Genomic DNA, 115,343 nt, shown 5'->3' with positions numbered 1-115,343 from the left:
TGACGGAGGTTCGACGGATGGGACGGTGGATATTATAAAGCAATATGCTTCCGGAATTTCTTATTGGATAAGTGAGCCGGATAAAGGTATTTATGATGCAATGAATAAAGGTCTTCAGAAGGCTACGGGCGACTATGTATGGTTTATTAATGCCGGGGATTCTTTATTTACCTCCGATATCGTACAACGAATTGCCTCTTTAGTTCAGAAGAAGAAAGTTCTGCCTGATATTATTTATGGAGAAACGGTTATTGTTGATGAAGAAGGTAAATCGTTAGGACAACGGAGATTGAAGGCACCAAACAAACTTACATGGAAAAGCTTCCGGATGGGCATGTTAGTTTGTCATCAGTCATTTATAACAAAACGTAGTATTGCTCCGTTATATGATTTAACATACCGCTATTCTGCTGATTTCGACTGGTGTATCAAATGTATGAAACAAGCAGGTAGAATATATAATACGCGAATGACATTATCTAACTTCCTGGATGGCGGGGTTAGCACGACTCAGCGCAAAGCCTCTTTGAAAGAAAGATATGATATTATGTGCCGGTATTATGGAGTAATATCAACATCTTTACTCCATGTTTGGTTTGCTATTCGCTTTTATTTTGCTAAGTGGTTCAAAGGTAGAGTGTAAACGAAAATATATAGAAGATACATATTATGCATAGTATGATGAAAAATGTGGGTAAGCATGTGGCTGCCCTTGTCTTGTTTTTAGGGTTGGTGATGGCTTATTTCTCTCCCGCAGTGTTTGATGGAAAGGTTATCAGACAAGGTGATAATGTGAAAGCTGCCGGCATGGGAGGAAGTCAGGTCGATAAATATGCAAAGACTGCTGAACCGGGTGAGTTTAGTGTATGGTCGGATGCTATGTTTTCGGGGATGCCTTATGGACCGGGATATGGAAGTCCGGCTCCGGAATTGCCCTCTTATGGCATCGTTGACGGATGGTTGAAGACTCCGGGATATACTCATGCTGCCATGGTTTTTACCGGATTGGTCTGTTTCTATCTGTTGATGTGCATCATGGGAGTGAACTGGTGGCTGGCGATAGCGGGAGCGATTGCTTTTGCTTTTGCTTCTTATAATATAATCATTATTGAAGCGGGACATATTGTAAAGGCTTATGTGATAGGGTATATGCCTGTAACGTTGGCGGGTATGTTCTTGCTGTTTAAACGAAAATGGTTTTGGGGAGCAGTCCTGTTCCTTTTAGGAGTGGCTTTCTCTTTGTTGAACGGGCATGTTCAGATAACTTATTATCTGGTTTTGTTATGTTTCTTCATTTATTTGGGATATTCTATTAAGATGCTTAAGGAAAAGCAGACTGCCGACTGGCTTAAAACATCTTTGATTATGTTGGCATGTGTAGTTTTAGCAGTCCTTCCCAATGCAAAACATATGTATTCCAACTGGGATTTGGGACAACATTCTATCCGTGGAGCCTCTGAACTGACGCCTAAACCAGACGAAACGGGAAAAGTGGAGAAAGCCTCTTCCGGTTTGGATAAAGATTATGCTTTCCAATGGAGTTATGGCTGGAAGGAGTTATTGACTGTCATGATTCCGGATGTATATGGAGGTAGTTCGGGAGGTACATTAGGCAGTTCTTCCGAGTTGTATAAGGAATTGAAGAAAAACGGTGCCCAAGTAGGAAAAGAGGTTCAGACTTATACTTATTGGGGGGATAAACCATTTACATCAGGACCTGTTTATTTTGGAGCATTGGTATGTTTCTTGTTCGTATTGGGAATGTTCGTGGTGCGTAACCCGATGAAATGGTGGTTGTTTGGCGGGGCTGTTTTCCTTACATTCCTGGCTTTAGGACGTAATTTTGATGCATTCAATGATATAATGTTCCATTATCTGCCTTTGTATAATAAGTTCAGAACAGTAGAAATGGCTCTGGTGATTCCAGGATTGGTATTTCCTCTTGTTGCTATTTGGGGATTACGGGAAATATTCAGGGGAAATGTGGATGATAAAACGATGAAAAAAGGCTTTTTATGGTCTTTAGGCATAACTGGTGGTATTTGTCTGGTTGTTTTCCTGATACCTTCATTATTGTTGAATTTCCATTCTGCTTATGATGCACAGTTCCAGAACCAGGTTCCGGAATGGTATTACACTGCTTTGTTGATGGACCGTGCTTCGCTGGCTTCGTCGGATGCATTGCGTTCTTTGATTTTTATTTTGTTGGGAGCCGGTTTATTGCTTTGGTACTGGAAGGCGAAAAATAAGACGACTGCCTCTATGATTGTGAGTGCAGGTATGGCCGTATTGATATTGGTTGATTTATGGTCGGTCGATCGTCGTTATCTGGACGATAGTAATTATGTAAAGGAAAAAGCGGAAGAATCCTATAAGGAAAGTGTTGCCGATAAAGAGATATTTAAGGATACGGATGAATCTTTCCGCGTGTTTGGACTGAATAATCCGTGGCAGGATACAAACGTTTCTTATTTCCATCATTCGATTGGAGGATATCATGCCGTTAAATTACGCCGTTATCAGGAATTGATTGATTATCGTCTGGATGGTGAATACCGTAATATTATCGGTGCTTTGCAAAAGGCACAGAGCATACAGGATATAATGCCTGTCCTGGCGGCCTCTCCTTCTTTGAACATGTTGAATACACGGTATATTATTTATAATCCGGACCAGGCACCGATTCGAAATCCGTATGCTTATGGAAATGCATGGTTTGTTGATAAGGTGGATATTGTAGAAAATGCGGATGCTGAGATTGAAGCCTTGAATACGATTGACCCGTTGAAGACAGCGGTGGTGGATAAGCGCTTTGCGAAAGATCTGGAAGGCTTTACTCCGCAGGTAGATTCCACGGCAACGATTGTGTTGGAAAAGTATCGCCCTAATCGGTTGACATATAAAACGAAAGCATCTTCGGAACAACTGGCAGTTTTCTCCGAAATCTATTATCCGGGCTGGAAAGTTACAATAGACGGAAAAGAAGCGACTCATTTCCGTGCCGACTGGATTTTACGTGGAATGCTGGTACCCGCGGGAGAACATACAATCGTTTTTGATTTCCATCCGGATACTTATGTGCTTGCCGCTAACGTGTCAGCTTATAGCTCTTTTCTAATCTTGTTATTGCTGATTGCTGCGATTGGATGGTCTGGCTGGAAATATTGGCAGAAGAGTCGTGAATGAAAGACAATTATAGTTCCATAGTGGAATTTCTGGAGAATAAAGGATTGCTGACGGAATCTTTTGATCTGGAGTTTAAAAGTGCGAAAGGTGGATTTCCTAAGAGCTTTTGGGAAACTTATTCTTCTTTTGCAAATACCGAAGGCGGTATCATCATCCTAGGTATTTCAGAGAAGGATGAGCAATGTTTCTATGATGGTCTGCCACAGATGGTGATGCGTAAGTTTCAAGATGATTTTTGGAATCAGGTTAATAATAGGGAAAAGGTTAGCTTTAATCTATTGTTGGAAAATGATGTACAGATGCTTGAGATACAAGAAGGACAATTTATTTTAACCTTCCGTATTTCTTGTGCTGATTATAGGAATCGTCCTGTTTATATCGGTTCAGATCCGATGAAAGGTACTTATAAGCGTTGTCATACGGGAGATTATAAATGTACTCCGGACGAAGTAAAAAGAATGCTTGCCGATAGCTTGCCAGACAAACCGGACTCCAGAATTTTGGAGAACTATACATTGGAAGATCTTGATGAAGTATCTGTCGCTCAATATCGGCAGTTGCTGGGTAGTGTAAGACCGGGTCATCCTTTTTTAAAATGGGATGATAAAGGGTTATTACTGAAATTAGGCGGTTGGAAAAAGGATAGGTATACAGGAAAAGAAGGCTTGACAGTTGCTGGTTTATTGATGTTTGGTAAAACAGAAAGTATAGTAGAGGCTTTTCCTTATTATCATGTAGATTATCAAGAGATACCGGAAAGCGGAGAACGTTGGATAGACAGAGTTGATCCGGATGGGACCTGGGAGGCTAATCTATTTCAATTCAAACAATGTTTCTGCTTTTAGGGTATGGAGAAAAGGCAGGTTCCGGAAGCACTCGGATTATGAATGCCTGGGAAGGAGCACATTGGAGAAAGCCTCTGATAAATGTGTTGCCCCGTCCGGATAGAGTTGAGTTGTGCCTGAGTATGGAGCAGTTATTGCCTCAAAAAAGTATAAACAAACTTATCTCTGTTTTTGGGGAAGAAATTACCCATTTATATGGTGACGGATTAATTGCACTCACGACTGCCGAAATGGAAGGATGTGTGTCTAATGTCAGATTACAGCAACTGATAAATAAACATTCAACGGAAATATCTCAGTTATTGAAAGATTTATGCAATGAGGGATACTTGGTCGCAGAGAATAAAGGACGATGGACTGTCTACCATTTGAATTTACGCGAAGAGAAAAAACTGTTCAAAAGAATCTTTTTGAAGAAATGATGACACCTCCGGTGAGAAATGATGACACCTCGGGGAAAGAAATGGATGAGGAATGAAGAACTAATGACGTTGGTTGTTGAGATTTGTTGCGATACATTTAAAAGCGTTGATGAGATTGCAGCAGTGATTCTTCGTACACCAACTTATTTGAAGAATAAGATATTGCCTCTCCTTTTGGCTCAGGAGCGTTTAGAGCGTCTTTATCCGACCATTCCAAATCATCCAAACCAAGCTTATAGAAAAAAACAAAAGTAAAATTTATGATATCTTACTCAATCATAATCCCCGTATATAACCGTCCGGTTGAAGTTCGGGAATTGCTTGAAAGTTTATTGCATCAGACTTGCAAGGATTTTGAAGTGCTGATTATTGAAGATGGTTCAGCGGTTCGTTGCGACGAGGTAGTCAAAGAATATGAAGACCAGCTGAATGTACGTTACTTTTTCAAACCGAATTCGGGCAGAAGCCTGACTCGGAATTATGGTATGGAACGTGCCGAAGGTAAATATCAGGTCTTTTTCGACTCGGATTGTATTATTCCGGAAGACTATTTCGAGAAGGTTACGAACTATCTGAAAGAGACGAATGCGGATTGTTTCGGCGGGCCGGACAGGGCACATGCCTCTTTTTCCCTGATGCAGAAAGCTATTAGCTATTCGATGACCTCTTTTCTGACAACCGGCGGTATCCGTGGAAGTAAGAAAGGACTGGAGAAGTTCGTGCCCCGTACATTCAATATGGGATTCTCGCGGGAAGTTTATCAGAAGGTAGGCGGCTTTAAGGATATGTTCGGAGAGGATATTGATTTAAGTACCCGTATCCGTAAAGCCGGTTTTACTGTAGAACTGTTTCCGGAAGCCTATGTGTATCATAAGCGCCGCGTGAGTCTGAAATCATTCTACAGACAGGTGTATGTTTTTGGAATGGCGCGTGTGGATTTATATCAGATGCATCCGGACTCGTTGAAGCTGGTTCATCTGTTGCCTGCCTGTTTTGTACTGGGAGTGTTGTTTTTATTGTTATCGTCGTTAATCTGTCCCTGGGCTTTACTGCCGTTGGGTGTTTATATACTGGCGCTGTTCCTGGAATCTCTGTTTGTCAATAAAAGCCTGTCGATCGCTTTGCTTTCCATCGTGACCAGCTTTATTCAATTAGGCGGTTATGGTATGGGATTTATCGGTGCATTTGTCCGCAAAGTGATTTTAAAGCAGAAAGTAGACGTTGAGGCAGAGCTGAAGAAGCATTATAAGAAGAAAGCCTGAGCAAAACTCAGCAAATCCGCATAATGGGCCTGGTAGAGTGTTTTTGATACTTCTCCCGGGCCATATTTGTTTCCTATAAATACTCCCCTTATCCCGGCATTTTTGGCAAACAGCATGTCACTGATGCTATCTCCTGCCATTATACTTTTCGTGAAATCAATGTCCGGGAAATCATCTTTGGCCTGAAGTGCCATGCCTGTGTTGGGTTTACGGTTCTTGCAGTAATCGCTGGTATCGGTACAAACATATATCTTATCTATCCTTCCTCCCTGTCCGGAGACTTCATTCATCATATAAGCATGTATCTCTTCCAGGTCTTTCCGGGTCATTATGCCTTTTCCGACTCCGCGCTGGTTAGTGACAATTATGATATGTTTGAACAGGGGGGAGAGTAGCCTCAGGGCTTCCAGTGCTCCGTCGATAAAGATAAATTCCCCGGTTGTTTTGACATAGTCGTGCGGACGTTGCTGGTTGATAACCCCGTCGCGGTCCAGGAATAATGTGTTATAAGGCTTTATATCTTCCATCTTTGAAGTCTGTTTGAGCTTGTGCGTAATCGTCAGGGATACCGATGTCTATGAAATATCCTTCCGATATATATCCGGAAAGGATGGAGGAGGTGACTTTTGCCTCAAAGAAATCTTTTTCGAGTGAAAATTTTGCCGGATAGGCGTCCAGTTCGTTGCGGTTAATCAGATAGATGCCTCCGTTGATAAGGCCCGATTCGCAATATTGCTTTTCGTTGAAACGCAGGATACGACGGGAGTCCTGTTCGATGTCGACAACCCCGTATCTGCTGAACTTCTCCATTCTTTTCAATGCGAGGGTTGCTGATGCGCTGGTTTGCCTGTGGAGGTTTAATAACTCCGGATAATTCACTCCGAAGAATGTATCGCCGTTCAGGACGAACACATTTTCTGTGCGGGCTTTTGAAAGTGCCAGCTTTACTGCTCCTCCTGTTCCGAGCGGGACTTCTTCGACTACGGTCGATATGTCGGCAGAGAAGCGGTTTGCCCCGAGCCATTCCTCGATAATCTCATGTTTGTACCCTAAGGAAAGGATGATATGTTTGAAACCGGCTTCAATCAGCGTTGTAATCAGGTAATGCAGGAAAGGATGCCCGGCTACCGGAGCCATGCATTTGGGAACGTCAGACACTACACTTTGCAGCCGGGTACCCATTCCTCCCGCCAGTATGATACATTCCATTCCTTATTCCTTTCCGAATATTTCTTCTTCTACCAATTCACAGATGATATGCCCGATGGTGATGTGCGCCTCCTGGATACGTGGAGTATCGGTAGACGGCACATTGATGAGGAGCTTCGTTAGTTCACGCATGCGGCCACCGTCGGCACCAGTAAAAGCTACCGTTGTAATTGCTTTTTCATGGCATGTCTCGAACGCCTTTACGATGTTGGCGGAGTTGCCCGATGTGGATAAGCCGACCAAGACATCGCCTGCCTTTCCGATACCCGAAATCAGCCGGGAGTAGATGATCTCGAAACTCAGGTCATTGGATACGGCCGTGATGTAAGAAGAGTTACAGTGTAATGCTTCAGACGGCAGAATGTCACGTTCCAGATAAAACTTGCCGGAGAACTCGGCAGCCAGGTGCTGTGCATCGGCGGCACTTCCACCGTTTCCGCAGAAGTAAACCCTTCCACCGTATTTAAAACAGGTGACAATCGTGTCGGTAATCTGTGCAATTGTGTCCTGCAGCTTCTCGTCCGCCAGTATCTGTTCGATAATGTCGCGGTGTTGCGCTAGCCGTTTTCTGATTATTCCTTTACTGTCCATGTAATCAATCCTTTCTTACAAAATTCAAATTGTTGTATATGTCCGATATGCATCTTGTCCAATGCTTCGGACACTTTGTAGCAGCTATTGCCGGGACAGTAGAAGAACATGAATCCTCCTCCTCCGGCACCGGAGATTTTACCGCCCAGGGCACCGTTGGCCATGGCAGTTTCGTATATATGGTCGATAAATTCGTTGGAGATGTTGCGGGCCATTTTCTTCTTACTGGTCCAGCTTGTGTTGAGCGCTTTTCCCAGTTCCTGCAATTCTTCCCGCAGCAGGCAATTCTTCATGCGGAATGCTTCATGCTTGACATTGTGCATGGCTTCCAGCGAGTCGTTTTTATTGTTTTTGACGTTTTCGGCCTGTTCTTCGATAATCTTTCCGGAGCAACGCTGTTGTTCGGTGTAGAAGAGAACGGTGTTCATGGCCCATTCCTGCAAGATATCATCGCCGATGCGGAGAGGATTGACAATGACTTTGTCGTCTTCCAGAAATTCCATGAAGTTAACGCCTCCGAAGGTAGCGGCATATTGGTCCTGCTTGCCTCCTGCCATATTCAGGTCAATGCGTTCGATTTCGTAAGCGTAATGGGCAATATCATATTTCCCCAGTGGTAACCGCAACCATTCGGTGAAAGCTCCGAGGATGGCGACAACCAAGGTGGAAGAGGTGCCAAGGCCGGAACCGGATGGGACGTCCATTTGGGTGATCAGTTCAAAAGAAAGAGGTTCTCCGTTGTTATAACGCGAAACGATTGAATTGTATATGCCATGTTGCAGTACTAACGGGCCGTCGAGAGGCAGTTCACTTACAGCGTCAAATTCTTCTGTAATGTTTTCATTGATATGGACAAACCTGATTTTCCCGTTGTCGAGCGGGCGGATAGTGGCGTGGGCATATAAATTGACGGTAACGTTGAGGATTGCACCGCCATAGAGGTTGGAGTAGGGGGAAACATCTGTTCCTCCTCCGGCAATTCCCAGTCTGAAAGGTGCTTTGCTTCGGTATAACATAATAATTTGCCAATTAGTTAATGTGCCAATATGCCAATTAATAATTAGCTAATGTGAGAATGTGCCAAAAAGCCAATGGAAATAGTAATTCATTACAATTATTTCCTAAATTGGCATATTGGCACATTCTTTTATTGGCTAATTATTTTTAATATCTGTAATGGTCAGCCTTATACGGACCTTCTACCGGAACTCCGATATAGTCGGCCTGTTTGGGGCTTAATGTAGACAGTTTCACACCGATACGTTCAAGGTGCAGGCGGGCAACTTCTTCGTCCAGACGTTTCGGAAGACGGTAAACACCCACTTCGTAAGCCATCTGCCACAAATCCATCTGTGCCAGTACCTGGTTTGTAAATGAGTTACTCATTACAAAGGAAGGGTGACCGGTTGCACAACCCAGATTCACCAGACGTCCTTCTGCCAGCAGGAAGATTGAGTTTCCTGTCGGGAACGTATATTTGTCAACCTGCGGTTTGATATTGGTATGCTTGATGTTCGGATAGTTCACCAGGTTGTCTACCTGTATTTCATTGTCGAAGTGACCGATGTTGCAAACGATTGCCTGGTCTTTCATCTGGCTCATGTGGCCGATGGTGATGATATCGCAGTTTCCGGTGGTAGTAACGAAGATATTACCTTCTTTGACCGCTTCTTCCATCGTTGTAACTTCGAATCCTTCCATAGCAGCCTGCAAAGCACAAATCGGGTCGATTTCAGTAACCAGCACACGTGCTCCGTAAGAACGCATGGAGTGTGCACAACCTTTACCCACGTCACCGTATCCGGCAACTACCACGACTTTACCTGCAATCATCACGTCGGTAGCACGTTTGATACCGTCGGCCAGCGATTCGCGGCAGCCATACAGGTTGTCGAATTTGGATTTCGTTACCGAATCGTTCACATTGATGGCCGGAACCAGCAGTTCGCCTTTTTCCATCATCTGGTACAGACGGTGTACGCCGGTCGTTGTCTCTTCGGAAACGCCTTTCATCTCTGCAATCGTACGATGCCAACGCTGGTTATCTTCTTTCAGGATGCTGTTTAATGTATCCAGAATAACCTGTTCTTCGTGGTTACTACCTTTACGATTGATGGTTTCTGCATCGTTTTCAGCACGATACCCCATGTGAACAAGAAGAGAAGCGTCACCTCCGTCGTCTACAATCATCTGCGGACCTTTTCCATCAGGGAAGCGGAGTGCCATGTCGGTACACCACCAGTACTCTTCCAGAGTTTCACCTTTCCAGGCAAAAACGGGAACACCTGTTGCAGCAATAGCCGCAGCGGCATGGTCCTGGGTAGAGAAGATGTTACAGCTTGCCCAGCGTACATCTGCTCCCAACGCAACTAATGTTTCGATTAACACTGCTGTCTGAATTGTCATGTGCAGTGAGCCGGTGATACGGGCACCTTTCAGAGGTTTCTGAGCGGCATATTTCTGGCGAAGAGCCATCAGTCCCGGCATTTCGTGTTCAGCGATTTCGATCTCTTTGCGACCGAATTCAGCCAAACTCATATCTGCCACTTTATAAGGCAGATTAGTTGGAAATAATTGTGACATAAATAATAATTATTTTGAATGTGTGGCAAAGATAACAAATTATTGAGTTGTACGGATGATTTGCAAGGACAAACATATCCGTCTGCTTATCTCTTTATAATTTCCTGCTTAGGAAACCGTAGTTTCCCAGGCAGGAAACGCGCGTTCCCTTAGGAGGAAACTCCAGTTCCCTGCGCAGGAAATTACAGTTTCCTGAACGGGAAACTACGAGGAAACTGTAATCGATTGAGCCGTAGCATTATAATGAAAATAGCCGCTGATACTAATCAACGGCTATTTTGCCGGGCAAAAGCCCTGTGCTTTTAATATGTTTTCGTTTTATACCGGCGTAATCCCTTGTTCGGCCAGCAGCTTCAAGCTGAGGTCTTTCAGCTTGAACTTCTGAATCTTGCCGCTACCGGTCATCGGGAAGGTATCGACAAAGAAGATATATTTCGGAATCTTGTGGCGGGCTATCTTGCCGCGGCAGAAGTCTTTCACTACGTCGTCCGTCATCGTAACACCTTCGTGCAGGATGATGAAAGCACCGACTTCTTCGCCGTATTTCTTGGACGGGACGGCTGCCACCTGAACGTCTTTCACTCCTTCCAGGTGATAAAGGTATTCTTCTATTTCACGCGGGTAAACATTTTCTCCGCCGCGGATAATCATATCCTTGATACGTCCGGTAATGCGGTAGAAGCCGTTTTCGTCTTTTACGCCGAGATCGCCGCTATGCAGGAAGCCGTCTTTGTCGATGACTTCGGCTGTGGCGGCAGGATTATTATAATAACCTTTCATGTTGTTGTAACCGCGGTTGCACATTTCTCCCTGTACGCCAACCGGACATTCTTCGCCGGTTTCGGGGTCGATAACACGCACCTCTGTAAATTCAAAGTCGCGTCCGACAGTATTATAACGTTCTTCTGCCGGGTCGTCGATACGTGAATGGGTCATACCGGGTGATGTTTCCGTCAGACCATAAACGCTGGTTACACGCATAAACATCTTCTCTTCCACCTGGCGCATCAGTTCCACCGGGCAGAGCGAACCTGCCATGATACCGGTACGGAGCGAAGTCAGGTCGAACATCGGGAACATCGGATGGTTCAATTCGGCAATGAACATAGTCGGTACGCCGTAAAGTGCTGTGCACCGTTCCTTATGGATAGAGGCCAGTACTACCAGCGGGTCGAACTTCTCGACCATAACCTGCGTACAACCGTGTGTCAGCACGTTCATGGAAGCCAGCACCACACCGAAGCAATGGAAAAGAGGAACGCAACAACAGAGCTTGTCGTCAGCGGTGAATTTCATATGCTCGCCGGTCAGCAAACCGTTGTTCGCAATATTATGGTGAGTCAACATAACCCCTTTCGGGAAGCCTGTCGTGCCGGAGGTATATTGCATATTGACAACATCGTGGCAGTCAACGAGCTTTTTAGCGGCTTCCAGTTTGTCGTCTTCTATATTTTCGCCCAGCAATAACAACTCCGGCGTGTTATACATACCTCGATATTTCTCCTGGCCGATATAAACGACATTTTTCAGTCTCGGGAAGCGTTTGCTTTTCAGATAGCCGCGTTGCGATTCCTTTAGTTCGGGAAGCATGGTGTACATCATATCGATGTAACTGCCGTCAAATACGCCTTCGGTGATACACATGGTGTGGATATCGGCATTCTCTACCAGAAACTCCAACTCGTTCTGTTTATAGTTCGTGTTGACGGTAACGGCTACGGCTCCGATTTTGGCGGCAGCATAAAGAAATGTCAGCCAGTCGGGTACATTCGTTGCCCAGATACCGACATGGGTGCCGTGTTCGATACCGATAGAGAGCATACCTTTTGCCATCCGATCGACACGTTCGTTGAATTCTTTCCATGTAAAACGCAGGTCGCGGTCGGAATAAACCAGGTATTCCTTGTCCGGCGTCGTTTCGGCCCAATGTTCCAGCCATTGGCCTAATGTCTTATCTTGCAGTTGTAATTCCATATCTTTTCTTTAACATTAATACGGAGTATAAACAACTCCAAGGATTTTAGCCGTGCTTTCGGCGGCTGCATGAACGTGGTGAGCAACAATCGAATCATAATAGATGCTGTCGCCTTCTTCCAATATATAGGTATTCTTTCCGTAGTTTATTTCAAGTACGCCTTCCAGCACATAAATGAATTCTTCACCTTCATGTGTGGAAAGAATAAAATCAACGCCATCTTCCGAAGGGGAAACATCGATCAGGAACGGTTCCATATGGCGGCCTGATTTATCCTGCGACAGTGAATGGTATTCCATATGTTTCCGGTTCTCCATCGAATTGTTGGTAAAACCGATGCTATTGGAGTCATTACTGTCTTTTTTGCGGCAGATAACCGGACCGAGTTCGGATTGGTCGTCAAGGAATGTACCCAGGCGGACACCGAGTACCCGTGCTATTTTGATAAGAGGTGCCAGTGAAGGAAAATCTACATTACCTTCTATACGTTCGATTTGTTCTGTGCTCAGGCCGGAACGTTCGGCAACTTCCTCAACAGTGAGTTGTTTTGATTCACGGATACTTTTAATTTTGGCTCCGATGATTTTGTTGTTTCCCATAAGTATGTTTATTTTTAGATTATCTTTTAATTTGTAACTGAACGCCGCAAATTTACATTAATATTTTATTTTACCATGTAATTTACTGAAAGAAAAAAAGGACAACCCTTGTGAGAGTTGCCCTTTTGTAACTTCCTGCGAAGTAGTTTCTTATTTTCTGATACCAAGTTCTTTGATGATAGCACGGTATCTTTCGATATCAACTTTAATCAGATAATCCAGTAAACGACGACGTTTACCAACCAACATTTTCAGAGCTCTTTCAGTGCTGTAATCTTTGTGATTAGCTTTCAAGTGTTCTGTTAAATGTGCAATACGAACTGTAAACAGTGCGATTTGGCTTTCTGCAGAACCTGTGTCGGCAGCTGATTTGCCATACTTTTCGAATAATTCTTTTTTCTTTGCTGAATCTAAATACATGATTCTTTTTACTTTAATAAATTGATACTATATTATCTAAGCGGCGACAAAGATATGCATAACTTTTTTGTCTGACAACTCTTTTCTGTATCTTTTTTATATTTTGCAACATGAATATCACATACATATCGTAAAAATGTCGTACTTTTGCAGCCAATAAATTAGTCTTCGATGCAAAAAATCAGAAACATCGCGATTATCGCGCACGTAGACCACGGCAAAACGACGCTCGTGGATAAGATGTTATTAGCCGGTAAGCTTTTCCGTGAAGGACAGGCAGAGCCGGACCAGTTCCTGGATAACAATGACCTGGAACGTGAACGAGGTATCACTATTCTAGCTAAGAATGTATCTATTAATTATAAGGATTGCAAAATCAATATTATTGATACCCCGGGTCACGCCGACTTCGGTGGTGAAGTAGAACGTGTATTGAACATGGCCGACGGTTGCCTGCTGTTGGTAGATGCTTTTGAAGGCCCGATGCCTCAGACACGTTTCGTGCTGCAAAAAGCAATTCAATTAGGATTAAAACCTATCGTAGTTATTAATAAGGTAGACAAGCCGAACTGTCGTCCGTCGGAAGTGCAGGAAATGGTGTTCGACCTGATGTTCAGCTTGGATGCAACCGAAGAACAGTTGGATTTCCCGACAATCTACGGTTCCGCTAAACAGGGTTGGATGTCTGAAGACTGGCAGAAGCCGACCGAAGATATCTATGCATTGCTGGATGCTATCATCAAATATATTCCGGAACCGGAGGTATTGGAAGGAACTCCCCAGATGTTGATTACATCGCTGGACTTCTCCAAATATGTAGGTCGTATCGCTGTAGGCCGCGTTCATCGTGGTGAGTTGCGCGAAGGCCAGGAAGTTATGTTGTGCAAACGTGACGGTTCGATGGTAAAATCGAAAATTAAGGAGTTGGATATCTTTGAAGGTTTGGGCCGTACGAAAGTAGAATCCGTCCAATCCGGCGATATCTGTGCCGTGATTGGTATCGATGGTTTCGAGATTGGCGAGACTATTGCCGACATCAATGAGCCGGAACCGCTGCCTACGATTGCAATCGATGAGCCGACGATGTCTATGCTCTTTACCATCAACAACTCTCCGTTCTTCGGTAAAGATGGTAAGTTCGTTACATCGCGCCATATCTTTGAACGTCTTCAGAAAGAGTTGGACAAGAACCTGGCTTTGCGTGTGGTTCCTACCGATTCAGCCGATTCATGGTTGGTATATGGCCGTGGCGTGCTCCACTTGTCTGTGTTGATTGAAACGATGCGTCGTGAAGGATACGAATTGCAGGTCGGTCAGCCGCAGGTAATCATTAAAGAAATTGACGGTGTAAAATGCGAACCGGTTGAACAGCTTACTATCAATCTCCCGGAAGAGTCTTCCAGCCGTATCATCGATATGGTGACAAAGCGCAAAGGTGAGATGACAATGATGGAAAGCAAGAACGACCGTATGCATCTTGAATTCAATATACCTTCACGTGGTATCATCGGTCTGAACAATGCCGTTCTGACAGCTTCTGCCGGTGAAGCGATTATGGCTCACCGCTTCCTGGAATATCAGCCGTGGAAGGGAGATATCGAACGCCGTAACAACGGTTCCATCATTGCAATGGAAACGGGAACAGCTTTCGCTTATGCCCTGAACAACTTGCAGTCACGCGGACGTTTCTTCATTGCTCCGCAGGAAGAAGTATATGCCGGACAGGTAGTTGGTGAACATACGAAAGAAGGTGACCTGGTTGTAAACGTAACGAAGTCGAAGAAATTGACGAACATGCGTGCTTCAGGTTCTGACGATAAAGTATCATTGGCTCCTCCTGTCGTATTCAGTCTGGAAGATGCTTTGGAATATATCAAGGCTGACGAATATGTGGAGATCACACCGAACTATATGCGTATGCGTAAAGTCATCCTGGATGAGACCGAACGCAAACGTCAGGGTAGATAAACCTGTTGAAATATATAATGGGAAACCGGATATGTATTTGTGTATCCGGTTTTTTTATAAAGTTACTGCATGATTGTAAATCTGCAGTACGTCTTCAATCTCGTTGAAATCCGTTTTATTGTCATCTGCATATTTCTTTAGTTCCTCTTTATGGTCGGGGAATGCTTTGAGGAATTGCTTTTCATTGAGGAAACGGAATTGTTTTCCGTTACGCTCTATCCGGAATATTTTGTCGATACGACTGAGAATCAGCTTTTCTGTTTCCAGCTTATGGGTAGTGTTTCCTGACTGGAAAGAGGAGTAGGAGTCGACCGCCGATGTTTCCGAACGCCCTCCGTAACCGACCTGTTTGCCTTCCCATTTTAATGCACCTCTGTACTGGACGAAAATAGGAGGGTCTTTTTGCAGCACTTCAGTTGCCCCGTCTTTCGTTGGAAGAAAAATTCTTTCGCCTATCTTGATGGTTGCCACCATTTCCGGTTCAGAGAATTCTTTGATATTGTTATTGTCGTGCTGGTCCTGAAAAAGGAACTTTTTGATGAGCAGGCTATAGTTTAGCGGTACATTGAATGTCCGGCCATCCTTGTAATAAACATATCCGTTTTCAAAGTTACGCAATAAGAATTGTGCACTGTCGATTTGCGCAGCCAACTTATTACTTCCGGAGATAATAGCCAATAATAGTATAATAATGAATCTACTCATAATATTATGATTAAGCTTAGCATATGCAAGAATAGGAAAATAATACTGAAATTGCAATATTAAACGGCTAAAAATGAATAAATTGTTATCTCCTTATGATTTTGGTAGAAATAAAAAAGCCGCCTCTTTTTACGGAGGCAGCTTCTATTATAGGATTGTGTAATATACTAATTACTTAACCAAGCTAGCGAAATCGCTGTTAGTTGCATATTTTGCAAATTCCAGATCGATAGCAGCTTCTTTAGCCATAGCTTTGTCAGCAGCGATAGCAGCTTTCAGGTTGCTGATAACTGCGTTTACATCGTTTGTGCGTGCTGCAACAACAGCCTTCAGGTAAGAAGTAGTTGCATCAGGTTTAGCAACAGCGTTCAAAGTCTGAGAAGCTTTGCTGTAGTCTTTTACTAAAAGCTGAGCCAAAGCAGCGTTGTTAGTCTTAACAGAACCGAAAGAGTTAACAGCTTTAGCATATTCGCCTTGTTCCAGATAAAGAACACCCAGAGCTTCGCCTAATTCAGCAACACCTGCAGCATTACCGAACAATTGCTGAGCTTTTGCCTGGTCACCTTTAGTCAGAGCGATCAAACCTAAGTTCATGTTAGCTTCGTTGTTAGCCTTAACAGAGTTAGACTTGTTGAACATTTGTTCAGCCTTAGCCAGGTCACCAGCCTTGAATGCCATCATACCGATGTTGTTCCAAGTGCGGTAGCAGTTAGGATACAGTTCAGAAGCTTTTGTATAGATAGCCATCTTTTCGCTGTCGTTGTTAGTTAATGTAGCAGCGTAAAGAATTTCTTCGATATTCAGTTCAGAAGGATTGCTCTTAGCCAATGCGCTGATTTCGTCGTCAGACTTACCGATGATTTCGATGTTAGCAGTCAAACGAGAACGACGCAATTGCGGAAGGATAGTTTCAGCCAGATCAGAATAAACAGCAGAAATGTTTTTGATTTCTTTTTCTCTTGTTTCAGGATCCTGGTACATAGAGATAACTCTTAATACAAGGTCTTTATCCTGCAAGTTGGAAGCAGATACCAATTCTTTGAAGCCTTCCCAGTCCTGAGCAGTGTAACGAGCGTCAACCGGAGCATCAACTTTCATTTTCTTCAATTCTTTATTCAGATATTTAGAAGTATTGCCTTCACGTCTTTCGGCCAAGCCTGTGTTCAGTTTAACACCGCCGTCAGGAGAAGCGTAAGCAGAGATTTCGATTGCTACGTTCTGGTTAGGAGCTTCATCAGCATTTTTAACCAGGTCTTTCCATTCTTTGATAGCATCAGAGTTCAACTCTTTAGCACGAAGTTCAGCCTGCTGGATAAGGAACATGATGTTAGCATCGTGAGCTTCTTTGATGATGCGCTGGAATTTGTCAGCAGCGATAGCTGCAGTTGCAGTAGCAGCATCAGCCAATTCAGAAGTAGCGATTACGCCTTCACCGATTTTTACGTCCGGTAATTTAACTGTTTTGTTCTTGATCTTTGCGTCGAAAGTCAGGTACAGTTCAGATTTCTTCATTTCAGGTTTGTAAGTGAAAGAAGATTTCATTGTTACGTTACCACCTTCTTTTTGAGCGATAACCTGATTGTTACCTTTTACTTTTTCACCTTGATAAGTGTAAGATGTTCCCCATGCTTCACCACCGGCATAGCGGAGAACCGGAGTTACAGTTACAACGGCTTTCTTGTTGAACCATTTTGCAGGGAAAGTCGCGTTGATAGTCACGGGTACTTTGCCTCCGATAGCCTCAAGCGGCTGCGGCTCAGCTTTGATGTACTCTTCAGCTAGCGGTTTCAACTTGTTTGAACAAGAAGAAAGGGTTAAGATTGCTGCCATTACAAAGAATGACAATAAAAACTTTTTGTTCATAATTTGATGTAAGTTTAAAATGTTACTATGTTTATATATTCACTTTCAATTGTCCCTTAGCCATCAAAGTGCAAAACTAAAGCATTTTTTTGTTATGAATAGCAAAGATACGATAAAATCTCTCTAATTAATACTTATTAATGAATCCGGTCTTCTTTTTTTGCTAAAAAGAGTATAAATGACAGGATTTATGGACGCTTTAATCATTTCCATCCAGTACTAATTTAGTTAATTTGTAATGTATTGTTTTCATCTCTTTATCTTATTGGGCTCTGCCAAGTGCTTTCTTATTGTGTATTTTTGATTAAAATAAAATCTTTTGAGTAAAACATTCGTTTCCGTAGCTGATCTGTACCAGATAGATACCTGACGTGGCTGTGGTGGCGGTGATGATGTTTTGTCCCGAATGAACAGTGCCGTTCTGTAAAGTTTTTCCCTCCATCGACAGCACTGAATACCGTGCCTGACGGATTGTTTCCGGTAGCAGGACATGAATTGCTTTGGAAGCTGTTTCCACAAATATGCGGATTGGATTACTTTCGTTAATGGAAGTGTTAGCCGATGCCGTATTGTACTGGATGACCGGGTCGATGAATAAGGAAGTACTCATCGGGGAAGCCGGATGGCTGGTAGCTTCTATCCATTGGCCTTTATAATTGATCCATACGGTATTTTTACTTGTTTCTCCTTTCGGGAGATTGAATGCCGAAAAAAAGGTATTGCCGGCAGCCGATTTGATCTTGTATCCGATGAAGAAATTGCCGGACACATCGATTGGCTCTTTGAAGGTTATAAATGATTCCTGGTCGCGGTTCATCGGCTTGGTAGAATCGATAAAAGCACTTTTGTCATTGAGCGTTACGAATGAGGGGCTGAATGACTCGCTGTATAACAGTGTTTCCGGTTTATCCGAGCCATTGTAAACGGTGATTTCTACTTCAAGGTCACTCATCTTGCTTATAGCCGGATTTACGATGTATGTGCCGTATATTTTAGCGTTGCCCGTTATTTTATAGGCTTCGGCAAATTCGTTCATTCCCAGTGAATTGTTGCCGAAAGCCGGGCCTGTACCGGGAGAGGGGAGAGGTGTTGATTCTATTGTGTTGGCTTTTCCGCTTTCCTTTATATTGCTCAAGCGCAGGCATGGGGTCGCACTGTAAGGATCAAGTCCCTTGCAGATCCGTTCGGAGTTTGTTCCTGCCGGGTCGAGCCATATTTTTAATTGTTTGTCGGCATCTGGAGATATTTCCCAGTTTTGGCTTAAGGCGAAATAGAAATCGTTATAAGGACGGGGACAGTCGGACTCTCCTCCGGACAGACCTCCGATAACTAAGCCGTTGCTGTCAAATAACCCGGAACCGGAAGAGCCTCCTGCCGTGCTTCCGTCCGACCATTCCTTTATGTGCCAGTGCCCGTTTTTTATAAAGTTTCCTACCGGAGAGTTGAATGTCGTTAATTCGACTTCTTCTGTCGTGCTAAGTCGCTTTACGGTGCCCTCCGGATGATGGATTCCCACGTATGGGGCAGTACCCTGGTCTTTGGCATTCCAACCGGCATAATATGGCTGATAGTAAGCCGGTGGTGTTTCCATCAGTTGCAGTAAGGCCATGTCGGTCTGTTCGTTGGTCGCTTTGAAGCGGGTGGAAGCCATCGACATTTCTTCGGTACCTCTCATAACCGGGTCGCATAGAGGACTTTCATAATTGAAATAGGTGACGATATTGCCTGCAATCATTTCATAGTCCGGATTCTCAATGCTGAACTGCTTGTTCAAACAATGGGATGCTGTTAACAGGTAAGGTGTACCGTCGTTTGATGTATTATTAATTAATGTACCGGTACAAAAATCAGTCCCATTGATAATGAGCAGGACGACACTTCGGCCTATCTCATTATATTTATCCGTACTTTCTTGCAGGCAGGCCAGGGTTTTTATGCATCCGAGATATGTCCTGCTATATTCTTGCGGTTCGTATCCTCTGATATTACGATAGTCATGGTTTACTTCACCCACTTTTAGCTTGCCATGAAACGGAACATTAGCCGGTTCCTGATATTCGATAACTAATTCATCACCTTGTACCGGAGAGACGGGAAGTATACCCAGTTCGGAGTTGTTCAAATGGTTGAATGCTCCTAAAATATGTGTCTGGTCCGGATTGTACAGGAAGAGCTGGGCTCCTTCCGGAATTTCGTATTCAGAAAACAATACATTGATCGAATAGGCACCGGCCGATCGAATGCCCAGCCGCCATACGCGGGTGCCGTCGGCTTGTGTAAACCAGCTGCCCGAGTTATCCGGAGTAAAATCGGTCATGAATTTGTAGGCAAAATGAAAACTGCTGCGCAAATCGCTTTCGTTGAGTGAGTCGATTCGTAATTGTTCAGCGATGTCAAAAGCAGGCATTTCTTGAAACATACTTCCTGAGCGGGTGCTGAGTATCGTCATCGGAAGTGGTCTGCCTCCGTGACTGATCTGTCCTGTTAAATGGGCGGATACCAACAGGCAGAGGAAAAAAAGAGTGACTAGCTTTTTCATATTCATGCAAATATATGTTTTTCTTTTAATTAATTCTTCCTGTACTACGAACAAATTTGTGAAACCGCTCCCGTATTTCGTGATTTTTGTCTAAGTTTGCCAAGCGAAAAAGAATGATTCTGAAATTGTAAAACCAATATTACATAATTAAATAATAAAGATATGGCAACACCTCCTTTCAAGTATCAGGAACCGTTTCCACTGGGACCGGATACAACAGAGTATTATTTGCTTACAAAAGATTATGTGTCGGTATCCGAGTTTGAAGGACAACCGATTCTGAAGATTGCAAAAGAAGGATTAACAGCGATGGCTAATGCTGCTTTCCGTGATGTGGCTTTTATGCTTCGTCCGGCCCACAACGAACAGGTTGCTAAAATCCTGAGCGATCCGGAAGCAAGCGACAATGACAAATTCGTTGCATTGACTTTCCTTCGTAACGCCGAAGTTTCAGCTAAAGGACAGCTTCCTTTCTGCCAGGATACAGGTACGGCTATCATCCACGGTGAAAAAGGTCAGCATATATGGACCGGCTATTGTGATGAAGAAGCGCTTTCTCTGGGTGTTTACAAAACATATACGGAAGAAAACCTGCGTTATTCACAGAATGCACCGTTGAATATGTACGACGAGGTGAATACAAAATGTAACCTGCCTGCACAGATCGACATCGAAGCAACCGAAGGTATGGAATATAAATTCCTTTGTGTAGCGAAAGGTGGTGGTTCTGCCAACAAGACTTATCTGTTCCAGGAAACAAAAGCGATCCTGAATCCGGCAACATTGGTTCCGTTCCTGGTTGAAAAAATGAAAACATTAGGTACAGCTGCCTGTCCTCCTTACCATATTGCATTCGTTATCGGCGGTACTTCAGCAGAAAAGAACCTGCTGACCGTGAAGCTGGCTTCTACTCATTATTATGACAACCTGCCTACAAGCGGTAACGAGTATGGCCGTGCTTTCCGTGATGTCGAACTGGAAAAAGAAGTTTTGGAAGCGGCTCACAACATTGGTTTGGGTGCCCAGTTCGGTGGTAAATATTATGCACACGACGTACGTATCGTTCGTCTGCCGCGTCACGGTGCTTCCTGTCCGGTAGGTATGGGAGTTTCCTGCTCTGCTGACCGTAATATCAAATGTAAGATCAATAAGGAGGGTATCTGGATTGAAAAGATGGATTCTAATCCAGGTCGCCTGATTCCTGAAGAGTTGCGTAATGCCGGTGAAGGTGATGCCGTAAAGATCAACCTGAACCAGCCAATGGCCGATATTCTGAAAGAACTGACTAAATATCCGGTATCTACCCGTCTTTCTCTGAGCGGAACGATCGTAGTTGGTCGTGATATCGCCCATGCAAAACTGAAAGAACGTATCGATAAAGGCGAAGGTCTGCCTCAGTATATCAAGGATCATCCTATTTATTATGCAGGTCCTGCCAAGACTCCGGCCGGAATGGCTTCCGGTTCATTCGGTCCGACAACAGCCGGCCGTATGGATTCCTATGTCGATCTGTTCCAGGACAATGGCGGTAGCATGATTATGATTGCCAAAGGTAACCGTAGCCAGCAGGTAACAGATGCTTGTAAGAAGCATGGCGGTTTCTATCTGGGAAGTATCGGTGGTCCGGCTGCTATCCTGGCACAGGAAAGCATCAAGAAAGTAGAATGTCTGGAATATCCGGAACTGGGTATGGAAGCAATCTGGAAGATCGAAGTAGAAAATTTCCCTGCTTTCATTCTGGTGGACGATAAAGGCAACGATTTCTTCAAACAATTGAAGCCGCGTTGCTCCTGTAGCAAATAAGAACAACTTATTATAAGAGGTGAAAGGCCTGTTCCGTTTATTCGGGGCAGGCTTTTTCTTTCTGTTTTCTTCTTTTCCCTGCCTTGTTGTTGCCTGTTCATAGTGATCTTTTCCGATTGAGTTCCTTATGTATTTTATTGCCGATAGCTATGCGCAGACTTACTGATAAATATCGACAAGATTACCTATAATTGTCGATAAGCTTACGTATAGCTATCGGCAACAAAATACTAAGGGAATTGAAACATTTTGTTCGGGATGTATTTTTTTACTAATAGGATACTAATGAGGATATAGAGTCAACGATTATTGTCTATTTGTTAACGAAAAGGAGGATTGGTAGGCTAATTGACAGATTGATGTCTGATAGTTGTTTGATAAATAGGATGTTTGTGTGTTGACTTAAAAGAGTATTCTTCTTTTATTGATTTTGAATTTTTGGAGGATATATTGATTTGTTTATGAAAGAACCGGATCGCTGTGTATTGGTTGGATAAACTTTTCATGGTAGCATAGTTCTCTCAGAACTAAGTTTAATACATGTGCAAAATTAGAATATATTTTAATATTATGCGTCTTTTTTTGAAAAAAGATTAACAAATATATTTTATAACATATTGTTGAGTTGTGTACGGTATGATTGCTTCTACATAGCCCCATTGTTTTATTGCATGAAGTCATTGTAAATTAAGTAATGATATTTTAATAGGATAAATGCGTTTTTTATATCTCACACAAATCCCTACATGTTATTATGATTGATATTATGCACGTAGGCTTTCAATTTGTTCTATTAAAGTTGGATGCGGAGTCAACATGTTTCCCCCTTTTTTCTGTGATATTTCCTGATCCTTTACAAAATAAGCGATTTGAAGAAAGTTTCTATCGACATAGTTCTGAGAGAACTATGGGATATTATGAAAATATTCTAAAAACAGGTTGCTGATTAAGTACTGTTTTGGATTAGATAGAAATATTATGTAAAACTCTAAATCAAAATGTAGATGGAAATTAAGCCAGTACAAATTCAATCGCTGTCATTTTCTATTCCGCAAAGAATTGTGAAAGGAGTACAGGTCGCTTGTTTGTTGTCATTTGTTTTGCCGGCTTTTGCTGCGGCTGATTCGAATGATTTGTTGACTGTACGGGAGTCCAAGTATGTGGAAATGCAGCAAACCCAGAAAGTTTCGGGTTCTGTTTCAGATGATTTTGGTCCATTGGTTGGTGTCAGTATTCATGTTAAAGGTACTACAAACGGAACTGTAACTGACATGGACGGGAATTTCTCTTTGGAGGCTAAGCCTGGAGATATTCTGGTAATATCTTATGTCGGGTATCTCACTATTGAGCACAAGGTGACTGCCGGTCCTGTCAATTTATCTATGAAGGAAGACACTCAGAAGCTGGACGAAGTAATAGTCCTGGGGTATGGTACGACAACAAAACGTTCGATGATTGCAGCCGTATCAACAGTAAATGCAGAAGAGATGGCTGCTCTTCCGGTAACAAATATCACGCAGGGGTTGGCCGGGCGTTCACCTGGTTTGATTGTACAAGGTAGCGGTGGTGGTATTAATAAGACGAGTACGGTGAGTATTCGCGGTGGTGGCACTCCGCTCGTTGTTATTGATGGCGTTATTCGGGACTATGGAGACTTTGTTGCTTTAGCTCCCGAAAATATTGCGAATTTATCTATTTTAAAGGATGCCTCGGCTACGGCTGTGTACGGTTCGCGTGCTTCTAATGGTATTTTGCAGGTAACGACCAAGCAGGGAAAAGAAGGAAAACCTCAGATTGATTATAACTTCAACCAAAGCTGGTCTCAACCGAATGTATGGCCTGATAAATTGAATTCGTATGAGCGTGCTATACATCGTAATGTGGCGGCAGCGAATGACGGAGTAACCATTCCTTACAATGACGACGATTTACGCATGTTTGCCGATGGTTCGGACCCGTACGGACACCCTAATACAGATTGGCAAAAAGAGGTAATGAAGAATTTTGCTCCGCAACAGAAACATAATATTACGATTAGTGGTGGTGGTGCGAGCAATACTTATTATGCTTCTATAGGTCATATTAACCAGCAATCGCTGTATAAGAGCGATTCGCATTATATGAAACGAACGAATTTTCAATTGACTCAAACTTCAACTTTTAAATCCATTGGCCTGAAAACAACGGCACAGTTGGATGGTTACATGCAGTTTAAAACACATCCGTATACTTCCACATCCAGCGGATACGGGAACGTATTCTCCCATGTCCAGAATAAATCACCGATGGAAATTGGTCGGAATAAATATGGATTGGTGTATAATAATACAGATAATCCGATCGCTGAAATTTCTGATGACGGTGGCTATATTGATGAAAAAGAGAATGTAGTCAACGGCTTGTTGGGGGTTGAATGGGATCTTCCCTGGGTAAAAGGCCTGAAACTACGGGCGAAGGGCAGTTATCGCTATTATATAAAGGATAATAAGTCCTGGAGAAAAGATGCAGCTCAGTATGCATGGGATTCTCAAGAGCCTACATATGCTTCAAAACCACAGTTGAGCCAGTATGGGGAATTGGGAAATTCCTGGACCTTACAGTATTTTGCCGAATATAACCGTACGTTTGGCAAGCATTCGGTAAGCGCCTTAGGAGGTTACGAATATACAAGCGGTTTTGGACATAGTATGGGCTTGGTCCGTAAGAATTATGATTTCCCGATTGATCAAATTAACCCGGGACCTTCTTCGACGATGGAAAACTCCGGCGGTGAATGGGAAAATGGCCGGGCCGGTTGGGTCGGACAGGTCAAGTATAATTATGATAACCGTTATTTTGTAGAAGCCAGTATGCGTTATGACGGGTCGGATAATTTTCCGAAAGATCATCGTTGGGGTACTTTTTACTCTGGTTCGATCGGTTGGTCGCTGGCAGATGAAGCTTTCATGGAAACCATACGCGAAAAACATATTTTCGATATGTTGAAAATACGTGCCTCTTACGGACAAGTGGGTTTGGATAACTGGGGAAATGACGGGGATACGTATCACATCGGACGTTTTGCCTATCTGACATCTTACGGATTAGGCGGCCAGGAGTATGTAATGAATGGTGAGTATGTACCCGGTTTTTGGGAAGGGAGCTTGCCTTCTCCTGATTTGACTTGGTTTACCACTGATCAGTTTGATGCCGGATTCGATTTTAGTTCGTTGAATAATAGATTGTACGGCTCTTTCGACTATTTCTATTATGCAACCAAAGGTTTCTTATATGCACCGGATGCATTGGATGTTGGTTATACCGATCCGTTGGGTGTATCGCTTCCTAAAATATCGACAGATGGGGAACATCGTCGTGCCGGTGTGGAGTTTCAATTGGGTTGGCGCGATGATATTGGTGATTTCCATTATGATGTAGCCTTTAATTTTACAAAATTTGATGAGTTATGGGCTAACAACCCGTCTGAGTCACTTGAAAATAAGAAAAATCCTTACAAGCGTACAACCCAGCAACGGGGATATGCCGGTGTCTATTATGAGAATATGGGCTTTTATAAGGATGCAAATGATGTATATAACAGTGTGCAACGTACAGGTTCCCACTCACTAACGGCAGGTGATCTTAAATATTATGACTTTAATGGGGATGGCGTTATTGATGGGGCCGACCAGCATCGTTTGGGTAAAAGTAGTTTCCCGCGTGCCAACTATGGATTGAACATCAATTTATCTTATAAAGGATTTTCTTTCAGTACCCTCTTTCAGGGGGCAACCCGTTTTGATATGTATTTAGGTAGTGTGCTGATGATGAGTGATGCCAATACCGGTTCAAGTCCTACCTATGAGTTTCAAACGGACTATTGGACACCGGAGAATACTGATGCCAAATTTCCGCGTTTGTTGTCTTCTACCGGAAATAATGGTTCTAATAATACAGTCGGAAGTGATTTCTGGTTGATTAACGGAGGATATTTGCGAATGAGAGATATTCAGGTCGGATACGATTTCAAGCGTATACTATTGAAGAAGACCCCGTGGATCACCCGGTTGAATGTGGCTTTGAGCGGACAAAATATTTTTACTATTTCGGAGGCAACAAAGTACGGAATTGACCCTGAAAACGGATCAGCCAACCGTTATGATTATCCAAATGAGCGCGTGTTCGCGATCAACTTTGGTATAGGATTTTAATTGAAAATAAAAACAGAACTGATATGAATAAATATTTAAAATATGGTTTGCTGTGTTTCACTGGTGGAGTTCTCGCGACTTCTTGTGATGTGATGGATACAAAACCGATGGAATCGTATGATGAGGATTTGGTGTGGTCTTCCAAAGAAACCGCCGATGCTTTTGTGACAGAGGTGTACAAATCCTCGGTAGCCCTATATGCCGGAGAGTATGCTTATCTGGAATCATATACACCGAATGGAATCCATAGCGATTTGACAAATCTGGATGCTTTTCCTACTGAAGTGGGGATGGACCGGACAACGAATATGGGATTTGGCTATTTCGCTAATTTAAGGAATTGTAATTTGATTATCGAAAAAGCTGCCGCTGCCGCTGCACTTACAGAGGCGCAAAAGTCGGAATTGATTGCCGAAGGTCATTTCCTCCGTTCGTTAGTGAATTTTTATCAGACGCTTTGGGAAGGTCGTTTTGTCCCAATCATGAAGGTGTTGACCCCCGAGTCTACAGAAGATTTTAAGACTCCGCTGACTGCTAATGTAGCAGAAAGTTATAAACTGGTAATTGACGATATGAATGCTGGTATTGAAGGACTTCCTGAAGAATCGGCTTCAGGACGCGTCAATAAGTATGTAGCTTATGCTTTTCGTTGTCGTGCAGCGCTCCAAGCTTATGCTTATACGAAAGATGCGTCTTATCTGGATATGTGCATTGAATCAGCGAATGCTGTTATTAATTCTGGTAAATATACATTGAGCAGTAATTATGGCGAGATGTTCCAAAAGGCAGGAGCTTATGATAATGAGATTATTTGGGGTTATTACCGTTTGGAGAAGAACACGAATTGCGGTTCATTCAGTGAAATGATTAGTTGTGTGCCGAATGTAAATAATGATGAAATAGTCAATTCAAATGCTTCTCCATTATTTAAAGATGCTGGCGGACGTTCGTTTGAAGGCTGGGCCAGTTATTTCCCGACACAGGATATGGTAGACCAATATCTTGTCATTGATGAAGTGGATGGAAAGGCAAAACCTTGGAATGAAACGGCACAGTACAAAAATAGTGTAAAGGAAGAAGACCCCTCGGCGTTGCAGGTCGGTGATTTTGTCAAAGTTGAATTGACTGGGCGGGTAGTACCGGATGAAGATGATATGGGTTCTACCGAAAAGGGGAAAAAGATTGTACGTTACGGACGTGTAACGGATGATTCCCGTATCAATGAGATTATGTATAATAATCGTGACAAACGTTTTTACGGAACGATAGTGTATGATTCTTGTACTTGGTTAAGCGGCGAGCTAGTGACACTTTGTTGCCAGGGTAATTTGTGGGCCGGTGTACGTAAAGACCAAGCGGATTCCTGGTATACTACGGCATCTGGTTATTATTGGAGGAAGAATGTTTATGAAGTTTCTCCTCGTTTTTATGTCTCGAATAATACGGATTATCATTTTGTATTGGCTCGTTTAGGAGAGATGTATATGAACCGTGCTGAAGCTTACTTGCTGAAAGGCGAAATAGATAAAGCAGTAGCAGATTTGAATGTGACACGTACACAACATGGCGGATTACCTCCTTCTATGGCTGTAACGGAGGAAGAGGCATGGCGGGATTATATTCGCGAACGTCGTGTTGAAATGGCTTATGAAGGTAATTTATACTGGAGTTATTTGCGCTGGGGCAAATATGGCGGATATGCAAATGAAGGGGAAAAGGCTAATGGTGTTATTCAGGCGTTAAACCGTCCTGTCCATAAGATTCAGATAACAAAAGACCGTAAGCGTTATTTCATTGGACAGATCGTAAGAAACAGAGCCTGGAACAGAAATTTTACAACAAAACGTTATTTAATGCCTATTCCGCAATCTGCGATTGATAGACGCGCAGCGAGTGGAATTACTGATGAACAGAATCCGGGTTGGTAAATTTAAAAATGAATATGAGTATGAAAAAATATAGTTATTTGTTATTCTTGTCCATTCTTTTCACTCTATCTTCTTGCCTTACGGGAGGATTGGAAGATCTGCCTGAGTTTGAAGAGAATGAGATTAGCGGGGTACAACGTGTAGAGTATCGTTATATAAGCGATGAGGTTTCGAACGCAAGCGGACAGCAGATCGTGAAAAAAGTCGAACTTGGACGATCTAATATTGTTATTGATAAGGAGGCTAGTACAGTTAGTCTGGATGTATCAGTTCCTGCTGCCAATGAAGGATCTTTTCCGGCGTCAGAGTGGGAGAAATGTTCAGTAAATAATATAGGTGTGATGGTCACTTTGTCTACGGCTGCCAGAATTACTCCTAAAGAAGGATCGCCTGCTTTAGGTGTTCCTGGTGATTGGTCTAAACCCAATAAATATCTTGTAACAGCAGCTAATGGAGAGCAACGGGAGTGGACGATTACAATTGTTAATTTTACGAAGTAAACAGTCCGTTTTTTCAATATAATTTTTAGGTGGGGGATTCTATAAAGAATCCCCTTTTTTTGTCAAATGGTTTCGATATCCGTAACAGTTTTCCACGAAGATATGTACCAATCAGCTTTCCGGATAGTACAAAAAAAGAGCTACCCTTCGCAGGATAGCTCTTTATATATAAATGTATAAGAAAGTTGTCTATTAACGATCGTTACGGTTGTTGCGGTCTCCGCGATCCTGGCGAGGGCCACGGTCCCCACGTTCCGGTCTCGGACCTCTTTCAGGTCTTGGCGGACGTTCTTCGTAACCTTCTGGTTTCGGAAGCAATACTTTGCGTGACAGTTTGAACTTACCTGTTTTAGCGTCGATGTCTACCAGTTTAACCTGAATTGTATCACCTTCTTTCAAACCTGCCTGTTCTACTGTTTCCAGACGTTTCCAGTCGATTTCAGAGATGTGAAGCAGACCGTCTTTACCCGGCATGAATTCAACGAATGCACCGTAAGGCATGATAGAAGAAATCTTTCCTTCGTATACTTCACCGATTTCAGGAACGGCAACGATACCTTTGATCGCTCTGATAGCAGCATCGATCGTATCTTTGTTTGTTCCGGAGATTTCGATCTTACCTACACCGTCAACTTCTTCAATTGTGATAACAGCGCCGGTCTTTTCCTGGATACCCTGGATAATCTTTCCACCCGGGCCGATCACTGCGCCGATAAATTCTTTGCCGATCGTCATTGATTCGATGCGCGGAGCGTGCGGTTTCAGTTCGGCACGTGTTTCCGGCTGAGCTTCCATGATTTTACCCAGAATGTGCATACGGCCTTCTCTTGCCTGAGCCAATGCGTTTTCAAGGATTTCGTATGACAGACCGTCTACCTTGATATCCATCTGGGTAGCTGTGATACCGTCTGCTGTACCTGTTACCTTGAAGTCCATGTCTCCCAGGTGGTCTTCGTCACCTAAGATATCCGATAGGATAGCATAGTTCTGACCTTTGTTTTCAGAGATAAGACCCATTGCGATACCTGATACCGGTTTCTTCATCGGAACGCCGGCGTCTCTCAGAGCCAGTGTACCAGCACAAACAGTTGCCATAGAAGAAGAACCGTTTGATTCGAGGATATCGGAGATTACGCGTACGACATAAGGATAACCATCCGGAATCATGCGTTTTAAAGCGCGGTGAGCCAGATTTCCGTGGCCGACTTCACGACGTCCTACGCCACGTGATGCTTTTGCTTCACCGGTTGAGAACGGAGGGAAGTTATAATGTAATAAGAAACGTTCTTTGCTGTGGTTCAGTACGTCGTCAACCATCTTTTCGTCGGCTTTGGTACCGAGTGTAACAGTTGTCAGCGACTGAGTTTCGCCACGTGTGAAAACTGCTGATCCGTGAGGTCCCGGAAGGTAATCCGTTTCGATCCAGATCGGACGGATCTCCGTTGTTTTACGGCCGTCCAGACGTTTTCCTTCGTCAAGGATAGCGCGGCGCATGGCTTCTTTCTCTACATCGTGGTAGTAACGGCCGATCATTTCGGCTTTAGCTTCCAGTTCTTCTTCAGAGAAATTAGCTTTATATTCTTCTATGATTGCCTGGAAAGCATCGAAACGCTGGTGTTTGTCCGTACCCGATGTTGCAACGGCATATGCTTTTGCGAAACATTTGTCATGTACGTCTTTGCGCAGTTCTTCGTCGTTTTCTTCGTGGCAGTATTCGCGTTTAACGAGCTTGCCGCAAGCTTCCGACAGTTCAAGCTGAGCCTGGCACTGTACTTTGATAGCTTCGTGTGCAACCTTGATTGCATCCAGCATGTCTGATTCCTGTACTTCAGACATTTCACCTTCAACCATCATGATGTTGTCGATTGTTGCAGCAACCATCATATCGATGTCTGCTTTATCCAATTCAGAGAATGTCGGGTTGATAATAAATTTACCATCGACACGGGCTACGCGAACTTCAGAGATCGGTCCGTTGAAAGGTATATCTGAAACAGCCAGGGCAGCAGAAGCTGCTAAACCAGCCAATGCATCCGGCATATCTTCGCCGTCAGCAGAGAACAATATAACGTTTACATATACTTCAGCGTGGTAATTGTCCGGGAATAACGGACGCAAAGCGCGGTCAACGAGGCGCGATGTCAGGATTTCATAATCGGAAGCCTTTCCTTCTCTTTTTGTGAAACCTCCGGGAAAACGGCCAAATGCGGAGTACTTTTCTTTGTATTCAACTTGCAGCGGCATAAAGTCAACACCGGGATTTGCATCTTTAGCGGCACAAACAGTAGCCAGCAACACAGTGTTGCCCATACGTACGGTAACCGCACCGTCCGCCTGTTTTGCCAATTTCCCGGTCTCGATGGTGATGGTTCTTCCATCAGCCAACTCGATCGTCTTGTTAATTGGATTAAGCATAATCTTCTTTCTTATTTTTCTATCTGTAAAAATTGGTGCAAATGTAATGAAAGTTTACCTGTAAACACATGAAAATGAAAATAAAAAACATCAGAAAAGCCCTTTTTTATAAAAATAAAAGGAAGATTTTGAGAATAATAGTGCCACAATTGTAAAATAATGTATATTTGCATCGGAATTACGAACATTGTAAAGAAAAAAGGATGAAACAAATATCTGCGCAATTACTGGTTATTTTCGGAATTTGTATGCTGTTGTTTACTGCATGTAACAAGGCATCGGATTTTACAGTGAAGGGAGTTGTATCCGGAGCCGACGGTCAGACAATGTATCTGGAGAATGTGGGCATATCAAATATCGAATTGTTGGATTCGGTGAAACTGACTGCTGCCGGTAAATTCAAGTTTACCCATAAACGTCCGGAATTTCCGGATTTTTATCGTTTGCGTCTGAATAATCAATTGATAAATTTTGCGATCGACTCGGTTGAGACAGTTACTTTTGCTGCTGATGCCGGAACGTTTGCCACTTCTTATTCCGTTGAAGGATCTGAAAACAGTAAAGCGATCAAAGCGATCACCCTGGCACAGTTGGATGCGAACCAGGCGATCGGTCGTTTACGTAAAGAATATGAGGATAAGCATATTGCTGATACGACATACCGTGCAAGAATCCTGGAAACAGCAGAGGCTTATAAGGATGTAGCCCGTAAATATATTTATGCAGCCCCGATGTCGACAGCAGCTTATTTTGCTTTGTTTCAGCAGATCGACGGACTATTGTTCTTTGACCTCTATGACAGAAATGATGTAAAGGCTTACGGAGCAGTGGCTACCAGTTACGATCATTTCTATCCGGGAAGTCCGCGTTCGAAACATCTTTACAACCTGACTTTGCAGTCTATGAAGGTGCTTCGTGCACAGCGTCCAGTAAATCTGGATGATGTGAAAACGACTGAAGTGAGTTTTCTGGATATTGAATTGCCGAACCTGAAAGGGGAGGTGGTTAAACTATCTTCTGTGGCGGAGGGAAAGCCGGTTATTATTAATTTTACAGCTTATCAGGCTGAATGGTCTCCGGCATTGAATATGGCTTTGGGCGAATTATATACGCAGTATCATAGTCAGGGTTTGGATATTTATCAGGTGTCTCTGGACTCTGATGCTCACTTCTGGAAGAATGCGGCATCAAACCTGCCTTGGGTAGCTGTTCGTGATCCGCAGTCTGTCTACTCTCAGATAGCCGGATTGTATAATGTGAAACAACTCCCGGCGATCTTCATCCTTGACCGCAAAGGTAATCTGGTTAAACGGGTGGATGACGTGAAAAATCTGGCGGCAGATGTAAAAGCTGTACTTTAATATAGTAGCTAACAATCAGATTTATATGTTGTAAAGCACTTGTGAGGGTTTGTGCATTTTGAAAAGATGTCTTATCTTTGCAATGTCTAAAATAAAGAGAAAAAGGAGTTCCGGCCAGGTTGTTGGTCGGGATTCTTTTTTTATTATGCAGTAATAAATATTAATTTTTAAATCAATAATTAGGAGGATTTAGTATGGCTGTTAGTTATATGACAGAAGACGGCTACAATAAGATTTTAGCTGAAATCAACTATTTGGAAACCGTGAAGCGTCCTGAAATTTCTGCCCAGATTGCTGAAGCCAGGGATAAAGGTGACTTGTCTGAAAATGCAGAATATGACGCTGCAAAGGAGGCTCAAGGCATTATGGAAGCAAAACTGGCCCAGTTGAAGGGGTTGATATCTAATGCACGTCTGATAGATGAATCACGTGTTCAGACTGACGAAGTTCAGATTCTGAATAAGGTGAAGATCAAAAATACGAAGAATAATATGGTAATGACATATACATTGGTCTCCGATTCGGAAGCAAACCTGAAAGAAGGAAAGATTGCCGTGAGTACACCGATTGCAAAAGGACTGATGGGAAAGAAAGTCGGAGACGTGGTGGAAATCAAAGTTCCGTCCGGATTGATGACTTTTGAAATAATGGATATATCAATTTAATACAATAAGATATGGCAACAATATTCAGTAGAATAGTGGCTGGCGAGATACCCTGCCATAAGGTTGCGGAAGACGAAGAATTCTTCGCCTTCCTGGATATTAATCCGGTTGCAAAAGGGCATACTTTAGTGATTCCGAAGAAAGAAATTGACTATATTTTTGATCTGGAAGACGCATTGTTAGGGCGAATGATGGCTTTTGCCAAGCGTGTGGCCCGTGCTCAGGAAGCGGCTATTCCCTGCAAGCGTGTAGGGATAGCTGTAATGGGATTGGAAGTGCCTCATGCGCATATCCATTTAATCCCTATAACAAAGGAATCGGATATGTATTTTGGAGGCGAAAAAATGACAATAACTCAGGATGAGTTGGCAGCGGTAGCTGCCTTGATAAAAAAAGCGTACAAATAATTGGTCAAAGGCTTTTTTTATTGGAAATAATACGTATATTTCCTCTATAAATAAACAAACGTGAGTTCGAAATAAGTACCATAACCTTCCTCAGAATAACAGTCAAGCCATGTTTAATAACATGTATGTGTAAAAATATAACAAAAAGTTTGTATTAAAGAAAAATAAACCTGTCCTTTGACGAAAAGATTTTAACTATGAAAAACACAAAGAGATAACATTGCCACAGTCTTGACTATGAAATGTATGATCTTTGGGAGGGAGTCTGTATAAGGGTCCCTTTTTTCTTATTATTTTCTGTGTAATAAAAGTTACACTAACCTTATTTCGAACTCCCGTTAAAATAAGATCACTTTGTAGCTGTCCCTACATTTTGTCTATGTAGAGAGTGATAAATAATTTCCTCTTCGAGCTTGTTTGTCTCAGACGCAATTCCTTGCCAGAGCGTGCCTGTATACCAGTTTGCAAAAACGGGGTTTACTCCACCACAAATATAAGGGTCTTGGAACGCTCATTAAGAAGCAACCATTAATTCACCAATGGCATATAAGGTTGCTTTTTAGCTAATAAATTCCAAATAACAACGAGTAGCTTTCGAGCATTTGCCATTAAAGCCTTGTTGTGATTCATTCTCTTTTTCAAGGTATGATATCTGCTATAAAATTTAGATGTTTGAGTCCTGCAGGCTCCCCATGCACATTGTGTAAGCATAACACGTAAATACTTGTTTCCATGTAAAGTCTTTCTTCCTTTGATCTTTCCTGCACTTTGATCATTTCGCGGTCTTAATCCAGCCCAGCCAACTAAAGCTGATGCTGTTAGAAAGGCTTTCATGTCAACACCGATTTCTGCTATGATTCTCATAGCGCTTTCCTCTTTTATCCCAGGAGCTGTTTGAAGGATTTCCAGTTCCTCGGCATAATGTCCCTCGCAAATTATTCGCATTTTCTCTTTACACTCAAGAAGCTGACGATCATAAAGTTCCACTTCTTCCAAACTCATTTTAAGCATGTCTCTGTCTGATGAAGATACAATACCAGTCAAAGACGACTTAATAACCTCATGACAATGTTTATTACGAATACGCTTGTGAACCAACAGAGCTAATACTTCAGAATCAGTTTCACCACAGATTAATGCATTGACCACCTTACGCATGGATTTACAACCAATATCAGAAACATAATTACTCAAACGAATATTGCAACGTTGCAACGTTAGATCGATAGCAGATTCAGCTTGCTGTTTGCGACGAGTCAAATGGAAGATACGACGACTGTACTGACGTAATTCCTGTATTTTTGAATCAGGAATATAACTTCCCTTAATTAGCTCTTTCTGAAGAACAGTCGCAATCCATTGGGCATCTTTAATATCAGTTTTACGACCAGGGAGTTGACGGATGAAATAAGGGTTAACCAATTTAACATCAAAATCGCATTCCAAAATGCGCCAAATAGGAACCCAATAAATACTGGTGCTTTCCATTGCAACTTTACCAACACCATGAGAGACTAAAGTGTCACGAAGGCGATCCAGTTCCGGTGTTAAAGTTCCAAACACATCTTCAATTTTCTCACCGTTTGCTGTGAGAATACACATAAAGACACTATCTTTATGCACATCAAGACCACAAACTCTGTCCATAAGATATAGTTTTTTTGTATTACAACTTTAAAATAACGAAAGTCGGTGGAATAACAGCAGGGAGTGGTCTTTATTTTTATTAGACGCGCTTATAAATCTCAATTTTTATGTAAGTTTGTAACCACTATTTCTGCATAGTTTTAGAACGGCAGAAATAGTGGTTTTTTAAATGATTCATTAGTGGTTTTTACTCATAAATTTGTTAACCTTAGAAGAAAGGCCCCTCTGAGACAGAGCGGCCTTCTTTTTTAAACACACAAATTATAAACAAATCTTTTTATCTCCCTATATATGTATTGAAAAGTTAGAGTTATGCCATAAGTACGGACTAAGTGCCGGTAATCCCAAGTTTACAAAGTAAATGATACTTCCAATAAGTGCTAGTATCCAAATGACCAGTAGTGTCCATTTTGCCGGATTAGGTAATGGTTTCAAATTGAATAATTGACCGAATATGGCAAAAAGTAATGCTATTGCAGGTATTCCGATCAGTAAGATGATACCGATACAGCCTAAAACCGCCATATAAACAGGGACTCCGCTGTAGAGATCCATTCCGAAAGGAGAAAGCTGGTATAGCATTCCTGCACCTCCTCCAATTAGGGCTACCGTTACAACAAACAGTATAAATACAACCAGTAAGAGAGGAGGGAGCAAAATGATACCTACCAAGACTGCTCCGAATTTTAAGAGGAAGCCGAATACTGTGACAAATAGATCAGCTATTTTCTGAAAAAAACTTCTTGGTTTATCTGAACTTATATAATCGTTTACGTTATTGCTGACTTTTTCAAATCCATCAGTAACGGTTTGTCCGATGGTTTCGAGCGTTACGCTTTTACCTCTCATGATCAATCTGTCTGCGGCAGTCCTGGCCAACGGCATGACCATCCATAAAACAATATATAATATAGCCATCCAATGTACGACCGGAATGAATAACAGCAGAATCATTGCCAGTCTGACAGCGGTGGCGTCCCATCCCATATAGGCTGCAATACCGGCTGCTACACCACCGATTACCCGGTTGTCCGGGTCACGCATCAACTTTTTCTTGCCGGTAATGACCTGTTCCTGATAAGTCCGTTTCTTAGCATTCTCTTTTTCTTCTTCAGTCTCTTCCTCGAATATCTCTTCCGGTTTACCCATGCGGTTGATCACCTCTTCTACATGTTCGATCGTGATCACCTCATGTCCCAGGCGTACCCGTTCACCGAACAACTCCGAAATACGCATTTCGAAATCGTTCATGATCTCCTCGGAACCTTCTTCTTTACGGAAATGTATACGTAAATTAGAAAGATATTTATCCAGTAACTGGTATGCATCTTCGTCAATGTGGAAAACAGTTCCTCCCAAATTAACTGTAAGTGTCTTCTTCATTGTTTTCTAATTTTAATTGTTTCTGATGTGGTTTATTGTATCATTTAGTTCCTGCCAGGAGTTTTCCAGTTCACCGAGGAATTCTTCCCCTTTCGAAGTGAGTTGGTAATACTTACGGGGCGGTCCCTGCGTAGACTCTATCCACTGATAACTTAACAGTTCACTGTTCTTTAAACGGGTCAAGAGCGGATATAAAGTACCTTCTACTACAATCAATTTTGCTTCTTGTAACTTCTGAATAATGTCAGAGGTGTAAGCCGGCTCTTTTTTGAGAAGCAACAGGATACAATATTCCAGTGTCCCCTTTCTCATCTGTGATTTTACGTTCTCTGCATTCATCGCTTATAGTTTTATGCTGCAAATATATGTATTGCCTGTGTACTATGCAATACATGCTACTGTAATTATCCTATTTTAACATCTTTCGGGTGGCGGTCTGCCTGTATTTCTGAATCCATTTTTGCACAAAAAGTGCAATTGTGTGTAAAAAAAGGAGCGAAAGTGTTGCTATTCAGTAGGAAACCCGTACTTTTGTTGTATCAATTCAAAAAGAAGAATTATGGTTTATTACCACTATGCCGAGTTAATTCACAGACAGGCTGAAAAGTATGGTTCACGTACAGCTTTAAAATACCGTGATAATGAAAGCGGGAAATGGTTAAAGATCTCATGGAGAGAATTCTCAGAGAAAGTAATGCTTACAGCAAAGGCTATGGCTGAGTTTGGGATAGAAGTACAGGAAAAGATCGGTATCTATTCTCAAAATATGCCGCAATGTTTATTCACAGATTTCGGTGCATACGGAAACCGGGTGATTTCTATCCCGATGTATGCAACTAACTCTCCTGCTCAGATAGAATATATTATTAATGATGCGGAGATACATACGCTATTTGTGGGTGAACAGTTGCAATATAATAATGCCTTTAAGGTACAAAAAGAATCTGCCGTCTTAAAACGTCTGATTATTTTTGATCCGGCCGTTAAGTTGAATCCGGAAGATAAGACTTCTATTTATTTTGATGACTTTCTGCGTCTGGGCGACAATGCACATGCCGAGACTACTGTAAAGATCCGTATGAATGAGGCTAGTGCTGATGATGTGGCTACTATTATGTATACTTCGGGCACGACCGGTGAATCAAAGGGGGTCGTTCTTCATCATTTTAATTACCTGGAAGCGATGCGTATCCATGATATCCGCTTGCCGATGGTTAATGACAAGGATACATCTATGTGTTTCCTTCCGCTGACTCATATCTTTGAGAAGGCATGGACTTGCTATTGTCTGCATAAAGGGGTGAAGATTGCGATTAACCAGGATCCGAAGATGATCCAGAAAACATTGCCGGAAGTTCATCCGACGCTGATGTGTAATGTGCCGCGTTTCTGGGAAAAAGTATATGTGGGAGTACATGAGAAAATCAATTCCTCGGCACCTTTCATGAAGAAGATTTTTATGGATGCGATAGAGACTGGACGTCTGTATAATCTGGAATATAAGAATAAAGGTATCGAAGCCCCTTTCTGCCTGAAAACCAAATTTAAGTTTTATGATAAGACTGTCTTTACCCTACTGAAAAAAGTGCTGGGTATTGAAAGAGGACGTTTATTTCCGGTTGCAGGGGCTCCGCTATCCGATACGGTGAATGAATTCCTTCAGTCCGTTAATATTCCTATTGTCTATGGGTACGGATTGAGTGAAACGACGGCGACAGTTTGTTTCTATCCGGAAATAGGTTTTCAATTCGGTTCGATCGGTGAAATAATGCCGGGAGTAGAAGTTAAAATAGACGAGAGTAACGGAGAAATTCTTGTCAAAGGTAAAACAGTTACTACAGGTTATTATAATAAACCGGAAGAAAATGCGCGGTCATTTACTGAAGACGGCTTTTTCCGTACCGGGGATGCCGGACGTATGGAAGGAAACATTTTGTTCTTTACGGAACGCATCAAGGACCTTTATAAGACCTCAAATGGTAAATATATAGCTCCGCAAGCAATAGAAATAGAGATGGGGAGCGATAAGTATATCGAACAGATTGCTGTTATCGGCGACCAGCGTAAATTTGTCAGTGCTCTGATCGTGCCGGCTTATGCTTTGCTGGAAGAATATGCGGAAAAGAAGGGTATCGCGTATAGTAGTCGTGAAGAACTTTTGGCCAGTAATGAAATCATCCGCCTGATAGAGTCGCATATAGAGGAACATCAGAAAAATATGGCTTCTTACGAGAAGATCAAACGGTTCACTCTTCTTCCCCAGCCTTTTACGATGGAGGGGCGTGAGTTAACGGATACATTGAAATTACGTCGTCCGGTTGTTTTGCAAAAATATGCGAATGAGATTGAAGCGATGTATGCAGAGTAAACTGACAATTAATTTCCTATCTTTGCACAAAATTTAAAATAAGAAGAAGATTATGATAACATCAGACCAACTACAGAATGTGTTGGAGCGCGAGAACGCGCTGAGGGGGTATCTTTGACATAGATGGTAAGACCATCCAGTTAGAAGAAGAAGAACTGCGTACACAGGACCCCGGTTTCTGGGAAGATGCCAAACGGGCAGAGGCTCAGATGAAGAAAGTAAGAGAACTGAAGAAGTGGATCGAACTTTACAACGAGGTAAATGCAGCAGCAGAGGAGTTGCAGTTGGCTTATGAATATGTAAAAGAAGAGATTATCACCGAAGATGAAGTCGATGCGGCTTATGCCAAGGCTTTGGAGTTGGTAGAGAATCTGGAGTTCCGGAATATGCTTCGTGACGAGGCAGACCAGATGAGTTGTGTACTCAAGATCAATTCCGGTGCCGGTGGTACGGAAAGTCAGGACTGGGCTTCCATGCTGATGCGTATGTATTTGCGTTATGCGGAATCCCATAATTATAAAGTATCCATTGCGAACTTACAGGAAGGTGATGAGGCGGGTATTAAGACTGTCACGATCAATATTGAAGGCGATTATGCTTTCGGGTATCTGAAAAGTGAGAATGGCGTGCATCGTCTGGTTCGTGTTTCTCCCTACAATGCACAGGGAAAACGAATGACATCTTTTGCATCTGTATTTGTTACTCCGCTGGTTGATGACACGATCGAGGTCAAGATTGAAACAGCGGCTATTTCATGGGATACTTTCCGTTCAGGCGGTGCCGGTGGGCAGAATGTGAACAAGGTAGAATCAGGAGTACGCTTGCGTTACCAATTCAAAGATCCTTACACAGGTGAGGAGGAAGAGATTCTGATTGAAAACACTGAAACGCGCGACCAGCCGAAGAACCGTGAAAATGCGATGCGCCAGTTGCGTTCTATCCTGTACGATAAGGAATTGAAACATCGTTTGGCAGAACAGGCAAAGATCGAAGCAGGTAAGAAGAAAATCGAGTGGGGATCACAGATCCGCAGTTATGTTTTCGATGACCGTCGCGTCAAAGACCATCGTACAAACTATCAGACTTCCGACGTAAATGGTGTCATGGACGGCAAGATCGATGAATTTATCAAGGCTTACCTGATGGAATTTGGCGGTGAGGAAGCAGCTGAAAAGTAAAGTTTTTACAAGAATACTTGCAGAATCCGATTAAAAGTCGTAATATTGCACCCGATTTCAGAGCAAGCCTCTGAAACACCGGTCCTATAGCTCAGTTGGTTAGAGCACCTGACTCATAATCAGGGAGTCCTTGGTTCAAGCCCAAGTGGGACCACGTTGAAAAAGCAATTGCATAATTTGCAATTGCTTTTTTTATACCTTGTGATATTTTGCGACTTAATAATTGTTGAATAATATGCTTTGAAAAAATTGATTTTAGACCCTAACCTATATTTTTCTTAGAATTTGATTTTACTAGTATTAAATATAAAAAGTTATATGGAAACAAAGAAAGAAACTTCAATTGATTATTTTGTTGCGATACCTGCATTTCTGTCTATGTTGGTAATGTTAAATTATTACTTCTCTTTTTTTGTAATATCTCGAATTTTGAGAAGTTATGATATAGATGCTTATAGTATATTATCAATAGAAGATGTTCTATTTCCGATGGCATCTGTCAATGAAGCAGCTTTTCTGTCTATGTTTCTATTAATCGCTTCTTTGCTTGTATTGTCGTACTTTATAAATCAGGTTTATGATCAAAAGAAAGAAAAGATAAAAGACATATTGGGTAAATATATAAACCTTTTTACCTTAAAAAGTTGGTGTCTTATTGGTATTATATTACTCCTAGTGATAGGTATATTGTTTTTTTTATCACAAGGTATATATCTTATAATACTCGTATTTGCAGTGTTAATATTTAAGTTCTCAAATATTCTTAGCTTAAGAAATTGTGTAATATTATTTGGTATATTTGTGTGTTCTTTACATTTGTTCTATGATTTTATTTTAAGGGCTAGTATTCAAAAGGAAAATAAACAATCTTCTACGGTGATAATAGAAATGCATGATAATAAGTTGTTTAAGGTGAGTGGCGATTTACAGATTGTTTTTTGGGGAGCAAAATATGTAATACTAAGAAATTCGAAGTCTGATCAAGTAGAATTGATTCCAACTAGTGAAATAAAACATACTATGATCAGAAGTATTGAGTGAATTTTTTATAATGTTACTACAGAAATGCAAGTAAAGCTATATCATAAAACAAGAGATACGATATAATGATATTTTGCTCCTTTTATGATTTTAGGTTCTAGTGTAGATTAATTTACATATTTTGAATTTTGTTGAAAATGCAGAATTCTAAATTGTTTCTTATAAAAAGATTTAGTCTAGAATTCTGCGTTTGATCAAAATGTTTTAGAAACCATTTACCGCTTCAGCAGATGCGCCGGCTTCTGTCGGCCATCCGGGGTTTTGGTATAATGGTGAGATGGTATAGTCTATATTTCCACTATTACCAGAAGATGTTATGTTGAACTGGCTCATTCCGATGGGAGATAGATAATAGGCTGCCATCCAGCCGTAACCATTATACAAATTGTTATTCTCTTTTACAATCTGATAGGGTCTTAAATAATTACTGTTTGCCGGACTCGATACATTGGCCTCTTTAGAACTACCATCTCCGCCAGTATATTTTAATAATGACTGTCCGGATTCGTCTACATACCAATTTTGCATTTCTCCCCATAATTTAAATCCTTCTACGATATATTTCTGGTTGATCAGTTGATCCATTGATCGCCATCTTCTCAGGTCATCCCATCTGAAACCTTCTGACATCAGTTCACATGCCCTTTCTCTACGGATATTATACATGGTGGCATCTATTAGCTGACCGGCAGTATATGCAGAGAGCAGGTGAGATTCTTTTCCCATATCTGTAACCTGGATTGTTTTGCGGAAATCTGTATCAATTCCTGCACGTTCCCGGAGTGCTTTCCAGTATTTTTCTGCTGTTCCGTCTACGTTTCCATTTTTTATGTAGGAAGCCTCGATATAATTCAGATATGCTTCTGCCGCCCTATATTCGATGACACCAGATTCCTGTACCGGACCTGTCTTATCGTCGACAGACATTGTCAGACCTTTCTTTATGTCATATCCTGTTACTGATTTATACTCTGCGGTTGTCAGGATCATTGGAGCTGGTAATAAGGCCTTGCTTCCATCCGATTTTATGGAAAGTTCTTCATCCTTGATTTTGAGGAATTGAACTAACCGGTTATCTCTGTTTTGTTTGACATTTTTCAGATTTTCATCTCCGGCATATAAGGAAGAAGCATAGGTAGGCATTCCATCCTTCATCAGGAAGCTATTGATATAACCTTTGGTATATCCACTTCCTGATCCGCCTTTGCTATGAGCAAATCCATATCCCAGCCCTCCGCCGATTAAGTTGGTAGCACTCCAAAACAGAACTTCCGGATACACTGATAAATCTTTATCTGTGTACATTTGTACATATGGATTATTACTAAACGAATAATCTGTTTGCGTATTTTCGGTTAATGGAATACGATCGGCTATCTCTTTGGATGCTTCCATACATTCTGTGAGGAAGAAATTTATTTCGTTATCTATATCGATACTGAAATTTGAGTTATAGTCTTTTGATACTCCCGGCCAGCCGTTTCCTCCTGGAACAAAAGCAGTTCCTTTGAAATTTTTCAGCCATGACCCTATATACAAAGCGGCACGCGATTTGAAAAGTAATGCTGCATCTTTGGTCAATCGGTTACGTTTTATATCGTCGGAAGCGGGAGATGACATTAGTATGATAGCTGAATCCAGATCATTCAGGATAAAGCGTCCGACCTCATTCATCGGACGGCGTTCGTTTGCTTTCACCAATGCTTCTTTATCTGCAATGTTTATGTTGGTTTTAATGATGGGGAAATCGCCAAATTTTTTAAGTTTTTCAAAATATGCCCTGGCTCTTAACATATACATTTCTCCGATATAGTGTTTTATATCCGTTCTGCTTCCGGATATTTGATCTGCTTGGTATTTGGGCATTGCATGGTCAAAGAAATAATTTATGTTGTATATTTCTGCGAATTCCCATTCGCCGTCACCATCGCTTACTTTAAGAATACCCGGAACCCATCTATCTTGATCACCTTCCGTGGCAACCTGTACATCGGTATTATTATCCAATTTGAAAACTCCCAGCCCATAACCATCTTTGTTATTAGAATTGAAAGTATAATTGTTATTTAACTTATAGGCATAACAGGTAATTGCATAAGTCCCCAATTGTTCTGAAGTTGAGAAATAGACTTCAGGAGTGATCTTATCGAGAGGCTCACGATCGAGAAAATCGTTGCATGATATGAGAGAAAGAGCCGTTGCTAATATATAATAGACTTTTTTCATATTGATTCTATATTAAAGTATCTGTAATTATAGTGTAACACTTAATCCACATGAGATCGTAGTTTTCAACGGAGACGCTTTTCCTGAACCGGCAGCGTATCCGTCCAATACTTCCGGATCGTAGGCATCAGCTTTTAGTCCGCTGATCGTGAATATATTATCGGCAGATAAGAAGATTCTCAGATTACTTACTTTAATTTTGTTTATAACCTGAAGTGGAAGTGTGTATCCGATTTGCATATTTTTCAAACGGATATAGGCCGCGTTTTGTAAATACTGGGTACTGATTTCTTTGTTTTTTTTATCTCCGCTTAAAAGTGGGCGTGGAAGATAGCCGTTGACATTCGGGCCAAAATAGCTATCCGTATCCGCAGCACGGAAATAATCTTGTGTTTCTTTCAATGCTGTTGATTGCCAGTACCCATTGTCAGCTCTCCAGAAATAGAGTCCGGTCAACCATACATCTCTTTTCATCGTTCCCTGAAAGAACAGACTTATGTCAAATCCTTTATAGGCAGCGTTCAAGGTTAGACCGAAATTGTAACGTGGAGTTGTATTTCCAATAATCTTTTTATCTCCGGAATCGCCTACGACTCCTTTTCCTCCATCGATTTTTCCATCTCCGTTGAGATCGGCATACATAACATCACCGGCAGCCCAGTTAGAACCTAGTGCATCCTGTCCTCCGTTAGGCAGACTGGCTAAATGATTTTTCATTTGTTCCTCAGTGCGTGCCAGATCAATTGTTTCGTATCCCCAGATATCTCCGAGCATAGCATTTTCATAATAACGAACTTTGTTATCGCTGTCAAAGATCGTTTTAGTCGTATTGGGATATTTGAGAATCTTTGATCGATTATCGGACAGAACCAATGTGGCACCATAACTAAAACCAGAATTCAAAACATCCCGCCAATTTAAACTGAGTTCCCATCCTGTTGTTCTCATTTTAGCATTATTGGTATAAGGAGGAGTAACACCGGCAGTGTTTGGCAACTCTTCACCCGGAGCAACCATATCATTGGTTGTTCGCCAGAAATAATCGAATGTTCCGGTCAATCGGTTATTGAGCATTCCTAAATCCAAACCGAGGTCATAAGATGTAACTGTTTCCCATGTGAGTAACGGTGATATGGGCTTGGCAGGTTCTGCTTTATTGGGCTTTTGATTATTCAATAACCAGCTGCCAGTACCCATTCCTAATATCATTGACGAATAGAATGGATAAATCTCTTCTGTCGCTTGGTTTCCCAGGTTACCGTAAGAGCCTCTTATTTTAAGAGTATTGACCCAATCCTGATTTTCTGTCATAAATGATTCATGAGCCAGATTCCAGGCAACGGAAACAGAAGGGAAGCTATTCCAGCGTTGTTCCCGGTTGAAACGTGAACTTCCATCATACCGGTAATTGACTTCAGCCAAATATCTGCCTTTGTAACTGTAGTTCAGACGTCCGAAGAAACCGACGGTAGCCCATTCGTTCAGGTCGCTTCCCATTTCGTATGCAGTACTGGAAGTTGTGTTTCCTAATGATGGGATTTCAGGAGAAATAATTCCGTCCCTTTGGGCATAAATTCGTTTGTACTGGTTTAATTCTGCTTGGAATCCGGCCATCACGGTAAAAGAATGTCCGTTTTCCAGCTCTTTACTGTATTGAGTATATACGTTCGGATTAAAATAGTTTGTCCGTAATGCTTCTTCTTTCACAAAAGACCGTCCTCCATAACCGTCGTCGCGGGCCATAGCAAAATAGGAACCGTCCTCTTTTTTTTCCATGATGAGTTGAACATCTGTATGCTTTTCCGTTCTGTCGATACGATAATTGGCTTCTGCTATTATCTGCCAATCCTTTAATGGTTTAACAACTAACTGTAGTTGTTGGTACAACACGTCCAGGTCTTCGAAATACATACCTCCGTGATCCATCTCATTTAATTGCGATTCTTTATTGAAGATACCATCTGGAGTATATACCGGATTGGAAGGACGTCGGCGTGGCATACTGTGATAATATACCTGGTTCATCTGGTAAGAAGGAGCCTGATAATCTTTGCGTGAGAATTTAACATTAGCATTAATGTCCAACCATTCAAAAGGTTTAGCATTTATCTTTGCATTGAATGCATATCTTTTGTAGTCTTCATTTCCAAAATTTTGGTCACTGCCTAAATTTTGGAAATTACCGGAGATATAATAGTTTACTTTATTACCCCCTCCGCTGATACTTATATTATGTTCTTGGGAGAAACTCCAATCTTTATAATAAACTCCAAACCATTCTGTATTTCCCCAGGAGTCCAGATTCTTTTTCCAAATACCGTTGGAGTCATATTCTGTGGCATAGTCAATTTCTCCGGCGATGAATTGTCTTGTTTTTTCCATAACATCTGAAGTGTATTGTGCTCCGAGACCAGCGTTAGCTGCCGCTTCATTGAAATAGGTATTGAACTCATAACCGTTCAGAAAGGAGGGTAGTTTAGTAGGGGTAGACCAACGCAAATTGTTATTGTAATTTACTGTAGTTTTACCTTCTTCCCCTTTCTTTGTGGTGATCAGGATAACACCGAATGCAGCTCTCGAGCCATAGATCGCTGAGGCACCGGCATCTTTCAATACAGAAATACTTTCAATGTCCTGTGTGTTGATTAAGTTCATATCGCCTTCAATCCCGTCAATCAGTATGAGGGGGGATGATTTGGATCCTTCTCCGATACTGCCGGTTCCCCGGATATTGATGGAAGGAGCTTCATTGAGGGCTCCTCCTTTATCGGAGGCAATGATATTTAATCCTGGAGAAATTCCTTGCAGCGCTTGTGAGACATTAGCTACCGGTCGGTTTGCTAATGCTTTTGAATCGACAGTTGCGACGGCTGCTGTGAGGTTGGATTTTTTCTGTGTACCAAAAGCTACAACGACGACTTCATCGATTGCTTGTGTATCTTCTGATAAATTAATTGCCAGAATAGATTGATTGCTGCTAACCGTGATATCCTTGGTATTATAACCGATATAAGATACCTGTAATAAGGCTCCGGGCGTTATTTCTAAAGAAAATTTGCCATTCAAATCGGTGATAGTTCCGTTTGTTGTTCCTTTCTCAACTACGTTTGCTCCGATGATAGGTTCACCACTGGCATCAGTCACAGTTCCTTCTACCAGTTTCTTCTGCTGATTTACCGATGCTTTTTCTGCAACGGTAGAGACCACAATATAAGATCCCTCTTTTACGTAGCTTAATCCTATTTCCTTAAATAAATTATCTAAGACCTGATTAACAGGTTGGTTTACTGCGTTTACACCAACGTTCTGACTGGTATTTACATTTATATTATATACAAATAAATAATCAGTTTGTTTTTCTATCGTATTCAGTACTTCTTTTAAAGAAGTATTGGTGGCCTGGACAGTGACTCGTGCATTTTGTGAGTTTGAATTGACAGCATGTAATGAAAATATCAATACAAATGCTAAAAATGAGGTTATTCTCATAATTCTGAAAAAATGTTTATGTCGTGATTTTTTTAGATAATAGGGTCCCGACAAAGATACTTTATTCATAACTTTGTAATTGTTAGAGATTAATACAGTTGTTAATAATTGTGTTAGTCATGAAGCGATAGATGTTCCCGCATTTATCGCTTTTTCTTTATGAGCTATTTCATAGGCAATATGATTTAAAGGTTCAACATATTATTTTATATAGATAATCGTATTATTTTCATTTCGCTGGAAACGGAACTTGACATCTCGTTGTAAAACTTGTAATATAAAGTCTACACCGTCTGAAATCCTAAATTTGCCACTACAAATATAGTTATCCAGGTTCTTATTTTCGTTTATGATCTGTATATCGTATGTCTTTTCGAATTCTTTCATCAGGTCATTAAACGCGATGTGTTCAAAACAAAGTAATCCGTCTCTCCAGCGATAAATGTCATAATTCTGTATCTTTTCAACAACCAGTTGTCCATTTATAGAATTAGCTTTTTGTTGAGGATGTAACAAGGTTATATTTGAAGGTTCTGTCTTGTCTGAAATCTGTATGGAACCTTCCATTAATGCTGCTGAAAATAGGGGAGTATCATTATATGCTTCGACATTGAATTTAGTACCTAATACTTGTATGTCATATTTATCGGTTTGTACAACAAATGGTCTTTTAAGGTCTTTAGCTACTTCAAAATAACCTTCTCCATCAAGTGTTACTTCCCGCTTGCCTTTTGTGAAAGAGGCTGGGTATCTCATTTTAGAACCGGAATTAAGCCACACATTTGTCCCGTCCGACAATAAAAGATTCACTCTTTGTCCGGTCGGTACTATAATTGTGTTCATTTCAAAATTCTTCTCCGGTTTTGTTATATAATAGACTTGCAAACCACACATGATAAGTAGGAGAACAACTGCTGCATATTTGATTAGGTTGTTTAACAGATATCCTTTTCCAGAAGAATGCGGCGTACTGTTTCTCTTGTTCTGAACAAGCAGCAGGTCAAAGTACTTACGTTCTTTTATGTATTCCTGCATGTTTTCTTCAGAAGCTTCCGTCCAGTCGCAAACCTCTTCTTCTTCTTCAAGAGATGCTTTTCCTTCGAAAAAACGATATAGTATTTTTCTTTCCATATATAGTAAGCACATAAGTGAAATGTATCCCTAATGGAAAAACTTACTTTTTTCAATAAAAACAAGGTCGTTGTTAATTAATTCAGGAAGATAAGAAAGAACGGGAGATAATCTTTTAATCTTTTTCTTAATACGCCGAGAGCTTTGGATATATGGAATTCAATGCTTTTAGTTGATAAGTCGAGATATTCGGCAATCTCTTTATGAGTTTTATTCTCATACCGGCTCATAATAAAGATAGTGCGTGTCTTTTCGGGTAGACTTTCTAATGTCTCGTCTATCAGGCGTTGTGCTTCCGAACTGAATAGTTCTTCCGGATCGCAAGCTTCCAGTGTAGTGATTTTTAGTCTCCTGACTCTGTCCATGTGGGTCCAGAGATTCTGTTCGATGTCTTCCCGGATTCGTTGATTACGTAGGTAGTTGAGGCTTTTATGTTTGACTACTTCCATGATATAAGCCGGGATATTCGAATTGGAGCTGAGAGAATGCCGGTTTTCCCAATAATATACCAAACTGTCGACCACTATATCTTCGGCGGTATCTTCATCCTGAATATAAGTGTTAGCAAAACGGATGAAAATTCCCTGATAGTTCGAAAACAGTTTGTTAAATTCCTTTATCTCTGAAATGTTCTCCATATCGAATGATTGATGGGGTAAAGATATATAAAAATTGAAGATTACAATATTTCTTCCCATAATCAATATCTCTTAGCAAAGGTAATGCTTTTTGTGATATATGACATATATGTCATTGAAAAAGTAAAAAAAGCTGCTGTAATTTGAATCATGCAGAACATTAAGAATGATTTGTTAATAAAAGAAATAGCACGGCAGATTAAAGAGCTTCGGCTTTCCCGGAATTTGTCGCAGGAAGATGTTTATCTTGATACTGATATACATTGTGGACGTTTGGAACAAGGAAAAAATAATATAACTGTTAGTACATTAAAAGTATTATGCGATTATTTTCAGATATCTTTATCAGAATTCTTTAATCGAATTGAAAAACAATCATTAAAATGATAATTTATCATTGATTTACCGAGGCTGTATAGGGTAGGGGTGGGGTTGGTTCTCATAGAAGCTGTTCTAAATGTTTGGGCCATATCCATATAGATAATATTATTAAGCTTTTGATGATTAAACTGAAAGAATATATATGTAAAACGGATTTGTTTGTCTTTAAAAGGGGCTTTGTTGGTGTGTTTTTGTATTTTGATTTTTTCTTCTTCTAGAGTTGTAAATATGCTGTTTAACATACAAAATCAATGCTTGGAAAATGGATTTTGTTGAAAAATCTACTGTAGTTGATATAATTTTGTGTTTAAACGAATTTCAATCTCGGTTAAAACGAATTTTTTTCGTTTTAACTGCATGTCAATTGGGGTCTAAACGAAGGTTTGTGATCTTTTTATCTGGAGCTGGTGTTAAAATATGTGTTTTTTATTCTTCTAGAAGTGATATTAATAGCTTAGGTACTGTTATTGTTTTGTGCATTTTTTTGATCAAGAAGATGTAGTAATGCTGTTTATTCTATCTTTATGCTATTTTGTGATTCTTTTAGTAAAGAAGATTTTTTGTATTGAACGATGTTTATACTCAACCAAATACGGAGACTATCTGCATTTTTCTATCTCCGTATTTGATTTGCCAGCTTATAATAAACAAACTTTTAATGTAGCAATTTGTGTTTATTTATCCGGGTCTGTGTAGAGCTTTTTCCCTTCGTTCCAAGGGAGCATTTCTCCTTTTCCCCACCAGAAAAAATCATCTAGATTACAAAAATCGTTATTTTTCTCCATTTCTTCTTTTAATAACTTTTTGTAGGCTCCAAGTTTGAAGGCGTAAGCCGGTTCTTGGGCATGATTGACCATTTCCCAGGGATCGTTTTTCAGATCGAATAATTGTTCAGTTCTGAAGCCTCCGACATTATAGATGATATATTTCCAGCCATCTTTCACCAATCCGCGTTGAATGCTGTTGTATGCAAGGAACAGGCAGTCTCTGTGTTTATCTGCCCCTTTGATAACTGGTAGTAAAGATTTTCCGGTGACGGACGGAGCCGGCTGTGTGCCTGTCAAGTCACAAAGTGTTGGATATACGTCGTAAAGATAACAGTTTACATCTTTTTTTGTTCCTTTTTCTTTCTCTAGGCCGGGAACAGATATAACTAAAGGAACACGTACGCTGTGATCATATAAATTCTGTTTACCCAGCAAACCGTGCTGTCCGACTGCTAATCCGTTATCCGAAGCAAACACAAGGATGGTATTATCCATTTGCCCGCTTTCTTTTAGTGCCTGTATAATCCGTCCGATCTGTGTATCTACTTCGCTGATCATACCGTAGTATCCGGCTAACTCTTTCTGTATGGTTTGAGTGTTTCGTGGAATAGGAGATAAGACTTCATCGCGTACTTTCATATCTCCGTTATCAAACGGATGCTGAGGTAAGAAATTAATTGGTAAATTCAATGTATCAGCTTTATAATTCTGTGCATAATCCGGATGTTGCATACGCGGATCATGAGGCGAGGTAAAAGCGACATAAGCGAAGAATGGAGATTTCTCTTTTTTCCGTCCTTGCAGGAACTCTACCGCCGCATCGGCAAACATCTCGGAAGAGAATTTTTTTCCGGTAAATGGTTCGCCTGCATAGTCGCCTGCCGGGTCGTAATGATAGAGGCGTGGAGATACATGTCCGTTTGTCTGATAAGAATGCATTCCTCCGAAGAAAATATTTTCTCCCTTCTCGAAAGAGCGGTTGAAAGACTTAAGATCCGAATGCCATTTTCCGGTGGCAAACGTGGTGTATCCGTTTTGCCTCAATAACTCGGGAAGAGTAACATGTTGCTCCGGTATCCGGGCACCGTCCTGAATGACTTGATAAACCCCTCTTCCGGTCATAATCATTGCCCGGCTGGGCATCGACAGGGCACCCCCTAACGAACCGTTGGTGTATGTCCGGGTAAATGATATGCCATTATTTACGATCCGGTCGATATTGGGTGAATGAACCTGATCGCATCCATAGGCGTGGATACACGTACTTTGCATGTCATCGACAAGGATGAACAGGACGTTCGGCGCTTTCTTTTTAGATTGCGCCAAGCATGCCGTTGATAAGGCCAGTGTGAAAACTGGAATGAAGATTTTTCTCATATTTTATTACCAATTTGGGTTCTGTTTCAGATTTGAGTTCAGTACCAGCTCTTCAGTCGGTAACGGGAAATAATAATGTTTGGATTCGTCAAACTTACGTCCGTTCGGTAAAATCTTTTTATAGGGGAGAATATAACCATTCTCATCTATGTCGATATGTTTACCAACTACGACTGTCGGGTATTGGGACTGTACGAATTTCATTCCCCGTACCGTTTTTTCCAAAAGCTTACCCGCTTTCCAACGCATCAAGTCATCGTAACGCATTGCTTCGAGTGCAAATTCAACTCTCCGTTCGCGTCTGATTTCATCAATCAAAACTGGGAGTTCCGGGAAATCGGATGCAGGATCTTTTTCCAATGTTTCGATTCTCATATCAGGCATTCCGGCTCTTTTTCGCAACAGGTTGATTGTGTTATCCAAAACGTTTTGGTCACATAGATTCAGTTCGGCAGCTGCTTCTGCATAGATCAGCAATGTCTCTGCATAACGGAAAATCGGAGCATCCAGAATACCGTTTTGGTAACGGAGATATTCTTCACGGTCATCTACCCAGTATTTAATGATCTGATATCCTGTGGGAATCACACCAGTTGCAATGTTAGAACCCGGGATAGACGGTTTTAATGTTTCACGTTGTAAATCTTTTCCCGGATAACAAACCGTTTGTGTTAGTCGAGGGTCACGATTTAGAAGTTCGCTTTGTATGCTGTCATCTCCCAGATAATGTTCCTTACATAAGGATATAGGTTTTCCACATTTGCAAAGATAAGATTCTATTAAAGATTTGGATACACTGAATCCTAAATTAGCTTCTCCGCCTTCAATAAAATTACTCGTTCGATTACCCAGCAATCCAAGTTCATATACTTTATAGTAAATCATTTCCGGGTTTCCTTTCAAATCGAGAGAGCAAAACAATGTCCGATAGTCCCATTCCGGATCGCCTGTGTTATAGACGGAATAATGCTTTTCCGTTATCAGCGTATTTGCCGCAGTCATGGCTTCTTTCAGGAATTTCTCATGGTTTTCTATTCCATGATATTTTCTGAATGTCCCTTCATGCAGGCATATTCTGGCTTTTAAAGCCAAGGCTACGTCGCGGTTAATACGGTTGGGGGAGGCTTTCTCGTAAGCTGGTAATTTACTTATCGCCCAGTCTATACAATGCAGGACAGAGTCCATGACGATAATCCGGGAGTCGCGCGGACCATATAATTCTTCAGAGTCTACATTCAGATCTTTGGATATCCAGGGTACATCGCCATATCGTTTGACTTTTTTGAAATAATCCCATGCTTTAAAGAACATTATTTCTCCGGCATACGCGTCTTTCACATCTTCTTTGATCGGGGTTTTCTGGTAGCGGTTCAGGAAATAATTACATTTTCTGGTAAAAGTCCAGTTCCAGTCTGAATCTCCACTTTTGGCGGGGACGACATGTTCTCCCGCAGCTATGATATTATAATCCTGGGGAGCCATATTATCACTCTGGTTATCTCCTGTCAGTAAAGGACTTTTTGTATGGCCCGAGGCGTGTCCTTCAATAAAGGTGTAGAGTCCGTTACAGTAAATTTCCAAATCTTTTTCAGAGTTCCAGAAATTCTCGTCGCTGATACTGGTAGTAGGATAGCGGTCCATGAAATCATTATTACAGGAGCATACTCCTAAAAGTATGATTCCTAGAAGTGTGTTTGTTATATATTTATACTTTTTCATACTGATATTTCTTTATAGTGTTATTTGAAGACCAAACAAAATAGAACGTTGTAGCGGATAATATTCTCCGACATTCCCTATGATTTCCGGGTCGAATCCACCTTTAATATTTGTGATTTCACATAGATTCTGTCCGGAAAAATAGACTCTTAGCCTGTTCAGGTATAATTTAGAAGTCAGAGCATTTGGTAATGTGTAACCCAATGTCAGGTTCTTTAAACGGGCATAGGCACCGCTTTGCAAGAAACGTGTTTGAGTTTTTGCATTATATCCGGCTGATCCGGCCTTCCAGATAGGATATAAAGCGTTGGGGTTATCTTCACGCCATGCATTGTTATAGACTTCATAGGTACCGACTGCTCCGGCATTGTTGATTTGTCCCCAAAAGAAATTTCCGCTCGGAAAGAAATCCCGTTTTCCTACCCCCTGAATGAAAATGTTGAGATCGAAACCTTTCCAGGCAATGTTACCTGTGATACCGAATTGATAACGAGGTGTTGTGTTTCCGATAATTTTAGTGTCTCCTGGGTTGTCTACGGTTTTGTCGCCCCAGTTGATGACTTTGTCACCATTTAGATCGGCATAATGCACATCTCCGGGACCCCATTTACTACCATTGCCTAATTGACTTTGGTCGGCAGAAGCTGCGACTTCTTCTTTCGACTGGAAGATGCCTACGGTTTCATATCCCCATATTTCACCGATCGTTTTGCCTACATAATAGGTCTCATATAGTTTACTGGGGTTGTTGTCGTATTTAGTAATTTTGCTGACATAGTCGGATAGGATCAGACTTACATCATAATTGATACCGTTATTTAATGCATCTTGCCATCTTAAGGAGACTTCCCAACCGTTTGTTTTCATGTTTGCATTGTTACGGCGTGGTGAATCTGTTCCTAAAATAGACGGTAGTTTGTCACCTTCGGTCAGCATGTTGATGGTACGGCGGTCGAACCAGTCAAAGCTGGCTGATAGTTTATTCAATAAAGTGATATCGACACCTAAATTCAACGTTTTTACAGTTTCCCAGGTAAGGTCGGAAGCAACCAGGCCGGGGGCTGTGACCGAAATAGGAAGATTTCCGTTTAATATATATTGTGTTTGTTGTGTTACGTCGAATGTGGAGATATAGGGATATACGCCTGAAACATTTTGGTTTCCAAGACTTCCGTAATTAACGCGTACTTTTAAGTCATTTAACCAATTACGGGTTGAGGACATAAAATTCTCTTCTGATATTCTCCATCCACCGGCAAAAGATGGGAAGAATCCGAAGCGTGAACTATGGGGGAATTTGGATGTACCGTCGTAACGTCCATTCATCTCAAACAGATATTTACCTTTATAATCATACTTAAAACGCATGAAGGCACCCCGGATAGCCCAGGCCTGTTCGGAATCTTTCCCGATTATATTACCTGTCCCTAAATTGATGGACGGAACTTCCATTGATACCAGATTTTCTTTTTTTATGGACGACATGCGGTATAATTCCCATTCTTGGTTGAAACCGATCAAAGCGTAAATATTATGCTTTTGGTTGATATTTGTTGTATAGTCCATAAAGATGTTTCCTGCGAAATAATCGGTATGGCGGTTCTCATCCGAAATGAAGGATGGATATGTCGCGCTGTTTTGTGTAGTCCACGAATCACGGATATAAGAGAATTCTTTCTGAATGTCTTTATTCCTGTAATTCGTTGTACGGTAGCTAAAATCCCCTTTCAGTTTCAATCCTTTTATGATATCCCATTCTCCGTTAATCAGAAAGGTCGCGTCTTCACGTTTGGTGTTGTTTCTTGAGCCGCTTGCCAGGAAATTATAAAAATGTTCGGTAGGAATACCTCCACCCACGGGAGAATCCTCCGGAGTATATATCGGATAAAGAATTTGCGGTTCGCCACGAGTCATTTGTTCCCACCAGCTGGAGCCTTTTGTCGTATAGCGATGAGGTTCGTCATAGATTGTTTGTGAATAAGTAGCCTTAAATCCCAGTCGGAAATTTTCAACTAATTTTGCAGAGACGTTTGTCAGGAAGTTATAACGTTTGAATACGTCGGTATAATCTTTGAACATTCCGTCCTGATGCATCATACCAGCCGATGCGTAAAAATTGATTTTTTCGGAACCACCGTTTACACTGACTGTATGTTTATGCGTTGGCGACCATTTACTCAACATCTGTGCATAATTGTCATTTCCTCCGTTCCAAAAGATTTTACCGTTATCCAATACATGATAGATCGGATTATTTACCGGGTCGGCATTATAATCTTTCACCCATTGTACTTGCTCATCCGTATATTTGTTTTTACCGGAATTGTTGAATGAAGATTCGTTGGACGCATCCATATAATCTACCGCACTTAACATATCGGGTAGATAAGTATGCGTATTGAACTGGATACTTCCAGAGTATTCAATGACCGGTTTTGTATTTGCTTTCCCCCCCTTTAGTTGTAATTAAAATAACACCGAAAGCCCCTCTTGCTCCGTAAATAGCTGCCGAAGAAGCGTCTTTTAAGACGGAGATGCTCTCGATATCTTCCGGATTCAACATATTGAAATGTGTCATTTGTACTCCGTCTACCAGGATGAGAGGAGATGTGGCATCGTCGCTGATGGTGGCGGCCCCGCGTATATTCATTTTTGCGGTGGAATTCGGATTGCCATCGGAGTTATTGATATTCAGGTTAGGGACAACGCCTTGCAGTCCCTGGCTCAGATTTGTAATTGGTCTATTCTCCAATACTTTGGAGGATACCTGCGATACGGCTCCTGTTAGGTTGACTTTTTTCTGAACACCATAGCCGACAACAATCACTTCTTCCAGGGCTTGCGAATCTTCCTTCAGTTCAATATTGATTGTTGTTTGTCCTCCTATTTTAATTTCCTGCGTGTCGTAGCCGACGTAAGTGATTTGAAGGGTGGAATTGGGTGATACTTCCAGTGAGTATTTGCCGTTCAGGTCTGTAATCGTACCATTAACGGTTCCACTTTCAATTACGTTCGCACCTATCACCGGTTCGCCGTTTGCATCAGTGATAACACCGGAGATTCTTTGTTTTTTATCATCTGGGAGATTTGTATCGGTTCCTTTTTTTACAATGATATTTTTCCCTTTTATTTCAAAGGATAATGTTTGATCGTTTAGTATCTGTTTTACAACTTCAGATATGGGTTTATCAGTTGCTGCTATTGAAATGGTTTTCCGGGTATCTATGTCCCCGGAGGCGAAAACAAAGGAATAGCCATTTGTCTCTTTCAATGTTTCAATGGCTTTTTTAACCGTCACATTATTTAAATTCAGGCTTATGTTTTGCGCAAACACTGTTAAATTCAGGCAAAACATCACCAGGACCATATATATGGCCTTCTTTCTGATATTCATAAGTAATTAGAATTAGTTGTTTTAAACAAGAAATTTTAATACCGGAAGTAAAGTTTTACTATATTTGTCAATACTTTCGGAATTCGCAGTGAATGGAGTCCGGATATCTGAATCGGAGGATTGTGCAGATCCTCCGGTTCTTTTTATATCGAACTCGGTTTTTACGTTCTAACCAGGGTCTCTTCTTTTCATATAGATTCAATTTTAAGTTAATAAATAAGTATTAAATAAAGACTTTTATTTGGCGGATAAATAGATGTCTCTTTCATTTATCCTGTATTCTAGTTTTCCAGTCGAAGCTAACATTTCTAATATTTCCTGGATAGTCTGTTCTTTTCTGACGAAGTTTCCGTAGAAACGGAATGTTTCCAGTGAATTGTCTTCCAGGTGTATTTTTACGTTATAACTTCTTTCCAGTTCTTTGATAATATCCGGCAGCAATTCTTCGTCGAAGAACAGGAATCCGTTGGTCCATTCCGCTGTATACCGTGCTTCGGAGGCGGAAACCATCAGTTTGCCGTTTTTCTTGTTCAGGATCGCTTTCTGATCGGGTTCCAGATAACAAAGGGCATCGTTTTTCAGATAGTTTCTTAAACTCACTTTTCCTTCCAGCAGGCTGACGGACACTTCTTCGTCTTCCGGATAATTTCTGAAATTGAATTTAGTCCCTAACACTCTTAATTGCAATTCTTTTGTCGTGATTTCAAAAGGTAATTGTTTATTGCGTGTCACTTCGAAATATCCTTCACCACTTAATTTCAGTTTCCGTTCTTCTACGCCGAAACCTTGTGAATAGGTGATTGTCGAACCGGCATTCAGCCATACCAAGGTTCCGTCCGGAAGATATAATCTTGTTTTTGACCCTAACGGAGCTTCGACGACCATTTCGGCGAATTGTTTCTTTACCTGTTCGGTACCGGTCCGGTAGGAAGCGAAGGAAATAAGACAGAGAAGTGCGACGGCAGCTGCCCCATAAAAGAATTTATGTAAAGATAGCTTTTTGACGGTTTTCTCTTCTTGAGGTATTTGGCAGATTCTGTTGAGGAACCGGCTGTATGCTTCTTCTTTATTATATCGTTCTTCTTCGTTTGCACTGATTGTTGAGAACCAGATCTCACGCATCTGTTGGAAATGTTTCTGATTTTCCGGGGATGCTTTGAGCCAGTTTTCCAGTTCAGACAGTTTTTCCGATTCCAAACCTTGTGAAAGGTATGTTGCGATCAGTTCATCTATCTCGATATGTGTGTTTGTGGACTTCATTTGTTATGTTCTTACTTATATGACAGTTGAAAAGAATGGGAGGGTAGTGTGGGCGGACAAATTTTTTATTTTAAATACAGAAACAGCAGAAGAGTATAAGCAAATACCTGCTTAAATCGGCATTCAGACGGGATATTGCGTTTTTAATATGGTACTTGACGGTATTGACGGAAATACCTAATTCTCTGGCTATTTCTTCATAACGTTTCTCTTCGAACCGGCTTTTTTGAAAAACGATCCTGCATTCATCCGGTAATCTTTCGATAGCATTTTTTATTTCCTGTTCGAGTTCATTTTCCAGAAGTCTTGCCAGCGGGTAATCATCCGAAGAGAAAACAGAATTGATCCATTCGTTTTGCTGGTCGATAACGGAAAAGCGAACTTCCCTTTTTTCTCTTTCCAGATTCAGATAGTTTATGCAGCGGTTACGTACAGCCTGGACCAGGTAGCTACGGAGGGAGGTGGTTATATTGACTGTTTCCCTGATTTCCCAAAGATGGAAAATGGCATCATCCACAATGGTTTCTGAAAGAAAGTCATCCTTCAGAAATTCGTAGGCAATCTTACATAACAAAGTATAATGATGATCATATATATGTTTATATGCATGATTATCACCTCGTTTCAATGATCGTATTAATTGTAGTTTTTCTCCCGTTTCCATATTTGTAGGTTAAGCTAATGGCAAATATACGGGATAACTTTGAGAAAATGAGACTGTCTCAAGATAGAATGAGGCAGTCTCATTTTATTTCACGGTTAAGAATTTGATCTTAGTGTTTTCGAAGGTCTGTCATTTCTTTGTCGAAAATACTTTCTGCGACAGTAAATGACGATTTATGCTCTTGTGCCAAGGCCGTCAGTTCTGCTACGATGTCGGGATGTTGATCCGCTATGTTGAATACTTCTTCCGGGTCCGTTCCCAAATCATATAAAACAGGATGCTTGTAAACAATTTTCTCATCCGGGCCGTAGGCTGATTTATATGAAAAATGAGCTTTATATTTTCCTTTTCTTACTGCATACAGATCATTCCCTCTATAAAAATAAAAAACATCACGTTTGCAGGATGATTTGTCGGTGAGCACATTAAGTAAACTTAATCCGTCATAAGTTCTATCTGTAGGCAGTGTTACTCCTGCCATTTCGCAAAATGTCGGCAATAAATCCAGGCTACTGCCCATATCGGTAATAGTTCCCGGTTTCACCATTGCCCCCCACATAATACAGGGCACACGAAAACCTCCCTCGAACATAGAGGCTTTGCCGTCCTTTAACGGTCCGGAAGAACCTCCTTCTTGTTTGTACGAAAGCCAGGGACCATTATCGGATGTGAAAATCACTAACGTGTTTTTATCCAATCCTACCTGTTTGAGTGTTTGCAATATCTGCCCCGTACTCCAATCCAGTTCTTCAATCGTATCTCCGTATTTTCCTCTTGCCGATCTCCCCTGAAATTCATCAGAAGCATAGACCGGGATATGAGGCATGGGATGTGCTATGTATAGGAAAAAGGGAGCGTCCGTATTCGATTTTATATAACGGACGGCTGCATTTGTGACTTGTTGAGTTAGTCCCTCTTGCTGAGGTTCTTTCTCGATTACTTTCTCCTGTTCATAAAGCATGTATTCGTAGGGATAGTTCTTATGCCCCATTTTCGCCTTTTCCCTACGACTCATGTCGTTTGAATACGGATATCCGTAAAAATATTCGAAACCGTGACGTAAAGGCATGTATTCAGGCAAGCATCCCAAATGCCATTTCCCGATACAAGCTGTATGATAACCAGCCTGTTTTAATAATTCGGGGATAGTCACTTCTTCCGAAGGCAGACCTCCGGGTGAATTAGGAAATAAAACTCTATATTTATTTCCATACATGCCGGTCCGTACACCTAAACGTCCGGTTAGAAATCCCGCACGGCTGGGAGAAGAGACAGATGCAGAGACATAAAAACTTGTCCATTTCTGTCCTTCTATAGCCATTTGGTCTAAGTTGGGTGTTTGAATTGTCGGACTTCCGAAACAAGACAAATCGCCATACCCCATATCGTCGCAGTTGATGACAATAATGTTGGGTTTCGTTTCTTTTTTCGTTTCAGCGGTGCCGTTGTTTACGATCAATCCGCCAGCACAAACAAATGCTAATTTTAATATATTCATAATATGAGAATTAAATGTTCTGCTTACTTATCCGGTTAAGGTTGTTTACCAGCCCGGATTTTGCTCCAGCTTGGTATTTAACGAGCGTTCTTTGTCAGGAATGGGAAGCAAATCATAATACTCCAAATACCCGTTGGGGAATTTGGTTTCGATGATACTTCCTTTATGATCCTTAATTATCTGAGGATACAAGTTTTTGCCTATTTTCCAGCGTCTTACATCTGCCCAATAGCGTCCTTCCAATGCCAACTCTATTCGTCTCTCATGTCTTACTCGTTCACGGGCTTCTTCCCGGCTCATGGATGTCGGCAACAATGAAATTTTCACATCATCCCGTTCCGTACGAATCCTGTTCAATATGGCGATTGCTTCTGCCACGTTCCCGTTTGTCTCTATAATTGCTTCTGCTTTTGATAACAAAACGTCTGCATATCTTAAAACAATATCATTAATATAAGACTGTCCGGCAGGAGGAAGTTTTGATTCATCTTGGATTCTGTATTTTCGAGTGCTTAAATGTTTCAATCGGTTGCCTGCATGATTAAATGCCCCTCCCGGATATAGATAATTAGGGAAACGGTGGCCTAGAATGTAAGACCCCGGAAGTACTACCGTGAAATGTAAACGAGGGTCTCGATTCTCATATGGGTTTTCCGGATCGATAGGTGAACCATCGATTGTTTCATAGGCTTCCACCAAATCGTCTGTAGGGACATAGCGGCTTCCCCGTGTCCAGCTACCGGTACCTGTCCCGCAATACTGGTCGAGATAGGTACCTTGGGAATTCTGCCCTTCAATGTATTGGATGTCGAACAATACCTCTTTGTTGTTTTCATTGGCCGGATCGAACAATCCTTCGTAACTATGGAAAAGTCCGTATTTGTTGAGCGCGTCGATTTGCTCGACACAAGCCAAAACCTCTTTATATTTCCCTTGATATAAATAAGCCCTCATCTTCAAACCCAACGCAGCACCTTTGGTTACCCGTCCGTTTTCCGGAGCATTTGCACTTAAATTGGTAATTGCCACATCGTAATCGTCCAACACTTGCTGCCAGGTTTCTTCCACGCTGGCCCGTTTCAAATTACGTGCTTCTTCCGTAGAAAGCTTTGTTGTTAATAAAATAGGAACGCCGCCATATGTTTCTGCCAGTATGGAATAAGCAAGTCCGCGCAAAAAATGAGTTTCTCCGGAATACATCTTTTTAGATTCTGCCGGCATCTCGACGAGGTCTAACACCGATAATAAATAATTTGCACGCGAGATTATTTCATAACATCTTGTCCAACGATACGTGACAATTCCACCATCGCTGGAACTTAGTCTTCCTGCTCCTAATTTATTGAAGATTTCTTCTGTACCCCAACTGAAGGCATTCGGAGTGGCTCCATCGGTTACTCCAAACCCAAATAACCCCTGATCGAAAACCGTTGTTTCGCGTAATTGGGAATAGACACCGTTTAAAAGGAGCTTTACTTCCGCTTCATTCTCCGGAAAATTAGCAGAAGAGATTTTATCTTCGGGATACAAATCGAGAAAGTTGTCCATACATCCCGTAAAAGGCATACACAATATAAATGATAAACAGCAGATTAATAGATGTTTCATTGTTTTAGAAATTAAGATTTATACCAAATGTAAATATTCTCGGAGAAGGGTAAACTCCTTGCCCTGCATCGAAAGTACTTCTTTCCGGATCATATCCTTCATATCCTTTCTTCCACATAATCGTAAATAGATTTTGTGCATTTGCATACAAATACAACTTTTGTATCTTTAGCATGGATGTGATTTGTCTCGGAATCTCATACCCTACTTGTAAGTTTTTCAATTTTAAGAAGTCGATACGGTGCATCCAGTAAGAGGAGTCGTATGTATCCCATGAGGAATCGAATCGAAGCATAGGAATAGTTGATCCCGAGTTCTCTGGTGTCCAGGCGTCTTTCCACGAATCTGTAATGGTCAGCCATTCATACCGCAAACGGGTCATATCGCTTTTTGTTAATGTATTTGCTAATCCTAAACCTTGAAATAAGATGTTTAAATCGAATCCCTTATACCGTAATCCGGCGGTAATGCCATAAGTGATTTTGGGAATAGTGTTTCCTAAGACTTGTTTATCCTGATAATCCAGTTTCCCGTCATTATTGATGTCCTCATATTTCAGGTTTCCCATTTCCGGTTTAAAGCCGTTGCTATGCATGTGCTGGGCAGCTTCTTCATCCGATTGGTAAATACCGATTGCTTTATATCCGTAGAGCGCTTTGTACGGATGTCCTTCACGGATTAAATAAAGCTGGTCGGGCGATTTACCTCCTTGGAATTTGGTAACATTGTTATTAACGTAAGTAAAATTCAATCCGACATTAAAGCCGAGTCTGTCTTTATTCGTTTCCAGGTTATCATAATTAACTACTAATTCAAACCCTCTATTATTCATCTTGCCTACATTCTCAAACGGTGCGGTTTTATTACCTAGTATGTTGGGGATTGGCAACTGAACAATAATGTCCTTCGTTTTTTTATCAAAATAATCAGCTTCTATATTCAGCCTATTATTCAAAAAGCCAAGGTCAACGCCGATATCCAGTGAAGAGGTTGTTTCCCAACTAATGTTTTCATCCACTAAAGCGGTGACTGCAGATCCTGAAGCCAATGAACCTCCATAATTGTAACTTGACTCAAAATTGGAAGTGATCAGGGTCAGGTAAGGCCAGTACTGGCCGTCATTAAGGGTTTGGTTCCCTAATTGTCCCCAGGATGCACGTAGTTTTAAGTTTGAAAACACATTCAGATTTCTGATAAATGCTTCTTCACTCAAGCGCCATCCGGCAGAGAAACCAGGGAAAACACCCCACCGATTTCCTCGTTTAAAACGTGACGAGGCATCCGCTCTCAAATTCATTTCAAACAAGTATTTATCGTCAAAGGCATAATTCAACCGACCGAAATAGGAGGCCATACGTAATCCTTTCAAAGTCCCTTCTCCTTTAATGCCATCTGTTCCGGCATCTACCTGAGTTAATCCTTCTTTAGGGGGATTTGTTCTTCGGGCCATAACGTTTCTTATGCTGTAATTTTCCAATTGGGTACCGGCTATGGCTGCAACATAATGCTTGTTTGCAAACTTTTTGCTGTAGTTTAATGTCGCATGGAAGTTGTTACGCATTTTCGATTCCTGGCTTCTTCTTAATATTATACCGTCCAGATTATAATTCTTAGGCAAGCTCTCTATACCGGAATCCGTATATCCGTAAATAGTTTCGTTATATTTGTCTTCCATTACCCAAATGCCGTTGGAAGCCCAGGTTACCTGCAAATTCAAATCTTTTGTGAAATTGACGGTTGCGAAGGCATTCAGAGACATATAGTCGTTGGTCGTTTTCTTTTCTCCGTTTGCGGCATCTATCAACGGCTGATAAAGTGCGTATAATAAGCTCCCGTTGTCTTCAATAGCTTGTACTGAACCGAAACGTCCATCGCGGGTGTACGGAGCAATGAATGGTGCTGCACCTGCCAATTGCTGGGATACGCGTCCTAAGTCGAATGGCTCGTAAGAATTTTTTCTTTGATAATTTAAGCGGGCGCCCACTTTGAACCAGGAGTTTACTTTATATTCCATGTTGGCCCTGATACCGAATTTCTCTGCTTTGGTATTCTTTAAAATTCCTTCCTGGTTTAAATAGTTCAATGATAAGAAGGAGGAAAGTTTCTCCGATCCTCCCCGGATCGATAAATTATGTCCCGTAATCAAAGCATTCCGGTAAAGGTAATCGTACCAGTCGGTATTGGGATATTTGTAAGGGTCGGTCCCTGCTGCAAATTCCGAAATTAGTGTTTCGGAGAAGAGTGGATTCTCGCCGCTATTAACCAACGCTTGATTCACCATATCCATATGTTCGGCACTGTTTGTCACCAAATCAAAATGACGTCCAAGCTGCTGCATTCCGACGTATGAGTTGAGTTCTACCTGGGTCTTTTCATTGTTCTTACCCATTTTCGTAGTTACCAGGACTACCCCGTTGGCTGCTTTTGACCCGTAGATTGCAGCACTTGCCGCATCTTTCAAGACGGTAATGCTTTCTATATCAGTCGGATTGATCTGACTGAATACGCCTTCCACGCCGTCGATGATGACCAGCGGATCTGAATTATTTAGCGTCCCCCAGCCACGTATCCTCAACTGTGCACCGTCACTTCCTGGTTTCCCTGAATTTTGGCTGATCCATACCCCCGACACTTTACCGGAAAGTACCTGTGAGGCATCGGTAATCGGACGGTTCGCCAGTTCTTCATCGAATTTGACGGAAGAAACCGATCCTGTCAGATTCACTTTTTTCTGCGTCCCATATCCAACAACAACTACCTCTTCCAATGTTTGTGAATCTTCTTTCAGGGTAACATGCAACTGATATTTACCGTTTAAACGATGTTCTTGAGGCATATAACCGATATAAGATACCTGAATGATTGCATTTTCTGGCACTTCAAGCGTAAAATTCCCGTCGATATCGGTAATAGTACCGGTTGTTGTGCCTTTTACAGATACATTTGCTCCGATAACGGGTACTCCGTTTTGGTCTACTATTTTTCCCGAAAGTTGTTTTTTTTGCTGGGTAATAGCGGGTACTGTTGTTGTCGTTTGTTTTTTGAACAAATAAATTTTATTGTTTCTGATCTCATAACTCAGATTGGTATCAGCAACAAGTTTTTCCAATACCTGGGCTACATCGGCATCTTCCACCTGGATACTTACTATTCTGTCCAAGTTGACGATCTGCTTGCTGTATGCAACGCTAAGTCCCGTCTGTTTGGTGATGGCTGATAACACTTTTTCAACCTTGACGTTATTGAGGGAGATGGATACCCTTTGGGCGGAAGCCTCCGCTGTAAAAGTTAACAAAGAGATGACTAGAAATAAGAATGTCAGTTTCATTGCATTCGGGATTTTCTCAATTAATATTAAAAGGTGCCTGGGGATAAGGCACAGATTATTTTTTTTCATATTTTTGAAATGAATTTATGTATTAGAAATTAATTTGAATTTCGGTACGTCGAATAACCGGGGATGTGGGGACATTTCCGGTTATTTTTTTGAGTCTGTTATGTTGTGTCGTTCATGCTTGTCTTTATTTATAGGTTAAACAATATGATAGTTTCTCGATCCTTTACAGGGCGACTAGTCCCTGTTTGTCTTTATATAGTAGACACACAAGGGACAAAAAAGTATGAGTGGGATATGTAAAATTATTTATTTTTTACTTCTTATCTTTATAATTTCCTCTTTTTCAGAGAATTGTACGGGTGTTATTTTTTCAAGATCTTTCAGAATCTGTTCCAGTTTTTGATCTGTGGACGTTAGTGTATAGTTATAATAGAGCAGCGAGGAATCCTGCATTTCGAACTCTACGTTGTACCAGCGGGACAGGGTCGTGATGACTTCGGATAAAGGCGTATTATTGAATACGATCTGATTTTTTTTCCAGGCAGAGTTATGCCCGATATCTTCAGGCCGGGATATTTTGCAGACACCGGTTTTGCGGTTGTAGGTGGCTTTCTCCCCCGGTTGTAAATGAGCAAGCGGGCGGGAATTGTTGGCTAGGGCTACTTTTCCGGTTTCCAGCGAAACGAAGATATCCGGATCGGTTGCGTATGCTTTTACATCGAATGTCGTACCCAATACTTTTACATTGATATCTTTTACATCCACAATGAACGGGCGGTCTTTGTTGGGAGATACTTCGAAGAAGGCTTCTCCCTCCAATTCGACTTTACGTTCGTTGAAACCGAACTTCCTCGGGTATTTGATGCGTGTCTCGGCATTAAGTATCGCCTTGGAACCATCCTGGAAGATCAGTTGCATGCGTTCACCTTTGGGGACATATATTTCTTCGTAACCGGAATCGGCGAAAAGATCGATATGCTTATCTATATACCAGAATTGCCCGAGGAACAACAGTAACGGTATAAGGATGGCGGCTGCACGAAAAATGAATCGTTTTCTTTGTTGTAAGTGGATCTTCTTCATGATGAACTGATACATTTCGTCTGTAGGGATGGATCGTTCTGCATACAGTTTTTCGCTGCCGGGTTGTATCTTTTCCATATCTTCATCCATTAGCGACGATAAATATCGGGAACCCTCGGGTGTGGAGAACCAGCGGATTACCTGGCGGGCTTCCTCCGGGGTGGCCGTGTTGTTGAGGGTCCTGTCGATGATATGTTTATCTGGTGCTTTCATTTTATTCCTGTTTTCTTAATTGACACATAACTGGGTGGATGGTATGAGTGTTTGTTACTCTTTTTTTCTTTTCAGGGGAAAAGAGAGGAGAGTAATAGGATTAGTAACTTATCGAAATGTTCACGGAGCAGCTTGATAGCCTGCGAGTAATGAGTTTTGACAGTCGGTATGGAGATCTGCATTTTTTCTGCGATTTCCTGATTGGATAAACTGTCTTTCAGCTTGTACAGGCAGACTGCTTTCTTTTGTTCCGGTAGGCTGTCGATGGCCCGGTACAGTTGCTCGGTCATTTCCTTCTCTTCAAGTTTTGATAATATTTCGTTTTCATATTCGATTGTTTCCTGTGCCAGTTCGTAATTCTTCTCCAGAGCGGTGTAGTTGTTGCGTATCTCGTTCAGGAGATGGTTTTTCAACATGGTGTACAGGTAGTTTCTCAGGTTGATATGGATGCTGAACAGGGAACGCGATTCCCAGAGTTTCAGGAATATCTGCTGGACAGCGTCTTTTGCGGTGTCATTATCTTTTAAATATTTGTATGCCAACACATAGAGCAGCTTGTGGTAGCGTTCGTAAATAGCAGTAAAAGCCCTCTCATTTCCTTTTTGCAAAAGAATAAGTAACTCGTCATCGGTTTGCCCGGATATGGAGAGGAACCGCTTGTGCATATAATAGTATCCCTTTTAGATTTCTGTGCAAATATAGCTTTAATATGAAACTTTCCAATCGCTGAACTCCAAACTTAACTGTTCCCACCGTTCTTTTCTTTCTGTTTCCTCGCGCTCTTCCAGAGGATTTGAAACGGAAAGGCCGATTAGCCGGATGGGGTTGGTTGCGTAATCCACTTCCCTGAGCAGTTGTTTGGCCAGGGGAAGAATATCATTCAGGGTGGTGAGTTCATGGGGTTGCGTGATACTTTTCGTTTTCAGGGTGAAATCATGGAATTTAATCTTTAATGTCAGTGTGTTCCCTTTGAAGCCTGTCCGTTGCAGGCGGCCGATTAATTCGGTGGCGGCATGATAAAGCTCGATGATGACGGAAGAGGTACGGGAAATATCCTTTTCCAATGTATGCTCGCATCCGACGGATTTACGGATACGGACGGCTTCGACCGGGCGAAGGTCTATTCCCCGGGCACATTCGTAATACAGACTGCCTGCTTTACCGAACTGGCGGCTCAGCATTTCCAGCGAACAGTCCCGTAATTCGGCACCGTTATGAATGCCTAATGTGTGCATTTTTTTGGCAGTGACCGGACCCACACCCCAGAATGACTCAATGGGTAGCCGGGCGATAAAGTCGAGTGCCTGAGCCGGATGGATGGTGCAAAGGCCGTCCGGCTTACGGTAATCGGAGGCGATTTTAGCCAGGAATTTATTGTATGAAATACCGGCGGAGGCGACCAGATGCAGTTCTTGCCTTATCCGTTGCTTGATTTCTTTGGCAATGTCGACCGCCAGGGGGATTTGCTTTTTATTTTCCGTCACATCGAGGAAGGCTTCATCCAGCGAAAGCGGTTCGATGATATCCGTATACTCATGGAAAATCTCGTGGATTTGTGAAGAAACTTCTTTATATACGCTCATTCTGCCCGGCACAAAAATCAGGTGAGGACATAAGCGCTTGGCTTTTTGTGACGACATGGCGGAACGGACACCGTATTTACGTGCCTCATAACTGGCCGCGGCAACCACGCCGCGCTCTTCCGAATAACCGACCGCCAGCGCTTTTCCCCGCAGCTCCGGATTATCCCGCTGTTCGACCGATGCATAGAATGCATCCATATCTATATGTATGATTTTACGTTCCGTATAACCTCCTTTTCCTAAACAAAGATACGTAAAAGGGAGGAGATACCGTAGGGACACAACCTTCTTTTGGCTAAATTACAGATTTTCAAGCGTTTGTTTTAGTTAAGAACACCAAAAAGAACATGAGAGCCTACAAAAAACAAAATTAGGTGTCTCTAATACTGTCGCAAACATATATATATTTTCTTTTTAATCGTATGGTTATTATTGGTTTAAAATAACTTTTCATTCGACAATTATTCTTTATGTATTTAACATCTGTCGCATAATCATTCGATAACTGTCGAATGAATAAAGAACATATGTCGAACGATTATTTATGTGAAACGGAAAAATAATTCAGAAGACAGTGAAAAGTAACTGTGGAAGATTTGGATTGGGTGAAAGGCGAATATCATTCCGTGAATAAAGAGATAATCAGTAATTGAGGTAGTGATGTCTGTAATTTATCTACAAAGGAAGTCTTTTTCTTCCCGTAATTTTGCAACGTAGAAACAACATAGTTAGATAATCCTCCTAAAACATCTTGACAATGCTTATTGAATGGGACTGGAATTATAAAATGAATAACGAAACAATTAAATATTATATCATGGAAATAATTAAAAACAAAGAATTCGGAGGCGAACGTCCTCTATTCGCTACACACGACTTGCAACTGGAAAATGTAACCATTCATACAGGCGAGTCCGCACTGAAAGAATGCAGTAATATCATTGCCGTGAACTGCCGGTTTGAAGGTAAATATCCTTTCTGGCATACTAATGGCTTTATTGTAAAGAATTGCCTTTTTACGGAGGGAGCACGGGCGGCCCTGTGGTATTCCCAAAATCTCCAAATGACGGATACGGTAGTAGAGGCCCCGAAGATGTTCCGTGAAATGGACGGAATCAGGTTGGAAAATGTACAACTTCCCAATGCCCTGGAAACCCTGTGGCATTGCCGCAACGTGGCACTGAAAAATGTACAGATAGACAAGGCCGATTATTTATTCATGCACAGTGAGGATATCCGTATCGAGAACTATAGTCAGAATGGGAATTATTCTTTCCAGTACTGCAAAAATGTGGAAATCCGCAACGCCGTTATCAACTCGAAAGATGCTTTCTGGAATACGGAAAATGTAACGGTATACGATTCAGAACTGAATGGAGAGTATCTAGGCTGGCATTCACGCAATCTTCGGCTGGTGAACTGTAAGATTTCAGGTACGCAACCGCTCTGTTACGCCCATAATCTCATTATGGAGGATTGCATAATGGGTGATGATGCCGACCTGTGTTTTGAATATAGCAGTGTGGATGCCACTATCAACAGTCCTGTTCATAGCGTGAAGAATCCGCGTGCCGGTATTATTCTGGCAGAGAGTTACGGTGAGATCATCATTGATAGAAATATCAAAGCTCCTGCCGACTGCGAACTGAAATTATGGGACAACAGAACTTGCTTCAGCGCATGAAATATGTTTTCGATAAAATAACTCCCCGGCGTGCTACCAATTCCTACAAATGGGATACGGCACACGACGATGATGTTCTGCCGATGTGGGTTGCCGATATGGATTTCCGTACGGCTCCCGCTGTGGTGGAGGCTCTGCGCAAACGGGTGGAACACGGTATCTTCGGTTACACAAAAGTGCCTCCGGCTTATTATGAGGCAATAACGGATTGGTTTGCCCGGCGGCACGGCTGGCAGATTGAAAAAGACTGGATTATTTATACTTCGGGCGTCGTACCGGCATTGTCAGCCGTTATCAAGGCACTCACCGTTCCGGGAGACTGCATTCTGGTACAACCCCCGGTTTATAATTGTTTTTTTTCTTCCATCCGCAATAATGGTTGCGAAATAGTGGAAAATCCTCTTCTTTATATAAACGAAACTTACCGTATCGATTTCGCCGGATTGGAGCAAAAAGCTTCTGATCCGAAAGTAAAGCTGTTACTTCTTTGCAACCCCCATAATCCGGCAGGGAGAGTCTGGACCCGGCAGGAACTGACACGTATCGGTGAAATCTGCCTCCGCAACGATGTGATTGTTATAGCGGATGAGATTCATTGTGAGCTGGTTTATCCGGGACATACCTATACTCCTTTCGCTTCTATCTCGGAAGAATTCCTGATGCATTCCGTCACATGCACGTCTCCAAGCAAAGCATTTAACCTGGCAGGACTACAGATTGCCAATATTATCTCGGCTGATGAATATATGCGTATGAAAATAGACAAAGCCATCAATATCAACGAAGTTTGTGATGTGAATCCGTTCGGAGTGGAAGCACTGATGGCCGCTTACAACGACGGAGAGGAATGGCTGGAAGAATTGAAACATTATCTGGCGATAAATTACAGTTATCTGAAAACCTACTTCAATGAGTACCTCCCGGAATTCCCTGTAGTGATACTGGAAGGCACATACCTGGTATGGGTGGATTGCTCGATACTGAAACGGCGTTCGAAAGAGATAGTGGAAATACTTCTGAAAGACGAAAAGCTTTGGGTAAATGAAGGAAGCATGTATGGTGAGGCGGGTGAAGGTTTTATCCGTCTGAATATAGCCTGCCCCCGTCAGGTGCTGATAGACGGTCTGGACCGATTAAAGAGGGGCCTTAAAGAGATAATTCTTTTGCCACACTAAATAGTAGTCTAAATCCTTCAGACCATTTTTTATGAATCAACCAATCCTGAAAGTTCAGATCATGATTGTGGTTTTCTAAAAGATGTATGTTCAGGTTTGTTTTATTACAGACTTCGAATCGTTCCTGTAAGTCATAAACACCTTCTACCGGCACGTTTGCATCTTCCTTACCATGAAAAATATGTATAGGTATATGTAGTCGTAACAATCTTGTTTTGTTCGGTTCAAGTTTAAAATGGCTTTTAAACCATTGGGGAGTTATATTAAAGTAATTACTTCTAATCCACAGCCAATCATTGTTGGTTATTCTTTTTATTAATTCTCCATGGAACGGCATGCGCATTTTTTCAATGTCATGTATATCGATGACGCCGTTTTTTACTATATCCAGTGAATCAAATGGCATATTCTGAAACATGTAGGTTTTATGCCGGATAACTGTTTCCTCCTCTGTTTCATATTCTTCTTTACTGATCGCTTTATCTCCGTCTTTGTCGAAAACGGAGTTTGCCATTATCATTACTCCATGTCCTTTATTTTGCCATAAGATGATATCATACATATTTTCATGGGCATATCCGTGTAGTAATAAAGCGTCTATATGCACGACCTTTCGTTCTGCAACGAGCGCGGCAATAATAGTACCCTCACTTATTCCATAAAGTAGAATCTTGCATTCTGTAAAGCGTTGGTCTTTTTGAAGGAATGAAATCATTGTCTCCACATCTTCAGCTTCCTGAACAGGAGTATATTTTGCATATTTTGCGGAATCCACTTCTACAAATAAAGGAGGAGTTTCGCCTGTTTTGCATCCCCGGCGGTTATAGGTAAAAAATGCCGTTCCTTCTTCACAAAAGCCGTTCGCAAGTTCATCAAAATAATTGAATGTCGTTCTCTTTGTCAAATAGGTAGTCGGCCCCGTTCCGGCAATACAAAAGACAATTGTTTTCACTTTATTATCCGGTAAACACAGGCGGGCTTCAATTACTTCTCCGTCATTTAACGGGATTGTTTTGATTTCCGGAATAAAAGCAAAAGCATTACTGCTTAGCAAAAATACGAATAGGCTGATAATAACTCGTTTCATACGTATATTTTATTTGTTTGACTCTTCAAATTGTTTATAGAGCTCTTTTAGTTCATGAAGAGCTTTTTGATAATTTCGATTTATAGAACGTCTTACTATCAATAGGTAAATGATAAGTCCGAGCGGAATAATAATGACAGTCAAAATGCCGGGAGTAACATTTACCGTTATTTGATAAAAAACATAGAAACCTATTGAAAACAGAAAAGAACATGCATATATGACCAAATTATATTTGGTGTTAAATCTTATCGTGTTCTCAAATTCCTTTATTCGATATTCCAGCCATTCTTTTACAGGCTTGCTATTAGTATATTTCCGCATTTTGTAAGCAGAGCGTTCCCAAAGCAGATAAGAAACAGATAATATAACTAAAGCGCTGACATCTAAGAGCATTCCTTCCATACTCTGCTCCCTTAAAAATAATGTTGCGATGAGATACACAATCACAGCAATGACAACGAGTCGAAAAATAGTCCCGGGATATACTGTTTTGATTGATTTTCTTACAGATTTAACCACTATTTCGTTTAGTTCTTCCTCGGAATACGGTTTCATCTCTTTTACAGTTTCTGTTTTCCAAATATCTTTAATGTCATTTGTTTCCATAATACTTACTTTTTAAATTGTTTTTGTAATCGGCTCTTTAGCCTGTGAATTTTCATTCCGATGTTGGAACTGCTCATTCCGACTATTTCAGCAATTTCCTCATAACTATAATCTTCCATGTAAAGCAACATGATCGATTTATCTATTTCATTCAGTTTATACAGAGCGTTTATAAGCCTTTGGTAGTTCTCGTTCTGTTCTTGTTGCTCATTGGGGGTGGCCGCCTCTATATTGAGCGCAGAATCAGAAGCATCGCAGAACTCGATCCGGCTGTCTTGTCTGACCTTTGAAATAGAAGTGTTTATAGCTACTGCATAAATCCATGAAGCTGGTTTCTCTTTGTTTTGTAACGATGGGAAAGAACGCCAAAGCTGATAGACGACTTCCTGGAAATTATCCTCTTTGTCTATTTTCGACTTAAAATATACCTGATTTACCTTATGGATAATACCTTGGTAAGCAGACAATATCTTTAGAAATTCTTTTTGGTTTGACTTCATTTGTTTGAACTTTATTATATAGTCGGGGAAAAGGTGTTTTTATAACAGAGTTGATGGAAAAAAATATTCAGTCCATAACGGTACAAAGCAAAACAGAGCGTAATGAATGCCCTGCCTGTTAATTTGATACCCTCTGCCTGAGACTGTTTTTTTAATTGGAAGTCTATTTTTGACTTTCTCCGATTATTCATCCGATGCTAAATGTATATCTGTTTCTTTAATGTTCGCATATCTGCTTCAATGAAATTAATCTCCAGTCCCGTTCCGGAGGCTTTTGCCTTTGCTTGTTCAAGCATTGATGAAGTGTAATCTACTCCACAAATCTGTAATCAAGGTTAGAACATCTGTAATTTATCTACAAAACAAAGCAACATAAGCCTTTACCTTTACCTCTGTAAAATTAAAGAAATCTTTGAACATAGATAAAAACAGAAAAACAATGGAAAAAAGAATTGTCATGGTTACAGGCTCCGGTATGGGGATTGGACTTGCTTGTGCAGAAGCATTTGCCCGTGAAGGGGCAACCGTTATAATGGCGGATATTCAAAAGCCGGAAGAGCAGGCTCGAAAACTTATTGATGCCGGATATGATGCTGTAGCTTATCAATGTGACGTATCGGATGTGCAGGCAGTGAAGGAAATGATCGATTGGATAGTCTCGACATATGGACGCCTGGATGCAGCACTTAACAATGCAGGCATTCAAACACCGCAACGCCCGATGGCGGAAATTACGGACGATGAGTTTGACCGTACTGTTGCAGTCGACCTCAAAGGGGTATGGAACTGTATGAAATTCGAAATCGGGCAGATGCTAAAACAAGGAGGTGGAGCTATTGTCAATACCTCTTCGCAAGGAGGAGTAACAGCTTTCGCCGGACAGGCTGCCTATATTTCCTGTAAACATGGTGTTATTGGCATGACACGTACGGCAGCTATGGACTACGCAGCAAAAGGAATCCGGATCAATGCCGTTTGTCCGGGGGTAATACTTACTCCGATGGCAGAAGAATTAATACGTAGAAACCCGCAATTAGAAAAAGAACTGGTCCGTGATATACCGGCCGGACGTTTAGGTAAGCCGGAAGAGATAGCAGATGCAGTGTTGTGGCTCTGCAGTCCGGCCTCCAGTTTTGTGCATGGTCATGCTTTACTGGTAGACGGTGGCTTTACGATTCATTAAATCTACAAAAAACAACATCAAATAATAAGAAGAATATTGAACTTTTGAAAAATATGAAAAAAGTATTAGTCATATCATCAAGTCTCCGTTTGCGGAGTAACTCGGAAGCCTTGGCGGACGAATTTATCCGCGGGGCTGCCGAAGCGGGAAATGAAGTTGAGAAAATAACCCTAAAAGATAAGGAGATACATTTCTGTAAAGGCTGTCTCAACTGTCAGAAAACACAAAAATGTGTCATCAAAGATGATGCTCCTGACATCGTGGAAAAAATGCACGATGCCGATGTAATCGCATTCGCAACACCCATTTATTACTATGAAATGTGCGGACAGCTCAAAACATTGCTTGACCGTGCCAATCCGCTTTATCCTTCCGACTATCGTTTCCGTGATATTTACATGCTGACCAGCGCAGTGGAAAATGAGGAGTATGTACCGAAACGTGCTGTTGCAGGGCTCACTGGATGGATCGACTGTTTCGAAAAGGCTCGTCTTGCAGGAACGGTATTCGCCGGAGGGGTCAATGGACCGGGCGAAACCGAAAGTCATCCCGTGTTAAAGCAGGCATACGAAATGGGAAAGGCTGTCTGAAAATTTTTTATCTGCTAGCCACTTAGAGAGTGACTCCGGATTTGAAGATGGCAATTTCCCGGTATCCTTTCTTTTCGTTGTTTACGAAACGGCCTCCGGCGACCTCCAATATGAATCGGATAAACTGCTCGCTGAGGGTTTCCATCGATTCACCTTCCACCAACGTTCCGGCATTAAAATCAATCCAGCCGGGTTTGTTTTCCGATAGAGCGGTGTTTGTCGATATCTTGACAGTGGGGATAAACGTGCCGAAAGGTGTTCCGCGTCCGGTGGTGAAGAGTACCATGTGGCAACCGGAAGCCGCCAGTGCTGTGCTGGCCACCAGGTCATTGCCCGGGGCACTTAACAGGTTTAGTCCGCGGGTGGTTAGCCGGTCTCCGTACATGAGGACATCTTTTACTCCGGATTTGCCGGACTTTTGCGTGCATCCCAATGACTTTTCTTCCAGTGTGGAGATTCCTCCGGCTTTATTTCCCGGTGAGGGATTCTCGTAGACCGGCTGCTTGTTCTCCAGGAAGTAGGCTTTGAAATCGTTAATCAGACGGACGGTTTTGTTGAACAACTCTTCTGTCGTGCAACGGTTCATCAACAATGTTTCCGCACCGAACATTTCGGGGACTTCCGTCAGGACGGTTGTTCCTCCCTGTGCAACCAGAAAGTCGGAGAAGACACCCAGCAACGGATTGGCCGTGATGCCGGAGAAACCGTCCGAGCCACCGCATTTCAGTCCGACGCGCAGTTCGCTCATGGGAATGGCTGTCCGTTTATCGGCCGAGGCGATTGTGTATAATTCCCGCAGGATGTTCATTCCTTCTTCGTGTTCATCCTTTACCTGCTGGCAAATCATGAAACGGATGCGTTCGGTATCGTATTCTCCGAGAAATTCGCGGAAAGCATCTGGCTGATTGTTTTCACACCCCAGTCCGACGACTAACACGGCGCCGGCATTCGGATGCTTTGCCATGTTACGTAATATCTTACGGGTATTTTCGTGGTCGTTGCCTAATTGTGAACAACCGTAATTATGGGGGAAGGCGACGATGGCATCGACGTCTTTTCCCAAAGTTTCCTGCCGGAGCGTTTCTGCCAGTTGGTTTACGATGCCATTCACACAGCCTACCGTGGGAATAATCCATATCTCGTTACGGATTCCCACATCACCGTTCCTGCGACGGTAGCCGTTAAAGGTCAGACCTTTGTCGGGAATGTCCAAAGTCGTGTCCTGCGGTTGCCAGGTATAGTCCTGCAAACCTTCCAGATTCGTTTTGATATTCTTCTCGTTTACCAGGGAGCCTGTGGATATATCCTTCCGGGCATGTCCGATAGGGAAACCGTACTTGATGATGGACTCGCCTGTTTTAAAGTCTTGCAGCGCCACTTTGTGACCGGCCGGAATTTCTTCGCGGACAGTGACGGTGGTGGTTCCGACAGTTATATTATCTCCTGTCGATAGTGTATCGACGGCTACGACCACATTGTCGGCAGGGTTTATTTGGATCTGTTTTTTCATCGGAGAATCTCTTTTACGACTTCGCGCATTCCTTTTTCCTGAATGGCATCCAGGTAGTAGACTATTTTATCGGCCAGGCCGGGTATTTCGTTCAGGTTTTCTCCCCAAATATCTTCTGCTGCCAGGATTTTACCGGCAACTTCCTGCGTGGAGCCTGTCGCCCAGAGGGTATTCATCAGGGAGATGTTTTTCGGGTCGTCATTCGGAACGATTGCAGTTCCGTCTGTCCGGTTGCCACCTTTGTAGTAGGTTAAGATGGCTGCCAGTCCCAGGACGAGTCCTTCCGGAAGTTTTCCTTTCCGTTTCAGGTATTCTTTCAATCCCGGCAGGTCGCGTGTCTGGAATTTGGGGAAAGAGTTCAACATGATAGAAGTAACCTGATGGTCGACAAACGGGTTGTTGAAACGTTCCAATACATCATTGGCGAACTTTTCCAGTTCCGCTTTAGGTAGGTTCAATGTTTCCATCAGTTCCTCGAACATTACCTTACGGATGTATTTTCCAATGACTTCATCCTGACAGGCATCCCGCACGATGTCGATTCCCGACAGGAAGGCAACCGGCGACAGGACAGTGTGCGGGCCGTTCAGCAACGTCACTTTCCGTTCATGATACGGTGCTTCGGATGGAACAAACAGGACATTTAGTCCCGCTTTGTCGGCAGGAAATTCGTTGGCAATCTCCTGTGGCGCTTCGATAACCCATAGATGGAATATCTCAGCCTGCACCACCAGGTTATCGTTGTATTGCAGTTTCTCTTTGATCGCGTCGATGTCTTTGCGGGGGAAGCCGGGGACGATGCGGTCGACTAAAGTGGCATAAACGCCGCAGGCTTCTTCAAACCAATTCCTGAACTCTTCACCCAGTTGCCACAGGTCGATATACTGGTAAATTGTTTCTTTCAGTTTGTGTCCGTTCAGGAAGATGAGTTCGCAGGGAAAGATAATCAGACCTTTGCTTTTATCTCCGTTGAATGTTTTAAAGCGGTGGTATAATAACTGGGTCAGTTTGCCGGGATAGGAAGCTGCCGGAGCATCCTCCAACCGGCAGGCTGGGTCGAAAGTGATTCCGGCTTCGGTCGTATTGGAGATGACAAAACGCATTTCCGGTTGTTCCGCCAGCCGGATGAATGCCTCGAAATCCGTATAGGGATTCAGTGAACGGCTGATCACGTCGATCAGTTCAAGACTGTTGACGGTTTTGCCTTTATCCAGTCCCTGGAGGTTGACATGATACAGGTTGTCCTGCTTGTTCAACATATCGACCATCCCTTTTTCAATAGGCTGGACGACTACGACATTGCTGTTGAAATCTGCTTTTGCATTCATATTCCAGATAATCCAGTCTACAAATGCCCGGAGGAAGTTCCCCTCGCCAAACTGTATGATACGCTCCGGCCGGGTGATGACCGGAACGTTTTGTTTATTTAATTCTTTCATTTTACTTTTATCTGTTTACGACGAAGTTACGTATCTGGCATTCCGTACCGATGGAATCGGGATTCTTGTCTTTCGAGATGCGAAGTACCAGTTTATGGGTTGTGTCGTCTAATTCTGTTTCAAACATATATACCCAAGGGATATAAAGATATTTGCTCCATTGAGTGAAAGTATCCAACTTTTTGAATGGGGCACCGTCGATGCTGTATTCAAGGATGCCTGCTGTCGGGCCGGGCGTACAGAAGATACCGATTGCCTTTCCTGTGAAATCGAGTGTCAGTTTGTCTCCGGGACGGGTTGCTTCGAGCATCGGTACGTCTGCGAATCCTCTCCGTTTTTCGTATTTGTTGTCCGCCCGCCAGGAAGGAACGTATTTCCAGCCTTTATTCAGCTTCGCTTCTTTCAGGTCGATGAAATCACCTTTGTAATAACTGTATTCGTCGAGCGGTTCTTCCGGAATCTCATGGGCAACCACCGGGCTGTCGGGAGTAATTCCTTTCCACATGCTGTCGAACAGGTGGTTGATGGCTGCGGCATAGAATGTATGTCCGAACGGGAGCGGATGGGTTCCGCCGAACTGTTCCCAGGTGAACTCGCCGTCCTGCATCCGTTCGCCTATTTCCTGCACGAGGTTGACTGACGGGATGAGGTAATGGTTGGCTACCCGTTCATGGTTCAGGACTACGTCCGGCTGTTGCTTTTTCGCTACCATCGGGATAAACGGGTCGTAGATGAAATGCAACATGATAATGTCCATTTCAGGATTGCTCAGTAACGCATGACGTACTTCGCCTTCCATGCCGCGCACCTGTTCCAGTGGGGTAAAATAGTTGGTATGGTCGTTTACGGCTGCTTCAACGAATAGCAAATCTATCTTTCCTTTCGACAGCACGTCATTTTGCAGGCGGAAAGCCCCCGGTGTCGTACCGGTAGAACCGATGCCGGCTTCCACGAACTCGAATGTGGTATAGGGGAAACGTTGTTGCAGCTGCTTTTCAATCCTGTTCTTCCAACCGTTCATCTCCGTGATGGAACCGCCCAGGAAGGCGACGCGGCCTTTGCGTTCTTTCTCAAACTTGACGAATGAGTTTTGCAGGCTGCCGCGCACATTGTAATGCAGGTACTTTTCATATTCCGGCTGATGGCGGAGTATAAAGTCCACGACCGGTTCCGGGTTTTCGAGGCTGTGCGGATGGTGGTCCACACCCGGTTTGATAATCACTTCAACCGGTCCTCCCAGTGCCAGGTAACGGGAACGGACTACGTCCATATTGTCTTTAAAAGGAACAGTTTTGTCGCTATCTCCGCAAACGCTGATGATAGGGATACCTGCTTTAGCCAATGGTTCCAGGTTGTCAATCGGGTTGCCTTTGAACGAATTCATGTCTTCATCCGTCAGGTTCCATTCCTTCAACAGGTCGTTCCATAATGCTGCATTTTTTCTTCCCGGCCAGCTGAACACGTCGCAGACGGGAGCGTCGATATAGATACAGGCTATTTTGTCTGTATTCTTAGCGGCCCAGTTCAACGCATACAGTCCGCCACGGCTGAATCCTTCCAGGGTTACTTTCGGTGAAAGTCCGTAGTAGTTTTTTATGTAGTTATAGAAGTCCGTACCCCATGCAACGGCACGCGGGTTGCCGTAACAGTGTGTCACATCATAATAGGCAACATGGAATCCTTTTTCCAGCAGGGCCTTATCTACGCTGGGGAAAGCGTTGAAGAAGGCGGGACGCCAAATCCACGGATTCCCTTTGGCTGCCTGTTTCGGCACGACGACGATTGCGTCACGTCCTTTAAACTGAAAGTCGTAGCGGTCGCATCCGTTCCACTCGCTTTTGAAACCGGGAAAGGCCTGCATCCGGTGAGATGATTCCTGTCCGGTGATTGCCTTGTACACCGTTTCCGCAATCTTATGTGCTCCGACAGGGTCGGGATGCACGTTGTCAGGAAAATGCTCTTTCATACCGCTTAGAGCCGTGTGTAAATCGATGACCGGTAATTTGTTTCTTTTCGCAACCTGGTCGATTACAGGGATAACGCCATGTTCGATAATACTGTCGTTAATACTGTATTGTACCTGGTAGGCTTTGGGGGGATAACACAGGTAGATTTTCGGCTTGGACGGTATCGCCTTGAAGGCGCTGACCATTGTCTGAATATCCTTGGGCAGGTCTGCCTTGTATTTCCAGTTGAACGATTTGGAATCGTTTGTGCCCAATTTGATAACGACGATGTCCGGATTGTACTTTAAGGCATCCTGAAACATCTGCTCTTTCATGTACGGATGATCGCCTTTCATCAGCATGGTGCGGGCACTGAACCCGAAGTTGCGGACTTCATAACCCCGTCCGAGCATTTGCCCGAGCACTGACGGATAACTATCACGGTCGCGGTTCGCAATACCAGCTCCGAAAGTAATACTGTTTCCTACACAAGCAACCCGAATCACTTCGGTAGCCTCCTGCGCCCAGCCGTTCAGGCCGGCGATTAAAATAAATACAATTAGATTGATTAGCTTTTTCATGGTAACTTATCTCGATTCATGATTATTGTTAGAGAAACCTTGCGAAGATAATGAATTTTTTGATATCTCAGAACTCTACAAGAATACGAAATACTTTCCCCGGGTCGGCACTCCATTCCTGCATGGCTGTCAGCGCCTCTTCGGGTGTTACTATTCTGGAAATTAAGTCTTCACGCGGACAACTGTCCTGTTGGAGATAACGGACTACGGCCCTGAAATCTTCCGGCAGTGCATTGCGCGAACCCCGTATATCCAGTTCTTTCTGCACGAAGTATTTGGTCTGGAAAGTCACTTCGCTTTTGGCATAACCGATGCATACCACCCGGCCGGTGAATGCGACTTCATTCACTGCCGTTACATATGTGGCTGGACTTCCAACGGCTTCGAAGACTACGTCCGGTCCCAGCCCATCCGTCATTTCCAGCAAACGTTCATGCACATTCTCCGTGCGTGAATTGATGGTGTAACGGGCACCGATACGTTTGGCCAGTTCCAGCTTATCGTCATCCAGGTCCATCGCGATGATGGTGGCTCCCCGCAGGGCGGCACGTACGATTGCTCCGCAGCCAATCATTCCGCAGCCGATTACCAGGACTGTGTCGATATCGGTCACCTGTCCGCGGGAGACGGCATGGAAACCGACGCTCATCGGCTCAATCAGGGCACAGTCGCGGGGAGAAATGCCGGCTGCCGGGATGACCTTCTGCCAGGGGAGCGACAGGTATTCGCCCATGGCACCGTTGCGTTGTACGCCGAACGTCTCATTATGTTCGCAGGCATTTACCTGTCCGTTGCGGCAGGCGGCACATGTACCGCAGTTGGTGTAAGGGTTGACAGTTACACTCATGCCCGGCTCGAATCCGGCGGGGACGTCCGGGCCGATAGCTTCGATTACGGCTCCGACTTCATGTCCGGGAATGACAGGGAGTTTTACCATCGGGTTACGTCCCAGGAATGTGTTCAGGTCGGAACCGCAGAATCCGACAAACTTGATTTTCAGAAGAACTTCACCGCTCTTTGCTTCCGGTTTCGCTATATCGACCACCTGCAATGCTGAGGGAGCGGGAATTTGTATTGCTTTCATATACATTATATATTACTAATTAATCGACTACTTTATAGCCTTTCCATCCGTAGTAAGCACAGAAAAGGAAGCAAACCTGCGGAATGAGATAAGCGGTATAATAGATAGCTTCGAAATGATGCATCACATAGGCTGTCAACTGGGGCAGGCAGGCGTTTCCTACAATCGCCATGACAAGAAAAGCCGCTCCGCTCTTGGTGTTGTCTCCCAGGTCTTTCAGTGCCAGCGAGAACTGTGTCGGGTACATGATCGACATGAAGAACGAGACAGCCAGCATGGCATACAGTCCGATCGTGCCGCCGCATAATGCAATCACACCGCAGAGTATGACATTCAGCAGGGCATAGACCAGCAGCATATCCTGCGGACGGAATTTAACCATCAGCAACGTTCCTATCCAACGTCCCAGAAGGAAAGCCAGCATATACAGGCCGAAGAAAGTCGTTGCCACGGATTCCGATAAACCGGCATAACTGCAACAGTACACCAGAAACAGGCTGTTGATGGCCGTCTGTCCCCCGTTGTAGAAGAACTGTGCAATCACCCCCCAGCGCAAATGCGAACGTTTCAAAACGCTGAAATCTATCAGCTTTCCGTCTTTGTCCTTTCCGCTGTGTTCCTCATCCTGTATCCGGGGCAGTTTGGAGACGATGAATACAACCGCGATGATGATTAATAAAAGTGCTAATATAAGATACGGTTGCTTCATCGAATCCGTTTCAAACTGTATATAGGCTTCCCAGCCGCCGGGATAATCGGCGGGCAGGGTGGTCCGGGTATAGTGTTCTCCGCTCAATACCAACTTACTGAGAAACATGGCGGCGATAAATGCCCCCAACCCGTTGAACGACTGGGCCAGGTTTAGCCTGCGTGGTGCCGTCTCCGGATTCCCCAGAGCCGTAACATAAGGGTTGGCGGCTGTTTCAAGGAAACACATGCCGGTTGCGATGATAAAGAAGATTGTCAGGTACGCCCAATATTCTTTCAGCATGGCTGCCGGGAAAAACAGTAATCCTCCGAAAGCGGCCAGCAACAGTCCGAAGATGATACCGGCCTTGTAGCTGTACCGCTTCATGAACATGGCAATCGGTATCGGGAAGATAAAGTAAGCCAGCCAGTAGGCCGTTTCGGTGAAAGAGGCTTCGAACGTATTTAGTTCGCAGGTTTTCATCAATTGTCTGATCATGGTAGGCAGCAGGTTGCTGCTGATTGCCCACAGGAAGAAAAGGCTGAATATCAGTGCCAGTGGCAAGGCGTAATTCTTTTGTTTCATACTATATCGTGTTAGGGTGTGTTTACTCGGACATGTTTTTAATATAAGGTAACTCGATTAACTGTTTGAAGCCGTAGAAGGCGGCGGCATTTTCTCCCAGGAAAAGGTCTTTCTCCCGTTCCGTCAGTTCATCGGTTTTCAGGATAAAGTCGTACGACATTTTATAGGTAATAGCCGTAATCGTTCGGGGATAATCCGAACCCCACATCAGTTTATCCATGCCGGCCAGGTCTGCCGCCTCGCGTATCGCTTTGACGGCCCCGTGGAAAGGATAAAACTCATCGTTGAATAACCAGGTAATACCTCCGGATTCAATACGTACATTCGGGTAACGGGCCAGGCGAATCTGCGCCAACCAGTTCGGCCGGGTAACCATACCGAAATGTCCGATTGCAATTCGTAATCCGGGGCATTCCTGTATCACCTCTTCTAATTCACCGGTCTGGACGTCGCCATCGGCCAAATCGATGGAGAGGAGCATATCATTGTTTTCCATAAAATGGAACATTTCCATCATCTCGTTGCAGTTCAGCCAGACGCGCCCTTCTTCGAGCAACAGGCGTTGGGCGGGAATTTTGATTGCCCTGAATCCGCGTGCCGCCAATTCACGTGCCTGTGCCAAATAGCCGGGACGGCGAAATTCACAGAGGCCGCATACGAAGAAGCGGTCCGGGTACTGCTTAACAACTTCCAGCAGATAATCATTTTGCAGGCCGTCGATAAACTCCTGCGTGATGACGGCAGCCGAGACCAGTGCATAATCCATGTTTGACAGGAATATCTCAGCCGTGTTCCTGCCGTCGGTGATAAACGGAGGAACCATCTGCCGGATTTCGCCCATGAAGAGCGAACGTCCGTTGGTCAGCGTCCGTATCGGCATCCCGTCGACTACCGTGTCCTGCCGGAGCCAGAGATGTGAGTGGGCATCTATAATCTTTCTGTTCATGGTATTTTCTTTAAAGGTTATTTCTTTTCCGGTTTAAGAATTGGACCAGCTGACCCGTTTCTGGTCGCCGATGATTTCCTGAACTTCGCGCACCAGCTCCCAGTCGATGGGTTCTTCTATGTATTGGATATTTTTCCTGACATTATCCGGATTGGCGGAACTGAATAGGGTGGTCGCTATCCGCGGACTACTTACGGAATATTGCATGGCCAGCTTTTCTATCGGATAACCTTTCGAAGCGCAATGTTGTACTGCTTTCCGGCAGGCTTCTACCAATGCCGCCGGCGCCGGATGCCAGTCGGGAACGCCTCGTTGTGACAGTAATCCCATCGAAAGGGGGGAGGCGTTGATGATGCCAATCTGTTTCGATTCGAAATAGTCGAAATAATCAGCCAGCTTATCGTCGTTCAAGCAATAGTGGCAGAAATTGAGGATGGTTTCGACCGTACCTTCGGGCACACGGTCGATTACCCATTGCAGGTTTTCCAGTTGCAGGTCGGTGATGCCGACGTGTTTTACAATCCCTTTGTCCCGTAATTCGACCAATGCCGGCAATGTCTCGTTCACCACCTGGTTGAGGTCGGCAAATTCGATGTCGTGAACGTTGATCAGGTCAATATAGTCCAAGTGCAGGCGTTCCATACTTTCGTAAACGCTTTCGGTGGCCCGCTGGGCAGAATAATCCCAGGTGTTCATGCCGTCTTTACCGTAACGGCCTACTTTAGTCGACAGCAGGAAATGGTCGCGCGGAATATCTTTTAGCGCTTTTCCTAATACTGTCTCTGCCTTGTAATGCCCATAATAAGGGGAAACGTCGATAAAGTTCATTCCGTTTTCAATAGCAGTGAATACAGCTTTGATGCTTTCCGCTTCACGAGTTTCGTGAAATACGCTTCCCAGGGAGGAAGCTCCAAAACTTAGTACGGGAACTTTCATCCCGGTTTTTCCGCAATATGAGTACTTCATGGTTTAAATAGATTGAGTTTGCAATAGTCCAAAAGTATAGCTTTTATGTATTGATAATAACCGCTTTGTGCATAAAAATCTACGCAAAGGTTTGCGTGGTAGGTCCTGTCGGATATAAACGGCTCGATGTCGGTATACGATGCATCTATCTCGGAGGTAATCGCTTGTATCTGCCGGAAAAAATATATATTTGTCGGACCTAATCGGATTTGTGATGCCTAAGAAAAGACACATATCATTGAAAGACCTGGCGAAGGAGCTGGGTGTTTCCGTTTCTACCGTATCCCGTGCGTTGAACGACAGTTACGAGATCGGTCCCGAGATGAGGGAGCGTGTGAAGGCGCTTGCCGAGGAATGGAATTACCGTCCGAACCCGTTTGCCCTTAGTTTGCTGAAGAATACGCCCCGTATTATCGGCATTATCGTGCCGGATATTGTCACTCATTTCTATTCGTCCATAATCAGCGGTATCAATGATGTGGCGCGCAAGAACGGGTATTCGGTCATTATCACTTCTTCGTATGAGCAATATGAGCAGGAGCAACATTGTGTGGAAGACTTGGTGAATATGCGGGTGGAGGGTATGCTGGCCTGCCTTTCGCAGGAAACGACCGATTATGCCCATTTCCTTTCATTGGAAGATATGGATATCCCGCTGGTCTTTTTCGACCGTGTCTGCCTCACGAATGCGATTCCTTCGGTGGTGGCCGACAATCAGGAATCGGCAAGGGTGGCTACCAGCCATTTATTGGAATCCGGTTCGAAGCGGGTGGCCTTTCTGGGTGGTTCCGATCATTTGGCTATTGTGCGGCAACGCCGGGACGGGTATATAGAAGCCTTGAAAGAACATGGCTTGCCTGTTGAAGAAGAACTGGTCGTTTGTAAGAAAATGACTTACGAGGAAGGACGTGAAGGATGCCGGCAATTGCTTTCATTGCCGGAACCGCCTGATGCAATCCTGGCAATGAATGACACATTGGCCTTTGCCGCCATGAAAGAAATCAAGAAACATCATCTCCGCATACCGGCCGATATCGCCCTGATCGGTTATACCGACGAACTTCATTCCAACTACGTGGAACCGGCATTGACAGCCGTTACCCATCAGACCTATAAGATGGGAGAGGAATGTTGCAACCTGCTTCTCAAGCAAATCAAGAAACGGGAGAAACCACGGCAGATTGTCGTTCCCACCCATTTATCGATACGGGAGACTTCGGTTAAGAAGCCTGGTTCTGTTTCTCGAAATCCTTAGGCGTTACCCCGAACTGTTTCAGGAATATCTTGCTGAAATAGGAGGGGGAGTTGATTCCTACCAGATAACATATTTCGCCAATCCGGTGTTTGCCGTCCAGAATCAGCTCTGCCGCTTTTTTCAGACGGATGAGGCGGATGAAGTCGTTCGGCGACAGGCCGGAGAGGACTTTTATCTTACGTAACAGGCTGGAACGGCTCAGGCAGAGTATCTCTGCCAGTTTCTCCACACCGAAGTTTTCATCGGTGATATTTTCATGGATGATGGCTATAATCTTGTCCATAAATTCCTTGTCAGCCTTGTTCATCTGCATGTTGTTGACCGGGAAGAACGGGCGTTTGGAGAAAGCCTCGCGTTCTTTCTGGCGGTTGTTCAGCAGGGAGAATATCTGTGTTGTCAGGTAATTGAAAGAGAAAGGTTTCTCCACGTATGCCTCCGCCCCCAGGCGCAGACCGTTGATTTTGCTGTCGAGGTCGTTCTTGGCGGTCAGGAAGATGACGGGGATATGGCTCAGTTCGATATCGGCTTTCATCTCTTTACATAGTTCGAGGCCGTTCATCACAGGCATCATAATGTCGCTGACGACAATATCGATATGATGATTGCGCAGGATTTCCAAAGCTGCCTTTCCGTCGGGGGCCGTCTCCGTAACAAACATCTCTTGCAGTTTCTCTGCCAGGAACGAACGCATGGTATCGTTATCTTCCACCAACAGGAGCGTATAGTTGCGGCCTTCCGCATTGACGGTTGTCCCTTCTTCGGGAAATATGAATTCTTCCTGAATAACGGAGTTTTCCTGTTGCCGCACTTTCTCCTGGGCAAGAGGCAGGGTCAGGACAAACGAATTGTCGCTATTTTCGGTATCCAGCCAGAGTTTGCCAGAATGAAGCATGGCCAGCGAACGGGCCAGTGGCAAGCCGATACCGGCGCCTGTCGTTGCCCCTTCTTTCTTATTGATCTGATAAAAAGGTTCGAATATCTGTTGGCTGAGTTCGGCAGGTATCCGGTTTCCGTCGCTGGTGACGCGGATACTGAAGGTGGTCTCTTCACGCCTCAGCTCGATATGAATGGTATAGGCCGAATATTTGAGTGCATTGTTCAACAGGTTGCTCAATATCTTGGTAACGGCTTCGCGGTCGATAGCTGCTGTGATTTCTTCTTCGGGAATATCGACCGATAATTTCTTATCCTGTTGGACGATGGTCGGCTCGAAGCGCAGGATGGTGTCTTTCAGCAGTGTCGTAACATTGGTCCAGGCAAAATCCATCTTGAATTTGTTGGCCCCGATCTTCCGGAAGTCGAGTAGCTGGCCGGTCAGTTCGAGCAGGCGCTTGGTGTTTTGGGCGATTACGGTCAGGTTACGCGTGATTTTGCTGTCCTGGATATTCATGTCGAGGATTGTTTCCAGCGGACCGTTGATCAGTGTCAGCGGCGTGCGCACTTCATGGGCTATCTCCGTAAAGAATTCTACCTTAGCCTCATAGAGTTCCTTCTCTTTTTCTATCTCGAAGAGTTTCTGTTTCTCTTCCATCTGCCGTTCCTTACGGCGTTTGTACCAGCGGAACCAGCCGTATATCAGGCAGAGTACAAGGATCGCATAAACGGCATAAGCCCAGGAGGATAGCCACCAGGGAGGAAGAATGACGATACGGAGTGAGGTAACCGGCTGGTTATCGTCTTCAATCTCAGCTTTTACCAGGAGCGTATAGTTGCCCGGGGGCAGTTTGGCATACGAAATATTCTGGTTATTACTGGTTTTTACCCAATCTTTGTCCAGCGGGTCCATTTTGTAGTAACATTCCTTGCTACGGGCAGATGAATAAGAGGGCAATGCTATATCGAAACTGATATTCGACTGGTCGTACGGCAAGGTAATCCGGTCGGTATGCAGGATGCTTTTGCTCAACGGAGAGTTGGGGGTATGTACGGTTACTTCCTTATTATATATGCTGAACTTCGTGATATAGACCGGAGGAATGGAGTCGGTCCGCTGGTCGTCATCCGGATTGAAAGCGATCAGTCCGTCGATCGTTCCGAAGTAGAATTTGCCGTTGCTCGCTTTGAGTCCCGAATTATAATTGAACTGGTTGCCGACTAAACCGTCGCGGGTAGTGAATACACGGATATCCCCGGTTTCCGGTTTGAACTTGACGAGCCCCTGGTTGGTCCCGAACCAGAAATAATGATTTTTATCTTCCAGTATTTTATAAGCTACATCGTCAGGTAGGCCCTGTTCTTTGGAGAACGTGGTGAAGTTGTCATCCGCCTCGTTGTACCGGCAGATGCCACCCCGGTCGGTAGAGAACCATATCTGTCCTCTGCTGTCTTCCATGATGGAACTGACGGAGTTTGAACTCAGGCTGGCAGGGTCCTGAGTGTCATTGACATATTTTTTATAAGAATCATCTTTCGGATTGTATTTCCATACACCGCTCCCCATCGAGGCAAGCCATATCTGTCCTTTTTTATCTTCCAGCATGCATACGATCCAATCGAGCCCGATCTCCGGTATCCGGGTAAAATCGAACGAGCCGGCTTCTGCCCTGGATAACCCCCAGGCATTTCCTACCCAAAGACGGCCCCGGCTATCGATCAACTGGGAATATACGCTTTCTTCGTCAAGATTTAATTGCTGGTGGTTGAGATGTTTGATCGAATGGTTGGATATATCTATGATATCAAGCCCGTATTTAAACAAACCGCAATATATTTTGCCGTCGTACATACTCATGGACTGGGTCATGAGATGGCTTTTCCTGTCGGATTCCGGATAGTTGATCTGTGTCACTTCTCCGGTTGCTGGATTCAGAATGTTGATACCGTTATCTTCCGTCCCAACCCAGATGTTGCCGTCTGGGTCTTCCGCCAGTTCGCGGATACGGCGGGTATTCAGCGAATTTTCCGAACTGGAAGGGACGAACCTTTCAAACAATAGTTTGTAGTTCGGTAAATGGTTGACTCCGCCGAATTTGGTGCCGAGCCAGATACCTCCTTCCCTGTCTTTATAGATACAGAAAATAATATTGTCGGAAAGGCTGTACGAATGCATCAGGTCTTCCTGGAGATGGGTTACTTTTTGGGATTGTTCGTCAACGATGAACAGTCCGGCATGCGTGCAGACCCAAAGGTTATTCTGATCGTAACAGACCACGTCGCGTAAGATGGTGTGATGCACTCCCGGGGCGTTGACTGTTTGCAGGGTATTTGTCTTGGGATTGTACTTTTTCAGTTCTCCGTCATGGATAGCCAGTGCGATCCAATCGCCGTAATCGCACATAGAGAAGATGTGGGCACCCATCAGGGTGTTGCCATCCTTGTCAGTATGATGCTGAATGAAGGAGTCTGTTTGCGGATTATAGAGGAACAGGCCGACACCGGCTGTCCCGATCCAGACTTCTCCGTTTTCCCTGACGCAGATGGCGCCGGGGCTTTCCCGTTTGATATTATCTTTGTTGGTGATAGCGTAATAATATAATTTTTCGTCTTTGTAACGGAAGACGCCCTGGTCGGGAATCAGTATCCAGGTATTACCGGAATGGTCGGAGGTGATTTTGGCAACCCAGTTACCCATCTGCTCCCCGTTTTCGGTTTTCTGGTCTATAAACGTGAACAGGTCGTATACAGGGTCATAGATATATACTCCCCGGTCTGTCCCTACCCATAGTTTTCTGTTCTCGTCTTCAAAAAGGGCGGAGATGTTGTGATCGCCTTTTCCGGCAATATAATCATCGCAATTGATCGTTTGGATAGAAGTACCATCATACCGGTTCAGTCCGTTTTTGGTGCCGAACCACATAAAACCGTAACTATCCTGTAGTATTACTTTTACCTGGCTTTCCGACAAACCGTCTGCACTCGAAATATGCGAAAAGTAATAGTTGAACGATTTTCTGTTTGCGGCATATAGCTCGGACAGACAGATAATCATCAGGAGAAGATATAGTATAGATTTTCTCATAAAGACAGCCTGTAAAATGTTGTATGTTTTCTTCATACAAAGATGATGAAAAAAAACGTAGAACCAAATATCGTACGAAATCATTTCCGCAATACCTCTGTTTTTACTGTAACTTTCCGAATTAATGTAAATAATCGTGTATTCGCACACACGTTATGCTTTGTATTTAAAAAAATTGATATATATTTGCCGCAAATCATGAAAAACTATTAAGAAATGAGCGCATTAGGGAATGTCAATCAACAAATGACACGGTACAGATGGGTAATCTGTGCGATGTTGTTTTTCGCAACAACGGTAAACTATCTAGACCGTCAGGTACTTTCACTTCTACAGCCGATGCTGGAAGAAGAATTTCACTGGACAGACAACGATTATGGAACAATCACTGCCATTTTCTCTTTGTTTTATGCAATTTCCATGTTATTTGCCGGAAGGTTTATCGACTGGATGGGAACCAGGAAAGGATATGCCTGGTCAATTGCTGTCTGGTCTGCAGGGGCGGCACTTCATGCATTGTGTGGTGTATTAACAGAAAAATGGGTCGGATTACCAGATGCAGATGCGTTACGGGCTGTAGCTGCAGGAACAGACCTTGCGGCTACGATCAGTATGGTAAGTGTTACGTTCTTTATTATAGCACGTTGTGTGCTGGCTCTTGGTGAGGCTGGAAACTTCCCAGCTGCTATTAAAGCGACAGCAGAGTATTTCCCGAAAAAAGACCGTGCTTTTGCAACGGGTATTTTTAACTCTGGTGCTAATGTTGGTGCTATTGTGGCTCCATTGACTGTTCCTCTGATGGCTGAACTATGGGGGTGGGAAATGGCTTTTATTATTGTCGGTCTGATCGGTTTTATCTGGATGGGAATATGGTTATTTATCTATAAACCAATCGCAGATAACCCAAAGGTAAATGATGCGGAACGTGCTTATATTCAGCAGGATGATGCTGAATTGACTCCGGATGAAATTGAGCCTGAAAATGAATCGAAGCTTTCTTTCATTGAATGTCTGGGCTTTAAACAGACTTGGGCGTTTGCTTTTGGTAAGTTTATGACGGATGGCGTATGGTGGTTCTTCCTCTTCTGGACTCCGGCTTATCTGAAGATACAATATAATATGGAAGGAACCCAGATCGCATGGCCAATTGCTATACTTTATTCTATTACGGTGATCGGTTCCGTGTTTGGTGGTAAATTTCCGACTTATTTCATCAATCGGGGGATGAATCCGTATGCAGGACGTATGCGAGCGATGTTGATCATTGCATTCTTCCCATTGGTCGTTTTATTCGCGCAGCCATTGGGCTATATCAGCTATTGGGTGCCTATTCTGCTGATCTCCGTCGGTGCCTCTGCTCATCAGGCTTGGAGTGCAAATATATTCTCTACAGTAGGTGATATGTTCCCCAAAAGTGCAATCGCTACGATTACCGGTATTGGCGGTATGGCAGGCGGTATCGGTTCGTTCTTTATTCAGAAGGGGGCCGGCATGCTATTTACATATAGTGGCGATACCAACATGCAGTTTATGGGTTTCGAAGGCAAACCGGCCGGTTATGCTATTGTCTTTATCTTTTGCGCTGTCGCTTACCTGATCGGCTGGATCGTGATGAAGATGCTGGTTCCTAAATACAAGGTGATCACATTAAACTAGTAGGGACTTTTACAAGAATGCAGCTGCCTGGCTGAATATATTATTGAAAGCCTGGTTTACAAGTGTCTGGTCGGTTTTTGACCGGAACGGGAACGGAATCTGATGGGAATACTGGAACGGAAAATCTATTTCTTCCAGTATCTTGTCAGAGGCTTTACCCAGCGCTTTGATCACTCCGTTGGTCGGCATGACAATGTCTTTCTTCAGTGAGATAGCTTTGATGCGGTTGCAGGCTTTCTGGAAAAAGGACTCACGGTATTCCTGTAAGACATCAGGGCGAATCATGGCTTTGAACGCCTGTTCCAGAAAATCATTTTTAAAGGAAGTAGGCAGCGAACGTTCTTCCAGAAAATCGTGGCGGTAAAATCGTTGCAGGCTGTTGAATGCATCCTGGTCCATAATATCCCGTGCGTTTCCGTTCATCTGGCTGAAAATGGAACCGCCGCAGAACATGAACAGGCGGGTGTCGCTGAACATCTTTTCCGGATTACTCAACAACAAGACCTGTGATAACAAGGCTCCGATCGAATAAGCAAACAGGTTGATGGAAGTATCTTCTTTAAATAAGGGATGTTTTCCGCTCTTTATCTCATGTACCAATTGCCATAAGTTATAGACTGATTCGCGGCCGGACGCATAGAAACGCAACGGATTTCCTGACAGGCGGCTGCTTAATGTGACATTGGCAAAAGTCGAGTTTTCCAGGTTGTCTATTTCCTGTTTCCTCCGGTTCACCCAGGGTAAAACCATCCGTGGATTGCACCAGCTACCCGGTGTACGATTCATATGGAATGCGATAGGGAAAAGGATGACCGGCTTTCCGGTTGAACCGGCCAGATATTCGGCCCAGGTCAGGTATTTTTCCCAGGTACGTTCGTTCAGTCCGTGCAACAGGATGATGGCTTTGTCGCGTTTCTCTTTTCCCGAAGGGGCGAAGACTGTATAATTGAATGTTTTATTTTCCTGAATATGGTCGTCTGTGACGGAACAAAATTCAGTGGTGGCAAGTCCTTTCTGGAATTCGTTAATTTCGCTGGCACCTATCGTTTGTGTAAAGCGAAAGGGAATTATTTCCAGACGGCTCTCTTCCAGATGCGCCTTTTTATCGTACGAGAAAAGGCTGTTCAGTTGTTGTGTACGAAGTGAGATATCCATAACAATCGATTTTTTGATACAAACAAACATTATTAAAACAATCCTTGCAAATAAATGGTTCCGACGAACTCCGGCTGGGACATAAACCGGAATGGCGGGGTGAAATTTTTATATGCGGGGTGAATGTTTCGGGATTTACTAGTACATTTGTTCTCCAAATAGGAGGCAAAAGATATGGGAATGCTCGGTCATAAAATACCCGGTTATATTTATGAAAAGTCGAACATCGTTCGCCTGATCTTGCTGACAGCGTTTTTCGCTTTGGTATTTATCAATATATATAAGCCGTTCAGTTCGTCGAACTGGTATCGGGTTTCAGAGTTTAAGTTTTTTGTTTTTTCCAGTCTGATTATTCTTACCGGTGTGCTGGTGGTGGTGATCAGCCGGATTGTGATGTATTATTGGGGCAGGAAACATGCCATTTCCGTAGGTGCATATTCGGTGTGGATTATTCTGGAGATATTTTTCATGTCTTTGTTTTATACGATCTACACTTTGGTACTGAATCCGGAGCGGGAGTATTTAAGCGTTTTCAAAGAGTCGGCTATCAACACAAGCCTGGTTCTGTTGTTGCCCTATTCAGTTTTACATTTCTATTTTTCCTATCAGGAGAAAGAACGGCAGTTGAGGTTACTGGAAGAGGATCGGGCAGAGGCGGCAAACAAACTATCGGTTTTCTCTTTTTATGACGAAAAGCATGAATTGCGGTTGTCGGTGAAACGGACGAATCTTTTGTATATAGAATCGGCGGATAATTATGTGTGTATCTGGTATCTCAATAAGGGAGTACTGACTAAGTTCATGCTGCGTAACTCTTTGAAATCCATAGAAGAGAGTCTGGACGAAACGAATGTGCTGCGTTGCCATCGTTCATATATGGTTAATTTCGACCAGGTAAAGGTGATACGCCGTGAAAAAGACGGCATTTATCTGGAACTGGGAGTCGAGAAAGTCCCGGATATCCCAATATCAAAAACATATAGTGAAAAAGTGACACATTGGTTTATGACATATTCGTCGTAAATTATAGGGATAAAGTCTGGTCTCAGTATTGTGTAACGTTTGTGCGGATAAGAACAATATTCGTGCGAAAACACACAGGTTTACTATTGCATGAATAGTCTTATCTGTCAGTAGAACAGCGTGTTATAATAATGGCACGTCTTTTGTTCTCTTCAATGAAACAAATGACATTGTATTATGGTAAAGCACTATTTAAAAATGGCTATCCGGCAAATATTAAAAAACAAGGTTCAATACTTGCTCTCCATTGTCGGTATCGCCATCGGACTATTATGTTTCAGCATGACATCTTATTATATAAGGAGATTTAACAGTCAGTTTACGGTTTGGAGCAATAACGACAGGATGGCTAATCTTTATGTGAAGTCGGAAAAAAGTAAGTATAACGAACCATATATTCCGGGAAAAGAATTGCAGGCACTGATGAGTAACCCGGTGGCAGGAATGGAAAAAATAGCCTATTCTTACAGTTATGATAAAGCAAATATTACTATTAGTAATGCGGGACAGGAGGAAATACCTTTTCAATGTAGTTTCCAGAATATCACGGAAGATTTTCCTGTCATCTTCGGCATACAAACCCTTGAAGGGGAAATGCCAGTATGGACACCGGGAGAGGTCTGGATCAGTGAATCATCTGCCCGAAGGATATTCGGGGAGGATAACCCTATAGGCAAAACACTTTACTTCAGCCGGGCTGATACCGATACTTCGGCTGTTCAATACTCTACTATAAGTGCTGTTGTCCGCGATTTGCCGGATGGATCGCGGGAGAAGAACGATTTTTATTTTCCCGAAATATCGGTGATTAATCCGGATCGGAAATATTCGAACGTGGTTGTATTGCTGGAAAAGGGTGTATCAAGTACTGAAATAAACCAACGGTTGCGAAAACAACTACCTGTCTTTGGTAAGAATAATGATAATTATCTGGCTGTAATGACTTTCAAAGAAGAAATGTACAAACCGGATAATCTCGGAGCAACGCTTTTCATCCCTTTAATCGGTGCTTTGATATTGATAGCGGCTATGATTAATTTCCTGAAGTTCTGTATCCAGTCGTTCTACAACAGGACTAAAGAGTTAAGTCTTCGTAAAAATCTGGGGTCTGGTTCAGTTGGTTTATTCTGCCTTCTTTTCAGTGAGATTGCTATTCTTTTTCTTTTGTCGGCTTTGGTGAGTTTTGTCATGATAGAATGGTTTATTCCTGTTTTTTATCAATATCTGGCAAGTAAAGAGGTGATAAATGAAAATATGCTTATTCATCTTCCTACTTTGATTTGGCAGGAGTTGGAGTATTTATGTCTTTTGTTCATCATTTGTCTGTTAATTGCCGCATGGGCTGTTTTCCGTGTTAAACATATTTCCCTGCTCGAAGGGGTGAAAGGAGGCAAACGCCAGAAGCACGGTGTACGCAACTTTATGTTGGGGGTACAGTTGTTCATTTGTTTTCTTTTTATTTCAGGGGCGATCGGAATAGGATATATTCATCAGCTTGTGGATGGAAAGAGGAATAACACACTGACAGAGGAGGTATGTACCCGTATCTGGAAAGTGGAATTGTGGGAACCGCAATTACAGGGACATGAAGAAGAAATAGTTTCCCGCATCCGGACACTTGCAGGTGTAGAGGATATTGTTCTGGACAGAATAAGTAGTTATCCTGATTATAAAACAAAACGGGAGGAAACCATACACGGAATAGAATATGCTGTAAGCAGTAATTATTCTGACTTTATGAATCTGAAAATAGAAGGAAGAATGCCACGCTCTTCCAATGAAATAGTCGTTTCACGTTCACTTATCTGGGAGTTGGAAAAGGAAGGAGAAACGAACCCTTCGTCTGTACGGTTGGGTGACCGTACTTTCCAGATCACGGGTATATATGAACAGTTGCCTTTTGAACCATTATATACTCGTGAACAAATAAGCAGGGCGAACCAATATCATCGTTTCACATTTTTGTCCGTGCCGGAAAAAGCCGATTACAGGACTGCTTATATTAAATGTATGCCCGGTCAGGAGCAAGATGTGCGGAAAGGTATCCTGAGTATTGTCCGCAGCAAGTTGCCGGAATCTATTCCTTTCCTGCTGACAACCAAGCAGGAAGAACGTTTCCGATATATCGGAGGTGAGAAGATGATGAGCGAATTGTTTATGTTGCTTTCTGTCATCAGTTTGATTATAACAGTTTTAGGTATCTATTCTGCTATTACGCTGGATACATACAGCCGGCAAAAAGAAGTTGCCATACGCAAAATCAATGGAGCTGGTCCGCGGGTGATCGCTCTTTTATTCGGGAAGTTGTACATTCGCCTGTTAGTTATTGCGGCCATCCCGTCATTGGCGATTGTTTATTTATTCCTGCGTATGCTGATTAGCAAAAAAGTCGTTATTTCTGCGGAATGGCTGAATAATCCAGTTCTGTGGCTAAGTATAATATTCTTAACAACAACAATCGTGTTTATTACCGTAGCATATCGCATCTGGCTGATTTCACGGTTGAACCCGGCGGAAGTTATTAAATCAGAGTAAAGATTAACAATAAGTTTTCTCTTATAAGCGGAAGAGGATCCGCTGGAAATAGTGTAGTGTTTTTTGTCGAATGAAAGACTGAGCAATTGATATTGCAGTGAATAAAATATCTCTATCTTTGTATAATTCATAATGTAATTGTGAATAAGCGGGGATACAAGAAGACTCTTTTATTTAGTTTCGTAAATAAGATGAAAAAGCTACTGATATTGTTGTGTTTTTTATTCATTCACCAAGTTATTTATCCGGTTTATTTTAAGCATCTTGGTATGAGTGACGGATTATCGCAGGTCTCTGTTATGTCTATTTATCAGGACCAACTGGGACGGATGTGGTTCGGTACGCGTGAAGGGCTCAGTGTGTATGACGGAGAACGAATGCGGGTATACAAGGGATGGGAGAATCCTGACCAGGAGAGTTCTATAAATGTTTTGTTAGGACATGAATGTGACCATCTGGTCGGCAACCGGCAGGGAGATATTTTTTTCAGAACTTGTGATTCTTTGGTGAGGTATGATATCCGGAAAGAAAAGTTCCATGTGATTGGGAAATATAAGGCAAAAACGGTCACCTCCTCAAATGGTGATATATGGACGGGGTATGATGGAATGATTTGCCGTTATGATGAAAAAGGGGATAGTTTATTGCTTTATACAGAGGAAGATATGCCGGATATTTCCAGTTTGCTGGTCTCTGGAAATAAAATTTGGGTTGGAACGTATGAAGGATTATATGTGATTGAAAAAGGAGAAAAAGCACGTTGTCTGGTTGACGGACCGGAATTTTACCGTTTATTTGAAAGTTCTTCAGGTGAAGTATGGGCTGGTTGCCGTACCGGAGGACTGTATAGGATAATGCCGGATGAGAAGGTTGTCTGGTATTCGGATTCTAATGCGGAACCTTTCCATATAGAAAGCAATCAGATACGGAGTTTTGCAGAGGATAGATTTGGGAACATCTGGTTCGGAACCTTTTTAGGATTACATAAATATAATCCGTATACTGATAAATTTACTGTGTACCGACAAGACCATCTACCGGGTAGTCTGTCTCATTCTTCCGTATTTTCTGTTTATATAGATGCGCAGGCAACAATATGGGTAGGAACCTATTATGGAGGTGCGAACTATTTTAATCCGGAGAAGGAAATTTTTGCTCATTATACGGATAATCCTTTTCGGAAAGAATGTTTGAATTATTCTTTTGTCGGCCATTTGGCTGAGGATAAGAATGGTAATATCTGGATATGTACCGAAGGAGGCGGGTTGAACTTTATGGACCGTAAAACGCGTACATTCAAATATTTTACTGCGGGACCTTCTAATTCGGTCTTACAGAATAATCTGAAATGTATTGCGTATGACGAAAAACGGGATCAGTTATATATTGGTACGCACCATGGAGGACTGACCCGGTTTGATATAAAAACCGGTATTTTTCATAATTATTTGGATGATTATGAGAAAGAAGATGTGAAACCGGATGGTATTATCTTTCACACGATGATTCATAATGATAAGTTATACGTGAGTGCAATGAACGGGACTTTTGTTATGGATCTTGATACGGGTGAGTTTAAATGGTTATGTAGAAATGCACAGAATTTTACGATTGATAAGGAAGATAATATATGGATTATGATCGGAACTTCCCTTATCAGGATTAAACTGGCTGATCCTGATAATCAGAAAAAATATTTTCTGCCTCAATATGGTATTCAATTTGAACCTAAACGGATTATTACGACCAATAACGGCGATATTTATTTTGTTGTTTTGGGAGGAGGGTTATACCGGTATGATAAACAATCCGATTCCTTTATCCATTACTCACAGGGAAGCGGGCATTTGTTAAGTAATTATTGTTATAATGTTGCGGAAACAAATTCGGGAGAATTACTGGTTACCAGCGATAAGGGTATTACTTTTCTGAATCCTTCCAATGAGAATACCCGGTTTGTGACATTGGGAACGAATTTACCTATCACTTCAATTGCGGATGGATGTGGTATTTTGGTTTGCAGAAATAATGAACTGTTTGTCGGAGGAAATGACGGCCTTGCCTCTTTCTTCCGGGAAGATCTGGATCAAAAAGAAAAGAATTATTCTTTATATTTCTCGGAACTGTATATCCATAATAAAAGAATATATCCGGGGGCTGTTTCGGGTGGGATCTTGAAAGAGTCTTTTCCTTTTAATAAGTCGATTCACCTGAATAATAAACAAAACAATCTGATCATAAATTTTGCGACTACTAATTATATTGATATTCAGAAGAATAATGAATATCAATATAAACTGGTCGGTTTTGATGAAGATTGGGTATCCTCTTTTTCCTCCAGTATTTATTATACGAATCTGGATCCCGGGAAATATAAACTGTTGGTCCGTGAAAAGATTTTACCGCAGCACTTGATGAACCGACGTGAAATTTCTCTGAACATCTTGATTGCACAACCTTGGTATAATACGGTCTGGGCATGGATTCTGTATACTCTGACTACCATTATAATTGTTTATCTGACAATTCGCACGATAAATGCCAGGAGAAGATTAGCCCTTTCTCTTGAGAAAGAAAGAGAAGAGAAAGAGCGGAATGAAGAACTTAATCAGGCCAAACTACGTTTTTTTACTAACATCAGCCATGAGTTCCGCACTCCGCTGACGCTTATTTTCAGTCAGGTGGATATGTTGCTTCAGAGTTCATCACTTCCTCCAACTTTATATAATAGGATTGTTAAGATTAGTAAGAATGCTACTCGCATGAGGAATATGATTTCCGAATTGTTGGAATTTAGGAAGCTTGAGCAGAATTATGTTTCGTTGCGCGTCTGTGAACAAAATCTGGTTCCTTTTTTGAAGGATATTTATCTTTCGTATTGTGAATTGGCTGCCCAACGAACGATTTCCTTTAATCTTCATCATGAAGAAGATGATGTGCTGCTGTGGTTTGATTCCAATCAACTGCAAAAGGTCTTTTATAATCTTTTGTCCAATGCTTTCAAATATACTAAACCGGGAGGTGTGGTAGATTTGTATATTTCTCCGGATGAGAATAATGTTCATATAAAAGTGATCGATACGGGTATCGGACTATCGTCTGGTGATGTGTCACGTATTTTTGACCGTTTTTATCAGGCGGAAAATGGGAAACAACTGTCTGAGGCCAATCCGGGAACCGGACTAGGGCTGGCATTGAGTAAGAACATTGTCAACCTTCATCATGGGGAGATTACGGTACAAAGCCAGTTGGGATATGGCACAATTTTTACGATCACCTTATTAAAAGGTAAAGCCCATTTTGAGAATGATGGAAATACCATTCTTCTGGAAGTTCCGGAAGAGCCTATGATCAAACGGGGATCGTTGCCGGATTCCGTTTTACCGGAAGAATATAAAGAGATGGACACAACTTTTCCGGATCTGAAGGTCGGTTCTTATAAGATACTGATAGTGGAAGATAATGAGGAGTTGCTACAAATATTAAATACCTTGTTTACTCCTTTTTATCAGGTGATATTAGCTGGAAATGGAGAAGAAGGTTTACGAAAGACTATTGAGGAAAAACCGGATTTGGTGGTCAGTGATGTTATGATGCCTTTGATGAGTGGCATGGAAATGTGTATGAAAATTAAGAATAATATTGATCTTTGCCATATTCCTGTCGTTTTGTTGACTGCCCTTGATTCCGTTGAGTATAATATTGAAGGTTTCCAGCAGGGAGCGGATGATTATGTGAGTAAGCCTTTCCATGCAAGAGTTTTACTGATGCGTTGTAATAATTTAATTCGTAATCGTTTATTGTTGAAATCCAGATTGACTCAGCAAGGTGATTTTGATGTACAGTTGCTGGCTTCTACTTCGCTGGACCAGAAATTACTGAATCGTATTGTAGAAATTATAGATGAACATATGGGCGACCAGGATTTCGATGTGAATATACTTGCCCGTGAATTGAATATGGGACGTAGTTCCTTTTTTGCAAAAATGAAAAATCTTACAGGTATGACACCGAGTGAATTTATACAAAATCAGCGTATCAAACGTGCAGCGGTTCTGCTACAGGAACGGCCGGATATGTTGGTGAGTGAAATCTCGGATCAACTGGGATTTGTTTCTACCATATATTTCAGTCGTTGTTTTAAGACAAAATTCGGGGTTTCGCCGGCTCAATTTCGGAAAAAAGAGAAGTGAAATAGCTAATCATTTATAATCAAATAGTTAAATCTTCTATTTGGACTGTGTGTATATAAAAAACGGACGCTATGTATAGGTCTTTTTTTGTGTACCCGGCTATTTTTGCCTCAGAGTTTATCTGAATTTATTAATCTAAATCTACCTATTTATGACGAATGATTTGAACATTCCTTCTTTTAGGAAAACAATGTTTGCAGGAATGGCCACACTATTCTTGTCCGTGGGAATAGTCCAAGCCAATCCGGTTAGTGCCGGGGAAGGTATAACGGAAAAGTTGCTATTATCCCAACAAGCGAAAGTGATTGTTACGGGAACAGTAAAAGATGCACAGGGACCGGTAATCGGAGCAAATGTAGTAGAAAAAGGAACTACTAACGGAACGGTCACTGATATGGAAGGGCGTTTTTCTTTGCAGGTGTCTCCTGGTGCAGTATTGACGGTTTCTTATATCGGTTATATAGAACAAAGTATACCGGTAAATGGAAAAAACTCTTTTATGATCCAATTAAAAGAAGATTCACAAGCCTTGGATGAAGTTGTGGTTGTGGGATATGGAACACAGAAAAAAGTGAATATGACAGGAGCTGTATCATCTGTTGATATGAGTAAGATGGTAGATAGTCGTCCTATTACTTCATTGTCAGCAGGGCTTTCGGGTATGGCTGCCGGTGTATCTGTGACACAAGGCAGTGGAGGGCGGCCTGGCAATGATGGAGCAACTATACGGGTACGCGGACAAGGTACTTTGAATAATTCTGATCCATTAGTTGTTATTGATGGGGTTCCGGGAAGTATGAACGATATTAATCCGCAGGATGTGGAAAGTATTTCTGTACTGAAAGATGCTGCTTCGTCTGCAATTTATGGTTCACGTGCTGCTAATGGTGTTATCCTGATCACAACCCGTAAAGGTAAAACAGGCGGTTCCAGAATTTCTTATAACGGTTATGTAACTATGCAACAGGTTGCTCATCGTATGGACCTTGTGACCAACTATGCAGATTATATGGAATTGTTTAATGAAGGAGAAAGAAACAGTAATCTGCCGGCACCATTCAGTCAGGAAAAAATAGACGAGTGGCGTGCTGCCGGGAATAGTGATCCTGTAAAATATCCGAATTCGGATTGGCAGGATGCTGCATTCAAAACAGGATGGTTGCAAAATCATACCATATCCATTACCGGAGGTTCTGATAAAATTCATTATTTCATATCTGGAAATTATCTGAAGAATCCGGGAATTATGGAAAATTCCGGTTATGACCGTTATAGTGCCCGTGTGAACCTGGATGCAGAAGTTAAAGAATGGTTTACGATTGGAGTTAATGCCTATGGTTATCGTGGAAAAGAAGATTTGGGATTGATCCAGACGGAAGGTACAGGCAGTTTATTTTATACACATTTGCAGGCGACGACTCCCGGGATGTGTTTCCAGGCACCAGACGGGCGGTATGGTGGTGTCAATAATCCGGAAGATGATGCCCAGTCTGGTACCAATAATATATTGCGTAAGTTAAACAGTACAAAGGGAAATCGGACAACAAATAAAATGGTATCGCGTTTTTATGCACAGATCAGACCTTTTAAAGGATTGACTATAGAAGGATCTTATACATATGATTTTCAAAATAGATACCGTTATGAACAGCCCGTGTTCCATGATATATGGAATTTGTATAGTAATACTGTCCAGACTGCCGGAACAGGAAAGACAAAAGTGACCAATCATGATGAAAAATGGGTACGGAATCATATGGATGGAATTATTCGTTATGAAACAGATATAGACCGATTAAATATTCAGGCGACAGTCGGAGGTAGCCAGGAAGCGTATCGTTATAATTGGTTCCAGGCCAGTAAGGAAGATTTGATCGCTCCGGAAATGACGGAATTGAATGCCGCAACGGCCAATGCTACAGCGACAGGAAACTATTCTAACTGGGCTATGCATTCTTTCTTTGGAAGAGTAAACCTGAACTGGGATGAGAAATATTTGTTTGAAGCCAATCTTCGTATGGATAATTCTTCCCGGTTTGCTGCAGGAAAAAACAGAAGAGGTTTCTTCCCTTCTTTTTCTGCCGGTTGGCGTATGAGTGAAGAAGGATTTATGAAAGATATAGATCTTGTCAACCAGTTTAAAATACGTGCTTCTTATGGCTCATTGGGAAACAATTCGGTAGGTGATTATGATTATCAGATGTTTTATTCTGCCTCAAATTATACATTGAATAATTCCGTACAGATTGGGATGGCGCAAAGGGCCTTGTCTAATGCCGGTTTGACATGGGAGACGACCTATTTAACAAATGTGGGAATTGATTTCGGTGTTTCGAAATTGAGTGGTAATGTTGATTTCTTCGTAAAAAATACCAAGGGAATCCTGATTGATTTACCTGCTCCGTTAGTGCATGGGAATGCAACTGTTCCTAAATCAAATGCTGCCCAGGTCCGTAACAGAGGTCTTGAATTGAATCTGACGTGGACTGACCGTATCGGGCAAGTAGATTACTTTGTGGGAGGGAATGTATCATACGTAAAAAACAAAGTAACTAAATTTAAAGGTGATGAACCGTCTATTAGTGGGACTAATATGATATTGGAAGGACAACCAATCAATATTCAGTATGTTCTTTCCGTAGATCGTATTATTCAGACAGAAGAGGATCTGGCATTGGTCCGGGCCATGGAAGAGAAAAATCCGGATGCTTTTTCCCAGTATAAAAAACCGGAAATGGGCGATTTCCTTTATAAAGATATTGATGGTGACGGGTGTATTACGGATAAAGACCGTATCATGGTTGGTAATGGAACTAATCCAACTGTCACTTTTGGTTTCAATTTCGGTGCAAGTTGGAAAGGATTGGACTTCTCATGTATTCTTCAGGGGGCAACAGGACTGAAAGAGTACTGGAGTGGTCAGGATGGAGCTAGCTTTTGGCCTTTAGTTCGCCGGGGTAATCAGATTAATAAGACAATTGCTGACGGACGCTGGTATTCGGGGCGAACAGATGCTACTTACCCGCGTTTGTTGGATTACAGTGATGGACGTAACAGTGTAGCCAGCGACTTTTGGGTCCAGAACAGATCCTATGTAAGGGTAAAAAATATACAATTAGGATATACTATCCCGAAGCAGCTTTCCCAGAGACTATTGCTGGATAACCTTCGCTTCTATGTCAGTATAGATAACGCATTGACATTTACGGGATATAAAGGGCTTGACCCGGAAATATCAGGTACTAAGTATCCAACAATGAGATTAACAACATTTGGACTGAATCTTACCTTTTAAATATTTTGAACCATGAAAAAAATACTGATATATATTTCTATTTTATTGACATCTGCCACATTCAACGGATGTTATGATCTTAATACTTATCCCGGTGATAAAGTAAGTGAGAACCTTTTCTACCAAACGGAAGAACATGCAAAACAAGGATTGATGGGAATTTATGGCATGTTGCGGGATAATCACGCTTACGGTTACCAGTTTTTATTCGATCATCTGGCTGATATTGCTTATGGATATGACTATTATATGATGTATCTGGGTACTTATTCTGATCGTTCAGCAGAAATTCAATCCAAATGGCAAACAATGTATGATGGGATTCAGAGAGCTAACAGCTACCTTCGGGTCATACCCACTATGGATGTTCTTACCGAGGAACAAAAAAATGAGTATATGGCTGAAGCCAGATTCCTGCGGGGAATGTTTTATTTTACTCTGTTGGACTTATACGGCGGTGTTCCTTACTATGATGAAACGACGAATCTGAATGTGGAATACGTTGGCTTGAAGAAACCCAGAAGCTCCGCGGAAGAGATCCGTGCACATATCATCAGTGACTTGAATGAGGCTGTCGCTTATCTTCCGGTCAGGCATAATGATTCTGATTATGGTCGTGCGACGAAAGGGGCAGCCTATGCCTTGCGTGGAAAAGTCTATCTTTATAATAAAGAATGGCAGAATGCTATTGCGGATTTTGAAGAGATTGTCAATAACAAGTCTAACAACTATGGATATGGCCTTGACGCTGATTATGCTCATATATTTAAACTTTATAATGGAGATAAGAGTTCAGAGATGATCTTTTCCGTACAGAATAAAAGTGGTGTCGGAACAGAGTATGGTATGGCTATGCAAGCATTGATGGGAACACGCAGTGCGTTTGGTAGTTGTTGGAACAATACTGTTCCTTCCACTCAATTGGCAGATATGTATGAACTCAAAGATGGCCGCCCTTTCAGCTGGAATGATGTTTTTCCCGGATACAATGAAGCAACTCCGGATCAGCGTAAAGAATTGTTTAGTGTAGAGATGGATGCGTCAGGGGCTGTTATTGGATTGCGAGATGTAGATACAGCACAAATATTGAATGTATATAAAAGCAGAGATCCTCGTATGATGGCTACTTTGATTGTCCCTTATTCTATTTATAAAGGTTGTATCGGAAAGACGACCCCACGGGATATGTTGTTTGCAATGGACCACAATGTGCAAGGGAATGAAAATCAGGGAACCATACGGAACAATAAAGGCTGGATCTCTTATTTGTATCGTAAATTTGTAGTTGAATATGATCTTGGCGGAGCTATCAGTGACCGTTTACACACTCCTTTTGAGTTTCCTCTGATTCGTTATGCGGATGTATTGCTGATGTTGGCAGAGGCCTATAATGAAAATAACCAACTGGATAAAGCTGTTGCCGAATTCAATAAGGTAAGAGCCAGAGTGGATATGCCCGGATTAAACTCTGGTCCAGCATGGATGCTTGTTACATCCAAAGAGCAGATGGCTGAACGTATACGAAAAGAACGTGCTGTTGAGTTTGCGGGAGAAGGATTACGTTTCAGTGATTTGCGCCGTTGGGGATGGGAAATAGCAAGCAAGGCTATGAGTGAGGTAGATGCAATCAATATTTATGGTGAATTTATCTATACTCATAAGTTCTCCGAACGGGATATGCTTTGGCCTATACCTGGTGTAGAGATAGAGCGCAACGAAGCGTTGAAGCAGAATCCGGGATGGTAAATCCGTTCAAAATGTAATTTCAATGTATCAATTTATGAGATTTATTAGTTTAGTGAGCTTATCATTCTTTTTGTTTTCTTCGGTGGTAAACTGTAAAGATGCATCGGCCCTTTTTCCTGAAAGGGTGTTGCAGCAGCATCCCAGGTTGCTGTTTAGTAAGCAGGAAGAACAAAGAGTTCAGGCTTTAGCGGGTAGAGAACCTTTATTGGACAGCCTACGTGCCGGTTTGATGAAGGAAGCGGAACGATTATTGGTTGTTCCATTACAGGAGGATCCGCGCACGAAGGTTAAACAGACGAAAGATATATTGCCGGTCAGTCGTGAACAGGTATACCGAATGGTCAACCTGTCCCTGGCTTACCGGCTCAGTGGAGATAAACGGTTTGCAGAGAAGGCAGAAAAGGAATTGGTGCATGTCTGTAATTATCAGGATTGGGACCCTGCTCATTATCTAGATGTTGCAGAAATGACGACTGCGGTTGCTATCGGATACGACTGGTTATATGATGTGCTGTCTCCTGTGACAAAACAATTGATTGTCAGTTCCATTAAAACGAAGGCTCTGGATCTTGTTGTCGAAGAGTATAAAACCGGTAACAGTGATTCTTGGGCCAAACGTGAGACGAACTGGAATGTGGTTTGTAATACAGGGATGGTATTAGGGGCTTTAGCCATTGAGGAGTATTATCCTGAACTTACCCAACATATTATCGGTGAAGCTGTAAAGTATGTTCCTAATTGTCTGAAACATCTGGCACCGGATGGAGTTTGTTATGAAGGACCTGCCTATTGGGGATATACCAATATGTATCTTTCGCTCTTATTAAAGGCCTTGAATGATAATCTCGGACAGGATTTCGGACTTTCTGAAATGCAGGGTGTGGATAAAAGTGTTTTGTATTATATGCATAGCACAAGTCCTTCCGGTAAGATATTCAATTTTGCTAATTCCGGAAGTACGGCGCCGGCAGCAGAACCTATTTATTTCTATTTCAGTAAAGCATTCAATCAGCCGGAAGCAGCAGCGTTTTATAGGAAGGTCCTTTCGGAAACAGTACAAAGCGGGAATTATTTCAGATTTTATTTTTTGTCTATTCCCTGGTATGATACAGTCTTTTCTGCTTCAAAAACCTTGCCGAAGTTAAACGTCTACAGAGGAATAAACGATATTGTTGTATTTAATGGAGACAGGAATGTATCCAACAGTATTTATCTGATCGCTAAAACCGGCGATCCGGATATGGCACATCAACAGTTGGATATCGGAACTTTCATTGTAGAAACAAACGGGATAAGGTGGACTGACGATCTGGGAACGGATAATTACAGTTTGCCCGGATTCTGGGATTATAAGCCGGACGGCCGGAGGTGGACTTATTTTAGGAATTCCAATTTTAGTCATAATACTCTGGCGATCGATAATCAATTACAAAATTCAGCTGGGATGGGAGAGATCAAAGATTGTGACGATAAAGCTGTCCGCCCTTTTGTAACAATGGATATGAGTACGGCTTATCAGGAACAGAGCCGCTTTGTTTACCGGACTTTCTGTTTATTGGATGATACCCGGATAATGATTACGGACAGCGTAGGGTTAAAAAATGCGGAGCAATCGGTTCAATGGTCTGTGATTACTTCTGCCGATGTTGAATGTAATGGAAATACGGCAATTTTACGAAAAGATGGTAAATCATTCTTTTTGAAGATTGAATCGCCGGTTAACGCTTCGTTTACAACAAAAAGGGCAAAAAGAGAGACGGAAAATGAAAAACCTATAGAAGGTTATACGGTTTTATCGGCTTCGGTTTCAGATAGCACCATACAGGTAATCAAAGTCTTATTGTCAGGAGATTAGAGATGTAATTAGATCAAAAATAAATATATAATATGGTAAAAATGAAGTATTTAATGGGTATAGCTTTCTGTGCTGCGTTGATTTCATGTAGTGAAGTGAAGAAGGAGTTTATTGAAGAAAATGTGGAGTTTGCCCATAAACAGATAGGTAATGAGATAAAACTTATTGAAGAAAGCGGTAAGTTTATGAATCCGACGACCTTGAATTCAGACGGCTCCGTTTATTACTGTAATCTGACCGACTGGCGAAGCGGTTTTTTCCCAGGTTCTATATGGTATTTGTATGAATTGACGGGAGATAAGACGTTGTTACCTATAGCTCGAAAGTATACAGAGGAGGTTAAGGATGCCAAAAACATTACATGGAATCATGACGTCGGTTTTATGATCTATTGCAGTTTCGGCAATGGGTTACGTTTAACAGGAGATGAGGAGTATAAAAATGTGATTGTTGAGGCAGCCCGGTCTTTATCGACTCGTTTCCGGCCTGTGGCGGGTATCATTCAGTCCTGGAATGTTGACAGGGGATGGATTTCCGAACGTGGTTGGGAATGTCCTGTCATTATTGATAATATGATGAACCTTGAGTTATTATTTGCTGCAACAAAATTGTCCGGCGATTCGACATTCTATAAAATTGCTGTTTCCCATGTGGATCGTACCATGAAGGAACAGTATCGTCCGGATGGCAGCTGTTATCATGTGGTAGATTACAGTATGGAGAATGGTTCCGTTCGTTTCCGTCATACTGCACAGGGATATGCACATGAATCGGCATGGAGCCGTGGGCAAGCCTGGGGTATCTATGGTTTAACACTTTGTTATCGTGAAACGGGAGACCGAAAATATCTGGACCAGGCGTTAAAATCAATCCATTTTATGTTTACTCATAAAAATACTCCTGATGATTTTATTTTTTACTGGGATATGGATGCTCCTAACATACCAAATGACTATCGGGATGCTTCGGCTGCGGCTTGTATCGCTTCTGCCTTATATGAAATAACAACGATGGGAGTTTCTGAACCGCAGACATATAAGGCATATGCTGACCGTATTATGGAGAGTTTGGCTTCTCCGGCATATCGTGCGGAATTGGGAAAGAATGGGAATTTTCTATTAATGCATTGTGTAGGAAGTATACCTCATAATGGTGAAATAGATGTTCCACTCAATTATGCTGATTATTATTTCTTGGAGGCATTAAAACGGAAAAGGGATATAGAGAAGATGTATAATTCGTAACAGCACAAGACTCTTTTTGTATTGTATGGCACATAATCCTTTGTTCTAATTCAAAGATTATGTGCCTGTACAATTTATTCTGTAATTACCGAAAACTCACCGATCCCTGCCTGGGGCTGATTATCGACGATGCGGGTTGCAACAAACCGTATCTTGTTTCCTTTTATAGCCGGGAAACGGATTTCCTGTTCTATCGGATTATGTTTGATATTCGAGAATTCGCCTTCTGCAACTTTCTTGTTATTGACAAACAACTGGTAATTTGAAATATGTCCTCCGGCATCACGTCCCTGGTTGGGTACATAGCGGAAGCCGGCAATCGGCATATCATTTGCTAACTGTATTTCGATTTCCTGTTTCCCTTTCGGTAAATAGAATGTCGTATATCCGTTGCCGTCGAACATCGCTATTGTTTTTTCGTCTTTTGGATAAATGACAGTGTAGTTAGATGCCGGAATATCCAGCTCTTTTACGGAAACCGGACTGCTCTTGTCGAAAGTACGGTCGTACGAGATAGCCTTGATTGTTCCTTTTTGAGCAAAAACAAAAGGTTCGGTATAACGGGGGGAATCTTTTGTCGGTTCCGAACCGTCAGTCGTATAATGGAGTTCCGAGTTTTTATCTTCTACCCGGATAGAAACAACATCTTTGCGGTCACGTCTGATTTCCGGTTCGGTTAATAAGGCCGGTGCCAGGAAAGCCTCTACATTATTGATACATAGCGGGCCGCGTGCATCCAGGAAGTTGATGCGTATCTTGTCTGCATTGACAGTCTGGAAACGGACGATACGTTTGTAGCCGACAGTCGTCGTGGAATCGGCTGCTTCAACCGGTGTCCATTGCCCGTCTTTTTCTGTTTCGATGGTGAATGCTTTGACACGCTGTCCCAATGGGATATATTCCTGTATCATCAGGCGGTTTACATCCGTCGGTTTGCTGAAGGTGAAGGTAAGCGTAGCGTTTGTAACTCCGTCTTCCGTAGCCCAGTAAGAATCCCAATTGCCGTCATTCGTTTTGTCAGCCTTAAACTGGCCGCCGCGGGAATTGCTGGCTTTTACGGATGCACCCTTTAATAAGTTGGTTTTTAAATCGTTCTGTATGGTTTGATACCATTCGACTGCACGGATAGAATCCGTCGGACTGATCTTTCCGTTTAATGCAACCGGGAAGTTTAGCAGGAAGTTTGCATTATGTCCGACACTGCGGTAATACAGATCGACTAAATGTGATAGTGATTTTACCTGATGGTCTTCACGTGCGTGATAGAACCAACCCGGACGAATGGAAACGTCGCATTCGCCACCCAGCCATTCTTCACCGTCTTCCAGTCCCCACTGGCTCTGACGATAATGTATGCCGTCTTTTTTAGTGAACATACTCCATTGAGTATCGCCTGCCCAGCCTTCTTCGTTGCCGATCCAGCGGATGGTCGGTTCGGTTCCTCCAAAAATCATGACGGAAGGATTATACTTTTTAATCGTGTCGACAGCCTGTTCATATTTATAATAGGTATTCGGGTCGATAGAACGCGTTTCATTTGCGCCGCCGTACCAGCCGTTGCCGCCGTTAGCTCCGTCAAACCAGTATTCGAACAACGGACCGTAATTGCAGACTAATTCATGTAATTGGGCATGGAACTTTTCTACATATCCCGGTTGTCCGTAATTCTCACTGTTACGGTCCCAGGGGGAGAGATAAATACCGAATTTCAATCCATGCTTGTGGCAGGCGTCGGAAAGCTCTTTTACCATATCACCTTTTCCGTCTTCCCAGGGAGAATTTTTAACGCTGTATTCTGTGGTTGCCGTTTGCCACAGGCAAAAACCGTCATGATGTTTGGCAGTGAGAATCACCCCTTTTAATCCGGCAGCCAGGATCGTACGAACCCATTGTTCGCAATCTAAATCTGTAGGATTGAAAGTGGAAGCAGGCGTGTTCCCGTATCCCCATTCCAGATCATTGAATGTGTTTAGACCGAAATGAACGAAGGCATATGTCTCCATTTTGTGCCATTCCACCTGTTCAGGCGTCGGAACAGGATAAACAGGATCAGGGGCGTTTACTTCTTTACAGGAAATTAAAGTAGTAAGTCCTAATCCGAGGAGGAAAAGATAATTTGCGCTTTTCATCGTTTGATTATGTTATTGTTGATGCTTCAAAGGTACAAAAAATATAATTTGTATAAGGATATTCTGTCTGTTTTGCTATTTTTAGTTATTGTATTACAGAGCCGTGCTGGTTTTATAGGATACTTGCCGTATTTTATACAATATCATTTTACTTATTGTCTAAAATACATCTAAAATTCACCTATGTCTCTAATAATGTGGTCTATAAAAAATCTTTTATGCTTGTTTTATTCCAGGTGAATTTATATATTTGGGCGTCTAATAACTATATTTTTATTATTAATACCATGAAAAGAAGAGATTTCTTAACAAACACAGCATTGCTGGGTGCCGGAATACCACTGGGTATGTCGTCGGCTGTAATGACTTCATGTACACAACAACAAAGTGCAGGAACGGCTGCGAAGAGTTATTCTCCGGAAGAATTGGGAATGTTCTCTTTCGTAGAGGTAGCACCTGATGGAAAACCCTTAAAAGCAGCTTTGGTGGGTTGCGGCGATCGTGGAACCGGGGCGGCTACACAATTCCTCAAATCAGGACCGAATGTGTCTATTATTGCTTTGGCTGATTTGTTCCCGGATAGAATGGCGACCTGCCGGAAAGTATTGTCTGAACAATTTAAAAATGAAGTTCCTGATGCCAATTGTTTCTTAGGCTTCGATGCTTATCAGAAGGTGTTGGCAATGAATGATATCGATGTAGTCCTGTTATGTACTCCTACACATTTCCGACCGGAGCAATTCAAGGCGGCGGTTGAGGCTGGTAAACATATTTTTATGGAAAAGCCTTGTGCTGTCGATCCGACCGGAATCCGTACAGTGATTGCTGCAGCCAAAGTTGCAACATCTAAGGGGTTGACGGTTGTAACAGGTAATCAACGCCGTCATCGCAGAGATTATTGGGAGGCTTATGTGCAGGTAAAAAACGGATTGATCGGTGATGTCGTATCTTCTTCCGCTCATTGGGACCAGGGGGCATGGTGGAATAAGCGCAAACGTCCGGAATGGAGCGATATGGAATACTGTATTCGTAACTGGTTTAACATTAAATGGTTAAGTGGGGATCACCTGTTGGATCAGGCTATTCATAATATTGATGTGGTAACCTGGTTTATGGAAGACCGTCCTATCCGTGCTGTTGGTTTCGGTGGTCGTGCGCAGCGCCTGACCGGTGATATCTATGACTTTTTCAGTGTAGATTATTATTATAACAATAACAAACGCATGTTGGCGACTGCTCGTCAGATCGACGGTTGTGACGGAAATGTTTCCGAGCAGGTATATGGAACCAAGGGGATGGCCTCTCTGAATGACCGGGGTGAAATTAAAATTGTGGATTATAATGGAAACATTCTTTGGGAATATGATTATCAGAATAAACCTGTAAAGAATCCATATGATCAGGAACATGTGCATTTTGTTGAATCAATCCGTTTGGATAAGAAAATAAATCAGGCAGAAGCGCTGGCCTATTCTACTCAGGTTGCTATTCTGGGACGTGAGGCAGCTTACACCGGAAAGCCTATTTCCTGGGATGAGATCATGGCATCTACTCTTCGCTATGGTCCGGAGAAATATGAAATGGGAGCATTACCTGACTATAAAGAAGGAGAAGCGCCGAAACCGGGTAAAGCTCCGGATGCACCAGTGATGTAATTTCGTGTTTATATTAGTATTGAAGGCTCTGAATATTTTAGATGATATTTAGAGCCTTTGTCTTTTTATAATATGGGGCACTAATTTTTCGTCTATACAAAAAAATCGTTCGACAGCTGTTCTTTATTCATTCAACAATTATCGAATAAACATTCGACAGTTGTCGAACGAATAGAAAACATATATCGAACGAATAATTCTTTGAATCGGAAATTTAATTGTCTTGAGGGAGAAAGTTTTTTATCTGAGAAAGCCCTGGGAGCCTCCCTGTATTTTTTCAGTCCTCTTTGTGCGTACATTATATTACAGTGCCTGCCGTGAAAAAATAAATGAAAAATAGTTGGTAAAAAGTTTGGAACGTATGTAGTAATCTACTACTTTTGCACCCGCATTCGAGAGAGAACGGCGCACCAACATGATGAAAGAGGTAACCTGAGGAAAGGGGATGAGGTTAGAGGTTCTAAGCAAAATTCCAACCGTCACAGCGACTCAAAAAAAACTTTTCAAATTTTTCTCTTGAAAAATTTGGTAGTTAAAAAAAAGTCCTTACCTTTGCAGCCGCAATCGAAAAGAAAGCGAAAGTTCTTTGAAAGATTTACATATCAACAAGTAGTACAAGTATTAAAAATTAATACCGTCAAAAACTTGAAATAAATACGAATTCTGAGCATAGAGATATAAAAACAATTTAAACAACGAAGAGTTTGATCCTGGCTCAGGATGAACGCTAGCGACAGGCTTAACACATGCAAGTCGAGGGGCAGCACGATGTAGCAATACATTGGTGGCGACCGGCGCACGGGTGAGTAACGCGTATGCAACCTACCTATCAGAGGGGAATAACCCGGCGAAAGTCGGACTAATACCGCATAAAACAGGGGTTCCACATGGAAATATTTGTTAAAGAATTATCGCTGATAGATGGGCATGCGTTCCATTAGATAGTTGGTGAGGTAACGGCTCACCAAGTCCACGATGGATAGGGGTTCTGAGAGGAAGGTCCCCCACACTGGTACTGAGACACGGACCAGACTCCTACGGGAGGCAGCAGTGAGGAATATTGGTCAATGGGCGAGAGCCTGAACCAGCCAAGTCGCGTGAAGGATGAAGGATCTATGGTTTGTAAACTTCTTTTATATGGGAATAAAGTGAGGAACGTGTTCCTTTTTGTATGTACCATATGAATAAGCATCGGCTAACTCCGTGCCAGCAGCCGCGGTAATACGGAGGATGCGAGCGTTATCCGGATTTATTGGGTTTAAAGGGTGCGTAGGTGGTTAATTAAGTCAGCGGTGAAAGTTTGTGGCTCAACCATAAAATTGCCGTTGAAACTGGTTGACTTGAGTATATTTGAGGTAGGCGGAATGCGTGGTGTAGCGGTGAAATGCATAGATATCACGCAGAACTCCGATTGCGAAGGCAGCTTACTAAACTATAACTGACACTGAAGCACGAAAGCGTGGGGATCAAACAGGATTAGATACCCTGGTAGTCCACGCAGTAAACGATGATTACTAGCTGTTTGCGATACACAGTAAGCGGCACAGCGAAAGCGTTAAGTAATCCACCTGGGGAGTACGCCGGCAACGGTGAAACTCAAAGGAATTGACGGGGGCCCGCACAAGCGGAGGAACATGTGGTTTAATTCGATGATACGCGAGGAACCTTACCCGGGTTTGAACGCATATTGACAGCTCTGGAAACAGAGTCTCTAGTAATAGCAATTTGCGAGGTGCTGCATGGTTGTCGTCAGCTCGTGCCGTGAGGTGTCGGCTTAAGTGCCATAACGAGCGCAACCCTTATCACTAGTTACTAACAGGTCATGCTGAGGACTCTAGTGAGACTGCCAGCGTAAGCTGTGAGGAAGGTGGGGATGACGTCAAATCAGCACGGCCCTTACATCCGGGGCGACACACGTGTTACAATGGTGGGGACAAAGGGCAGCTACCGTGTGAGCGGATGCTAATCTCCAAACCTCATCTCAGTTCGGATCGAAGTCTGCAACCCGACTTCGTGAAGCTGGATTCGCTAGTAATCGCGCATCAGCCATGGCGCGGTGAATACGTTCCCGGGCCTTGTACACACCGCCCGTCAAGCCATGGGAGTTGGGGGTACCTAAAGTCCGTAACCGCAAGGATCGGCCTAGGGTAAAACCGATGACTGGGGCTAAGTCGTAACAAGGTAGCCGTACCGGAAGGTGCGGCTGGAACACCTCCTTTCTGGAGCGAAGAGTTCGTTATCAAGTTGACTCAGAGGTATTAGTTAACTTGTACTACGGTTGAATATGTATAAAATATAGATCTACCGGCAATAAAGTGTCGGCAAGAGAGAAAAATGATGCTGAGGGAAACCAAGGCAAAGTTGACAGTCCTATAGCTCAGTTGGTTAGAGCGCTACACTGATAATGTAGAGGTCGGCAGTTCAACTCTGCCTGGGACTACAGAATCTCTGAGAGAGAATTTTGGGGGATTAGCTCAGCTGGCTAGAGCATCTGCCTTGCACGCAGAGGGTCAACGGTTCGAATCCGTTATTCTCCACAAAAAGTTACCGAGACATCAGAAACATAAAGTAACGACAAGATCTTTGACATGATGGACAACGTAAAATAAAGTAACAAGAGCAAGCTGAAGATATATCAATCCAGGTTCACAGCGATGTGACCGGAAATAAGAAAGTAAGCAAGGGCAGACGGTGGATGCCTTGGCTCTCGGAGGCGACGAAGGACGTGATAAGCTGCGATAAGCTGGGGGGAGATGCAAATAATCTTTGATCCTCAGATTTCCGAATGGGGCAACCCGGCAGGTTGAAGGCCTGTCATCCCGTAAGGGAGGCGAACGTGGGGAACTGAAACATCTAAGTACCCATAGGAGGAGAAAATAACAATGATTCCGCAAGTAGTGGCGAGCGAACGCGGAAGAGCCCAAACCGGTATTGTTTAGGCAATACCGGGGTTGTAGGACCACGCTGTGGCAAGAACTTAGGAAAGTGGAACACTTTGGAAAAAGTGATCGTAGAGGGTGAAAATCCCGTACACGACTTTCTAACGAAGCCTAGTGGTATCCTGAGTAGCGCGGAGCACGAGAAATTCTGTGTGAATTAGCGGGGCCCATCCCGTAAGGCTAAATACTCCCGAGAGACCGATAGCGAACCAGTACCGTGAGGGAAAGGTGAAAAGAACCTCGAACAGAGGAGTGAAATAGACCCTGAACCCGTCTGCCTACAAGCGGTCGGAGCAACGTAAGTTGTGACGGCGTGCCTTTTGCATAATGAACCTACGAGTTACTTTCTCCGGCAAGGTTAAGTATTTCAGATACGGAGCCGAAGCGAAAGCGAGTCTGAACAGGGCGGTATAGTCGGAGGGAGTAGACGCGAAACCAAGTGATCTACCCATGGTCAGGTTGAAGGTTAGGTAACACTAACTGGAGGACCGAACCGGTAAGCGTTGAAAAGCTTTCGGATGAACTGTGGGTAGGGGTGAAAGGCTAATCAAACTTGGAGATAGCTCGTACTCCCCGAAATGCATTTAGGTGCAGCCTTTATTTAGTATAGCATGAGGTAGAGCGACTGATTGGATGCGAGGGCTTCACCGCCTATCAAGTCCAGATAAACTCCGAATGCGTGCTATATATTGATAAGGAGTGAGGGCGCGG

General features: G+C 42.6%; 76 protein-coding genes, 3 tRNA genes, 1 rRNA gene, 1 pseudogene and 3 other annotated features (1 of these 84 running past the window's edge). Of the genes and pseudogenes, 36 read left to right on the top strand and 45 right to left on the bottom strand.

Translation table 11 applies throughout. The features are described from left to right. The 6 genes in view from HMPREF1535_RS07180 to HMPREF1535_RS07155 are tightly spaced (at most 45 nt apart) and all read left to right on the top strand, a layout consistent with a single transcriptional unit that may run on beyond the window. Positions 1 to 643: the 3' portion of a glycosyltransferase family 2 protein gene (locus tag HMPREF1535_RS07180; protein ID WP_046145710.1), read on the top strand. Its footprint begins 116 nt before the window's first position; 643 of the gene's 759 nt are visible here — the last part of the coding sequence; its start codon lies off the left edge, out of view; its stop codon occupies positions 641 to 643. 26 nt (positions 644 to 669) lie between these two features. Then, on the top strand, positions 670 to 3,186 hold the full coding sequence (locus tag HMPREF1535_RS07175) for a YfhO family protein (protein WP_046145709.1): 2,517 nt from the start codon (positions 670 to 672) through the stop codon (positions 3,184 to 3,186). After that, a complete protein-coding gene (locus HMPREF1535_RS07170) occupies positions 3,183 to 4,031 on the top strand; it encodes an AlbA family DNA-binding domain-containing protein (RefSeq protein ID WP_046145708.1) in 849 nt (282 codons plus the stop codon). The genes HMPREF1535_RS07175 and HMPREF1535_RS07170 overlap by 4 nt, the downstream gene beginning before the upstream one ends. Next, entirely contained in the window at positions 4,016 to 4,453 is a 438-nt protein-coding gene (locus HMPREF1535_RS07165; protein ID WP_148499103.1) for a hypothetical protein, read from the top strand. Before HMPREF1535_RS07170 ends, HMPREF1535_RS07165 begins: the two co-directional genes overlap by 16 nt. Before the next feature lie 45 nt (positions 4,454 to 4,498). Then, positions 4,499 to 4,708 (top strand): hypothetical protein, encoded by a 210-nt coding sequence (locus HMPREF1535_RS07160; RefSeq protein ID WP_148499102.1) that lies wholly within the window; start codon positions 4,499 to 4,501, stop codon positions 4,706 to 4,708. 5 nt (positions 4,709 to 4,713) lie between these two features. Continuing rightward, positions 4,714 to 5,715: a glycosyltransferase gene (locus tag HMPREF1535_RS07155; RefSeq protein WP_046145705.1), complete on the top strand. Its 1,002-nt coding sequence runs from the start codon at positions 4,714 to 4,716 to the stop codon at positions 5,713 to 5,715. On the opposite strand, the gene HMPREF1535_RS07150 is transcribed toward HMPREF1535_RS07155, so the two are convergent. The 8 genes from HMPREF1535_RS07150 to rpsO all read right to left on the bottom strand — a co-directional run bounded on the left by HMPREF1535_RS07150 (position 5,697) and on the right by rpsO (position 13,092). Further along, positions 5,697 to 6,242 (bottom strand): D-glycero-alpha-D-manno-heptose-1,7-bisphosphate 7-phosphatase, encoded by a 546-nt coding sequence (locus HMPREF1535_RS07150; protein ID WP_046145704.1) that lies wholly within the window; start codon positions 6,240 to 6,242, stop codon positions 5,697 to 5,699. The genes HMPREF1535_RS07155 and HMPREF1535_RS07150 overlap by 19 nt on opposite strands. After that, entirely contained in the window at positions 6,220 to 6,924 is a 705-nt protein-coding gene (locus tag HMPREF1535_RS07145; RefSeq protein WP_046145703.1) for a nucleotidyltransferase family protein, read from the bottom strand. Before HMPREF1535_RS07145 ends, HMPREF1535_RS07150 begins: the two co-directional genes overlap by 23 nt. Before the next feature lie 3 nt (positions 6,925 to 6,927). After that, complete coding sequence (locus HMPREF1535_RS07140) at positions 6,928 to 7,515, bottom strand: D-sedoheptulose-7-phosphate isomerase (protein ID WP_009860734.1); 588 nt, start codon at positions 7,513 to 7,515, stop codon at positions 6,928 to 6,930. Beyond that, positions 7,497 to 8,531 (bottom strand): GHMP family kinase ATP-binding protein, encoded by a 1,035-nt coding sequence (locus tag HMPREF1535_RS07135; protein ID WP_009860735.1) that lies wholly within the window; start codon positions 8,529 to 8,531, stop codon positions 7,497 to 7,499. The genes HMPREF1535_RS07140 and HMPREF1535_RS07135 overlap by 19 nt, the downstream gene beginning before the upstream one ends. 148 nt (positions 8,532 to 8,679) lie before the next feature. Then, complete coding sequence (gene ahcY, locus HMPREF1535_RS07130) at positions 8,680 to 10,098, bottom strand: adenosylhomocysteinase (RefSeq protein WP_010801378.1); 1,419 nt, start codon at positions 10,096 to 10,098, stop codon at positions 8,680 to 8,682. A gap of 318 nt (positions 10,099 to 10,416) precedes the next feature. Next, on the bottom strand, positions 10,417 to 12,072 hold the full coding sequence (locus HMPREF1535_RS07125; RefSeq protein WP_046145702.1) for an AMP-binding protein: 1,656 nt from the start codon (positions 12,070 to 12,072) through the stop codon (positions 10,417 to 10,419). Positions 12,073 to 12,087: 15 nt separating this feature from the next. After that, positions 12,088 to 12,672, bottom strand: a complete 585-nt coding sequence (locus HMPREF1535_RS07120; protein ID WP_009860738.1) for a helix-turn-helix domain-containing protein — start codon at positions 12,670 to 12,672, stop codon at positions 12,088 to 12,090. 150 nt (positions 12,673 to 12,822) lie between these two features. After that, the gene (rpsO, locus tag HMPREF1535_RS07115) at positions 12,823 to 13,092 is read right to left on the bottom strand and encodes a 30S ribosomal protein S15 (protein WP_009860739.1); all 270 of its coding nucleotides are present in this window, start codon (positions 13,090 to 13,092) and stop codon (positions 12,823 to 12,825) included. Positions 13,093 to 13,263: 171 nt separating this feature from the next. On the opposite strand from rpsO, the gene typA reads away from it, so the two are divergent. Continuing rightward, positions 13,264 to 15,060, top strand: a complete 1,797-nt coding sequence (gene typA, locus HMPREF1535_RS07110; RefSeq protein ID WP_009860740.1) for a translational GTPase TypA — start codon at positions 13,264 to 13,266, stop codon at positions 15,058 to 15,060. A gap of 54 nt (positions 15,061 to 15,114) precedes the next feature. Here typA and HMPREF1535_RS07105 read toward each other — a convergent pair whose 3' ends face one another. The 3 genes from HMPREF1535_RS07105 to HMPREF1535_RS07095 form a co-directional block, all read right to left on the bottom strand. Further along, on the bottom strand, positions 15,115 to 15,765 hold the full coding sequence (locus tag HMPREF1535_RS07105; protein ID WP_009860741.1) for a hypothetical protein: 651 nt from the start codon (positions 15,763 to 15,765) through the stop codon (positions 15,115 to 15,117). Between the two features lie 171 nt (positions 15,766 to 15,936). Next, on the bottom strand, positions 15,937 to 17,628 hold the full coding sequence (locus tag HMPREF1535_RS07100) for a tetratricopeptide repeat protein (protein WP_009860742.1): 1,692 nt from the start codon (positions 17,626 to 17,628) through the stop codon (positions 15,937 to 15,939). Between the two features lie 304 nt (positions 17,629 to 17,932). After that, positions 17,933 to 20,173: a T9SS type A sorting domain-containing protein gene (locus HMPREF1535_RS07095; RefSeq protein WP_046145701.1), complete on the bottom strand. Its 2,241-nt coding sequence runs from the start codon at positions 20,171 to 20,173 to the stop codon at positions 17,933 to 17,935. A 156-nt stretch (positions 20,174 to 20,329) separates the two neighbouring features. Between HMPREF1535_RS07095 and HMPREF1535_RS07090 the strand changes: the two genes are divergently transcribed. The 4 genes from HMPREF1535_RS07090 to HMPREF1535_RS07075 all read left to right on the top strand — a co-directional run bounded on the left by HMPREF1535_RS07090 (position 20,330) and on the right by HMPREF1535_RS07075 (position 28,588). Further along, complete coding sequence (locus tag HMPREF1535_RS07090) at positions 20,330 to 21,970, top strand: fumarate hydratase (RefSeq protein ID WP_009860744.1); 1,641 nt, start codon at positions 20,330 to 20,332, stop codon at positions 21,968 to 21,970. Between the two features lie 1,004 nt (positions 21,971 to 22,974). Further along, positions 22,975 to 26,160 carry a SusC/RagA family TonB-linked outer membrane protein gene (locus HMPREF1535_RS07085; RefSeq protein ID WP_009860745.1) on the top strand — a complete coding sequence of 1,062 codons (3,186 nt, stop codon included), beginning with the start codon at positions 22,975 to 22,977 and terminating at the stop codon, positions 26,158 to 26,160. 23 nt (positions 26,161 to 26,183) lie between these two features. Then, positions 26,184 to 28,088 (top strand): RagB/SusD family nutrient uptake outer membrane protein, encoded by a 1,905-nt coding sequence (locus tag HMPREF1535_RS07080; RefSeq protein ID WP_046145700.1) that lies wholly within the window; start codon positions 26,184 to 26,186, stop codon positions 28,086 to 28,088. A gap of 20 nt (positions 28,089 to 28,108) precedes the next feature. Continuing rightward, positions 28,109 to 28,588, top strand: a complete 480-nt coding sequence (locus HMPREF1535_RS07075) for a DUF5018-related domain-containing protein (protein WP_009860747.1) — start codon at positions 28,109 to 28,111, stop codon at positions 28,586 to 28,588. Between the two features lie 192 nt (positions 28,589 to 28,780). On the opposite strand, the gene pnp is transcribed toward HMPREF1535_RS07075, so the two are convergent. Further along, positions 28,781 to 31,003: a polyribonucleotide nucleotidyltransferase gene (gene pnp, locus HMPREF1535_RS07070; protein WP_009860748.1), complete on the bottom strand. Its 2,223-nt coding sequence runs from the start codon at positions 31,001 to 31,003 to the stop codon at positions 28,781 to 28,783. 203 nt (positions 31,004 to 31,206) lie between these two features. On the opposite strand from pnp, the gene HMPREF1535_RS07065 reads away from it, so the two are divergent. From HMPREF1535_RS07065 to HMPREF1535_RS07055, 3 genes are all read left to right on the top strand, one after another. Beyond that, entirely contained in the window at positions 31,207 to 32,364 is a 1,158-nt protein-coding gene (locus tag HMPREF1535_RS07065; RefSeq protein WP_044214987.1) for a TlpA disulfide reductase family protein, read from the top strand. Between the two features lie 194 nt (positions 32,365 to 32,558). Beyond that, positions 32,559 to 33,029 carry a transcription elongation factor GreA gene (gene greA / locus HMPREF1535_RS07060; protein ID WP_009860750.1) on the top strand — a complete coding sequence of 157 codons (471 nt, stop codon included), beginning with the start codon at positions 32,559 to 32,561 and terminating at the stop codon, positions 33,027 to 33,029. A gap of 11 nt (positions 33,030 to 33,040) precedes the next feature. Next, complete coding sequence (locus HMPREF1535_RS07055) at positions 33,041 to 33,436, top strand: HIT family protein (protein WP_009860751.1); 396 nt, start codon at positions 33,041 to 33,043, stop codon at positions 33,434 to 33,436. Between the two features lie 528 nt (positions 33,437 to 33,964). Here HMPREF1535_RS07055 and HMPREF1535_RS07050 read toward each other — a convergent pair. The 3 genes from HMPREF1535_RS07050 to HMPREF1535_RS07040 all read right to left on the bottom strand — a co-directional run bounded on the left by HMPREF1535_RS07050 (position 33,965) and on the right by HMPREF1535_RS07040 (position 36,805). Then, positions 33,965 to 35,083 (bottom strand): IS110 family RNA-guided transposase, encoded by a 1,119-nt coding sequence (locus HMPREF1535_RS07050; protein ID WP_046145437.1) that lies wholly within the window; start codon positions 35,081 to 35,083, stop codon positions 33,965 to 33,967. A 285-nt stretch (positions 35,084 to 35,368) separates the two neighbouring features. Continuing rightward, a complete protein-coding gene (locus tag HMPREF1535_RS07045) occupies positions 35,369 to 36,466 on the bottom strand; it encodes a PspC domain-containing protein (protein WP_009860752.1) in 1,098 nt (365 codons plus the stop codon). 12 nt (positions 36,467 to 36,478) lie between these two features. Continuing rightward, on the bottom strand, positions 36,479 to 36,805 hold the full coding sequence (locus tag HMPREF1535_RS07040; protein ID WP_009860753.1) for a PadR family transcriptional regulator: 327 nt from the start codon (positions 36,803 to 36,805) through the stop codon (positions 36,479 to 36,481). Between the two features lie 220 nt (positions 36,806 to 37,025). Here HMPREF1535_RS07040 and HMPREF1535_RS07035 point away from each other — a divergent pair, with 220 nt between their 5' ends. The 4 genes from HMPREF1535_RS07035 to HMPREF1535_RS07020 all read left to right on the top strand — a co-directional run bounded on the left by HMPREF1535_RS07035 (position 37,026) and on the right by HMPREF1535_RS07020 (position 41,053). Beyond that, entirely contained in the window at positions 37,026 to 38,834 is a 1,809-nt protein-coding gene (locus tag HMPREF1535_RS07035) for an AMP-dependent synthetase/ligase (protein WP_046145699.1), read from the top strand. A 52-nt stretch (positions 38,835 to 38,886) separates the two neighbouring features. Next, positions 38,887 to 40,012 (top strand): peptide chain release factor 2 gene (prfB, locus tag HMPREF1535_RS07030; protein WP_121719448.1). Its coding sequence is split into 2 segments (ribosomal slippage): positions 38,887 to 38,949 and positions 38,951 to 40,012, totalling 1,125 coding nucleotides; the frame shifts between segments, so codons are not numbered across the junction. A gap of 80 nt (positions 40,013 to 40,092) precedes the next feature. Then, positions 40,093 to 40,166: transfer RNA gene (locus HMPREF1535_RS07025), tRNA-Ile, on the top strand. A gap of 164 nt (positions 40,167 to 40,330) precedes the next feature. Next, positions 40,331 to 41,053: a hypothetical protein gene (locus HMPREF1535_RS07020; RefSeq protein ID WP_046145698.1), complete on the top strand. Its 723-nt coding sequence runs from the start codon at positions 40,331 to 40,333 to the stop codon at positions 41,051 to 41,053. 204 nt (positions 41,054 to 41,257) lie between these two features. On the opposite strand, the gene HMPREF1535_RS07015 is transcribed toward HMPREF1535_RS07020, so the two are convergent. The 4 genes from HMPREF1535_RS07015 to HMPREF1535_RS07000 all read right to left on the bottom strand — a co-directional run bounded on the left by HMPREF1535_RS07015 (position 41,258) and on the right by HMPREF1535_RS07000 (position 48,537). After that, a complete protein-coding gene (locus HMPREF1535_RS07015; protein ID WP_046145697.1) occupies positions 41,258 to 43,279 on the bottom strand; it encodes a RagB/SusD family nutrient uptake outer membrane protein in 2,022 nt (673 codons plus the stop codon). A gap of 27 nt (positions 43,280 to 43,306) precedes the next feature. Continuing rightward, positions 43,307 to 46,768: a TonB-dependent receptor gene (locus HMPREF1535_RS07010; protein WP_052716667.1), complete on the bottom strand. Its 3,462-nt coding sequence runs from the start codon at positions 46,766 to 46,768 to the stop codon at positions 43,307 to 43,309. Positions 46,769 to 46,969: 201 nt separating this feature from the next. Continuing rightward, positions 46,970 to 47,899 carry a FecR family protein gene (locus HMPREF1535_RS07005; protein ID WP_046146449.1) on the bottom strand — a complete coding sequence of 310 codons (930 nt, stop codon included), beginning with the start codon at positions 47,897 to 47,899 and terminating at the stop codon, positions 46,970 to 46,972. A gap of 77 nt (positions 47,900 to 47,976) precedes the next feature. Next, positions 47,977 to 48,537 (bottom strand): RNA polymerase sigma-70 factor, encoded by a 561-nt coding sequence (locus tag HMPREF1535_RS07000; protein WP_046146448.1) that lies wholly within the window; start codon positions 48,535 to 48,537, stop codon positions 47,977 to 47,979. A 150-nt stretch (positions 48,538 to 48,687) separates the two neighbouring features. Here HMPREF1535_RS07000 and HMPREF1535_RS25340 point away from each other — a divergent pair, with 150 nt between their 5' ends. After that, a complete protein-coding gene (locus tag HMPREF1535_RS25340) occupies positions 48,688 to 48,924 on the top strand; it encodes a helix-turn-helix domain-containing protein (protein ID WP_187386421.1) in 237 nt (78 codons plus the stop codon). 668 nt (positions 48,925 to 49,592) lie between these two features. Here HMPREF1535_RS25340 and HMPREF1535_RS06990 read toward each other — a convergent pair. From HMPREF1535_RS06990 to dinB, 12 genes are all read right to left on the bottom strand, one after another. Further along, positions 49,593 to 51,062: a sulfatase family protein gene (locus tag HMPREF1535_RS06990; RefSeq protein ID WP_046145695.1), complete on the bottom strand. Its 1,470-nt coding sequence runs from the start codon at positions 51,060 to 51,062 to the stop codon at positions 49,593 to 49,595. A 6-nt stretch (positions 51,063 to 51,068) separates the two neighbouring features. Then, positions 51,069 to 52,781 carry a RagB/SusD family nutrient uptake outer membrane protein gene (locus HMPREF1535_RS06985; RefSeq protein ID WP_046145694.1) on the bottom strand — a complete coding sequence of 571 codons (1,713 nt, stop codon included), beginning with the start codon at positions 52,779 to 52,781 and terminating at the stop codon, positions 51,069 to 51,071. Positions 52,782 to 52,793: 12 nt separating this feature from the next. After that, entirely contained in the window at positions 52,794 to 55,190 is a 2,397-nt protein-coding gene (locus HMPREF1535_RS06980; protein WP_244275617.1) for a SusC/RagA family TonB-linked outer membrane protein, read from the bottom strand. Between the two features lie 13 nt (positions 55,191 to 55,203). Next, positions 55,204 to 56,175, bottom strand: a complete 972-nt coding sequence (locus tag HMPREF1535_RS25055) for a SusC/RagA family TonB-linked outer membrane protein (RefSeq protein WP_052716664.1) — start codon at positions 56,173 to 56,175, stop codon at positions 55,204 to 55,206. Between the two features lie 237 nt (positions 56,176 to 56,412). Next, complete coding sequence (locus HMPREF1535_RS06975) at positions 56,413 to 57,435, bottom strand: FecR family protein (protein WP_046145693.1); 1,023 nt, start codon at positions 57,433 to 57,435, stop codon at positions 56,413 to 56,415. 70 nt (positions 57,436 to 57,505) lie between these two features. After that, positions 57,506 to 58,099 carry an RNA polymerase sigma-70 factor gene (locus tag HMPREF1535_RS06970; RefSeq protein WP_046145692.1) on the bottom strand — a complete coding sequence of 198 codons (594 nt, stop codon included), beginning with the start codon at positions 58,097 to 58,099 and terminating at the stop codon, positions 57,506 to 57,508. 109 nt (positions 58,100 to 58,208) lie between these two features. Then, positions 58,209 to 59,597, bottom strand: a complete 1,389-nt coding sequence (locus HMPREF1535_RS06965; RefSeq protein ID WP_046145691.1) for a sulfatase family protein — start codon at positions 59,595 to 59,597, stop codon at positions 58,209 to 58,211. A 45-nt stretch (positions 59,598 to 59,642) separates the two neighbouring features. Then, positions 59,643 to 61,205: a RagB/SusD family nutrient uptake outer membrane protein gene (locus HMPREF1535_RS06960; RefSeq protein WP_046145690.1), complete on the bottom strand. Its 1,563-nt coding sequence runs from the start codon at positions 61,203 to 61,205 to the stop codon at positions 59,643 to 59,645. A gap of 4 nt (positions 61,206 to 61,209) precedes the next feature. Beyond that, a complete protein-coding gene (locus tag HMPREF1535_RS06955) occupies positions 61,210 to 64,533 on the bottom strand; it encodes a TonB-dependent receptor (protein ID WP_087880813.1) in 3,324 nt (1,107 codons plus the stop codon). A 315-nt stretch (positions 64,534 to 64,848) separates the two neighbouring features. Beyond that, positions 64,849 to 65,838: a FecR family protein gene (locus HMPREF1535_RS06950; protein ID WP_046145688.1), complete on the bottom strand. Its 990-nt coding sequence runs from the start codon at positions 65,836 to 65,838 to the stop codon at positions 64,849 to 64,851. Positions 65,839 to 65,909: 71 nt separating this feature from the next. Then, a complete protein-coding gene (locus HMPREF1535_RS06945; protein ID WP_046145687.1) occupies positions 65,910 to 66,503 on the bottom strand; it encodes an RNA polymerase sigma factor in 594 nt (197 codons plus the stop codon). A 39-nt stretch (positions 66,504 to 66,542) separates the two neighbouring features. Further along, positions 66,543 to 67,634: a DNA polymerase IV gene (dinB, locus tag HMPREF1535_RS06940; protein ID WP_262362563.1), complete on the bottom strand. Its 1,092-nt coding sequence runs from the start codon at positions 67,632 to 67,634 to the stop codon at positions 66,543 to 66,545. Positions 67,635 to 68,238: 604 nt separating this feature from the next. Here dinB and HMPREF1535_RS06935 point away from each other — a divergent pair. Next, complete coding sequence (locus tag HMPREF1535_RS06935; protein WP_046146447.1) at positions 68,239 to 69,105, top strand: DUF3737 family protein; 867 nt, start codon at positions 68,239 to 68,241, stop codon at positions 69,103 to 69,105. Continuing rightward, positions 69,102 to 70,280 (top strand): MalY/PatB family protein, encoded by a 1,179-nt coding sequence (locus HMPREF1535_RS06930; protein WP_046145685.1) that lies wholly within the window; start codon positions 69,102 to 69,104, stop codon positions 70,278 to 70,280. The genes HMPREF1535_RS06935 and HMPREF1535_RS06930 overlap by 4 nt, the downstream gene beginning before the upstream one ends. On the opposite strand, the gene HMPREF1535_RS06925 is transcribed toward HMPREF1535_RS06930, so the two are convergent. The 4 genes and pseudogenes from HMPREF1535_RS06925 to HMPREF1535_RS26200 all read right to left on the bottom strand — a co-directional run. Continuing rightward, the gene (locus HMPREF1535_RS06925; RefSeq protein ID WP_046145684.1) at positions 70,252 to 71,367 is read right to left on the bottom strand and encodes a hypothetical protein; all 1,116 of its coding nucleotides are present in this window, start codon (positions 71,365 to 71,367) and stop codon (positions 70,252 to 70,254) included. The genes HMPREF1535_RS06930 and HMPREF1535_RS06925 overlap by 29 nt on opposite strands. Before the next feature lie 9 nt (positions 71,368 to 71,376). Beyond that, on the bottom strand, positions 71,377 to 71,976 hold the full coding sequence (locus tag HMPREF1535_RS06920) for a hypothetical protein (RefSeq protein WP_046145683.1): 600 nt from the start codon (positions 71,974 to 71,976) through the stop codon (positions 71,377 to 71,379). 5 nt (positions 71,977 to 71,981) lie between these two features. Next, positions 71,982 to 72,476, bottom strand: coding sequence for an RNA polymerase sigma factor (locus tag HMPREF1535_RS06915; RefSeq protein WP_046145682.1), 495 nt, complete (start codon positions 72,474 to 72,476; stop codon positions 71,982 to 71,984). 209 nt (positions 72,477 to 72,685) lie between these two features. Next, positions 72,686 to 72,799 (bottom strand): annotated as a pseudogene (locus tag HMPREF1535_RS26200) (class I SAM-dependent methyltransferase); the annotation flags it as partial. Between the two features lie 116 nt (positions 72,800 to 72,915). Between HMPREF1535_RS26200 and HMPREF1535_RS06910 the strand changes: the two are divergent. Beyond that, the gene (locus HMPREF1535_RS06910; RefSeq protein ID WP_009860765.1) at positions 72,916 to 73,659 is read left to right on the top strand and encodes an SDR family NAD(P)-dependent oxidoreductase; all 744 of its coding nucleotides are present in this window, start codon (positions 72,916 to 72,918) and stop codon (positions 73,657 to 73,659) included. Between the two features lie 53 nt (positions 73,660 to 73,712). Continuing rightward, positions 73,713 to 74,249: a flavodoxin family protein gene (locus HMPREF1535_RS06905; protein ID WP_046145681.1), complete on the top strand. Its 537-nt coding sequence runs from the start codon at positions 73,713 to 73,715 to the stop codon at positions 74,247 to 74,249. A 22-nt stretch (positions 74,250 to 74,271) separates the two neighbouring features. Here HMPREF1535_RS06905 and HMPREF1535_RS06900 read toward each other — a convergent pair whose 3' ends face one another. The 7 genes from HMPREF1535_RS06900 to HMPREF1535_RS06870 form a co-directional block, all read right to left on the bottom strand. Further along, positions 74,272 to 75,759, bottom strand: coding sequence for a UxaA family hydrolase (locus HMPREF1535_RS06900; protein ID WP_046145680.1), 1,488 nt, complete (start codon positions 75,757 to 75,759; stop codon positions 74,272 to 74,274). Continuing rightward, positions 75,756 to 77,198 carry a tagaturonate reductase gene (locus HMPREF1535_RS06895; protein ID WP_046145679.1) on the bottom strand — a complete coding sequence of 481 codons (1,443 nt, stop codon included), beginning with the start codon at positions 77,196 to 77,198 and terminating at the stop codon, positions 75,756 to 75,758. The genes HMPREF1535_RS06900 and HMPREF1535_RS06895 overlap by 4 nt, the downstream gene beginning before the upstream one ends. A 7-nt stretch (positions 77,199 to 77,205) precedes the next feature. Then, positions 77,206 to 79,725, bottom strand: coding sequence for an alpha/beta fold hydrolase (locus HMPREF1535_RS06890; RefSeq protein WP_046145678.1), 2,520 nt, complete (start codon positions 79,723 to 79,725; stop codon positions 77,206 to 77,208). A gap of 67 nt (positions 79,726 to 79,792) precedes the next feature. After that, positions 79,793 to 80,809: a zinc-binding alcohol dehydrogenase family protein gene (locus HMPREF1535_RS06885; protein ID WP_046146446.1), complete on the bottom strand. Its 1,017-nt coding sequence runs from the start codon at positions 80,807 to 80,809 to the stop codon at positions 79,793 to 79,795. A 19-nt stretch (positions 80,810 to 80,828) separates the two neighbouring features. Then, entirely contained in the window at positions 80,829 to 82,082 is a 1,254-nt protein-coding gene (fucP, locus tag HMPREF1535_RS06880; protein WP_046145677.1) for an L-fucose:H+ symporter permease, read from the bottom strand. Positions 82,083 to 82,104: 22 nt separating this feature from the next. Further along, complete coding sequence (locus HMPREF1535_RS06875) at positions 82,105 to 83,028, bottom strand: amidohydrolase family protein (RefSeq protein ID WP_046145676.1); 924 nt, start codon at positions 83,026 to 83,028, stop codon at positions 82,105 to 82,107. A gap of 33 nt (positions 83,029 to 83,061) precedes the next feature. Beyond that, on the bottom strand, positions 83,062 to 83,994 hold the full coding sequence (locus HMPREF1535_RS06870; RefSeq protein ID WP_046145675.1) for an aldo/keto reductase: 933 nt from the start codon (positions 83,992 to 83,994) through the stop codon (positions 83,062 to 83,064). Between the two features lie 214 nt (positions 83,995 to 84,208). Between HMPREF1535_RS06870 and HMPREF1535_RS06865 the strand changes: the two genes are divergently transcribed. Beyond that, positions 84,209 to 85,249, top strand: a complete 1,041-nt coding sequence (locus tag HMPREF1535_RS06865) for a LacI family DNA-binding transcriptional regulator (RefSeq protein ID WP_046145674.1) — start codon at positions 84,209 to 84,211, stop codon at positions 85,247 to 85,249. Here the strand turns inward: HMPREF1535_RS06865 and HMPREF1535_RS06860 are convergent. Next, on the bottom strand, positions 85,215 to 89,207 hold the full coding sequence (locus HMPREF1535_RS06860; RefSeq protein WP_187386420.1) for a hybrid sensor histidine kinase/response regulator transcription factor: 3,993 nt from the start codon (positions 89,205 to 89,207) through the stop codon (positions 85,215 to 85,217). The genes HMPREF1535_RS06865 and HMPREF1535_RS06860 overlap by 35 nt on opposite strands. Positions 89,208 to 89,423: 216 nt before the next feature. Here HMPREF1535_RS06860 and HMPREF1535_RS06855 point away from each other — a divergent pair, with 216 nt between their 5' ends. Continuing rightward, positions 89,424 to 90,863 carry an MFS transporter gene (locus HMPREF1535_RS06855; protein WP_009860776.1) on the top strand — a complete coding sequence of 480 codons (1,440 nt, stop codon included), beginning with the start codon at positions 89,424 to 89,426 and terminating at the stop codon, positions 90,861 to 90,863. Between the two features lie 9 nt (positions 90,864 to 90,872). Here the strand turns inward: HMPREF1535_RS06855 and HMPREF1535_RS06850 are convergent, their stop codons facing one another. Next, positions 90,873 to 92,018: a DUF6051 family protein gene (locus HMPREF1535_RS06850; protein ID WP_009860777.1), complete on the bottom strand. Its 1,146-nt coding sequence runs from the start codon at positions 92,016 to 92,018 to the stop codon at positions 90,873 to 90,875. Positions 92,019 to 92,198: 180 nt separating this feature from the next. Between HMPREF1535_RS06850 and HMPREF1535_RS06845 the strand changes: the two genes are divergently transcribed. From HMPREF1535_RS06845 to HMPREF1535_RS06815, 7 genes are all read left to right on the top strand, one after another. Beyond that, on the top strand, positions 92,199 to 93,041 hold the full coding sequence (locus HMPREF1535_RS06845) for a LytR/AlgR family response regulator transcription factor (RefSeq protein ID WP_009860778.1): 843 nt from the start codon (positions 92,199 to 92,201) through the stop codon (positions 93,039 to 93,041). Between the two features lie 177 nt (positions 93,042 to 93,218). After that, positions 93,219 to 95,576, top strand: coding sequence for an ABC transporter permease (locus HMPREF1535_RS06840; protein WP_046145672.1), 2,358 nt, complete (start codon positions 93,219 to 93,221; stop codon positions 95,574 to 95,576). Positions 95,577 to 95,845: 269 nt separating this feature from the next. Then, positions 95,846 to 99,769, top strand: coding sequence for a hybrid sensor histidine kinase/response regulator transcription factor (locus HMPREF1535_RS06835; RefSeq protein ID WP_244275578.1), 3,924 nt, complete (start codon positions 95,846 to 95,848; stop codon positions 99,767 to 99,769). A gap of 151 nt (positions 99,770 to 99,920) precedes the next feature. Next, positions 99,921 to 103,064 carry a SusC/RagA family TonB-linked outer membrane protein gene (locus HMPREF1535_RS06830; protein ID WP_046145670.1) on the top strand — a complete coding sequence of 1,048 codons (3,144 nt, stop codon included), beginning with the start codon at positions 99,921 to 99,923 and terminating at the stop codon, positions 103,062 to 103,064. 12 nt (positions 103,065 to 103,076) lie between these two features. Then, entirely contained in the window at positions 103,077 to 104,810 is a 1,734-nt protein-coding gene (locus HMPREF1535_RS06825; protein WP_046145669.1) for a RagB/SusD family nutrient uptake outer membrane protein, read from the top strand. Positions 104,811 to 104,844: 34 nt separating this feature from the next. After that, positions 104,845 to 106,665, top strand: a complete 1,821-nt coding sequence (locus HMPREF1535_RS06820; protein WP_244275577.1) for a heparinase II/III domain-containing protein — start codon at positions 104,845 to 104,847, stop codon at positions 106,663 to 106,665. Between the two features lie 32 nt (positions 106,666 to 106,697). Further along, complete coding sequence (locus HMPREF1535_RS06815; RefSeq protein WP_010801400.1) at positions 106,698 to 107,909, top strand: glycoside hydrolase family 88 protein; 1,212 nt, start codon at positions 106,698 to 106,700, stop codon at positions 107,907 to 107,909. A gap of 74 nt (positions 107,910 to 107,983) precedes the next feature. Here HMPREF1535_RS06815 and HMPREF1535_RS06810 read toward each other — a convergent pair whose 3' ends face one another. Next, complete coding sequence (locus HMPREF1535_RS06810; RefSeq protein WP_046145667.1) at positions 107,984 to 110,038, bottom strand: alpha-L-fucosidase; 2,055 nt, start codon at positions 110,036 to 110,038, stop codon at positions 107,984 to 107,986. Positions 110,039 to 110,325: 287 nt separating this feature from the next. Between HMPREF1535_RS06810 and HMPREF1535_RS06805 the strand changes: the two genes are divergently transcribed. The 4 genes from HMPREF1535_RS06805 to HMPREF1535_RS06790 all read left to right on the top strand — a co-directional run bounded on the left by HMPREF1535_RS06805 (position 110,326) and on the right by HMPREF1535_RS06790 (position 114,230). After that, a complete protein-coding gene (locus HMPREF1535_RS06805) occupies positions 110,326 to 111,693 on the top strand; it encodes a Gfo/Idh/MocA family protein (RefSeq protein WP_224263718.1) in 1,368 nt (455 codons plus the stop codon). 692 nt (positions 111,694 to 112,385) lie between these two features. After that, positions 112,386 to 113,912, top strand: a 16S ribosomal RNA gene (locus HMPREF1535_RS06800). Positions 113,913 to 114,059: 147 nt separating this feature from the next. Beyond that, positions 114,060 to 114,133 (top strand) — tRNA-Ile (locus HMPREF1535_RS06795). Positions 114,134 to 114,156: 23 nt separating this feature from the next. Beyond that, a tRNA-Ala gene (locus HMPREF1535_RS06790) sits at positions 114,157 to 114,230 on the top strand. 145 nt (positions 114,231 to 114,375) lie between these two features. Next, positions 114,376 to 114,912, top strand: a sequence feature (23S ribosomal RNA rRNA prediction is too short). A gap of 61 nt (positions 114,913 to 114,973) precedes the next feature. Further along, positions 114,974 to 115,199: a sequence feature (23S ribosomal RNA rRNA prediction is too short), on the top strand. A gap of 12 nt (positions 115,200 to 115,211) precedes the next feature. After that, positions 115,212 to 115,332 (top strand) — a sequence feature (23S ribosomal RNA rRNA prediction is too short). Positions 115,333 to 115,343: the final 11 nt, after the last annotated feature.

The sequence above is a fragment of the Parabacteroides goldsteinii DSM 19448 = WAL 12034 genome, assembly GCF_000969835.1.
Classification (GTDB): Bacteria; Bacteroidota; Bacteroidia; order Bacteroidales; family Tannerellaceae; genus Parabacteroides; species Parabacteroides goldsteinii.
Note: the sequence above shows the minus strand (reverse complement) of the source record. Positions and strands in the feature narration are given on the sequence as shown.

Coding starts and splice junctions, on each gene's coding strand:
- HMPREF1535_RS07135 (WP_009860735.1), bottom strand. CDS start 8,531: ATGTTATACCGAAGCAAAGCACCTTTCAGACTGGGAATTGCCGGAGGA.
- HMPREF1535_RS07050 (WP_046145437.1), bottom strand. CDS start 35,083: ATGGACAGAGTTTGTGGTCTTGATGTGCATAAAGATAGTGTCTTTATG.
- HMPREF1535_RS07075 (WP_009860747.1), top strand. CDS start 28,109: ATGAAAAAATATAGTTATTTGTTATTCTTGTCCATTCTTTTCACTCTA.
- pnp (WP_009860748.1), bottom strand. CDS start 31,003: ATGCTTAATCCAATTAACAAGACGATCGAGTTGGCTGATGGAAGAACC.
- HMPREF1535_RS07020 (WP_046145698.1), top strand. CDS start 40,331: ATGGAAACAAAGAAAGAAACTTCAATTGATTATTTTGTTGCGATACCT.
- HMPREF1535_RS07045 (WP_009860752.1), bottom strand. CDS start 36,466: ATGAAGAAGACACTTACAGTTAATTTGGGAGGAACTGTTTTCCACATT.
- HMPREF1535_RS06955 (WP_087880813.1), bottom strand. CDS start 64,533: ATGAAACTGACATTCTTATTTCTAGTCATCTCTTTGTTAACTTTTACA.
- HMPREF1535_RS06820 (WP_244275577.1), top strand. CDS start 104,845: ATGAGATTTATTAGTTTAGTGAGCTTATCATTCTTTTTGTTTTCTTCG.
- HMPREF1535_RS06935 (WP_046146447.1), top strand. CDS start 68,239: ATGGAAATAATTAAAAACAAAGAATTCGGAGGCGAACGTCCTCTATTC.
- HMPREF1535_RS06905 (WP_046145681.1), top strand. CDS start 73,713: ATGAAAAAAGTATTAGTCATATCATCAAGTCTCCGTTTGCGGAGTAAC.
- HMPREF1535_RS06915 (WP_046145682.1), bottom strand. CDS start 72,476: ATGAAGTCAAACCAAAAAGAATTTCTAAAGATATTGTCTGCTTACCAA.
- HMPREF1535_RS07155 (WP_046145705.1), top strand. CDS start 4,714: ATGATATCTTACTCAATCATAATCCCCGTATATAACCGTCCGGTTGAA.
- HMPREF1535_RS07055 (WP_009860751.1), top strand. CDS start 33,041: ATGGCAACAATATTCAGTAGAATAGTGGCTGGCGAGATACCCTGCCAT.
- HMPREF1535_RS06965 (WP_046145691.1), bottom strand. CDS start 59,597: ATGAATATATTAAAATTAGCATTTGTTTGTGCTGGCGGATTGATCGTA.
- HMPREF1535_RS07010 (WP_052716667.1), bottom strand. CDS start 46,768: ATGAGAATAACCTCATTTTTAGCATTTGTATTGATATTTTCATTACAT.
- HMPREF1535_RS07160 (WP_148499102.1), top strand. CDS start 4,499: ATGAGGAATGAAGAACTAATGACGTTGGTTGTTGAGATTTGTTGCGAT.
- HMPREF1535_RS06975 (WP_046145693.1), bottom strand. CDS start 57,435: ATGAAGTCCACAAACACACATATCGAGATAGATGAACTGATCGCAACA.
- HMPREF1535_RS06835 (WP_244275578.1), top strand. CDS start 95,846: ATGAGTGACGGATTATCGCAGGTCTCTGTTATGTCTATTTATCAGGAC.
- HMPREF1535_RS06825 (WP_046145669.1), top strand. CDS start 103,077: ATGAAAAAAATACTGATATATATTTCTATTTTATTGACATCTGCCACA.
- HMPREF1535_RS07085 (WP_009860745.1), top strand. CDS start 22,975: ATGGAAATTAAGCCAGTACAAATTCAATCGCTGTCATTTTCTATTCCG.
- greA (WP_009860750.1), top strand. CDS start 32,559: ATGGCTGTTAGTTATATGACAGAAGACGGCTACAATAAGATTTTAGCT.
- HMPREF1535_RS06875 (WP_046145676.1), bottom strand. CDS start 83,028: ATGAACAGAAAGATTATAGATGCCCACTCACATCTCTGGCTCCGGCAG.
- HMPREF1535_RS06960 (WP_046145690.1), bottom strand. CDS start 61,205: ATGAAACATCTATTAATCTGCTGTTTATCATTTATATTGTGTATGCCT.
- HMPREF1535_RS06985 (WP_046145694.1), bottom strand. CDS start 52,781: ATGAAAAAGTATAAATATATAACAAACACACTTCTAGGAATCATACTT.
- HMPREF1535_RS06865 (WP_046145674.1), top strand. CDS start 84,209: ATGCCTAAGAAAAGACACATATCATTGAAAGACCTGGCGAAGGAGCTG.
- HMPREF1535_RS07165 (WP_148499103.1), top strand. CDS start 4,016: ATGTTTCTGCTTTTAGGGTATGGAGAAAAGGCAGGTTCCGGAAGCACT.
- fucP (WP_046145677.1), bottom strand. CDS start 82,082: ATGAAACAAAAGAATTACGCCTTGCCACTGGCACTGATATTCAGCCTT.
- HMPREF1535_RS06925 (WP_046145684.1), bottom strand. CDS start 71,367: ATGAAACGAGTTATTATCAGCCTATTCGTATTTTTGCTAAGCAGTAAT.
- HMPREF1535_RS06930 (WP_046145685.1), top strand. CDS start 69,102: ATGAAATATGTTTTCGATAAAATAACTCCCCGGCGTGCTACCAATTCC.
- ahcY (WP_010801378.1), bottom strand. CDS start 10,098: ATGTCACAATTATTTCCAACTAATCTGCCTTATAAAGTGGCAGATATG.
- HMPREF1535_RS07000 (WP_046146448.1), bottom strand. CDS start 48,537: ATGGAGAACATTTCAGAGATAAAGGAATTTAACAAACTGTTTTCGAAC.
- HMPREF1535_RS07120 (WP_009860738.1), bottom strand. CDS start 12,672: ATGGGAAACAACAAAATCATCGGAGCCAAAATTAAAAGTATCCGTGAA.
- HMPREF1535_RS06850 (WP_009860777.1), bottom strand. CDS start 92,018: ATGGATATCTCACTTCGTACACAACAACTGAACAGCCTTTTCTCGTAC.
- HMPREF1535_RS07095 (WP_046145701.1), bottom strand. CDS start 20,173: ATGAATATGAAAAAGCTAGTCACTCTTTTTTTCCTCTGCCTGTTGGTA.
- HMPREF1535_RS06810 (WP_046145667.1), bottom strand. CDS start 110,038: ATGAAAAGCGCAAATTATCTTTTCCTCCTCGGATTAGGACTTACTACT.
- HMPREF1535_RS07080 (WP_046145700.1), top strand. CDS start 26,184: ATGAATAAATATTTAAAATATGGTTTGCTGTGTTTCACTGGTGGAGTT.
- HMPREF1535_RS06895 (WP_046145679.1), bottom strand. CDS start 77,198: ATGAAAGAATTAAATAAACAAAACGTTCCGGTCATCACCCGGCCGGAG.
- HMPREF1535_RS07065 (WP_044214987.1), top strand. CDS start 31,207: ATGAAACAAATATCTGCGCAATTACTGGTTATTTTCGGAATTTGTATG.
- typA (WP_009860740.1), top strand. CDS start 13,264: ATGCAAAAAATCAGAAACATCGCGATTATCGCGCACGTAGACCACGGC.
- HMPREF1535_RS25340 (WP_187386421.1), top strand. CDS start 48,688: ATGCAGAACATTAAGAATGATTTGTTAATAAAAGAAATAGCACGGCAG.
- HMPREF1535_RS07145 (WP_046145703.1), bottom strand. CDS start 6,924: ATGGAATGTATCATACTGGCGGGAGGAATGGGTACCCGGCTGCAAAGT.
- HMPREF1535_RS06855 (WP_009860776.1), top strand. CDS start 89,424: ATGAGCGCATTAGGGAATGTCAATCAACAAATGACACGGTACAGATGG.
- HMPREF1535_RS06840 (WP_046145672.1), top strand. CDS start 93,219: ATGGTAAAGCACTATTTAAAAATGGCTATCCGGCAAATATTAAAAAAC.
- HMPREF1535_RS06900 (WP_046145680.1), bottom strand. CDS start 75,759: ATGAAAAAACAGATCCAAATAAACCCTGCCGACAATGTGGTCGTAGCC.
- HMPREF1535_RS07090 (WP_009860744.1), top strand. CDS start 20,330: ATGGCAACACCTCCTTTCAAGTATCAGGAACCGTTTCCACTGGGACCG.
- HMPREF1535_RS06910 (WP_009860765.1), top strand. CDS start 72,916: ATGGAAAAAAGAATTGTCATGGTTACAGGCTCCGGTATGGGGATTGGA.
- HMPREF1535_RS07035 (WP_046145699.1), top strand. CDS start 37,026: ATGGTTTATTACCACTATGCCGAGTTAATTCACAGACAGGCTGAAAAG.
- HMPREF1535_RS06860 (WP_187386420.1), bottom strand. CDS start 89,207: ATGAGAAAATCTATACTATATCTTCTCCTGATGATTATCTGTCTGTCC.
- HMPREF1535_RS06830 (WP_046145670.1), top strand. CDS start 99,921: ATGACGAATGATTTGAACATTCCTTCTTTTAGGAAAACAATGTTTGCA.
- HMPREF1535_RS06805 (WP_224263718.1), top strand. CDS start 110,326: ATGAAAAGAAGAGATTTCTTAACAAACACAGCATTGCTGGGTGCCGGA.
- HMPREF1535_RS07005 (WP_046146449.1), bottom strand. CDS start 47,899: ATGGAAAGAAAAATACTATATCGTTTTTTCGAAGGAAAAGCATCTCTT.
- HMPREF1535_RS07125 (WP_046145702.1), bottom strand. CDS start 12,072: ATGGAATTACAACTGCAAGATAAGACATTAGGCCAATGGCTGGAACAT.
- HMPREF1535_RS06885 (WP_046146446.1), bottom strand. CDS start 80,809: ATGAAAGCAATACAAATTCCCGCTCCCTCAGCATTGCAGGTGGTCGAT.
- HMPREF1535_RS06870 (WP_046145675.1), bottom strand. CDS start 83,994: ATGAAGTACTCATATTGCGGAAAAACCGGGATGAAAGTTCCCGTACTA.
- HMPREF1535_RS25055 (WP_052716664.1), bottom strand. CDS start 56,175: ATGAATATCAGAAAGAAGGCCATATATATGGTCCTGGTGATGTTTTGC.
- HMPREF1535_RS07175 (WP_046145709.1), top strand. CDS start 670: ATGCATAGTATGATGAAAAATGTGGGTAAGCATGTGGCTGCCCTTGTC.
- HMPREF1535_RS06920 (WP_046145683.1), bottom strand. CDS start 71,976: ATGGAAACAAATGACATTAAAGATATTTGGAAAACAGAAACTGTAAAA.
- HMPREF1535_RS06815 (WP_010801400.1), top strand. CDS start 106,698: ATGGTAAAAATGAAGTATTTAATGGGTATAGCTTTCTGTGCTGCGTTG.
- HMPREF1535_RS07015 (WP_046145697.1), bottom strand. CDS start 43,279: ATGAAAAAAGTCTATTATATATTAGCAACGGCTCTTTCTCTCATATCA.
- HMPREF1535_RS06990 (WP_046145695.1), bottom strand. CDS start 51,062: ATGAGAAAAATCTTCATTCCAGTTTTCACACTGGCCTTATCAACGGCA.
- rpsO (WP_009860739.1), bottom strand. CDS start 13,092: ATGTATTTAGATTCAGCAAAGAAAAAAGAATTATTCGAAAAGTATGGC.
- HMPREF1535_RS06845 (WP_009860778.1), top strand. CDS start 92,199: ATGCTCGGTCATAAAATACCCGGTTATATTTATGAAAAGTCGAACATC.
- HMPREF1535_RS07140 (WP_009860734.1), bottom strand. CDS start 7,515: ATGGACAGTAAAGGAATAATCAGAAAACGGCTAGCGCAACACCGCGAC.
- HMPREF1535_RS06970 (WP_046145692.1), bottom strand. CDS start 58,099: ATGGAAACGGGAGAAAAACTACAATTAATACGATCATTGAAACGAGGT.
- HMPREF1535_RS07040 (WP_009860753.1), bottom strand. CDS start 36,805: ATGAATGCAGAGAACGTAAAATCACAGATGAGAAAGGGGACACTGGAA.
- HMPREF1535_RS07105 (WP_009860741.1), bottom strand. CDS start 15,765: ATGAGTAGATTCATTATTATACTATTATTGGCTATTATCTCCGGAAGT.
- HMPREF1535_RS07100 (WP_009860742.1), bottom strand. CDS start 17,628: ATGAACAAAAAGTTTTTATTGTCATTCTTTGTAATGGCAGCAATCTTA.
- HMPREF1535_RS06950 (WP_046145688.1), bottom strand. CDS start 65,838: ATGAAAGCACCAGATAAACATATCATCGACAGGACCCTCAACAACACG.
- HMPREF1535_RS07150 (WP_046145704.1), bottom strand. CDS start 6,242: ATGGAAGATATAAAGCCTTATAACACATTATTCCTGGACCGCGACGGG.
- HMPREF1535_RS06945 (WP_046145687.1), bottom strand. CDS start 66,503: ATGCACAAGCGGTTCCTCTCCATATCCGGGCAAACCGATGACGAGTTA.
- HMPREF1535_RS07170 (WP_046145708.1), top strand. CDS start 3,183: ATGAAAGACAATTATAGTTCCATAGTGGAATTTCTGGAGAATAAAGGA.
- HMPREF1535_RS06890 (WP_046145678.1), bottom strand. CDS start 79,725: ATGAAAAAGCTAATCAATCTAATTGTATTTATTTTAATCGCCGGCCTG.